This is a genomic window from Vibrio pacinii DSM 19139 (assembly GCF_000711795.1).
In the GTDB taxonomy this organism is placed as follows: domain Bacteria; phylum Pseudomonadota; class Gammaproteobacteria; order Enterobacterales; family Vibrionaceae; genus Vibrio; species Vibrio pacinii.
The window spans coordinates 403,699-509,756 of record NZ_JONH01000001.1; the positions used below are offsets into that span (position 1 = coordinate 403,699).

A 106,058-nucleotide genomic window follows, 5' to 3' on the forward strand; every position below is an offset into this window, starting at 1 on the left:
CCAGGAATCACGCCACCTAAGAACATACGACCTACGGATACATCCGTCGCCGCCGCATACACCACCATAACGATAGAAGGTGGAATCAAGATTCCTAGCGTCCCGGCATTACAAATAACTCCAGCCGCAAAATCTTTTGAATAGCCGTTTTTAATCATACCGGCGATAACAATACTACCGATAGCCACTACCGTTGCAGGAGATGACCCCGACAGCGCGGCAAACATCATACAGGCAACCACAGAGGCCATCGCGAGGCCGCCGCGGAACCAACCAACCATCGCGATGGCAAAGCGAATAATACGTTTCGCCACCCCACCAGTTGACATAAAACTTGAAGCGAGAATAAAAAATGGAATCGCGAGTAAAGTGTAGTGTCCGGCAAATGCATTGAATAAGGTTTGTGCCACTGACGCCAGTGACGCGTCAGAATGGATCATTAAGAACAAGACACTTGATAGACCCAATGACACCGCAATTGGTACACCGATCAGCATAAAGCCAATCACCATGATAAATAAGAATAAAATATCCATGGCTTAGCTCTCCTTGCTGTTATTGTTGTGTTTAGGTTCCATCGCCTCGCCCGCGTCTTTGAGTTCTTCTTTCCATGCTTCGAGTTCTTCTTCCGCTTCATGGCCAGCAATAAGACGATCAAGCTCGCCAGTCATGATCTGCCAAGTGGCTTGTGCAAAACGTAATGTCAGCAACGCCATACCGATCGGCAGCGCCATATAAGGAATAAAACGTGGCAGTTTTTCGTAACGCTCGCCTTCATTAAGCCAATCCGCCATAAATTGCAGTATCTCTGGCATCGGAATATCGTCGGTTTCATACCACGCACGCTCGGTCGCAAAGGGATACCAATAGTTCCATGAGCCAATCAGCAGTAGAATAGAAAAGGTCAAACAACCAGCGGCAGCGGCGAGAGCGTAGATTTTGCGCAGTTTCTCTGGCGCGAGGTTGATAATGACATCAACGCCGATGTGGAAATGCTTTTTCACTCCGTATGATGCGCCAACCAGCACCATCCAAGCGAACATAAAGACCGTTAGTTCCAACGCCCATAAAATGTTGTCATTAAAGACATAGCGAAACACAACGTTAGCAAAAGTGAGCAAGGTCATCGCTCCTAAGAAAAACGCGATCAGAGTTTCCTCGATTGCGTCCGTCACCTTCCCGATTCTGGCAAAAATAGACTGTTCCATAAGTTTCTTCACTTTATCGCAGTTCAAATAAAGGCCCTCCTCCCGAACAAGAGGGCCAATAGTTAGAGATCGTTATAATTATTGTTGGTAATTACTGGTTCGACGCCAATGCGGCTTCGATTAAGTCTGAACCAATGTCTTTCTCAAACTTCTTCCACACGGGTTGAAGTGCTGTCACCCATTCTTGACGCTGTTCAGCAGTCAAAGAACGAACTACACCGCCGGCTTCAATAATATTGTTCTTGTTGGCAAGATTAACCTTCGAAGACTCTGCGTTACGTGCTTCGGTAACTTCTTGAATGATGTTACCAAGTTGACGACGCTGATCTTCAGGTAGCCCTTTCCAAAAATCTTTAGACGTCACCACAAGGTAATCCAAGATGCCGTGGTTTGTTTCGGTAATGCCGTCCTGAACTTCGAAGAATTTTTTACCGTAGATGTTTGACCATGTGTTTTCTTGGCCATCGATAACTTTGGTTTGTAGACCACCGTAAACTTCTTTGAATGACATTTTCTGTGGGTTAGCACCAAGCTGTTCAAACTGAGCAACCAATACATCTGACGCCTGTACACGGAACTTGAGGCCTTTCGCATCTTCAGGAGAGATAAGTGGCTGGTTAGCCGACATCTGCTTCATGCCATTATGCCAAAACGCCAAGCCTTGAAGGCCACGGCGACGCATTGCATTCTTGAGCTTTTCACCTGCTTGTGAATTTTGGAAACGGTCAACCGCTTCAACATCTTCAAACAAGAAAGGCAGATCGAAGATACGGTATTTTTTAGTGAACTTTTCAAACTTTGACAAAGAAGGGGCAGCAAGTTGCACATCACCATTAAGCAGCGCTTCAAGTACTTTATCATCATCATAAAGCGTTGAGTTTGGGAAAACCTGCATACACATTTTTCCGTTCATCTCTTCGTTGACACGCTTTTCAAGTAATGAAGCCGCGATTCCTTTCGGGTGTTTATCTGTATTCGTTACATGGCTGAACTTGATGACCGTTTCACCCGGGTCACAGTTCGCCGCAGCATTAAAACTGGTCACAGCAAGAATTGAAGCAGATAGTAGGGTCAATGGCTTAAGCATTATTATTCTCCTTGTTAAATGAACAACCCCATCACTGGGTGTTGATATTTATATAAGGGCAATAACCAAGCCAAGTTAGAAAAAAGACAATTAATACCTACAAATCAATAATTTATGAAAAACTCGCATTTTTGCGCTCTGTTTGAGATCACATCTTGCAACACAAATGGGTGGAAACCTACCCATCAAAAAAACCAAGACGGGTCAATTCACACATATTTAACAACTCCATAAAACAGATAAAACAAATGGCAGTCCGAAGACTGCCATTTTGGTAAATTGAGATAAGGTGAACATAAGGAGACGGGAATAGACACCTCAACTCACAAGAACGTGATACTTATTTCACGCGTTAATTTAAGAATAGTCGACTTTAGTTATTTTACTAACAATTTAATCAATAATATTACCGTTAGTGAAACTCGATTCGCTGCTCGGTACTCGCATCAAAAAACACCGCTTTAGAGAGGTCAAAATGCAGTGGCGCAACTTGACCAGCCCTGACATCCAGTTCCGGAGAGAGTCGACATGCCACTTCTTGCTGATTCACTTTGATCATCGCAATGGTATCTGGTCCAGTCGGTTCAAGAACCTCTAACGTTAGATCTAACTGTGTGGTTGCACTAGAGTCTGGATTTTCACTGTCAGTGATATGCTCGGGGCGCAAACCAATCACAATCTCTTTACCATCTTGATCGCGCATTGATGAAGGCAAATTGATGTGATGCTCCTGATCATTACCGCCTTTAACTTTGATCACCGGATTATCTTGTTCATCCAGATCAACCATGGTTTTGATAAAGTTCATCGATGGTGAGCCCATAAAGCCAGCAACAAACATATTATTGGGTTTATTGTAAATCTCTTGTGGCGTACCAAGCTGCTGCAGTTCGCCATCTTTCATCACCGCAATTCGGTCTGCTAAGGTCATTGCCTCAATCTGATCATGGGTCACATAAACGATGGTGGTATTGAGCTGTTGATGCAAACGCTTAATTTGATGACGCATCTCGACACGTAATTTTGCGTCGAGGTTAGACAAGGGTTCATCAAATAGGTAGAGCTTAGGTCGACGAGCGAGTGCACGCCCCATCGCGACACGCTGGCGCTGACCGCCAGACAGTTGCGAGGGTTTACGATCTAGCAAGTGTTCAATTTGCAACATGGTTGCCACGCGCTCGACTTCGGCGTCAATATCCGCTTGCGGCATCTTGCGGATTTTAAGACCAAACTCAATGTTACCGCGTACCGTCATATTGGGGTACAACGCGTAAGACTGAAACACCATCGCAATGTCTCGGTCTTTAGGTTCGATATCCGACACATCATTGCCATCAATAACAATTTCTCCGGAGCTGATACTTTCCAGCCCTGCAATGGTGTTCATCAATGTCGATTTACCACACCCTGATGGGCCAACAAGAATCAGAAATTCACCAGAATCAATATTAATATCGATACCTTTTAAGGTTTCTTGCTCCGCTTTGGGATAGGTTTTACGGATCTGTTTAAGTTCGAGTGTTGCCATGATAATTATCCTTTTACCGATCCAGCCGTTAGGCCGCGAACAAAATATTTTCCTGCTAAGGCATAAACTAATAGTGTTGGGAGTGCCGCGATGATGGCCGCGGCCATATCGACGTTATACTCTTTCACCCCGGTGCTGGTATTGACTAAGTTATTCAACGCGACCGTAATCGGTTGAGTTTCTGAACCTGAATAAACCACCCCAAACAGGAAGTCATTCCAAATTGCCGTGAACTGCCAAATCACCGTGACCATAATAATTGGCGTTGAAATAGGCAGTAATATCTTGAAGAAGATAGTAAAGAAACCTGCACCATCGAGCTTCGCCGCTTTAACCAGTTCATCAGGAATACTGATGTAGAAATTACGAAAGAACAGCGTGGTGAACGCCATACCATAGATAACATGGACAATAACCAACCCAGCGGTGGTATTTGCCAAGCCCAATTTGCCCAGTACTGTAGCCATTGGCAGCAAAATGACCTGAAACGGTATAAAGCAACCGAACAGCAGTAAACTAAAAAACAGGTTCGAACCACGGAACTGCCATTTGGTCACAACGTAACCATTGAAAGCACCGAGCAAGGTCGAAATAGCTACCGCTGGAATCACCATTTGAAATGAGTTCCAGAAATACCCTTTGATCCCTTCACATTTCACCCCTGTACAGGCCGTATCCCAAGCTTTAAACCATGCATCGAATACCCACTCTGTCGGCAAACTCATCAAGTTGCCCGCTTTAATATCGGGTAAAGTTTTGAATGAGGTGATCACCATAACAAACAACGGCATCAAGTAGACGACACAGAAAAAGGCCAGTGTTGAGTAAATAAACAGTCGAGAGAAATTGATACTGCGCATCATGATTTTTTCTCCCTCAATTCAGAATAGAGATATGGTACTAAAATCGCTAAAATCCCCGCCAACATCATCATCGCACTGGCAGCACCAAGCCCTATTTGACCTCGAGTAAAAGAGTGCGCATACATAAACAGGGCAGGCAAATCAGAAGAGTAACCCGGCCCACCAGCTGTCATCGCGGTGACTAAATCAAAGCTCTTAATCGCAATGTGTGAAGTAATAATGACGGCACTAAACACGACCGGTCTTAAACACGGCATGATGATGCGCCAGTAAATCGTTGGTAAGCTCGCGCCATCAATTTGCGCCGCCTTGATGATTGAAGAATCGATACCACGCAGTCCTGCTAAGAACATTGCCATCACAAAGCCTGATGATTGCCATACCGCCGCAATCACTAAGGTGTATACCGACATGTCTGAATTGACCAACCAATCAAACTTAAAGTCGCTAAACCCCCAATCTTGCACCAATTTCTCGATCCCTAAACCTGGGTTCAAAATCCATTTCCATGCGGTACCAGTGACAATAAAAGAGAGCGCCATTGGGTAAAGATAAATAGTTCGAATCGCCCCTTCTTGACGAATGTTTTGATCGAGTAATATGGCTAAGCCAATACCAAGCCCTATCGCGACAATCATAAACAACAGACCGAAAATGGCTAAGTTTGAAATTGAGGTGATCCAACGGTCGTTCTCCATCAGCTTTTCGTACTGGGCAATGCCGACGAAATTGAAGCTAGGAAGAAAACGAGAGTTGGTCATTGATAGTGCCGCCGTCCAGAAAATATAACCGTAGATACAAACTACGGTGACTAATACGGTCGGGGCCAGAACGATTTTCGGTAACCACAGCTGCAGTCGATCGGCGAGATTTGGCCTCGCCTTCGACTTATTCTGATGCCGATTTACAACATGCTCCATAACGAGTCCTTACGTCTAACAACCTCAGTCACATCCTGACTAGGTTTTAAAGGAAAGGGCGTACAGGCTCCCCACAAGCCTGCACGCCCTTTGGGGTGTCACTTTCGCGCCAATTAAATCGCCGCTTTGACCGCTTTGGCTAGCTTTTGTGCGGCTTGCTGTGGATCGGCATCGGCATCGTTAAAGAAGTTGGTTACGACATCGTAGATTGCACCTTGCGCATAACTGGTTGTTGCCAAACCATGAGCCATACTCGGCACGAGATCGCCTGAATTAGCGCTCGCTTTAAAGGTTTCCATTGAATCTAATGCACACTGGTCAAACTTAGCCATATCCATATCAAGACGAACTGGAATTGAGCCCTTATTGAGGTTAAATACCTCTTGGAACTCCTTAGTTAAGATGGTGCTGGCTAAATCTTGCTGCGCTTTTTGGTTGTCTTTATTGCTTAATTCAAAGAACGCAAAGCTATCGATGTTGAAAGTAAATTGACCCGCGGTACCTGGCGCTGGCGCACAAATGTAATCTTTACCCGGTACTTTGCCTGCGGCAGTAAATTCGCCTTTCGCCCAGTCACCCATGATTTGCATTGCAGCTTCACCATTGATGACCATTGATGTCGCAACGTTCCAGTCACGACCCGGTGAGTTGGCATCAACGTAGTCTCTAACTTTCTTAAACTTAGTGAATACTTCGACCATTTTGTCGCCAGACAACACGTCCATATCTAAATCAACGAACGCTTTGTTATAGTCTTCACTACCTAAGACATCGAGCGCGACCGCTTCGAACACTGTCGCGTCTTGCCATGGTTGACCACCATGAGCTAATGGAATAAAGCCTGCTGCTTTAATTTTTTCGGCAGCAGCGAAGAATTCATCTAAAGTCGTTGGCAACGTAACCCCAGCCTTGTTGAGTACCTCTGGGTTAGCCCACAGCCAGTTCACACGGTGTACGTTAACTGGTACTGCAACGTACTCTCCATCGAACTTCATCACCTTAGTGACCACTGACGGTAAGAACTCATCCCATTTCTGCTGTTTGGCGGTAGTGTCTAATGACGTTAGGAAGCCCAATCCGCCCCACTCTTGAATATCATGGCCTTTAATTTGCGCCGCTGAAGGTGGATTTCCCGATACTGCGCGCGTTTTTAGAACTGTCATTGCTGACTCACCACCGCCACCAGCAACGGCGAAGTCTTTCCATGTATGATTTTGCTCTTCGAGCATCTGTTTCAGCACGGCCGCAGATTTAGCTTCGCCGCCGGCTGTCCACCAGTGGAGCACTTCGACTTCACCTGCGTGAGCAACATTGGCTGCCGATAAGAGAGAGAGAGTAAGTAGGGTTTTATTTAGTTTCATTATTATCTTCCATGTATTGGATTAGACAGTTAGGCCAACGGCTAAATGGCCTTAAGCGTTCTTGCTTAAACTGTTTTGCTTAAACTCATTTGAGTCTACCCAATTGGAATTTTTTGATTGAAACAAACGGTAAATACAATGTAACACAAATGTTACATTACACCTCAAGCGTAGGAGGAACAAAGACTTGGGCGCGAAGACCACCAGTGCGTAAGTTATCAATAATGAGATCTCCACCATGTCCATGAAGAATATTACGACAGATCCCAAGACCTAAGCCGTGGCCATTATCATCATTTGCGAGTCGATAATAAGGTTCAAACACCGCTTCGAGTTGATCCTCGGCAATGCCGGGGCCACTGTCACAAATCGTAATCGTTACCCACTCTTCACTGACAACAATGCTGACTTCAGCTTGTTGGCCATACTTGACGGCGTTATCCACCAAATTACTGATCACCCGTTTAATCGCAAGTGGTTTAGCCACAATCGGTTCCAACGGTTGCGGCTTGAAACTCACTCGTGTTTGCTGCTGATTGTAAGGTTCAATGACACTAAAAATCATCTCGTTAAGATCAACGTAAGCATTATTTTCATGTAAGTCAGTATCACGAACGCACTGCAGTGCCCCTTTGACCATCATCTCAAGTTCATCCAGATCACGATTAAATTTATCACGTTTTACTTCACTGTCTAAAAGCTCGGCTCGCAATCTTAAACGAGTGATCGGGGTCTTTAAATCATGAGAAATCGCCGAAAAAAGGTGTTCTCTATCAGCGACATAACGGCGAATCCGCTGCTGCATACGGTTAAATGCTCGGGTCGCCATCACCAGTTCACTCGCGCCCTCCTCCTTTAATGGCGCTTGATCAATATCCATACTCATTTCATTCGCCGCTTTGGCCAAACGCTTAAGCGGCTTCACTTGGCGGCGAACTAACAAATAGGTTAAAAACAGTAAAATAGTGGTCGAGAAGATCAGAAACAGGACCTGCTCACGACCAATCAAGGTGTCATCTAGGGTCACATAAGGTGCTGGCAACAACGCGGCGATATACAGCCACTCATGACTCGCCAATTCTATCTGTACCACCAGAATGGGCGGATCAATCGGATTCAAGGTTAACGTATGATGCGCCCAAGACCTTGGTAAGTCGCTTAGGTAAATATCATTTTTTAATAAACGTAAATTTTCTGGCAAAGAAAAATCCACCGAAATGGTTTTGGCCTTAGGGATTTTTCTGACTAAGACCTGCTCTATCGCCTCAATAGAAGCCAGTTTTAACGGGGTATCTTTGATTGGGTCGACCACCAATTGCTCTTTATTGAATGAAACAAAAAAGCGCGTGCCGCCCATATTGCGGATTTGGTCGAGGACGATATGACGATATTTCACCGGTAACGATTGAAAAAAGTTCACCGTTGACGAGAACATGTTGGCCATGCTCTGCGAAGCATCGTGAATTCCGGCTAGCTCTCGGTGTCTCGATTCAGAGTACCAGATCGTGGTTGCGACACCTTGCGCGAGTATCACGGCCAATAAGGTTAAGCCTAAGGTGCGACTCACTAAAGAGTTGAGCTTAAATGTGCGAATCGTACGCCACCAACGATTACTCATGGTTAACTGGAACACAGAGCAAGTAGCCATTGCCACGCATGGTCTTAATATAATGAGGGTACTTAGCACTATCGCCTAACCTTTGGCGTAAGCGGCTTAGCTGTACATCGATACCACGTTCAAACGGCAGGGCTTCTCTTCCACGGGTGGCAAACGAGATAGTGTCACGATCCAACACTTGATTGGGTCGTTTAAGAAACAGCATCAATAGTGCAAAGTCACTGCCAGATAAGTCATGGGATTGCTGAGTGTCGAGGTGAGTGATGCGATGGGCTAAGGTATCAAGTCGCCAATCACCAAACATAATCGCTTTTGCACTGGCAATATTTGCTGCCTCATCTGCCCCGCTGTTGACTCGCCTCAGCACCGCTTTAATTCGTGCGGTTAGATGACGCGGATTAAACGGCTTGGCAATATAGTCATCCGCACCAATTTCTAAACCGATGATCTGGTCGGTATCATCCGATACTGCCGTCAGCATAATGATCGGTACAGAAGAGCGGCGGCGTATCTGCTGGCAAAGCGCAAAGCCGTCGTCACCGGGTAACATGACATCCAATAAAATCAGATCAGGAAAGCCATGCTGTTCCAAGTAGGCATTCATCTGAATGCCATCATTGACCGCCGAGACGACGTAGCCTTGTTTCGCTAAATATTCTTCCAACAATTCACAAATTTCTTGATCATCATCGACGACGAGAATTTTTGCCGACATATCTCCATCCATTGCGATACGTTATTAATAACTGCTGCGAGTGTAATCGGTTCCAAATGTGATTCTTATGCAAGAATGGTAATAATTTGAACCCCTTGCGGACACTCGTCACATCTTGTTAACAGCTGTTATGAGGAGCAGCTTATCTCCATCTTTTTGCCCCATTGCGGCGGTAAATTCGCGTACGCTGTCATCTCGGGTTGTTCATCATAAGGTTGGGCCAATAATCGAGCTAAGCGCTCCACCTCACTAAAGTCCCCTTGTTCAGCTTTATCAATCGCAATTTGTGCTAGGTAATTGCGTAAAATGTATTTCGGATTAACCGTTCGCATCTTATGGCAACGCTGCTCGGCCGTTAATGGATTGCCTTGCTCATCTCGTTCTAATTCACAGCGTAATAAGTATGAATTTAACCACGGCTGGGCCGCTTGGCGGTCAACAAACAGATCAAGTAACGCCGCAGTGCCGTGACGATCGACACAGGAGAGCTCGCGGAAGAAACGCGTATAATCAATTGAGTGTGTTTCGAGGAGTTCAAACATTTCCGCAAACAACTGGCTGTCTTGCGCTTGTTTACTCAATAAGCCCAATTTTGCCCGCATGCGCTGGCTAAAACAGTCACTCAAATGCAGTTCAAATTGCGCCAGTTGTTGCTCTAGGTCGGCGCGCTCAATCAGAGGGGATAAACTGTGTGCCAATGCAGATAAGTTCCACAATGCAATACGCGGTTGCTGATCAAACGCATAACGCCCTTGATAATCGGAATGATTACAGATGTAGCCAGGTTCGTAGTCATCCAAAAAGCCAAACGGCCCATAATCAAAGGTTTCACCAAGAATCGACATATTGTCAGTATTCATCACCCCATGCGCAAAGCCGTACGCTTGCCACCAGGCGATCATTTCAGCCGTTCGCGTCACAATATGATGAAACATCGCCGCATAAGGGTTTTGCTTATCTTTACAATCAGGCAGATACCATTCGATGACTTTATCGGCGAGCAGCTTCAGTTCGTCAATTTGGTTGGTGTAGAAGAAATGCTCAAAGTGGCCGAAACGAATATGCGTGCGTGCAGTACGCAGTAATAAGGCTCCCTGCTCACATTTTTCACGGTATACCGGCGTATCGCTGACCAACATACCCAATGCTCTAGTGGTTGGAACACCCAAAGCGGCCATCGCTTCGCTGCACAGATACTCTCGAATCGTCGATCGCAGCACAGCACGGCCATCGCCCATTCTCGAATAAGGCGTTAGACCTGCACCTTTTAAGTGTAAGTCAAACCATTCACCTTCGCGGTTACTCAACTCACCAAGTAATACGCCTCGCCCATCACCCAAATCCGGATTGTAAGCGCCAAACTGGTGACCTGCGTATTTCATCGCTAAAGGTAAAGTGCCGTCAGGTAATGCTTCTCCGCTGAGAAGATTTTTTAACTCACCTTGTGGCGCGGATTGAGGCAGAGCAAAGGAATCAGCAAGCTGAGCGTTCCAAATAACCCAACGTGTCAATTCTAATGGCTGCGGAGTGACATAAGAGTAAAACTGACTCGGTAGTAGAGAGAATCGATGTGTAAGTGATGACAACATTAAGACATACAAACTATTAACCAAATAATAGTTTGACGCTAGCACACTCGTCTAACGATATCTAGCAACGCTGTTGCTTAAAACGCAACACAAGGTAAGTATTTACTCTCGCTAAAAGACACAATAGGACTAAGGTTACAAACCGAAAAACAAGATCATAAAAAGACAAATATGGTCAATATAGCGAGCAAAGAAAATAGGCAGGTACGGCTAATTACGCCAAAATTTGAGTGTTGAATCATTTCATCATGCTGCATAAGCTTAATCCACTTTGTTACATAGTCATTACAATATGATTAAATTTAGCCCAAACCTCAACCCTTTGATAAATTAATTTTTTATGACAGAACACACGTAACCAAACATACTTTTGATAATAAATTGTTGTTCATAAAAACAATATCACATCAAAGTGTACGGCATTCTTCTATTATTAGTGGAATTAAAAATCATAATTCAATGTCAGGAGACTAACTATGCAGTCAGTCATGAAAAGATTTTCACTGCATCATATCGTTATGCTGCTAGCAGGTATCCCATTTCTGCTTGCGCTCATAATGGCCGTGGAACTATCCCTCCATAAAAAAAATACGCTGATGCAAGCGAACAACGATAAAGAAGCGATTCAGCTGACTTTACTGTACGACAATCTGGCTCATAATTTAGCGGTTGAGCGCGGGCTTACGGCTGGCGTGCTCGGCAGTAAAGGAGCACCAGAGCAGGTGGCTAAACTCAAAGAGCAACGTGCTAAAGCTGATACCCACATCGCCGCCTTTAGACAGTTTACTCCCTTGTACTTAGATCCAAATTTTACCGACCAAATCAAACAAGCCATCATCAATGAACTCGACCAACTCGCGCAAATACGTAACCAAGTCGATCAACTTGCGCCGCAGCGATCTCCATTCGCTTACTACTCAAACCTCAATCAACTTGCTATCGATAATGCCTCGCTACTTGTTTCAGGCGTAACTAACGCTGAAATCACTCAACTTGGTAACTCGCTGATTGCGATCATGGTGATAAAAGAGCGCGCAGGACAGGTTCGCGGAGCCTTAAATGGTGCCTTTGCTCGTCAACACTCTTCAATCGGTCAATATACCGCGATCGAAAATTACCTAAGATCGGGTCAATACAGTGAGCGAATGGCCACAATGACAATGTCGAGTGACTATCTCGATAACTTACAGCAAGCTAAACGCAGCGCGACTTGGCAGCAAGTCGAGCAGATCCAACAGCAATATCTGGCACAAAAAGCCAATCTAGATAACTTGCAAGGGCCTTCGGCATTGTCTTGGTTCGCCGCCGCGACAGACAGAATCAAGCTCGTGAATGGGATTCGCAACAATTTGGTCAAACAGATGACGGAAGTGGTCAGCAACCAAGCACAACAAGCTGCCTGGCAAATGAGCTTAGTCGTTGCTAGTGGCCTGTGTATCGGTGTGGTGCTATTCACCGGACTGTATGCCGCTTTAACCAGTCTAAAACGCCGCGTCGGAGAACTGACCTCTCAACTTGCTGATATGTCGAAAACCAATAATTTAAGTTTGGTGTTGCAGTCCGAGGGGAACAATGAGCTGTCGCATATATCAAGCAGTGTCAACGGCTTGGTCTTTAGTATCAAAAACCTGCTGATGAAAGTCACCGAAACCAACGATCACAGTAATCAGCGGCTTGACCAGATGGTAAAAGGCGCGGATGACCTTGGCGATAGCAGTCGTGCGACGGCCGATAAATGTGCGGCTATCGCCACGGCAATGACCGAACTCTCACAATCAAGCTTAGAAATAGCCTCTTCCTCTGAGCGGGCTTTGGATGAAACAGAGCAGATGACCCAAAAAGTCCTCACCTGTCAAAAACAAAGCCAAGAATCTTATGACATTGTAAAAGCGCTAGTTCATCAGATTGAGCAGACCCAAGCGTGTATGCTTCAGCTAGAGCAAGATGCGCAGAGTGTCAGTAAAATCGTCGACACCATTAATGGCATTTCAGAACAAACCAACCTATTGGCTCTCAACGCCGCAATCGAAGCAGCGCGTGCTGGTGAGCATGGGCGTGGCTTTGCTGTGGTCTCTTCAGAGGTTCGCGATCTTGCCCAGCGCAGTAAAGAGGCAACAGAGCACATTTCACAGCTGCTGGCGAATATCAGTAACAACACTCAAACGGCGGTCAGCAATATGCATAAAAGCCGAGATGCAACCGATACGACATTCAACTCGGTATCAGAGGTTAACGATAGCGTATCGCAGTTGGAGGTACTTATCGAAACGGTTAATGAACACATCAATAGCATTGCCAATTCGACGGTAGAACAGTCTAAAGCGAGTGAGGCGGTCGATAGGGATATCGACGTACTGAGCGAGATTGCGCAGCACACTGGTGAACTGTCTGAGAATATGAATAAAATCGTCAGTAGCTACCGCGGCGAAGTTACCGAGGTTAATCAACAACTACAAGAGTTTAGGTTAGCCTAAAAGATAAAGACTAAAGATAAAAAAGTGGCCAAGGTCACTTTTTTATTGCCCGTTATTTTCTCAGGCTTAAGGATATCCGCACAAAGTCGCCATCTTCGAACTCAAGTTTGTGATCAAACAATGATGAAGAATAGATGATACGTAAGAACGCATGTTTCTCGCCGTGCGTACCACGAAATAGCATCGAAATATCATTAACCAGTCGATTTCGGTGGTTAAAATGCGCATTTAAATCTTGCGAGAGCACACACAACAAACACCCTTTGCTGTTATGTTTGAGATCAACCGATTCTGGGCTCGATACCAAGACGGTGGTATTGAGTTCTTTCTCTAAGGTATTCACTAACAGCAGAAAACTGTCGAGGTGAGGAAGTTCGTCCCCTTCCGTCGGCGTGAGTAAGTTACCCAGCATACCTTCCATATCCAAACGTTGAGCACGGGCGTGGCTCACAAGTGAACGCACTTTCTTTTTCAAGGGTTTGTATTTCTTGCTGTTGGCGGCCTTATTTAGCCACGCTGAAAGGATATCGTTGATGTCTGAACGTGACTTACGCACCAAAACCTTACCTGAATGATTCGTTCGCAGATGAAGTAAAGCATGCAAGGCTAACTCGGCCAGCAAAGGTTCAAACTCTGGTTTAATGTTGGTATGGATACTGCGCATGTTCTCTGAACGTAAGGAGCCAAACTTAGGTTTGGTCTATTTGTTTTAGAAGGAGCGATATGCTACCGAAAAGCTTTGCGTAAGTACAGTAGCCAGTTTTAAATGATCAGAAAAGCACCGCCATGGCACCTCAGAAACGACAAAGCCCTGACAACTCAATGAGTTATCAGGGCTTTTTAGAATAAATGGCACGCCCTGTAGGATTCGAACCTACGACCACATCCTTAGAAGGGACGTGCTCTATCCAGCTGAGCTAAGGGCGCGCTACAGGGACAGAATTATACGAGTTCAAACTGTTAACACAAGAGCTTTTGTTAACAATCTATCCTGAATGAACAAAAAAAAGTCACCGCAGCATTAATTGCTTAAATTTACCACGAAGCAAACGTTTGCTTATGGATGTTCATTAAATAATTTGCGACAATGCGCGGCAAATAAGTCGCCATTCATTTCTTAAGGAAAGTCATGACAGCTCAAAATATCGATGGAACTCTTATTTCTCAAACAGTGCGCTCTGAAGTTGCGGCACGAGTAAAGGCTCGTAAAGAAGCGGGGTTACGTGCCCCAGGACTTGCAGTAGTGCTAGTTGGCGAAGACGCCGCATCACAAGTGTATGTAGGCAGCAAGCGCCGCGCGTGTGAAGAAGTAGGATTTGTATCCAAGTCATTTGATTTACCCGCCAGCACAAGTGAACAAGACCTTCTCGCATTAATTGATGAGCTAAACAACGACGCTGAGATCGACGGTATCTTAGTTCAACTTCCGCTACCAGCGGGCATCGATACCACTCACGTTCTCGAACGCATCCACCCTGAAAAAGATGTCGACGGCTTTCACCCATACAATGTCGGGCGCCTAGCACAACGCATTCCTAAGCTTCGATCATGTACGCCAAAAGGCATTATTACCCTACTTGACCGTTATAACATCGATCTACGTGGTAAACATGCGGTTGTTGTTGGTGCTTCCAACATCGTCGGCCGCCCGATGACCTTAGAGCTATTGCTTGCGGGTTGTACGACAACCACATGTCACCGTTTTACCAAAGATTTAGAAGGCCATGTTCGTCAAGCAGATGTCGTGGTAGTTGCGGTAGGTAAGCCGAACTTCATCCCAGGTAACTGGATTAAAGATGGCGCAGTCGTGGTGGATGTTGGTATTAACCGTTTAGAGTCTGGCAAGCTTGTCGGGGATATTGACTACGCAAATGCAAAAGAGCACGCAAGTTTCATCACGCCAGTCCCTGGTGGTGTTGGCCCAATGACGGTCGCTAGCTTGATTGAAAACACCATGCTCGCATGTGAGCAGTTCCACACCAAAAAATAATCTCAAACAAGATCGAGATAAAACAACGGGCAGCCCATTGGGCTGCCCGTTTTATTTAGATTCAACTCAAAGAACACAAGCCTAACCGCATATGCCCTATGCGCCTTGTTACAAACTGAGAATAACACCCGCAATAGAGGCACTCATTAAATTGGCCATCACGCCCGCTGCAATGGCGCGGAACCCATATTTAGAAATAAACGGGCGTTTCTCAGGCACTAGGCTACCTAGCCCACCAATCAACATCGCCATGGTTGAAATATTAGCAAAACCACATAATGCAAAGGTAACAATCGCTTGCGAGTGTTCACTCAATTGACTCTGCACTTCCATCAATTGAATAAAGGCGACAAACTCATTAACCACAATTTTATTGCCAATCAAAGATCCTGCGGTGACCGCTTCATGCCAAGGAATACCCACTAACCACGCCACTGGCGCAAACAGGTAGCCAAGGATAAGTTCAAAGCTCAGCGAAACCCCAATGAAATCCCCAACCCAGCCAAGCATACCGTTAAGCATGGCAATCACACTGATGAATGCCAGCAACGTTGCACCAACTGCAACCGCAATTCGTAAACCCGACATCGCGCCATCTGCCATGGCTTCAACGACATTGGTCGCTTTGGGCATTTCTGCGTTATCAAGCTCAGTGGCACTATCGATCGTTTCGGTCTCTGGCACTAAGATTTTGGCCATTAGCAAACCTGCTGGCGCTGACATAAACGCTGCAGCAATCAGGTAGTTGAGATCCACTCCCAACGACGCGTAACCGACCAAAGTGCCACCAGCTACAGACGCCAGTCCACCAGTCATCACAGCGAAAAATTGTGAATTTGTCATTTGTTTAAGGTAGGGCTTTACCACTAACGGTGCTTCTATCATGCCAACAAAAATGTTCGCCGTTGCCGAAAGCGACTCGGCGCGGCCAATACCAAGTAGTTTTTGCAAACCACCGCCAATGAAGTTAATCACTTTTGGCATCAACCCAATATGATAAAGGCCTGAAATCAGAGCAGAGAAGAAAATGATGATACCAAGCACATTGATCGCAAAAGTAAAACCACCCGTAGCTAAACCACCAAATAAGAAAGTAATACCTTCTTGTCCATAATTAATCAGGTTGGACACAGCCCCCGTAACGCTACTTAACGCCTCTTTGCCCGCCGGAACATAAAGTACCAACAAGGCAAAGGTAATTTGCAGCACAAAAGCCAGTGACACTGTTTTAAAGTTGATTTGCTTTCTATTTGTAGAGAGTAGCCAAGCGGTGAATAGTATGGCGACGATACCAAGTATTGAGTTCATAAAATGAATCCGACAAAAAGGGGAACAAGAGTGGCGTCGGAGTCTATTGATTTAAAAATGAGATGCAAATCACAGTTGTTAAATGGATGTATTTTATGCCGAGCAAAAAAACACCACCTTCTTAAGTCATTGATTAAAAAACATATAAACGTTTGCTTAATTCGATTTTTTCTATTTGGAAATTATGTTTATGGACTCGGAAAAACTTGTTCGTGAGCACTTGTCTAATCAAGGTCGTTGTACATATGGCGCGAGCCTCTTATCCCAGTGACACGGATTACCGATTTTTTGTTTAATAAACTCAATGACAGCGACCGTCTTCTTAGGCAAATAACGACGACTTGGGTAAACCGCATAAAACGGCATACTCTGGCATGCACACCAATCGGGAAACAACTGAATCAGTTGCCCACGTTTAAACTCGTCACCAATCAGATAAGTTGCGAGATATGCAATCCCCCACCCTGCCACCGCTGCATCGCGAACTGCTTCTGCTAAGTCTACCGAGTAGTTACCCGACACTTTGATATTCAGCTGCTCTTGATGGTTGCTGAACGCCCATCGAGTGTAATCTCTCTCCCAACTACGATAGATCAAGCAGTTGTGATCAATTAGCTCACTGGGGTGAATGGGGGTTTGATGCTTGACTAAGTAATCAGGAGACGCGGCCACCACAAACTGAGAGTCAGCCAAACGCTGAGCCACGTATCCTTCGGGTAAATGTTCATTGTTGGTGATCCAAAGATCTAGCCCTTCTTCTAGCATGTCCACCTTGTAATCAAAGAGGTGAACTTCAACTTGCAGATTTGGATACTGTCGACGCAGCTCATCAATAGCAGGAATGATATGCAAAGTCCCAAACGACTGAGATAAGCCGATCTTAACCAAACCTGCGACTTCGTCTCGCTGGCTCTCCACTTCAAGATCTGCCTCACCCACAATCGACACTAACTGAACACAATGCTGGTAAAACTTCTGCCCCACTTCTGTTGGCGTAAAACTACGGGTAGTACGTTGTACAAGCTTTACACCTAGTGAGGACTCCAACTGTGCCAATTGTTTGCTGACATGAGAAACCGACACCTCAAGACTCTTGGCTGCTAAAGTAAAGTTCTTGTGTTTTAGCAAAGCGGCAAAGACCACCATTTGCGCAGCACGTTCTGAAAGCACATTCTCTCCAAAATGAAAAAGGAGCTCAATTGAGCTCCTTTGCAATACATTGTTTATTTACAAAGTAATTCTATCCGCCAAATGACTGACGGCAAGAGCGAAGTAGTAAGAGCGATTCCACTTCATTAATACATTGTAGTTATTGTACACCAGATAAACACGGCCATTAGCGTCATCAGGAGCGATCAACCAAGCCTTAATATCCTTATCAAGTATGGGTAGCGGACGACCATCGTAGCGAGTGACGCCGAGCTTACTCCACTGTTGTAAGTACTTACCTTTCTCGTCACTACGACCTTGAATACTGGTATCAAACCCTTGCGGCAGTTTAACCTGACGCCCCCAAGTGTATGTGTCACTCCAGCCTGATTGACTGAGATAATTAGCCGCAGAAGCAAAAACATCGGCTTCAGTGTTCCAAATATCTTTCTTGCCATCATCATTGCCGTCAGCGGCAAAGGAAAGAAACGAACTCGGCATAAATTGACATTGCCCCATCGCGCCAGCCCATGAGCCTTTGAAGTCGTTGAAATCGATATGCCCTTCATCAAGAATTTGCAGCGCAGCCATGGTCTCTTTGCGGAAAAAGGCCTCACGTCTGCCATCGTAAGCAAGGGTCGACAGAGCATCGATCACTGGGTAGTGACCAGTAAAAGTACCAAAGTTACTCTCGACGCCCCAAAGGGCAACAATAAACCGTGGCTGAACACCATATTGCTCGCCAATCCTACTTAGGTCAGCGTAATGCTTCTGGTAGAGATCTTTGGCTTGTTTGACTTTCCAGTCTGGCACAGCGCGTGGAATGTACTCATCAAGAGTGAGCCTTTTCTCAGGCTGGTTTTTATCCGCTTTGACCGCACGCGGTTTATGCGTGACATCCGCAAATGCTTGGTTGAGCACTTGTTCTGAAATGCCTTTTTGACGGGCTTCTTGTTTTAAACCTTCGACATATTGTTCGAAACTCACTGGGTTGGCATTCGCCGAACTGGCGAGAGCGAGACCTAATGCGACTGACAGTAGTTTTTTCACATTGCCCTCCTTGAGCAATAGAATCGGCAATCTTAGTTAGCGTTATTTTTATTTAGATTGCTGGCGAGTTTGTTTGTGCTCTTTGTATTCGTCTAATAAATTTTTTGGCGGTGGTGGAAGCTGTAAAAAGTAACCATCATCTAGCAGCGATTGCTTCACTTTTTCAATATCAACTTGTGCTAAGGTTCGTCCGTCTAATTTGACCACCATAACCATAGTAGGTTTGCCAAACATCTGCATCAATGTGTCAGGAACTTGTGAAAAATCATCCTTTTTAGGAATGTATAGATAAGCGCCTTCTTTTTTAGCACTTTTGTATATTGCACAAAGCATTGTGAGCCTTTAGTCCGATTATTGGGTGGAACGTTAATGTTTCGCTATTTTTGAGAGCAAAACGGTCAATTGAGCGCAAGATAACTTGCTGTGCTTATAATGGGAATATAACATGACACCCCTAGTCTCAAGCAACGCCCTTAAGAGGTTGTAAGTAAAAGATGTCACATACCCCAGACCTAAAAGGCAGTAGCTTTACTTTGTCAGTTTTACACCTTTCTGACAATGATATTGACAGAACAATCGATTTTCTACAGCAAAAGGTAGAGCAGGCACCAGCATTTTTCTCGCATGCACCAGTGGTGATCAATATTGCCCAAGTCGAGGGTGAATTAGATTTTCAGAGACTAAAACAGGGCATTTCCCAAGCGGGCATGATTCCCGTAGGGGTGACTGGCTGTAAAGATAAGCGGACGCAAAACCTAGCCTCTGAAGCCAAGTTTGCCGTGATGTCAGCCAGTAAGTCGCCGTCCCAAGCCCCGGCGAAAATGGCACCGACTAAAGTTATTCGCACTCCGGTCCGTTCTGGCCAGCAAATTTATGCCAAGGACGCTGACTTAGTTGTGCTCAATCATGTTAGCGAAGGCGCTGAGGTGATCGCAGATGGCTCTATCCATATCCATGGCACATTGCGTGGCCGCGCAATCGCAGGAGCAAGCGGTAATACCTCTGCGATGATAATCTGCAACAAACTTAATGCAGAACTGATGTCAATTGCCGGACACTACTGGCTTACCGAGCAATTCCCAGAACAGTTCTGGCAACAAAAGATAATGTTCAGTTTGGACAATGACTCGCTCAAGTTCGAGTTGTTAACAATTTAAAAATAAAAGGAACGGATAATGGCACGCGTTATTGTTGTCACTTCAGGTAAAGGCGGAGTGGGTAAAACCACATCTAGTGCCGCGATCGCTTCTGGTCTGGCGGTAAAAGGTAAAAAAACCGCCGTTATCGACTTTGATATCGGCTTACGTAATCTCGACTTAATCATGGGCTGTGAGCGCCGCGTCGTTTATGACTTTGTTAACGTCATCAACGGTGAAGCGACTCTCAATCAAGCGATGATCAAAGACAAACGCACAAAAAACCTGTTTATTTTGCCTGCCTCGCAAACACGCGATAAAGACGCATTGACTCGAGAAGGCGTGCGCCGTGTTCTCGACGAACTCGATGAGATGGGCTTTGACTTTATTATTTGTGACTCCCCTGCTGGTATCGAGCAAGGTGCATTAATGGCACTATACTTTGCAGATGAAGCGATTGTCACCACTAACCCAGAAGTCTCGTCTGTCCGTGACTCGGACCGTATCCTAGGTATCCTTGACTCGAAGTCTCTCCGTGCCGAGGAAGGGTTAGAACCAGTAAAACAGCACCTACTGTTGACTCGCTACAACCCATTGCGCGTAACGCAAGGTGAAATGCTCAGTGTTGAAGACGTTGAAGAAATTTTGCACATCGGCCTGCTTGGTGTTATTCCAGAAAGCCAAGCAGTATTGAACGCCTCAAACAAAGGTGTCCCGGTAATCTTTGATGAACAGTCTGATGCTGGTATGGCCTACGCCGACACCGTCGAGCGTCTGCTTGGCCAGCAAGTGGATTTCCGCTTCCTGACTGAACAGAAAAAAGGCATTTTCAAACGACTATTTGGAGGCTAACACGGCATGTCATTACTAGAGTTTTTCCGCCCGCAGAAAAAAACGTCGGCCAACTTAGCCAAAGAGCGACTGCAAATTATTGTCGCCGAGCGTCGCAGTCAGGGCGATCCAGCGCCTTCCTACCTGCCTCAGCTGAAAGAAGATATTCTTAAAGTGATCGCTAAGTACGTCGCGGTAGATCCATCAATGGTCGATCTAACCTTCGAACACAAAGACGACGATATCTCGGTGCTTGAGCTAAACGTCAAGTTACCTGACGAAGAAAAGTAGCGAGAAGCGAGAAAACCCCGAAAGGTTGACGTTAAGGCGTCAACCTTTTTTTTCGGCACTCTAGATGTAAGACCCTAACAAAAACTCAACTCGGTAGCTGAGGCGTGCTCCTCTCGCAGGGCGGAGCCCGCTCTCGAAGCGAAGCGCTCTAACATCTCGAAGAACGAAGTCCACTTTCGCATCTACAAAAAAAAGCCCCAGTCTCTCGACTGGGGCTTGTTCTTTTCCCGATTTTTAGTAGGTTTCGTGCTAGCGAAAACCTATCTCATCACTAACATTTTACTTATGCGTTAGCTTTTGCTTTCTTCGCTTTTGGTGCGTCTTGAGCAACTTGATCTGCTTTCTTTTTGATTACAGTCGTACCTTCAAACGTTTCACCTTCAACGAAAGCTTTACCGTAGTAAGAAGCCATTAGCACTTCTTTTAGCTCAGTGATTAGAGGGTAACGTGGGTTAGCACCTGTACACTGGTCATCAAACGCTTCTACTGATAGCTCGTCTAATTTCGCAATGAAGTCAGATTCAGCAACACCAGCTGCTTGGATAGACAATGGAATGTCTAGGTCACCTTTCAGCTCTTCCAACCAAGTCAGTAGACGTTCAATCTTCTGAGCTGTGCGGTCACCTGCTTGGCTTAGGCCAAGGTGGTCAGCAACTTCTGCATAACGACGACGTGCTTGTGGACGGTCGTATTGAGAGAATGCTGTTTGCTTAGTTGGGTTGTCGTTCGCGTTGTAACGAACCACGTTAGAGATTAGTAGAGCGTTCGCCAAGCCGTGCGGCAGGTGGAACTCAGCACCAATCTTGTGCGCCATAGAGTGACAAACACCTAGGAATGCGTTCGCAAAAGCAATACCAGCGATTGTTGCTGCGTTATGTACTTTCTCACGAGCGATTGGGTCGCTTGCACCGTTTGCATAGCTTGATGGTAGGTACTCTTTAAGCATCTTAAGCGCTTGTAGAGCCTGACCGTCTGAGTATTCGTTAGCAAGAACAGATACATAAGCTTCAAGAGCGTGAGTTACTGCATCGTAACCACCAAACGCTGTTAGAGACTTAGGCATGTTCATTACTAGGTTCGCATCAACGATAGCCATGTTTGGCGTGATTTCGTAATCAGCTAGTGGGTACTTAGCACCAGTCTTGTCGTCTGTAACAACAGCAAATGGCGTAACCTCTGAACCCGTACCTGAAGTTGTAGTGATACATACAAGCTCAGCTTTTTGACCCATTTTAGGGAACTTGTAAATACGTTTACGGATATCCATAAAGCGCATTGCTAGTTCTTCGAAGTGAGTGTCTGGGTGCTCGTACATAACCCACATGATCTTAGCTGCATCCATTGGAGAGCCGCCACCTAGAGCAAGGATTACGTCAGGCTGGAAGCTCTTCATTGCTTCAGCGCCTTTCTCAACAACAGATAGCGTTGGATCCGCTTCTACGTCGAAGAAAGTTTGAACTTCGATGCCTTGTGCTTTAAGCAGGCGAACTACGTCATCTGCGTAACCGTTGTTGAATAGGAAACGGTCAGTGACTAGGAATGCGCGTTTCTTACCTTCTAGGTCGCTCATTGCGATTGGAAGGCTACCACGACGGAAGTAGATAGACTTAGGTAGTTTGTGCCACAACATGTTTTCAGCTCGCTTCGCTACAGTTTTCTTGTTGATTAGGTGCTTAGGACCTACGTTCTCAGAGATAGAGTTACCACCCCATGAACCACAACCTAGAGTTAGAGAAGGTGCAACGTTGAAGTTGTACAGGTCACCGATACCACCGTGAGTCGTCGGGATATTGATTAGAATACGAGCGGTCTTCATCTTGTCACCAAAGTAACGGATGCGGTCTGCGTTAGTATCTTGGTTAGTGTAAAGACCAGATGTGTGACCGATACCACCGATTTCAACCATAGTTACCGCTTGAGCAACAGCGTCTTCGAAGTCGTCTGCGCGGAATAGACCTAGCGTTGGAGATAGTTTCTCGTGAGCGAATTCGTCATCGTAAGACACCTTACCAAGACCTTCACCTACAAGTACTTTTGTATCAGCAGGAACTTTAACACCCGCCATTTCAGCGATTGCTGGAGCAGGTTGACCTACGATTTTAGCGTTTAGGTTGCCGTCGATAAGCAGAACTTTACGTACTTTATCAGCGTCAGCTTTAGATAGAACGTGAGCTTTGTGAGAAGCGAAACGCTCTTTAACTTCGTCATAGACTTCGCTGACAACGATTGCAGCTTGCTCAGAAGCACAGACAACGCCGTTATCGAATGTTTTAGACATAAGGATAGATGCTACAGCACGTTTGATGTCAGCTGTTTCATCGATAACAACAGGAACGTTACCAGCACCAACACCGATAGCAGGCTTACCAGAAGAGTATGCTGCTTTAACCATGCCTGGACCACCAGTAGCAAGGATAAGTGCGATACCGTCGTGCTTCATAAGCGCGTTAGAAAGCTCTACAGATGGTTGGTCAATCCAACCGATGATGTCTTTTGGTGCGCCCGCGGCCACCGCTGCGTCTAGAACCAGTTTCGCTGCGTCGTTAGTTGAGTTCTTTGCACGTGGGTGTGGCGAGAAGATGATGCCGTTACGTGTCTTAAGAGAAATTAGAGATTTGAAGATTGCTGTAGAAGTTGGGTTCGTTGTTGGAACGATACCACAGATGATACCTACAGGCTCAGCGATAGTCATTGTGCCTAGGTTGTCATCTTCTTCTAGGATGCCACACGTTTTTTCGTCTTTGTATTTGTTGTAGATGAACTCTGAAGCAAAGTGGTTTTTGATAACTTTGTCTTCAACAATACCCATGCCAGACTCAGCAACCGCTTGTTGTGCTAGCGGGATACGAGCGTGGTTAGCTGCTAGAGATGCTGCGCGGAAGATTGCGTCCACTTTCTCTTGTGAGAAAGTCGCGAACTCTTCTTGAGCCGCTTTTACGCGAGCGACGAGAGCGTCTAGTTCAGCCAAATTAGTTACAGGCATAGTGAATCTCCTAAATTAATAAATATTAAAAACTTTTTATTAAGGTCACTGTCATCTTCAAAACAGACGTCTTAGTAAATTGCTTTCAGGGCTGAGTATATTATTTCAGGTTATGAAAAAAATTGACCCAGATCAGTTCTGAAAAACTATTTACTCATTTCGTGGTAGACCCCGTAATTTTTAAGACCTAACACATTGAATATTAAAGACTATTAACAATCGTGGCATTTGAATAAATTATCACCACTTAGAACAATTTTCTTGAAATACGACAACATTTTGTAAAAAGTTTTCATTTTTTGACTACAAACTTACATGTAGTCCGCAAACCTTGTGCCACTGAGAGTATATCTGACGACTAAATTCCTCCAGAGTAATACTCAATTTTTATTGAAAATGTGCGAATGTTAACGTTTGTGTAAACAAGCAGGCCTTGCTGCGGTATTTTACGCAACAAAGTGTGTCATTAATATTTACATTCCTTTCAGGCATAAGATTTTCTCAGTAATGAAATCCCTTTGACGTTAGTTTTTTTCATTCGTTCATGAGCATAATTTAGACTATATTCCGCAAATCACCTGTTCTTTATCTCACCTTAGTGGAGGTATCGTTTATGCAAACTTTCGAAGCTGCTATTTTCTTGCAGTTTTTCCTTGGCTTAGTCGCTGCGGTAAACCCTGTGGGTATCATGCCTGTTTTTGTTTCTCTTACTGGCCATATGACCATGGAAGAAAAACACAAAACAGCCACAACCGCTAACCTAGCCGTTGCGATTATTTTGATTATGTCATTACTCGCAGGGCAAATGCTGCTCGACATGTTCAGCATCTCACTAGACTCTTTCCGCGTCGCTGGCGGATTGCTATTGCTGAGTATTGCGTTTTCAATGATGAGCGGTAAGTTGGGCGAGGATAAACAGAACAAACAGGAAAAAAGTGAATACGTTAGCCGCGAACAAATTGGTGTGGTTCCATTAGCAATGCCTCTAATGGCAGGACCAGGCGCAATCAGTTCAACGATCGTCTACGGCGCACGTTACCCAAGCATGCTCGATACTGTTGGCATTGCCTTGACGATTGGCCTTTTCTGCTTGTGCTCTTGGTTGCTGTTTCGCTCAGCACCATTGATTGTTCGATTCTTAGGCCAAACTGGCATTAACGTCATTACTCGTATCATGGGCCTGATTTTGGGCGCTTTAGGTATTGAATTTATCGCCAATGGTCTACGTAACCTCTTTCCTGGGTTAGCCTGATCATTAATAAGTCGCTATGATAGAAAGATGCATTCACTGGTCTTTCTATCATGTCGCAAGATACACTTAAAAATCAGCTTTACATTATTATCTTTGGTACTCATACCCGAGCAGGAAAGGTATTTGATATCGCCCTTATCATTGCCATCCTCTCATCACTGATTGTTTTGGTATTAGAGTCAGTCCCCTCGATCCGCGCTCAGTGGGCACAACAATTGCGCTATCTTGAATACACGTTTACCGGCCTATTCACGATTGAATATTTGTTACGTCTTTACTGCTCACCCAAGCCTGCAGCCTATGCGAAAAGCTTTTATGGTGTGATTGATTTTCTCGCCATTTTGCCCACGTATTTAACCTTGTTCTTTCCGGCGGCTTCATTTATGGGCGTAATTCGCGCCATTCGTGTATTGCGTATATTTCGCGTGTTGAAGCTGGTGCGTTACTTACAAGAATCCAATATTCTATTGCGTTCATTGCTTATGGCACGCAGAAAAATTTTGGTCTTCTTCAGTTCTCTCGCAATTCTTGTGACCATCTTCGGCGCTCTGATTTATATCATTGAAGGGCCTCAAAACGGCTTTACCAGTATTCCCAAAAGCATCTATTGGGCCATTGTGACCATTACTACCGTCGGTTACGGCGACTTAGTGCCTCAAACGCCTTTAGGTAAGGCTATCGCATCGTTAACCATGTTGATGGGCTATTCGATTATAGCGGTGCCGACAGGTATCATCACCGCAGAACTGCATCAAGAAATGAATGCTCACAAATCTTTGGTTCGGTGTCCTAATTGTTCACGCTCTGGGCATGAATCTGACGCCATGTATTGTAAACACTGCGGCGGCGAACTGGCAGATCCTGATAATCGAGTGGTCAAAACGAAAGAGTAATCCCTGCATTTCATCAATGGGGATAACGTATCTTTGTTTTGATTATGGATGGTTTTGATTATGGATGGTTTTGATTATCGCGAGTTTTGATATTGGAGACAAAAAAGGCTGACGTAAGAGCGTCAGCCTTGATTTTTTACTAGCAATGCAGCTTATTACCAGAGGGCAACATGACTGAACAGGTCACACTCTCAACTCTAAGCAAGAGTCTGGTACTATTCGCCTTTCTCGGCAAGAATAATACGCAAGGTACGACGTAGTGGCTCAGCCGCGCCCCACAGCAATTGGTCACCAACGGTAAAGGCATTTAAGAAATCATCACCCATGGCCATTTTGCGCAAGCGGCCAACAGGGACTGAGAGCGTGCCAGTGACTTTGGCTGGAGTCAGTTCGGCGGCCGTGATGTCACGATCGTTTGGAATGACCTTAACCCAATCATTGTGCGTAGCGATCATCTCTTCAATCTCATCCATCGGCACATTTTGCTTGAGCTTAATGGTAAGAGCTTGAGAGTGACAGCGCATTGCACCGATACGGACGCACGTGCCATCGATTGGTACGGGTGCATCTTGGAAACCAAGGATCTTGTTCGCTTCCGCGCCAGCCTTCCACTCTTCTTTGCTCTGACCGTTATCGCGCTTCACATCGATCCATGGAATCAATGAGCCCGCCAAAGGTACACCAAACTTGTCCGTCGGGAACTGAGCAGAACGCATGGTATCTGCGACTTTCTTATCGATATCCAAGATAGAGCTTGAAGGATTTGCCAATTCAGAGCTGACCGAGTCGTTAATCACACCCATTTGAGAAATCAACTCGCGCATGTTTTGCGCACCCGCACCAGAGGCGGCTTGGTACGTCATCGCGCTAGTCCACTCAACCAAGCCCTTTTCAAATAGACCACCAAGGCCCATTAGCATCAAGCTAACGGTACAGTTACCGCCAACAAACGTGTTGGTGCCAGCGTGAATACCTTGTTGGATTTGACTTAGGTTAACAGGATCTAACGTAATGATTGAATCTTGCGCCATACGCAGTGTTGATGCCGCGTCAATCCAGTAGCCTTTCCAACCTGCTTGACGGAGTGCTGGGTATACTTTCTCTGTGTAACTTCCGCCTTGACAAGTGATCACTGCATCAAGCTGTTTGAGGCTCTCAATATCAAAAGCGTCTTGTAGTAGCCCAGTATCTTTGCCCAAATTTGGAGCTGGGATACCGACTTGAGATGTGCTGTAAAATACCGGTTCGATAAGATCGAAATCTTTTTCTTCTACCATGCGTTGCATCAGGACCGAACCTACCATGCCACGCCAACCGACTAAACCTACTCTCATTCTCAACTCTCCATGTAATCTAATTCAAAGGGGAATACACCAATATTCATTGTTCGAAGCAAAATCTCAAGGGAAATTGCGTTAAACGGTTAAATTTTAGCCATATCTGGTCATTTACTTGATCAAAGATAAATTTGGCTGATTTTATTGCCATTGTTATCTGGTTCGTCCTAAAAACATCAAGATTAAACAACACCGAAAAAAGCGTGCCACAAATCGTTTACATTACAAAACATTTCATTTGGTTAAATTTAACTTTTTACGACATTTTAATCTGCACATTAAACATTAAAAAGACTCAAATCACAGCAATTGGACATTTTCTCGAAATAATATTCTAGCTACTGTAAAGTACATCCTATCTAAAAAATGGGCTCACACCCTATCTAAGTAAACTCATTTATTTGTATGCACTCATAACACTAATTAAGAGGCTCCTCATGACACAACACTCCCCCCGCCTGCCTAGCTTGTTGCAGGTTGTTGTCTCACTTGGGTTATTTCTTCTGCTTGCGTTCTCGTTCACCGCTAAGCTTGATCTCCCAATTCAACTGGCTTTGTATATTGGCTGGTTTATCATTATCGTTCTTGGCATTCGTTTAGGTCATCAATACAAAGATCTCGAAGTAGCGGCACTTAACGGTATTTCAAATGGTTTAGGTGCGGTATTGATCCTCTTAGCGGTTGGCGCTTTGGTCGGCACTTGGATTTCGGGCGGTATTGTTCCGACCATCATTTACTACGGTCTGAAAGCGATTCATCCCTCTATTTTCCTTCTCGCGACGATGATCATCTGTTCGTTAACCGCGCTGGCAACTGGTACCTCTTGGGGGGCTGCCGGTACGGCTGGTATTGCCATGATGGGGATTGGTCAAGGCCTTGGCGTCCCAGCACCAATTACCGCTGGTGCCGTACTGTCAGGATGTTATTTCGGCGACAAGATGTCCCCACTGTCTGACTCAGTAATTTTGGCTTCTTCTATGTCAAATGTTGAGGTCATGGAGCACATTAAAGGCATGCTGCCAGTGGCGCTAATTAGCTACATCATCACTGGTATTATGTTTACCGCATTTGGTTTCCACTACGCAGGTAACGTGGATATGTCCCAAGTGCAATCGGTTATTCAAGCCATGGAACAACAGTTCTACATCACCCCTTATTCGTTCGTTCCAGTCATTATCGTATTGGGTCTTTTGGCCATGCGTATGCCTTCATTCCCAGTGATTAGCTTTGGTTCTTTGTTAGGTATTATCTGGGCGGTGATGATCCAAGACGTCAATTTCCTTCAAGCATTCAACACCGCATGGGCACCGTTTGAAATAGAATCTGGCATTGGCTTTATTGACTCTATTCTAAACCGTGGCGGCATGTCCTCAATGCTTGGCTCTGTCGCAGTGATCGTATTTGGTCTTGGTTTTGGTGGCCTGCTGGATAAAGTCGGTGTGCTTGAAACTATTGCTAAACTGTTTGAACGAAGAGTTCAAAGCGCTGGTTCACTGGCCACCAGTACGATTGGTACTGCGTTTATGGGTAACGTTTTTGGCTCTGCAATGTATGTATCTTTGATTTTAACGCCAAAAATTTGCGCTAAAAACTACGACCGCTTGGGCTACAAACGTAAAAACCTATCGCGTAATGCTGAATTTGGCGGCACGTTGACGTCAGGCATGGTGCCTTGGAGTGATAATGGTATATACATGGCGAGTATTTTAGGTGTTGCGACGCTGTCTTATGCTCCCTTTATGTGGTTGAGCTTCGTTTGTATCATCGTCACTATCGTCACTTCATACATGGGCTGGTTCGTTGATAAATGTGAACCAACTGCTGAGGCGAGTGAAGAAGAGCAAACGCAATTAGCCAATCAAACCGTTTAATGTCTGAAGCGCCTCCAATGAGGCGCTTTGTTTTTTAGGATTGATGACTTTGTAAAAATTGCTCACTTTCATAAATCGCTCGATCAAGTCGCAGCTTAAGCTCTTTCATCACCGAATCACTCGGCTGTTGACCCGATTTTATCGCAAGTTCTACTTCACCTGCTACTTCACGTAACTTCATCGCCGCCAAATTGCCTCCCACGCCTTTTAGACTATGTGCCTTGCGCTGTGCATCTTGGGGGGCATCACTAAGTAATTGCTGTATTCTTTCCGCGTCGCCAGTATGATCTTCAATGAAGACTTCCAATAACATGCAAACAGACTCGATATCATTGCTGAGAGAATCAAGCATTTTATCAAAATCGATCTCCGTTTCGTCTTTTAACACCGTCATCGCCATCTTCTCCACATTTTCAGACACAGGTTCAACCTCCTCAAACAGCGGTGGTGCAGCCACAAGTGGCTTACTGGTTTTTTTTACAGGCTGGGAGTAACGTAAGCTATAAGCAATCAAGCCAACAAGCAGACAAAGGGTCAGCATGCTTACCCCACCAGCCAGCAGAATATAATCGGTGAGCAAACCATTGAACGCAATACGTTGTGTGTTGACCTGAGCGTAAACATCATGATTAATGAGTTTTTTTAATATGTACTGACCTTGGGCATAACCACTCAGTACTTGCGAAACCTGCGCCAATACCGATTGCAGATCTTTAGCTTGCTGAGCGGGCAGTGCTTCACTAAAAGTATAAATGTCATCGAGCTCACGATAAATTGCGGGGTTAGAGTCATTTTCACTGAAAATGGCATCCAGTACGTTGGTGGCCAATTTAAAATACAGTTGTGAAATCTCAGGCTCAAATTGGTACTTGTCGCGCATGGCGCGCATCGCTTCGACCAAGGTCAACAGATTTATATTGTTATCCAGATAGATTTGAGTCTGCTCAATATAGCGATCAGTGGTGTAAAACAGCTGTTGTGTATCAGGCACAAACCAGTAGTCTTGGCCATGGGTCTCTATTTGCAGTCGGAGCGCATAGACTAATTGCAGATCGAGGGACTCAACATCGGCACGTTCAATTCGTGACGGTGCATCTAGTGACAATGACTCGCGAAGGCCTTGCAGAGCACTACCGAGTTCATAAATTTGTTCTTTGGTTGTGAACGTAGAACGGTAATTACTGGCAATCAGTAACATGCTGATAAGCCAAAGGATCAATAGCCCCATTCCAAGTTTGAGTGTCTTGCCACCCATGCTCATCCTTAAAAAATATAAATTCCCTTTAATACAAGCATATACATTGTGGCGCAGAAGTGGAGGACTAACTACAAAAATGTTGCAGTTAGTCCTTCGATGATGAGGTTATTTATTGCGTGTCAATTGATCGCGCAAGTTAGGTGGCGTGCCTTTAATGGTTAAGGTATCGGTTTCTGGATCGTAGAATACACGTTCACCCATCAGCAAACTGTCAAAGCTGATGTTTAAGCCACCGCCCGCTCCGACATATTTTGTTAGTTTACGTACCGTCGCTCGATCAGCAGGAAAGCTCTCTTCCAGCTCATAGCCTTGAGCTTGGGTATAGTCGAGAAAGCTTGTGCCATCTTGTGATGAAGGTAATTCACCGGACAGTTCACGAACCTGTACTTCATCGCCCACTTTGATCTGTTCATTGCAGTAATCCGCAACTTGCTTCTTGTAACTGATCACTTCGTCTTTTTCGAGCTTTGAATCGGCACAGAAATCATCAACTGCTTGCATCAATACTTGGTTTTGTTGTTTGGTATCTAAACCAACTTCGGCTTGGAGAAAATCGAGGAAGAAGTCCGCCACCTTACGGCCAACGCGACCTTTGATGTAAGCTAAGTAACGATTGGATTGTTTGTCTGTTGCATAACTGGTTAAATCGATGCGTGCGGCAATGTCCATCTTGCTCAAATCAAGGTAATCGGTCGCACTAATATCTAGGCCTTCGGTCACTTTCAAGCTCTGGTTCGATGGGATAATCGCCACGAATAAATAGTCCGTTGCTAAAGATTGGTATTCCGCAATCACTAGAATACCTTCATCAGCAAATGGGTATTTGGCTAGCTCGTTTTTGAGACGATTGGCGCTTGATTGTGAGAAATCATAAAAACTTTGCTTTTCTTGACGTAAATCTTGCAACCACAACTGAAATTCGCTGTCAGACTTAAAGCTGCCAAAACCTTTGCCGGCTTTTGAATGAAATACTCGATGAAGCTCAGCAACCAGATTTTCAGTTGCAGCATCATTGGCAAGAGATTCAGCACGAAAGTTGACAACTAGTTCATCTGAATCGTTTTTTTGTAATTGGTGAAGGATAACGTTAGAGAGATGAAGGCTCATGATGAAATTTATCGCTGCGTAGGTTTCAGTTGCGTGGCATTGTAGGTTATCATAAGCCGCTTTACTATCATCATTAGAGTCTTTATGCCGATTACATCTAAATACAGTGACGCAAAAGTTGAACGCATCCTAGCGGAAGTTGCTGCTGTACTTGAAAAACATTCAGTTGGTCCAGATCTTGCCTTAATGATTGCAGGCAATATCGCTACCAATGTCTTAAATCAAGATGTTGGGGCTTCACAACGCAAAGCAATTGCTGAAAAATTCGCACAAGCACTTGTTTCTTCAGTTGAAGAATAAAACACCACAATAATAACGGATAATAGAACACTGACATGGTCGATAACGGAAACACATACGGCGAACGCGTGTCGCGTTTAGTGGGTTGGGGGCATTGGTTTGCCTTTTTCAACATCATTGCGGCAATGCTTATTGGAACCCGTTATATCACTCAGTCACCTTGGCCAGAAACCTTGCTCGGTCAGCTTTACCTTGCGGTATCTTGGGTTGGTCATTTTGGCTTTCTGGTTTTCGCTCTTTACTTGCTCGTTCTATTCCCGCTTACATTCGTCATACCGTCACGCAAGCTGTTCCGTTTGCTGGCGGTCTGTTTTGCTACCGTTGGCTTAACGATCCTATTGGTCGACACTCAGACCTATCAAACCATTAACTTGCACCTAACGCCTGTGGTGTGGGAAGTTTTGTTTAGCGATGAAAGCTCAAGAATAAGCGCCGACCTTCAGCACTTGTTTGTTGTACTACCTCTGATCTTTTTACTGCAATTGGCCTTGTCAGAGTGGGTATGGCGTAAGCAACGCAAACTGTCTCACAAACATGTCGGACGCCCTATCGCGGCGCTGTTTTTTGTCAGCTTTATCGCCAGCCACCTGATTTACGTTTGGGCTGACGCCTATTTTTACAATCCGATTACCGCCCAACGCGCCAACTTCCCGCTCTCTTACCCGATGACAGCAAAGTCGTTCATGGAGCGCCACGGACTGCTTGATCGCGAAGAGTATCTGCAGCGCCTTGAACAGAATCAAGACAGTGTCGAGTTGGTTCGTTACCCGCTAGAAAAAATTGAATTTAACCGCCGCGCTAACCCACTCAATATCATGATTGTCAGTGTCAATAACCTGCGTAGCGATGTGTTAACCGAAGCATCGATGCCCGCCATGCATCAGTTCGCTAATAATCACCAGAATTTCACTAATCATTACAGTTCGAGCAATGACTCATTTGGCATATTTGGTCTATTTTATGGCCTGCCAAGCAGCTACGCGAGCAGCATTAGGACTCAAGGTTCGAAACCCATTCTTATCGACACACTGATCGATAAGAACTACCAATTTGGCTTATTTAGCGGCGATAACTTTGACGAGCCTCTCTATGGTGAAACCGTATTTCGTGGCATGAGCTTCAATGGTATCGCTTTTAACGACACCGAATCAGCAGACTCGCAAGCCATCGATGCTTGGGCCAAATGGGCACAGCAACAAGGTAAAAAGCCTTGGTTTAGTTACCTAGAGCTCACCACCGTCGACAGTTTTACGGCTTACAGTGACACCAATAAAAAGCAATCTGCTGAAGAGAAACTCAAAGCAGGCTACCTTAAGTCCGTGGCAACAGCCGACCTTGAAATCAAGAGCGTTCTTGAGCAGATCAAAGCGTTAGAGCTTGAAGACAATACCGTGGTGGTGATCACATCTAACCATGCGACGGAGTTTAACGAAACAGGGTCGAATAGCTGGGGGTCAAACTCCAATTTCAGCCAATATCAGCTAAAAGTCCCGATGGTTATTCAATGGCCAGGGAAAATCGCCGCCGAATATCAGCACAGAACCAGCCATCTCGATTTATCGGTAACGATTCTGCAAGACTTATTAGGCGTCTCATCGAACCCGAACGATTTTAGTAGTGGACGTAACTTGTTTGATGAGCGTAATCGTCGTTGGATTTTAGCTGGTGATTCACGTGAGCTGGCATTGATTACGACCAAGAACACCACGGTGATTGATAAATTTGGTAACTACAAATTATACGATGCCAACTATCAGCGCTTAAAAGATGACAATCCAACCTTGCCAGTCTTGATGCAAGGTTTGACTGAACTGCAACGTTTTTACGCTAAAAGCAACTAAATCATAATGTTATGGGATTGACCCAAGACCACTTTATGTTTAGATTACAGGTATCGGATATTAGCGCAGCTTGGTAGCGCACCACTCTGGGGGAGTGGGGGTCACTGGTTCGAATCCAGTATATCCGACCAATACACCTGAAAAAGAGAGCCTCGGCTCTCTTTTTTGCTTTTCGAGACTCTGCTTGGGTACACAAGCATAATTGCGACATCAGCGCGATATTTTTGTTTGTAGCATTGTTCATCGTAGTGAGCCTCAACGCCGCCTCTTTGCTAAATCCACTAGGTAAAGTGTAAAAATCAGTCATTCGAACTCATTTTTAAAGTCAAACGCTCAATAATGAATCAAACGCTATAAATAGGGGTTTACAAGTTTTCTCAACCCCTATATTATCCGCCCCATACGGAGAGATGGCTGAGTGGTTGAAAGCACCGGTCTTGAAAACCGGCGTACGTTAATAGCGTACCTAGGGTTCAAATCCCTATCTCTCCGCCACATTAAAATGAAAAAAGCCACTGAATTCCAGTGGCTTTTTTCATTTCTAAATCTAACCAAGCCCCACGAGCATTACTTTTGAAGATGATCACTTGCCCCATGAGGTCAGTGTTTTTCGGACAGCCAATAACCATTGCTGTCACAGTTGATTAATGTCTTCTCTTATTCCTTGCACATAGCTGCCAAGATGATTAGAAAACCGTCCTGCTTCAATTAGATCCAACACCTTGCCTTTGAGCTCTTTGGGGTAAATTCGCATATCTTCAAGTAACGGAATCGGCACCCAATCGAGCGCTTGAATATAGTTCTCATCATTGAGCCCAACTAAATTGCTCAGTTGAGGGACACCTTGGTAATCATCAATCAGATAAAAGAATTCTGCGTTGTAGCGATCTAGGTGCGTTTCATAGAATTCGCGCGCACAAATGAGCTCACCAACGTCGATCTTAAGCCCGGCTTCTTCGTTGAACTCACGGATCAAACATTGCTTAGTACTTTTATCGTCTTCTTCTAAACCGCCTCCGGGCGGAATCCAATACTCACCGCTAAAGTCTTTTACACGCAGTAACAACATGGCGCCATCACGAATCAATACCCCGGCAGCACGAATACGATGTTGCATAGCTTCCCCCTCTATTGTTATCCATTAAAGCACGTGTTATCCATAAACACGGAACGCAGCCTCTAATAACTGCATATGTATCGGCACTAGTTGGTGATGATCGGTTCGATACCCTCCCCCCACGACACAGGCTATCGGTATCTGCATCTCCTTGGCGAGCGCAAGCATAAAGTGATCGCGTTGATAAATGGCAGCGGTAGAGACATCAAGGTAACCAAGCTCATCGTCTTGGTGAATATCAACCCCCGCATCGTAAATCACTACATCGGGTTGATGAAGATTCATGGCCATTGTGACAACACTAGTAAACGCACTTAAAAACTCGTCATCTTGAGTTTCTCGACTCAGCGCAACGTCTAAATCAGAGTCAGGCTTTCTGGCAGGAAAGTTCTTATCACAATGAAAAGATAAGGTTACGATGTCTGCCGCCTCACTACACAGTGTAGCTGTCCCATCACCATGATGCACATCACTGTCGATGATCAATACCTTATCCACTCCCGGTTGATGCAGTGCACGCTTAGCCGCCAAGACCAAGTCGTTAAACAAGCAAAATCCACTACCAAAGTCGTAGTGGGCATGGTGATAACCGCCGCTTAAGTGAATAGCCGATCCGTGCTCTAGTGCTTGCAGTACGGTTTCACAAGTTCCTCCTGCTGAGGTGAGCGTGCGCTCAATCAGTGCTTCACTCCAAGGAAACCCTATCCGACGCATTTTGGCTGCTGGCAGTTCTCCACTGATTAGCGCTTGCACATAACAAGGACTGTGGGTTTGTTCTACTTCTGTTGCCGTTAGCGGGTAAGGTTGAACCATACGAAATGCCATTTGCCACGGCGGTTGGCTCTCTCGGCGCCGCTCTACTGCTTGGTATAACAGGCGATATTTGTTAATCGGATAACGATGGCCGTCGGGCAACGGGAGCTGTGAGTAGATAGGGTGATAAATAAGAGCAATCATGGCGTTAGTGGAAAATGGGCAATAAGTGAAAGAATATCATAACCCTTTTAGCAATAAGCAGCTCACTCGTTTATAACAAATCGTTATCATCAGTTCATACACCATCGTCCTAACCAAAGCAATCCAATCGCAGCTTAAAAAACTAATCATAGTGATTAAACTCCGTCAATCAATGTTCAAGTTAAACTCCAACCTATCAATAGCTACATCGTGGTCCAAATGAAATTTTTCAATTGAACGAATAGGATAAGGAAAGGAAACATGTACAATCTAGCAAAACCACTGTCGGCAATAGCGTTATTGGCGGCGCTATTTTCAAATGCTTCGACCGCATTGGAATTGACAAGCACTGATATTACCGAAGGTCATCCCATGAAAAAAACCTTTGAGTATGCTGGTTGGGGGTGTAGTGGTAAAAATCAATCGCCTCAATTACAGTGGCACGATATTCCAGAAGGAACCAAAAGCTTTGCTATTACCGCCTATGACCCAGATGCCCCGACTGGCAGTGGGTTTTGGCATTGGATCGCACTTGATCTGCCTGCAAAAACTGATCACCTTGTGCGAGGGGCAAAGATAAGTGAACTTGGTGGCCAAGAAGTACGTATTGACTATGGGTCAGTGGGTTTCGGTGGTGCTTGTCCCCCTGTTGGTGACGGAATGCACCGCTACCAATTTACGGTCTGGGCTCTGCCTAAAGCCTCGCTCGGGCTGGATGAAAATACCCCACCGGCAGTGGTTGGCTTTACCCTCAACAGTCTCGCTTTAGACAAAGCAACACTGACCGCGACCTAAACTCGATAAGAGGCCAAGGAAGAAAGGGGGGGATACATCATTTTGATCACGTTACATGCTTAAACAGTCTCAATAATGGCGTAATGTGTCCGCTCCCCCCTCCTACCCTCAAGTTCAACATATCAAAAATCGATGACGGGTAGACGGGTGGTCGCAGACGCTTATTTGTAGATAATAGCTTGAGGTTGTCATACTCCGATTCATCATTGCATCTTGACCAAAAGGATGGCGTTCATGAGCAAATCAACAAGACTTAATGCTTTATTGATGCCGCTATTGATCCTAACACTCAATGGCTGCTGGTCTGACAATCCACGCGACTGGTACCAAGATTACTTAAGTCGAGTTGCCCGCGTTCAGGATGTTGAAACAGTCAGCATAACGCCGACCCCCTTAGCTCAATTGCCACGTAAGCGAGAGCTCTTCATCGATATAGAGCCGCTATCGATTGGCCTGTTAGACAGCTACCAACTACGCCAGTGTGGGCTATTTAACCTTATAGCCGAACGCAATTCAGTACTGGGTAAAGTTGCCGATGAGTTTCACCGTTATGACTACCAACGGCAGCTGCTGATGGGTCTTGCCCAGTGCCAGGCGAACGACATCATCGATGCGCAGCTAAAACAAAAACTGGCGGAAATTGAAAACCAGAAACAAGCTCAACTTAATGCTCATCAATGGAACCTACTTTATACCAGTGAGGCCATGCAGCATCAGCTTTCAGGTAATCATTGGCTAGAGAAAGCGTTGACGCCGCAAGTGCAGCAAGTCGGCCAAGCACTTGAACATATTCAACGCGCTTTCACTGGCGAGCCACACCAAATCCAACAAGTGCAGGAAACGTTAGAAAAGAGTGCTGTTATAGGCAATCTGAACTTTTCATTAGTTAATGCGACCCACCAACTTGATACCGTCACCCGTCAACTCAATACCTTTGATGAAACAATTATCTGTGACGCGCAACGTGATACCACTAAATTCAAATATCTAAACAATGTCTTCGCACAACAATACGTTGGCGTTATTCAACCGTATATGGCGCAGCTCGATAGTTACTATCAGATCCTTAATCCAGCATTAACGCTGTTTGAACCTCAACCCGAACTTCACCCGTACGTTTATCCACTGGTAAACAATCACAACCAATTTCGCCGCGCGATCCGTGATCATGTTCATTACTGGCAACAACTATTTAAACGCTGCGGACGCCAAGTAGGTTAGCGCGTGTTAGTCCCTTTTTTTGCTGTTGGTTTTTTACGATAACCGCCTTTACTTCGCTTCTTGTAGGCAGGGCGTTCAACCTTAGGTAAATGACGCAATGACTCTGGCACTTCACCACGACGAACCTGTTGCATCAATCCATCAATTCTTTGTTGCAAAGCCTGCATAAAGGGCTGATACGCTTGATTGCGCTCCGCCATTCCTTGCAGCTGATGCTCCCAGTTGGCCGTCATATCTGGATAGGTCGATTCTGCAGGTAACGCATGAATCAAGCCTCGTCCTGCCGCGCTGCTAAGTATTGCTTTACCTTGTCGTTGAAGAAGTTGGCGTTTAAACAAGGTATCGAGAATGCCCGCTCGAGTGGCTTCGGTACCAAGTCCATCGGTCTCTTTGAGGATCTTTTTTAGCTCTTTATCTTCAACAAAACGACCGATACCTGTCATCGCCTGAAGCAAAGTGGCTTCGGTAAAGTGTTTTGGAGGCTCGGTTTTACAATCTTTGATCTCACCCTCACGGCAAGTGAGCACACATCCTTCAGCCAAGGCTGGTACGCTATCGACATTGGCGTCCTCATCATCAATTTTACCCAGCAACGCTTTCCAACCAGCAGAAACCAATTGTCGACCTTTGGCAACAAAACTCCCACCCGCAATGTCAAACACTAACTTGGCTTCTGCATACACTGCCGCAGGGTAGAATTGCATCAAATATTGTCGCGCAATTTGTTGATAAACTTTCATTTCACTGGCAGAAAGCGCATTAAGTGACGCTTTCTTGGGGGTTGGAATAATGGCATGGTGCGCGTCAACCTTTTTATCATTCCACGCTTTCGACTTAAGTGATAGGTTCGCCCCCTGCACCGCTTGCTCAAGCTCTTTGGCATTATTACCGATCGCATCACAAACACTGCTTGCCTGAGATAAATGCTCCAGCGGCAGATAGCGACAATCAGAACGTGGGTAGGTGATCAGTTTATGCTTTTCATACAACGACTGACAGGTATCTAACACTTGCTGAGCACTCATTGCAAAGCGCTTAGCGCAATCTATCTGCAGTGTTGATAACGAATAGGGCAGTGGCGCGGCTTGCTTGGTTTGTTTTTGCTCTGACTCCGCCACGGTAGCTGGTTGATTGACAATGCGATTGGCAACATTCTCGACTAACTTACGATTAAGGACTCGTCCCTCTTCATCTTGCCAAGGCTTGCAGGCTTCGCTCGGCTTCCAGCGGGCGCGGATATCAAATTGACGCGCATCGTCTTGATAAGGGATCAACGCATGCAAGGTAAAATAGTCACGTGGGGAGAAATTCTCTATCTCTTCGTCTCGACGCACAACTAAACCGAGTACAGGCGTTTGTACACGCCCGACCGACAATACACCTTGGTAGCCCGCCTTTTGGCCAAGCAGTGTATAAGCTCGCGACATATTCATCCCATACAACCAGTCAGCTCGCGAACGTGCCAAAGCAGAAACAGACAAAGGGATAAAGTCACGATTGCTGCGCATTTGATTCAGCGCACGTTTCACGGCTGGTAAGTTTAAGTCACTAATAAGTAAACGTTGCGCAGTTTGTTTTTTACTTTTAGTCACTTTGCAATAATCGAGGACTTCATCAACCAGCAATTGCCCCTCGCGGTCTGGATCGCCAGCATGAATGATCTGGCTCGACTCCTTAAGCAATTTACGCACGACAGAGAGTTGCTTGCTGGCCGACTTTCTCGGTCTTAATTGCCATACCTCAGGGACAATCGGTAAATCGGCGAGATTCCACTTTTTATAACGATCGTCATAAGCATCTGGCTCGACTTGTTCAAGCAAATGACCAATACACCAAGTAACCACATCACCGTTACCGCAACGGATAAAACCTTGGTCATTTTTTTTTGGTCCAGGGAGAGCCGCAGCAATCGCGCGGCCAAGGCTGGGTTTTTCGGCAATAAAAAGACGAGACATACAGTACAAATAGCCAGATACAATAAGGGCCACATTATCGAATGTGGCCCTTATAAATCAAGAAAAACTGTAAATTTAACCAGTATTATTGGTCTTCTGACGGGTTACGCTCAGCGGCTTCTTTGATCAAAGACTGCAGTTCGCCTTTTTGGAACATCTCAATGATGATGTCACAACCACCAACTAATTCACCTTCAATCCATAATTGAGGGAATGTCGGCCACTGCGCGTAAGCAGGTAGCTCTGCGCGAATATCAGGGTTTTGCAAGATGTCAACGTAAGCAAATTTTTCACCACATGCCATCAGCGCCTGAGCTGCTTGAGAAGAGAAACCACAGCTTGGAAGTTTTGGCGAACCTTTCATGTAAAGAAGGATCGTGTTCTCTGCGATTTGCTGTTTAATTTTATCGATAGTTTCCATTGCTTCCTCTTAAATGGAGTTTTTGCAAATTTGTCGAACATTCTAAACCATTAGCACAGAATAAAAAGCCTATTATGTGTATGGTCTTACAAGCTTAAGCAATTTTGAGATCCATCAACACTGACTAATAAAGAAATTTCATATAGAAATTTGCCAGCGATGCTTTTAATAAAGTAAAAACTTGCTAAACTATATCGCAAGTCAGCAAATCGTTCGTGGCAACTTAGATTGACCATGAATAATAAATAACACTGGAAGCAATCGAAAGAGGTCACTCTTTCACATAAATGGAGAATCGAGTAATGGCATTTGAACTACCAGCTCTTCCTTACGCAAAAGATGCACTAGAACCACATATTTCAGCGGAAACTCTAGATTTCCACCATGGTAAGCACCACAACACTTACGTTGTTAAGCTAAACGGTCTTATCCCTGGTACTGAGTTCGAAGGTAAATCTCTAGAAGAGATCATCAAGACTTCTACCGGTGGCGTATTCAATAACGCAGCTCAAATTTGGAACCATACTTTCTACTGGCACTGTCTAGCGCCAAACGCAGGTGGTGAACCAACAGGCGCCGTTGCAGAAGCAATCAACGCGGCATTCGGTTCTTTCGAAGAGTTCAAAGCAAAGTTCACTGATTCAGCAATCAATAACTTTGGTTCTTCTTGGACTTGGCTTGTGAAAAAAGCAGACGGATCTCTAGAGATCGTTAACACGTCTAACGCTGCAACGCCTCTAACAGAAGAAGGGACAACACCACTTCTTACTGTTGACCTATGGGAACACGCTTACTACATCGATTACCGTAACGTTCGTCCAGATTACATGAACGGTTTCTGGGCATTGGTTAACTGGGACTTCGTTGCAGAAAACCTAGCAAAATAACCCTCTCCCCTAGGATTTAAAATTTAGTCGCTTAAAAAGCCAGCAGTCGCTGGCTTTTTTATTGGTTCAAATTCTGATTTTTCTAAAGTTTCTCTCAAGTTAGTCGTTATAAGGGCATCAAAAGAGAGGCACTATGCACATTCATACATTAGACAAAGCCGCCATTATTAATGAGCTTCAATTCGGTACGGGGATAAACCATGCCGTGCATGAAGGTCGTCGTGCTGACTTTGCTTTAATTTTGTCGATGTTCTCTGATGATGTGCGCGATAACACGCCAATAGAAAAACTCGATCAGGCCGACTCAAGCGAACAAGCGTTGCGTAAACGCTTTGAGTTGCAAATGCCTCAATCACTGCGTTCTGATCAAAGCTCATATCAGCAGTCTGCACAGCAAGCCGAGTTGTTCCACAGTGCTGGCCTTCCTAGCGCCAAACTATGCCACTACCTCAAGCCCGATGCGTTAGCGTACCTTCCAGAAGAAACGCATGATCTTCCTGAAGAGGTTTATCACAACCTATCCGGTCACCAACGCAGAATGCTAGCGGAACATGAACCGAAAAAGTTAATACCGGTTGATCTTTATCATCAACTGATTAAAGCACAGCGTACCTTCCAGCTTCAGGCTCAAGCTTAGTCTCTGCCCCTATCGATAGTCTATCGATCACTAATAGTGGTATTAAATCCGCAAAGGATCGATAGGATCACAGTTTGTTCGTCTCATTTGTTGAACTGATAAAACCGTTTACTCGTAGAGTGTGAATGATGCCAAATAATCGTAAATTACCTGACTCACTGACAAGGTTATTTGACCTTATTCACAACTAAACAACAGTTAATCAACCATGCTATACAGGCGCAATTATGCGCTGTCATTGCTTGTAAGGGATTAAGCCCATGGATATAAAAACTGCTGTAATATTAGTAACTTCAGCTGGCTCTCAAATCGGTAGCACATTAGCGCAACATTTTGTTTCACTCGGCGCAACGGTCATCCTGTGTGATAAAAAAACACCGCAACTATCGCAGGCTTATCAACAATGTAGCGCCATCTCAGATCAAGTGTTTCAGTTCACTCTTAACGACCATTCGCTTGCCTCCGTTCAGGCTCTCTTCTCGTTCATAGATAAAAATGTCAAACGTTCCCCCGACGTCTTGATCAATGCACTGACCGCAGAAGCGATGCCCAACATTTTTGATCAGCGCGCCAGTGATCTTTTCACCCAGCGGCTCTCTTTAATGGCTGCCACCCTATTTACTTTTGGTCAAGCCACCGCAGAAAGAATGCGCCAAGAGAAAAAAAATGGCGTCATCGTCAATGTCATTGCTTATGCCGACTATCAAGATCTGTCTGGTTTTGACAACGCAACGTCTATGGTAGCGGGCTTTACCCAAAGCTGGGCAAAGGAGCTTACTCCGTTTAACATTCGTGTTGGTGGCGTCGTGCCTGCCGCTCAACATAACGATTCGCATTGGGCAGAAATTCAAGATGAACTGATTCGTAACACCGAATATATCGTTTCAAACGACTACTTTAGTGGCAGAGTAATGGCAGCTTAAGGTTCATTGAATCAATGAACCTGAGTTGATAACGAGGGGAGAATTTATAAAGAGCGTAAAATCTTTTCTGACGCTTCTTCGATCAAATCTATTACTAACTCAAATCCCCTGTCGCCGCCGTAGTAGGGGTCAGGAATTTCCTCATAGTCTGAGTCAGCATAGCTAAGAAATAGCCTGAGTTTGTGTTGTAAATGGCTAGGACACTGCATCTTAAGATCGGCAAGATTGTCTTCATCCGCAGCTAAAATCAGATCAAATCGCTCAAAATCACTGTCGATAACTTTACGAGCACGAATCCCTTTGAACGAATAACCACGCTTTTCTCCTGCCGCTTTCGCGCGTGGATCCGGTGGATTTCCTTGGTGATAGCCAATTGTGCCTGCCGAATCAATGTCGACATCAACACCCATTTGTTGCGATTTCGCACGTAAAATAGCTTCTCCGGTCGGTGAGCGACAAATATTGCCCATACACACCACTAAAATTTTGTTACTCATCGTGCTCCTAATCGCCATTGACGTCACTTTCCCATAAAAATCATAGGTATTTGCATCTCGCTGATTGGGCTATCATAGCCACAGTTTGATTAAATAAAAAAGGATTTCCCATGACGTCTGAAACCAATAAAGAAGTTCGTCACAAAGCTCGTCAGCAAAAAGTGAAAGAGCAAGTCGATGCTAAAGTGGCGGCGGCGCAAGAAGAGAAAGGCCTACTGCTGATCATTACCGGTAATGGCAAAGGTAAATCGACATCTGGTTTTGGCACTGTGGCAAGAGCGGTTGGTCATGGCTTAAACGCCGCGGTTGCTCAGTTTATCAAAGGTACGTGGGACAATGGTGAGCGCAACCTACTCGAAAAACTCGGCGTTGAGTTTCAAGTAATGGCGACAGGTTTCACTTGGGAGACGCAAAACAAAGCCGCCGATACCGACGCTGCACAACGAGTGTGGCAAGAGTGTAAGCGTATGCTCCAAGACGACGCTATCGACGTGGTGCTATTCGATGAGCTGACCTACATGGTGAGCTACGGTTACATTGACTTAGATGAAGTGGTTGAAGCGCTTACCAATCGACCTAAAATGCAGTCAGTGGTGATTACTGGCCGCGGCGCACATCGCACTTTAATCGAAATGGCCGATACTGTTTCAGAAGTGAAAAACGTTAAGCACGCATTTGAATCTGGTGTCAAAGCACTGAAAGGCGTTGACTGGTAACTGACCATCAACTGGTCACTGGCAATAAAAAGCAGTGCATTCGTTATGAATGACACTGCTTTTGACCAATACAGACTAACAGCAAGAGAATTAGTTAAACAAACCTTTGATTAAACTGTTCACGGCTTCCTTAGTCTTTTCATCTTTGATTTTATCGCCAAGCTTCTCATCAAGTTTTTTCAGTCCACGGTCGAGCTCTTTTTCCGCTTTCTGTTTCAAGACATCATCAAAAACCAATTTAAATTTAGGCTCTGCCCATGCTCCTGAGATGTTGATGGGAATCGTCACATCTTTCAGTTCATCAATATCTTTACCACCTTGACCTTCGAGTGAGCCAACAATCGAAGTACTGACGGTAAAGTCGACGGTCTCATTAAGGTAGTTAGCACTGCCGTCACCACGAATACGCAATAGCGGTGACTGCATGGTAAGGTTATTGGTCGAAACATTACCTTTATTGAGCGTCAAGGTCGCCTTCATCGCACTGAAATCAGTTTTTTGTGCGTTGTCACTGACAGGTACTTGCTCACCTTTAATTTTCGCGTAATTTTCACGAATTAACTGCGCAAGGTTGATGCCATTAACCGCACCATCGGCAAAATTAACCACTATAGTCCCCAACAAATTCTGTTTGATCCCTGTCGGGGTTAGGCTCGTTCCTCGCACATCGATATCAATGTTGCCCGTACCTTCTAGCTTGTCGTTTCCACTAACATCCATCAGCAACGGTTGAACTTTAACGCCTTTAATACGCTTTATCGCCGTGTAAGACGCTGGTGATTGGCGCGCATTAAGGCGAGCAGTGGCGTTAATCGAACCTTGATACAGATTAGACGTAAATGAAGTTAATTCCGCAACACCACGATTGACCACAAAGCTTGCTTTGACGTTTTGCATACGCGCGTTGCTTGCTTTGAATTTATCAATTGCAATATCACCTTTGACATCTAGTGTTTTCAGTGCTGATAGATCGGGTTCAACCTCTTTCGTCGGTTGCTTCGCGGGTTCAGCAGAAGAGGCAGATGTCTGCGAATTCTGTGGCGCTGGAGTGGCAGATTTCTCTTCGCCCGCTGGTGCAGAAACCAAGAACGCATCTAAATCGATATCTGGGCTATGCAGCGCAAAACGGATTTTGGGAATGTCAGCCAACGTCACATCGGCTTTACCATCAAATGCGAGCGCATTAGCGGTCAGCTTTTCAAGCACAAAGCTTAAGTGACTCTTGGTGAGATCAAACGTCAGATCCGAGGCCATATCCACGTTCATCGGTGACTGAGGTAAACTATCGCCTTGTAAGGTAGCATCAAGGGTAAGCTTATTCATCACCACCTTGCTAATCGCTTGGTCAACCGTCAATGACGCAGAGCCTTGCATATCAATATCTAACCCGGCAGCGTTACCTTTAACTGCATAAGTCAGCGCATTGGCTTTATCAAACTCAAACGTCTCTAAACCGATTTTTGCGCTGTCAATTTGCGTTGCAGGATCACTGAACGTGGTATCGAGATTGATGTTGCGTAACGCGTACTGTTTGAAACCTGGAGCGAGTTTAAATTCGCCATCACCTTGAGCGGTGAACTGCTGCTGATTGGCTTCACCTTTGGCGGCAAAGTCAATTTTTGTCCAAGTATCAACGGCAAATTCAGATAAGTTTAACGACACATCGTAAAGCTTAGTTAGGCTCCCAGCTTGCTTATCGACGATTTCAACCGAAGCATTGGATACCGTTACACCAGCCAGGTTGATTGTCCATGCTGATGGTCCACCAGACTCTGCTGCTATCGGATCTGAAGTTTCAGGTGAAGATGTCGCCGCGCCAGCAACAGGCTCAGCTTGCGCACTCTGCGCCTTGGTGAGTGCATCGATGTTCTTGCGACCATCTTTGAGCGTCTCAAGTGAAAATGCCGCACCATCAAGTGTGATGTTACCAATTTCAAGCTGCTGACTAAACAGCGGCATAACCGACACATCAATACCAACGCTATCGACCTTAAACATGTTCAGTTTGTCGAAGCCTTGCGGGTTACGCAGCGCCGTTTGGCCTAATTCAAAACCAATCGACGGAAAAAACTGCCAGCTAATATTGCCTTCAATCACAAGGTCAAGACCTGTGTGGGTTTTTGCTTGTTCGACAATTAACGGTCTAAATTGATTGGGGTTGACCAACGTAACCAGTGCGACTAACGCACCAAGGAGAGCAATTACCGGAATTGCTAGTATTAGGAAAAATTTCTTCATCAGCGTTATCCTTGCTTGGTGAGAGACTCAAGGGTTAAGTCCGCTCCAAGTATCAATGATCATCGCGATTATCTGACGACCATAAAAAGAAAGTGGCACTAAAAGTGCCACTTATCTCATAAAAAATAAAGTCTAAAACAAGCAAACATCGCTAAGCTTTCAGAAGTTTTGCAATGTGTGCTTTTAGTACATCAATGGCGATACGGTTTTTACCGCCACGTGGAACGATGATATCGGCGTACTGTTTAGAAGGTTCAATGAACTGCAAGAACATCGGGCGAACCGTCTCTTGATACTGCTTGAGTACCGACTCCATGGTACGGTCACGCTCTTCCACATCACGCTTTACGCGACGCAGTAAACAGATATCCAGTGGTGTATCCATAAATATGGTTGCATGCATAATATTACGCAAGCGAGGTTCAGTTAGAAGAAGGATACCTTCCAGAATAATCACCTTTTTAGGTGTCATTGTGGTGGTAAGTTCAGTGCGGGTATGTTCTGTATAGCTATATTCTGGTACTTCGACCGACTCACCTTGAACTAGCTGCTCAAGATGTTGACACAAAAGGTCATGGTCTAGTGCACTCGGGTGGTCATAGTTGGTTTTAACACGCTCTTCCATGCTCAAATGGCTTTGGTCGTTGTAATAGCAATCTTCCGTAATCACACCAATTTGATGATCGCCCACTTTGGCACGAAGCTCATTGTAAATAGTGCTCGCGATTAAGCTTTTTCCAGAAGCAGACGCGCCAGCAATACCGACGATGACGCATTGATTATTATCAGACATTATTCTTGCACCCGATGATTTAGATTGGTGTCATATGCTAATGCTAGCATCACTCAACGATTCGAGCTCTGTGCATTAGGACAAATTTAGATAAACCGCCTGATTATAGGGAGTTCAAGTCAGTGTTGCCAGTTGTGATTAGCACGATTTAACGAAATAGAATAAAAGATTTCAGCGCAATCGATTACACCGGATAAGAATAAAAAAGAGCGCCGATTCAACGCTCTTTTTTTAATGAAACTTGATGCTATTCCACCATGGTGAACAAAATAGAATCAGGTTTTGCTTTGCCATGCCAATAGAGTCGAGAACTGATCGATTGAGCTAACATCATATAAAACTGAGTATGTTCTGAATCTGGTCGTGCTACCACCGTTGGTAGACCATTATCGATATCTTGGCGCATTTGAATATGTAAAGGGATTTGCGCGAGAAGATCGAGACCAAGATCCGCAGCCATTTGTTGCGCGCCACCTTGACCAAAAATATGTTCTTTCTCACCACAATGACTGCAAATGTGATAGCTCATGTTTTCAACCAGCCCCACCACAGGCACATCGACTTTGCTGAACATCGCGGCGCCTTTACGTGCATCAGCCAAGGCTAAGTCTTGTGGCGTAGTGACGATCACCGCACCTGTCACAGGAACTTGCTGAGCTAAGCTGAGTTGAATATCCCCGGTGCCCGGCGGCATATCGATCACTAGGTAATCGAGTTCAGGCCAGTCGGTTTCATTAAGCAGTTGCGCTAGGGCTTTTGCCGCCATAGGTCCACGCCAGATTGCCGCTTCATCTTTTGCCACTAAATAGCCGATCGAATGGGTATAAATCCCGTGAGCTTTGATCGGTTGCATCCACTTATTGTCTCGCACTTCAGGATGCGCATCACTCTGCCCGAGCATCAGCGGTACTGAAGGCCCATAGATATCCGCATCCAACAGACCCACTTTGGCGCCTGATTTAGATAACGCTAACGCGAGATTGACCGAGGTTGTTGATTTACCTACCCCACCTTTCGCGGAAGTCACAGCGATAATATTTTTAACCCCTTTCACCGTCGCTCCAACATGTGTTTCGAGTGCTTTAGGCTCGACCGACAGTGAATAGGAGAAACGAGCCACTTGCCCGGCTTGCTGGGCGTGGTCAATCCACTGCGTTAACTCATCAACAAGCGTATTGGCGGCAAAGGGAATTTCAATGTTAAAGCGGTCCGACTCAACCGAGACAACATTGGCGACACCGGCCCACTCGGGAGCCAAGCTTGGGTGCTCAAATTGGTTTAACCAATCACAAAAGTCTTGCTTTGAACTGAATTGACGCATAGGTCCTCCTTATGCATCTCATCCTATCACTGTGCCACCCGATACTGAACCCTGAAAAAACTAAGGTAATCCAGTCGTTCCGACCTTGGAGTCACTGGTGGGATAAGGTAGTATTACTCTCTATTTTTTATACCTATCTAGAAGCGAATATTAAGTATGGCAAACGATCCACGACCTCTTTCTTCAAGAAAAATGCTGGTAACTTGTGCCCTTCCGTACGCTAACGGTTCGATTCACCTAGGCCATATGCTTGAGCACATTCAAGCGGATATCTGGGTGCGCTACCAACGCCTACGTGGCAACACTGTAAACTTCATCTGTGCTGACGATGCCCACGGCACGCCAATCATGCTTAAAGCACAACAGATGGGAATTACACCAGAAGAGATGATCGCTGCTGTAAGTGAAGAGCACCAAAAAGACTTTGCGGGCTTTGATATTAGCTTCGACAATTACCACAGCACCCACTCAGAAGAGAACCGTGAGCTAGCGTCTTATATCTACCTAGAACTGAAGAAAAACGGTTTTATCTCTAGCCGTACAATTTCTCAGCTGTTTGACCCTGAAAAAGAGATGTTCCTACCGGATCGTTTCGTCAAAGGTACTTGTCCTAAGTGTAAGTCTGAGGACCAATACGGCGACAACTGTGATAACTGTGGCGAGACTTACAGCCCAACCGAACTGATTGACCCTAAATCAGCCGTCTCGGGCGCAACGCCTATCATGAAAGATTCTGAGCACTTCTTCTTCGACTTACCGCAGTTCGAAAGTATGCTCAAAGAGTGGACGCGTTCGGGCTCACTACAAACAGAAACCGCTAACAAGATGCAAGAGTGGTTCGAGTCTGGCCTACAACAATGGGACATTTCGCGTGATGCACCGTATTTCGGCTTCGAAATCCCAGGTGAAAAAGACAAGTTTTTCTACGTTTGGCTAGATGCCCCGATCGGCTACATGGGCTCATTCAAAAACCTGTGTGAAAAACGTGACGATCTCGACTTTGCAGAATACTGGAACAAAGACAGCCAGACTGAGCTTTACCACTTCATCGGTAAAGACATCGTTTACTTCCACTCGTTGTTCTGGCCTGCGATGCTTGAAGGCAGTGGTTTCCGTAAACCAAATAACGTCTTTGTTCACGGCTACGTTACCGTCAACGGCGCGAAAATGTCTAAGTCAAAAGGCACTTTCATTAAAGCCAGTACGTACCTTAACCACCTCGACCCTGAGTGCCTGCGTTACTACTACGCGGCCAAACTAAACAGTCGTATCGATGATCTCGACCTGAATCTGGAAGACTTTACTCAACGAGTCAACGCTGATGTCGTTAACAAGATTGTTAACCTTGCATCTCGTAACGCAGGGTTCATTGCTAAGCGCTTTGATGGCAAGTTGTCAGAGAGTTTCGCCGAACCTGAGCTATACAACGAATTCGTTGCCGCCGCAGATCGCATTGCTGAACTATTCGAAGCGCGCGAATTTGGTCGTGCTATTCGCGAAGTTACCGCACTTGCTGATAAAGCCAACCAATACGTTGACGAGAAAGCGCCGTGGGTTGTAGCCAAAGAAGAAGGCAAAGATCAACAACTGCAAGATATCTGTTCTGTCGGTATCAACTTATTCCGCGTGCTGATGACTTATCTGAAGCCGGTCATGCCTGAACTTGCAGCGCGTACGGAAGCATTCCTAAACCAAGAACTTACTTGGGAAGGTATCGCCGCTCCACTAACGGGTCACGAGATCACTAAATTCAAAGCACTATTCAACCGTATCGACCCTAAAAACATCGAAGCGATGATCGAAGCGTCAAAAGAAGATGCGGCAGTGGAAATGGCAGCAAAAGAGAAAGCAGAAGCGGAAAAGAACCAAGCAAGCCAAACCGAACTCGACAAAGATCCAATCGCAGACGAGATTGAGTTTGATGCGTTTGCCGCGGTAGATATGCGTATTGCTCGTATCATCTCTTGTGAAGAAGTGCCAAAAGCCAACAAACTGCTTAAGTTCCAATTGGATATCGGTGGTGAAATTCGTCAGGTATTCTCTGGCATTAAGTCAGCGTACAAACCGGAAGAGTTAGAAGGCAAGCTGACGGTGATGGTGGCTAACCTTAAACCGCGTAAGATGAAATTTGGTATGTCTGAAGGCATGATCCTAGCCGCAGGTCCTGGCGGTAGCGATCTATGGATTCTTGAGCCTCATGAAGGTGCTCAGCCAGGTATGCGCGTAATGTAATCTGCGCTAACTTTAACCTTAAGCCTCGCTCACTGTAGCGGGGCTTTTTTTGTGTCCAAACTCACACTTTCGGTGCCTAGTTGCACCATTATTGGGCATCAGATAGAACTAGTTTATTGTAAGCAATTGTTTTATATATACTTAATTCTTGGCATCAAAAGTGCCTTACCCCTTTGGTAGTACATATTGACAAGGAGTAGGTTATGTTTGTGCTGGTTTCTCTGATTATTTCTATGCTTATTTTGCTGACGATCTTTTATTTTTCAAGACAACGTTATACAGGATTAGAACGTAAGTTCGATATTCTCGTTTCTCTACGACAGATTTTACTGTTAAGTCGCCAACATCGGGCCATGACCCATCAAGCGCTGACCAGCCATCATTTTGACCTTCATCAAGCTAAGCTCGAAGACAATTACGATGCCATGATGGCATGCTCAAACGAGCTCATTGCCAACGCTCAATTTGAAAACAAACCTATGTACCGGATCCTACAACTCAAGCTAAAGGCACTGCATAAAGAGTGGGATCAGCGCTCCGTTGCTCGCAATCAGGTGTTACACGGTAAGACTATTCGGCACTGCATGTTTTTGATGGATGAAATCGCGATTGCTTGGTTAATTGAATCTGGTCGTGAAGACATTAGTGATGAGTATCATATGAACTGGCAGCAGGTCCTCGATAGCATGGAAGTACTGACACAATTGCGGATTTCCATTCAGGACTCAAATGATGCTGAAGGCATGCTGCGCGTCAAATACTACTGCGATAAGATGCGTCGAAAGTTGAATCAGTTGTCGATCATAAGCCCCCTGTCAGTTGCGTCGCCACTAAGCTCTAAGGCAATGCACACGTTAACTGAGATCAATGCCTGTGACGATCTCACGATCAGCAATGAAGACTTGTATCAACTCGCGACGGATATCTCGTTGGTTATCTCACAAGTCTATGACCAAATGTTGTCAGACATGACTGAAAATCTCTATCAGCCATTACCTAAAATCGCATTTAGTTAACTCAACGGCACGATAGCGGTAAGTTGTCAGTGAATACGGCTCTCGGTGCGAGCCGTTCTCTCTTAGCCATAACATTCCGTCTTAATAAAGCTAAATATGGTGTCATAAACTAGAATTAGTACTAAGTTTTCTAGGTTGGAACCGTCATGACACAACTACTGATCGTAATTAGCACGTTGATCTTTAGCACTGCCATTATAGCGCAAGATAAGGTGGTTAGATTTGCGATTGGCGAGTGGCCGCCATATACCAGTTCATCGAATGATCCTGAACAACAAGTTGCGCAGCGGGTTGTTGTCAAAGCCTTTGAGAGCCAAGGCTATCAGGTGCAATTAGATTACTTTCCATGGTCTCGCTCTTTCAAACTAGCCAGTGAGGGGAAATATGATGGGACATTTCCATGGATACGCAATTCAGAACGTAGCAAACTGTTTCTTTACTCGGAAGCCATTTTTACTCAGACCGTAGTGTTCTTTTATCACCTTGAGGTTAACTTTTCTTGGCAACAATTAACCGATTTAAATAATTATACCATCGGGGCAACCCAAGACTACCAAGCGCTTTTTTACTTAAACCAAGCGGGTATAACGCAAATGGTGTCCATTGATGAAGAAACCAATTTTTCCAAACTGGTCAAACGACGGATAGACGCCTACCCCACTGGCGCTATTCGCGGTAAATATCTGATAAAAAATACCCTCTCACAAGACGAAGCCGCTCTGATAAAAGTCGACGATAAGCCGATATTTGAAGATGAAATGACGATTCTATTTTCCAAACAAAATTCTGCCCGCAGTGAAATGCTAATTGACGTATTTTCCCAAGGAATGAAAACGCTCTATGCCAGTGGCGAGTACCAAAAAATCATGCTCGATAATAGCCGAGTAGAGCCAGTCAGTAGCAACGAATAACTGGCTCTTAGTCTTGATTAAAAACAAAAAACCTCGCCAAAGCGAGGTTTTTATATGTGCTAAACGTTGCTTATAACATTTTACGAGCCGCTTCAACCACCACTTTGATTGAGCGTGCTTCTGTTTCTTTCAACGTGGCATGATCTGGAATCTCTTTCTGGGTACGGTTGATGATAACCCCTGCAACACAACCCGCTTTAAGGCCAGAGCTTGCACACATGGTAAGTAAGGTTGCTGATTCCATTTCGAAGTTCAGCACACCCATGTCTTGCCACTCTTGCATCGACCCTTGGAAACGCTTCACAACGCGGCCAGAGAAAGTATCGTAACGCTCTTGACCAGGGTAGAACGTATCACTAGATGCCGTCACACCCATGTGTACTGTTGCCCCTGATTCTTCTACTGCGGCTTTCATTGCGGTTGCAATTTCAAAATCTGCCACAGCAGGGAATTCCATCGGCGCAAAGTGAAGACTCGCACCGTCAAGGCGAACTGATCCCGTCGTCACAATCATATCACCGACATTCACGTGTGACTGAATCGCACCAGTGGTACCAACACGTAAGAAAGTACGCACACCAAGCTGAGCAAGCTCTTCAACAGCAATTGATGTTGACGGGCCACCGATACCAGTAGAACAAACCACAACAGGCTTACCGTCTAGCTCTGCACGGTAGAGCGTGTACTCACGGTGACTAGCAAGAAATACTGGATTTTCCATCTCTTCAGCAATCTTTTGTACACGCGCTGGATCACCAGGAATAATCGCTAATGTAGCACCAGCAAGATCAGATTCAGTAACACCAAGGTGGAATACAGCTTGAGACATAGGGGAACTCCTTATTATGGCGTAGCACCGTCGTTTGTTCGACTTTTACGCTCTTAAATTCATCGGGTACGGATATACTTTAACTAACAAACCAAACTCTTATAGTGACGCCAATCACAACAATGAGCGCAACAAATGTCACCATTGCACGTAAAATCGGTTTGCATCACACTTTTAAGCAAGCCGAGTAAGGTAGTTGCATAAAAAACAGCCCTCACGTCATAGAGGCAAGGGCCATTGTCAGTGTAGATGGATTAAACCTGTTTCGAGTTAAATTTCAACAAGCGTAATGCATTGAGCGTGACAATAGCGGTCGCCCCGCTGTCAGCTAATACCGCAACCCACAACCCGGTAATACCCAGCAAACTTGTCACCAAGAAGACGCCTTTAAGGCCGAGCGCTAGCGCTATGTTCTGTCGAATAATCGCCACAGTAGCGCGTGATAGTTCAATCATACCCGCCAGCTCAGTTAATCGATTATGCGTCAGGGCGGCATCGGCCGTTTCTAAAGCGACATCGGTTCCTCCACCCATTGCGATACCTATATGAGCGGCTTTCATCGCTGGTGCATCATTAATCCCATCGCCCACCATCGCAACATTGACGTCTTTGCTCAGTTGCTCAACGTAAGTCACTTTATCTTGAGGCAGTAGCTCCGCCTTATAATCAATGCCAATCATGGCGCTGACCGCATCAGCGCTACGCGTGTTATCACCCGTGAGCATAATCGAATTAATACCCAGGGCCTTTAACGCACTCACCGCTTGGTACGAGTCTTCTCGCAACGTGTCTTGCCACGCAACCAAACCAATAATGTCAGTTGCTTGCAAAGCGACCACCACCGTTTTCCCTTGGGCTTCAAGTTGTTCTATTTGCGCTGTTATCGTGTTGCTCACCTTGACCTGAATCCGACTAGGTGCGAGAACTTGATAGTCAACCCCATCGATAACACCGCGAACGCCACTGCCAACCAACGCTTGTTTGTGCTCTGCTTCAACGATCTTAAGTCCACATTGTTTCGCCTTTTCAACCACAGAAATCGCCAATGGATGACTAGAGCCAACTTCAATCGCTGCGACTTTTTCAAGCACAGACTCTGACGACCAACCACTAAGACCGATCACATCAGTCACTTGAGGTTTGCCTTGCGTTAAGGTGCCCGTTTTATCAAAGGCCACGGTTTCAATTTGGCCTAATTGTTCTAATGCCGCCCCCCCTTTAATCAAAGCACCACGACGCGCGGCCGCCGCTAAGCCAGAGGTAATCGCCGCAGGTGTGGAGATCACCAGTGCGCATGGACAGGCAATTAACAGCAGTGCCAAACCACGGTAGATCCAAGTTTCCCAAGGCTGAGCAAACACAAGGGGCGGCATAATAATCACAATAAGCGCCACCAGCATCATTAACGGTGTATACCAGCGACTGAACTTATCAAGGAAACGTTCAAGTGGTGCTTTACGTGATTCAGCCTCTTCAATCAAATGAAGAATCCGGTCTATCGCGTTCTCACCTTGTTTTGATGTCACAGCCAATCGCACCACTTTATCAACCACAACGGCGCCAGCAATGACCGCATCACCTTGCCCCCGCTCGACAGGTATCGACTCCCCTGTCAACGCACTTTCATCAAAACTGGCCGTTCCTTCAATCAAGCGTCCGTCGGCTGGCAGTCTTCCACCCGGTGATACTTCGATAATATCGCTAGGTTGTAATTCACTGACGCCAACCAAGGCTCGCTGACCATTAACTATTTTCGTGGCATTTTCTGGCACTAACGCCATCAGTGCCTTAACTCCACTGCGGGCCCGCGAAGCAGCAAAAGCTTCAAGGCGTTCACCAATCAAAAACAGCAGCAACACCATTGCCGCCTCGACCGTTTCTCCCAGATATAACGCGCCGAGTGCCGCAACACTCATCAAGGTTTCAATAGAGAATGGTGTACCTGACTTAGCTAAAGTAATAGCTTTGCGTCCGATGGGATAAAGCCCAGCCAAACAAGTGAACACGAATAAACCGTGGCTTAATTGAGGGGAAATAGGTTGCATGATTGCAGCAATTATCATCGCCAAAGCAATCGCCAAAATCTGGGTGTTGTGTTTTATCACCGATGGCCAACGTGACGCTGACGGGGTGCTTTGAGGCTGTTGGTTAGTGGCAAAAGAAAAACCGCTATCAATAATGGCGCTCTCTACTTGCGTAACCACATCGGCATGTTCGGTTTCAATGATCAGTTTTTCGGTCGCAAATAAGACCTTGGCACTGATTACGCTCTCAACGCGTGTAACTGCGGTTTCGACTTTTCGTGCGCAAGATGGACAGTCCATCCCTTCAATCTTCCAGCGATAGGTTAATAGGCCGGCGCGACTGGACTCACTTTCCTCATCGGAAGGGTCGCCGCCACTGCCACAATCAGTTGAGCTGCAGCAATCAGACTCTGGCGTGATCACGTCAGAGATGGTAATAGACGCCTTGTTGAGACCAGAACAACCACCCGTTTGTGAAGGTTTGACCGCGATTTTTTGTGAGCGGCATGCATGATGTTTTGTGCACATAGATTTGTCTCCATTCATTGTACACCTTAAGTCTAAACCTTAGAGTCTACTCCAAGGTCAAACTTTTTCTGTCACTTTCACAACGGATGCGTTTGCCAATCAATATCGCTAACAAAAAAAGAGGTGTAGGACACACCTCTTGTCACTGTTAATTGGATTTGTCACACAGGATGTTTAAAGCAATCGTTGATGTTTTTACCAATTGCGCGCAAAACATCCCGACGAGTAATAATTCCCACTAGTCTGCCACTATCAATAACCGGATAGACTTTAGGTTTCCCCACTCGCATCATATCCGCCAACTCGATAATTGACGTTTCAGATGTCACAGACAACACCTCAGGGTGCATACAATCGGCGACAGTGTGGCTGTCTTGACAGTAGTAACTGACGTTAATGAGTTTTTCGAGCAGATCCTGTCCTGATAAAAAGCCGACAACCTCACGGCGTTCGTTCAACACAGGTCCACCGAGATAGCGAGAGTTCATGACTTTGTCGAGTGCCGCACTGAGCGACATCTCTGGGGTAAAAGTTACCGCTTGCAGGGTCATATAGTCTTTTACTTTGAGTGATTCCATTTGAGTCTCCTTACTTGCAAGCCTACGCTGCTTATACTGTAAGTGTTGTCTAATTTCTTGATTTTACTAAATGGAAATCAACAATTTTTGCAATCGGTGCTGTCTATCAAAGTCAAATTGTTGCTCGTCACTAAACCAGCACATCGCGCAGCGAGAGCCAGGCACTAAAGAGTGAGACGCAAAAAGGAATACAATAAGTGAGGATTATCTTAAAAAAATTGACGCTTCCTGTGAGAAGAAGCGCATCATACTGATTGATGATATTTAATAAAGTGCCCACGACCAAGGCAATCACAAACGATCTTTTTACCGCGAGCTTATTCATAATATCAACCTTTGTACCATACCGATTTGCCATCAACTGCCTAAACTATAGTTAGTTTTATCAATATTGTATTGGGACGCGCTGTGAATTCGACTTTTTCTACACAACTAGCTAATAACCCTGACATGATGCATAGCGTATTCGAGGCGCTCCCTGAACCGACTTTCTTGATCGATAAATCTGGTACTTACGTTGAGGCGTGGGGTGGTCGTGATAAAAGCCGGCACCACGATCCGGCCACTCTCGTTGGTCTCACCCAACATCAGGTGTTACCTGCCGACAAAGCCACTTGGTTTAGTCAGGTTATTGTTGAGGTAATCGAGAACAATCAAGCTTCTGAGCTTGAGTATAGTCTCGACCCAAAAGCCCTCCATTGCTTTGAAGGCATTGAAGGGCCAACTGAGGTGCAACACTTTAGCGCACTAGTTATTCCGCTTCCCGATACCGCTTTTGTGCTGTGGACAGTGCGCAATATTACCCAGTACAAGAAAGCGCTTGAGACGCTTGTCAAGCAACAATTGGCGTTAGAAAGACTCACTTATATTGATCATCTAACACAGGTTTATAACCGCTATGCCTTGGATGCGCTGTTACCTGATGCGATTGAACTGGCCAAAGTAAAGCAGGTTGGTTCTGCGATAATGATGATAGATGTCGACTGCTTCAAGCAATATAACGACTGCTATGGCCATCTTAAAGGTGACAAGGTACTCAAAGCAGTTGGGGACACCATCAATGATTGGTCGAATGAGCGAGATCTCTGTTTTCGCTACGGCGGAGATGAATTTTTGATTTTTATGCCAAAGATCTCAAAAACAGAATGTACAACACGAGCCAAGCAGCTGCAGAAAATCATTACGGATCTGGCAATACCGCATCAATCCTCCAGTGTGAGTGAGCATCTGACTATCACCATTGGCATTCAACATTGCCACTTAATTCCCCCTCAAATGGATGCTGAAAAATTTATTGCTATCGCCGATAAAGCACTGTTTTACGCCAAAAGTTGTCAACGTGGCTCTATTCATCAATTGAGTGAACAACAAAAAAGCGCCCTTTAAAAAAGAGCGCTGTCGGAACCAAGTGCAATATTTTTATTACTGCCAGCGTTTGGCCGCTTTGGCATCTGAGTCACGTGACTCGACCCATCGAGTCATGTCGGTGGTGCGTTCTTTTTTCCAAAATGGCGCTTTGGTTTTTAGGTAATCCATAATGAATTCACACGCCTCAAAGGCAGCGCCACGGTGGGCGCTTGATACACCAACGAACACAATTTGATCGCCGATATCCAAGTCACCGACTCGGTGAATCACTCGGGTTTTGAGTAGTGGCCAGCGCTGTTCTGCCTCGTCACAAATCTCGCTGAGTGCTTTTTCCGTCATACCCGGATAATGTTCAAGCGATAAGCCAGTCACATTGTCACCAAGATTCATATCTCTCACCTTGCCAACAAAGGTCACTACAGCGCCTGAAGCGGTTCCATCAGCCAACGTTTGGTATTCATCACCAACACAAAAGTCTTGTTTAAAAACCGATACTCGACTGTCCATGTTTAGCCTCCGGTGACTGGCGGAAAGAACGCAACTTCATCACCAGATTCAACCGGATGGTCTAACGGCACGATCGACTGGTTGACTGCCGCGAGCAACTTACCCGGCTCTAGAGCAAGATCCCATTTACCTTGCTGCTTAGCTAAATGCGCACGCACTTGTTCAACACTGCTAAACTCGCCGTCAAGTTGCAGCTCATCAATACCAACTAGCTCGCGCGTTTGAGCAAAAAAGAGCACTTTAATCATGCATCCACCTTAAAGTGACCAGACTTACCACCTGTTTTTTCAAGCAAGCGTACCTGCTCTATCACCATATCTTTTTGTACCGCTTTACACATATCGTAAATGGTTAACGCCGCCACAGAAGCAGCAGTCAGCGCTTCCATTTCTACGCCGGTTTTTCCTGCGAGTTTGCAAACAGACTCGATACGAACCTTATTTTCAGCTGGCATCGCTTGCAACTGTACTTCAACCTTTGACAGTAATAACGGGTGACAAAGTGGAATTAAATCCCACGTTTTCTTTGCCGCTTGAATACCGGCGATACGCGCTGTAGCAAAAACGTCACCTTTATGATGCTGACCAGAAACAATCAGCTCAAGCGTTTCTGGCGCCATATGAACAAAGGCTTCGGCACGTGCTTCACGCACCGTTTCTGCCTTGGCTGACACATCAACCATATTGGCTTCACCAGAGGCATTAATGTGAGTAAATTCGCTCATTGCTCGCCCTCCGATTAAACCGCTAAATGCGGCATAAAGTTACAAGGACGATGACTCGCATCCATTTGTTGCTTGATGATTTTGCTCCAGCCAGTGCGACAAGCACCGGTAGAGCCCGGCATGGCGAAAATAACCGTATGATTGGCAAAACCCGCAATGGCGCGCGATTGAATCGTTGACGTGCCAATTTCCTCATAAGAGACCATACGGAAAAGTTCACCAAACCCTTCGACTTCTTTATCAAACAAAGGCTTCAGTGCTTCCGGAGTGCTGTCACGCGAAGTAAAGCCCGTACCGCCAGTGATCATGACGGCCTGCACGTTATCATCGGCAATCCACTGTGAGACGATCGCACGAATCTTATACATGTCATCAATCACAATTTGCTTATCAACCACATTGTGTCCAGACTCTTTTGCTTGCTCAACCAAGTAACCGCCAGAGGTATCATTTTCTTCTGTGCGCGTATCAGAAACCGTTAGTACTGCGATATTTGCTGGTTGGAATTTGCTATCTGCGTGACCCATTTGTTCACCTATTTTAATCAGTAATACTCGCACTAAGCGCCAAGCTTAATGCCATTATCTATGGTTTGAGTTTATTTAACCGCCGATTGACGCTAAATGTGGCGTCATACCTGAGTTGCCATCATGTAAGAAGTGGCTGACCGATTTGGTCTGCAATTGTGCTTGGATACGATCTATCAGTGAATGCCGCTGTGAATCATCCTCAAGCAAGTCTCGCAATTCTACGCCGTGATCGCCAAACAAACACAAATGCAACTTGCCTGTTGCCGAGACCCGCAGTCGATTACAACTTGCGCAAAAATCCTTCTCATATGGCATGATCAGACCTATTTCCCCCTGATAGTCAGGATGAATAAACACTTGCGCCGGGCCATCGTTGTTTGCTCGCGCTTTAAGTAGCCAACCATTGGCAATCAATTGATTCCGAATCGCCACACCGGACACATGGTGGCGCTGGAAAAGCGTATCCATTTCACCAGTTTGCATGAGCTCAATAAAACGTAATTGAATCGGTCGATCTTTGATCCAAGCCAGAAAAGCGGGTAATTCATGGGCATTGAGATCTTTCATCAACACGACATTAACTTTGACCTGCTGATACCCGACGTCAAAGGCACGCTCAATGCCATCCATCACTTGGGTGAACTTATTTTCACCGGTAATTTGATGGAACATTCGCGGGTCGAGGCTATCAACACTGACATTAATGTGCGTTAGCCCTGCCTGCTTCCAATCTGCTACTTGCTTGGCCATACGATAACCGTTGGTGGTCGTCGCGACCTTATCAATACCAGGTGTTGAAGCCACTGCATGGATAATATCGTTGAAGTCTTTGCGCAGACTTGGCTCGCCACCCGTAATACGGACTTTAGACGTACCGCAATCGGCAAACGCCGAAACCACACGTTTAATCTCGGGCAGGGATAAAAAAGACGAGTTTTTCTGCCCCGAAGGCTGGTAGCCATCAGGCAGACAATATGTGCATTTAAAGTTACAGACATCTGTAACGGAGAGTCGTAAGTAATAAAACTTACGATTGAATCTATCTTCAAATTGTTGCGCCACGGAACACCTTTCCAAACACGGGAGGCATAATCATTTCCAATTATGCCCTTGTGACAAAATGTCACTGGCTTAACAAGCGTATTCAGTATGAACTTAGCCTGTGAAGCTCGGAGCTATGGCAACTACCTATATTGGGTAGTAGCTTGACTATTAAAATACTTAATAATTATGTGTGATTCCACCCTGCACACCAAAAAATCGTGCTTAGGGCGCAAATTACTCCCTATTGAGTATTTAATATGAATACAATATTCTAAATTGTAGTTGGTTATGACAAAAATAGAAGCTCAGCATGACACTTTACGCTAGCAAGAAAGTGGTCGCAGTCGGTGGAGGCCATGGTCTCGGCAGGATGCTTGCGGCATTAAAAGATTTCGGCTCAAACGCCACTGGCATCGTCGCGACGACGGATAATGGCGGTTCAACAGGTCGTATTCGTAACTGTCAAGGTGGTATCGCCTGGGGAGATACTCGTAACTGCATTAATCAGCTCATTACTGAACCTTCGATTAGCTCTATGATGTTCGAATACCGCTTCAAAGGCACCGGAGAACTTGACGGTCACAACCTAGGCAACTTGATGTTGACTGCGCTCGATAACCTCTCAGTGCGGCCACTTGATGCAACCAATTTGATCCGCAACATGCTTAAAGTCGATGTCAATATTATCCCGATGTCTGAGCACCCTTCCGACTTAAGGGCATTAGCCCCCAATGGTCACTGGGTTACTGGCGAAACCAGTGTTGATGAGATGCCAGATAAATTGATTCGGCTTGATTTAGAGCCAGAAGTGCCGGCCACTAAAGAGGGGGTATTAGCGCTAGAGCAAGCCGATGCCATCATCCTCGGTCCGGGCAGCTTCCTGACCAGTATCATGCCGCCATTACTGTTACCAGAGATTGGCCGCGCGATTGCCAATAACCTCAAGGCTAAGGTTATTTTTGTCGAAAATTTGTCGCCAGAATTTGGCCCCGCAGGAGAAATGACATTAGAGGAAAAGCTCGACTGGTGCGAGCGTTCCTGCCAAGGTCGACAGATTGATGTGGTGCTTGGTGATAAAGCCCACCCTGAATTGCAGCGTTGGAATTGCGTCACGACACCCTTAGCTTCACCAAATAGAGATTGGCGTCATGACCGAATTAAGTTGCAACAAGCAATAGAGATGCTCTTAGTCGAGTAACTGTTTGTATCTCTGTTCAGTTTGTTTGAGCAGAGATAACATTTGCTGTTTATCGTCTTCAGAGCTCAATGCATCCCCCGCTTTCGCTCTTGCATCGAGTTCAACCGAAAAGGTACGCAGTGCCTCAGCACCAAAGCTGGCAGCGCTGCTTTTCAGAGCATGGCTGATCTCTTGAAGATAGCTGTCTTGCTGCTCAGAAACGAGTTGTGACAAAGTGGCGATGTAGTTACTCAGTTCACCTAGGAAAATTTCCAATAACACTGGCACGTTTTCTTCACCGATCTCATTGGCTAATCGGTCTATTTTGGCCTGATCTAATAAATCCACGCTTATGCTTCCTTCACATTCCATGATTGCAGTTTACGGTACAGTGTCGAAGGACTAACATCAAGGTATCCAGCAGCCTTGGGAATATTGCCATCACACGCTTTTATCGCTTGCTCAATCGCGTTTTTCTCGGTTAACCATAACGGGAAAATATCTTGAACCGAGACAACATCATTATTGACGCTAAGCGGTACTCTAATCTCTCTTTTTGCGGGTTGATTGAGTGGTGGCGGCAACATGTCTAAGGTAATTTCTCGACCATTATTGAGCACCACGACGTTACGCAGCACGTTTTGCAATTGGCGCACATTGCCCGGCCATTCGTAGCGAGCAAATCTCTCTACAACCTCAGGAGCGAGGCGCACAAAGTCTTTACCTTCTTCTTTGGACATATAACCAAGCAGAGAATAAGCAATCTCAATGATGTCTTCTCCTCTTTCTCTCAAAGGAGGTAAATGCAAAGGAATCACGTAGAGGCGATAGTATAAATCTTCACGAAAACGCCCCTCTTCAACTTCTTTCCAAGGATCACGATTTGTAGCACAAACGAAACGAACATCGACACTCTTCATCTTAGATGAGCCGACTTTTTGGAAGGTCCCCGTCTGAATAAAACGCAGTAGTTTGGTTTGCAGTTCAAGGTCCATTTCACACAATTCATCGAGGAACAGCGTTCCGCCATCCGCAAGTTCAGCAGCCCCTTGTCGATCGGTTGCTGCGCCAGTGAATGCGCCTTTGACATGACCAAACAGCTCACTCTCAATCAAATCTTTCGGGATCGCCGCACAGTTAATGGCAATAAATGGCTTGTCTCTGCGCTTGCTCGTGGCATGAATGGCTTCTGCACACACCTCTTTACCCGTACCACTCTCACCAGTAATGAAGATACTTGCTTTACTACTCGCGGCAGAGTCAATCGTGCGGTAAACCGCTTGCATCGTTTGACTGCTACCGATAAAACCTTGATAACCTTGACTGCCGGAACTGTTCGCATCATTCTTGAGTTTGTTGGCTTTGCGCAGGGCGTTGTTAACGGTAACGCGAAGACGGTCCGCTTCACATGGTTTGATAAGAAAGTCTTGTGCGCCATGACGCATCGCTTCAACCGCCGTGTCAATCGAACCGTGCGCCGTCATAAAGATCACTGGCACATCAGGATTCTTCTCTTTCACCGCGTGAAGAACATCCATACCAGTCATATCAGGTAGACGTAAATCGAGTAAGATGAGATCAGGGGTTCGAAAATTGAGACTTTCAATCGCATCACGACCCGTACCGACAATATTGATATCAATTTGTAGTGGAGTGAGATAAGAGCGATACAGTGCCGCGACCGACGCTGTATCTTCTACCATCAGCAAATATCTTGCTTTCTGATCAGATACTACTTGTTGCATAACCTAGCCATATTTTAATTTGCATTATGTACAAATCATTGCATTAGGCTTTGCAATTTGCAAATATTTCGCTCAAAAAGTCGCTTTTAGCTTGAGAAAACCGCCTTTTTTATCGCTTAGCGACTGGCACAGTCTATGCAGACTCTAACAATGACCCTTCTGGGTCACCTAGCCAACTGACGTTGTTAGTGAACATAGTATTCACAAATAACAGCCAATAGGATCCTTGCTATTGGCTATTTTTTTGTCTGGCTGACACTTAACTGTTGGCGATAAACTGTTGGCGTAGCTTGTCAATTTGATCGCGTTTTCCTGCCGCCAATTCAAACTCCAGATCTTGAGCATGCTGATACATTTGTGCTTCAAGTCTACGGATTTCTTTATCTAACTCTTGTGGCGTCATTACATCATAGCTTTGTGAAGGTTCAGCCACTTTAGACAGAGGAACCGCTTTGCTCGTGCGCTGTTTTTTACCCTTAGTGATGTCGCCAAGCTCCATAATATCTTTTATGTTTCGTTTCAGCGCCTGAGGTTCAATGCCCATTTTGGCATTATGATCTTGCTGCTTTTGACGACGTCGATTGGTTTCATCGATGGCTTTCCCCATCGACTTAGTGATCCGGTCACCATACAAAATCGCCTTACCTGCCACATTTCGCGCCGCGCGACCAATGGTCTGAATTAATGAGCGCTCTGAACGCAAGAAACCTTCTTTATCCGCATCAAGAATCGCAACCAACGACACTTCAGGCATATCGAGTCCTTCGCGCAATAAGTTGATCCCAACCAAAACATCAAATTCACCTAAACGTAAGTCACGAATAATCTCAACACGCTCGACGGTATCAATGTCTGAGTGCAGATAACGCACTTTTACATCATGTTCGGTGAGATATTCCGTTAAATCCTCAGCCATACGCTTGGTTAATGTCGTCACCAGCACTCGCTCATCTTTTACCGCTCTAATGCGAATTTCAGATAACAAGTCATCAACCTGAGTCGCGACCGGACGAACTTCTATTTCAGGGTCAAGTAGCCCTGTGGGTCTCACTACTTGGTCAGCGATATCATTCGCTGATTTTTCTAACTCATAGTTACCCGGTGTAGCCGAGACAAAAATCGTCTGCGGAGCAAGTGACTCAAATTCTTCAAATTTCAGTGGTCGGTTATCAAGTGCTGAAGGTAAACGGAAACCAAATTCAACTAGGGTCTCTTTGCGAGAGCGGTCACCTTTATACATAGCGCCAATTTGCGGCACTGTCACATGAGACTCATCGATAATCAACAAGCCATCATGTGGCAGATAATCAAACAGCGTCGGGGGCGGCTCGCCCTCATTACGACCACTTAAATAACGCGAGTAGTTTTCGATACCAGAACAGAAACCGAGCTCATTCATCATTTCAATATCAAACTGGGTTCGCTGGGAAATACGTTGTTCTTCTAATAGTTTGTTATTATCCAACAGGTGCTTTTTACGCGCTTCAAGTTCAATCTTAATATGCTCAATTGCTTCAAGCATTCTGTCACGGGGTGTCACATAGTGCGTCTTAGGATAAATAGTGTAGCGAGCTAAATCGCGCTGGTTAACCACGCCCGTCAATGGATCAAACACACTGATACAATCGATTTCATCATCAAACATTTCAATACGAACCGCATCTTGATCCGACTCGGCAGGAAATATATCGATTACTTCGCCGCGCACGCGAAATTGACCACGCTCAAACGCCACATCATTACGGCTATATTGCAGATCAGCCAAACGCCTTAGAATATCGCGTTGGTTCATAATGTCGCCACGACGAATATGCAACATCATTTTGAGGTACGATTCAGGATCACCCAAACCATAAATCGCTGAAACTGAGGCAACAATAATGGCATCTTTACGTTCTAATAAAGCTTTAGTGGCAGATAAGCGCATCTGTTCAATGTGGGCGTTAACTGACGAATCTTTTTCAATAAAAGTATCCGTAGTCGGTACGTACGCTTCTGGCTGATAGTAATCGTAGTAAGAGACAAAATACTCAACCGCATTATTCGGAAAGAAAGACCTCATCTCTCCATAAAGCTGCGCTGCAAGCGTTTTATTCGGTGCCAACAAGATTGCAGGACGCTGAGCATTCGCGATGACATTCGCGAGTGTGAAGGTTTTTCCTGACCCAGTCACACCAAGTAATGTTTGATGTGCTAAACCAGCATCAAGCCCTTCGGACAATTGATTAATCGCCGTCGGCTGATCGCCAGAAGGCTGATAGTCTGAGACCAAATCGAAAACTTTACCCATCTCTTTTCTCTTGTTGATGTTGCACTTCATTGTCCATTGTGACTGTATAAATATACAGACTCAAGCATTCACTAAAAAATTAATCTCTTTTTTACATCAACGCACGTAGAACAACTAGATCAATCCCTTTAATCCTGATATCATGCTCGACCTCGCAAGAGCCTACCAGTAAAAAATTCAAAAATACCACCCACAAGATATTCACATTTATCTTTATTTTTAGCTAATATCGACAATTTCTATCCAAGACTCCTCTTGAAAGAAAAACATTAAATAAAAACGAAAAAGCTTTATAGAACAAAGGTTAAGTTAGATATTATTTACTTGTGTATAATCTTTTTAGTAATGAAAGATCGACATACTCAAGTTTAATACACACACTTATCCACAAATTTGGTGGATAAGTAAATATAGCCCTTTAGCGATAAGGGCTACAGAAAAGTAAAGCAAATTTTTAAGCTTTTTTTTATTAAATCGCTGGGTAAAATATTGACACTATTCGACTCGATAGCTAATATTCGCTCGCTAAAACAATTCCCCCTTAGTTCAGTCGGTAGAACGGCGGACTGTTAATCCGTATGTCGCAAGTTCAAGTCTTGCAGGGGGAGCCAAATTCAACAAAAAGCCGTGTCGAATGACGCGGCTTTTTCGTATCTGTCGCCACCGGTAACTACACAGTTTCGATCTTTGAGTAATCCGATAACACGTCAAAATATTCTGCTTTAGGATGGATTTGTTAAGAGCTTCAAAGACTAAGCCACTATCAGCGCTTACTGGCCAAACGGCTAGAAGCCCCTTATTTAAGTAACATCAGTGATTCGCCGAAATAATCATGGTAACTCAACTTTTTCAGCCCAGTTTCGTATAATTTTTACTCGATAACATAAAACCTTATCTTTCCTTGGTTGTTATTAGGCAGTCAAAGCAGGATAATATGAGGATCGGAATTTCTACTATATAAAATTATGACCGAATATTTTTTGTTGTTAGTCGGCACCGTGCTGGTCAACAACTTTGTACTGGTGAAGTTTCTTGGCTTGTGTCCATTTATGGGTGTTTCAAAAAAACTTGAGACGGCCATTGGAATGGGGTTGGCGACAACGTTCGTCTTAACCCTCGCCTCAGTGTGCGCGTATCTGGTTGAAAGTTACATTTTGGGCCCACTCAACCTCGAGTATTTACGCACGATGAGCTTCATCTTAGTGATTGCTGTCGTGGTTCAATTTACCGAAATGGTAGTGCACAAAACCAGCCCGACGCTCTATCGTCTATTGGGTATTTTCTTACCACTGATCACAACCAACTGCGCGGTACTTGGTGTCGCTTTACTTAACATCAATGAAAATCACAATTTTATCGAGTCAATCATTTATGGCTTTGGCGCGGCGGTTGGCTTTTCGTTGGTTTTGATCCTATTCGCTTCGATGCGAGAAAGAATTGCCGCCGCCGATGTTCCTATGCCGTTTAAAGGCGCGTCTATCGCGATGATCACTGCTGGACTGATGTCGTTGGCCTTTATGGGCTTTACTGGTTTGGTGAAGTTGTAATGAGCTCAATTCTAATCGCAATTATTGCAATTGCTGCTTTAGCGGCTATTTTCGGTGCCGCTCTGGGTTTTGCCTCGATTCGATTTAAGGTCGAAGCCGATCCTATTGTTGACCAAATCGATACTATCTTGCCTCAAACCCAATGTGGCCAATGTGGCTATCCTGGCTGCCGCCCTTATGCGGAAGCCATCGCCAACGGTGACGAAATAAACAAATGTCCACCGGGCGGGCAAGCAACGATTGAAAAACTAGCCGACTTAATGGGCGTCGATGTCCCAGACTCAGCACACGACCTGGAAAACGCAGTGAAAACGGTCGCCTTCATACACGAAGATATGTGTATTGGCTGCACCAAATGTATTCAAGCCTGTCCGGTCGACGCTATCGTTGGTGGAACAAAAGCCCTGCACACGGTCATTAAGGATGAATGTACTGGCTGTGATTTATGTGTTGCTCCCTGCCCAACAGACTGTATTGAAATGATCCCTGTAGAAACCACTACAGCGAATTGGAAGTGGCAAATGGACGCCATTCCTGTTGTTGATATTACCAATTCTGCGCCAAAGCAGAATGACGTGAATTAAGGGCTGGTATGTCGTCATTAATCGAACAAATTAAATCGGGATCGCTGTGGAACTTCCCCGGCGGTGTTCACCCTAGTGAAAATAAAACACAGTCACTAAAGACCAGTATTGCGCGCGCAGAGATTGCTAATGAGCTTGTGCTACCTATAAAGCAGCACATTGGTAAACCCGGCATGATCATCGTTAACGTCGGTGATCATGTACTCAAAGGCCAAGCTCTGACTAAATATGACACCAGCTTTATGCTACCTGTCCATGCCCCCACATCGGGAACGGTTAGCGCCATTGAATTAAGAACCACTGCGCATCCTTCAGGTTTGAGTGAGTTGTGTATTGTTATTACACCTGACTTTGAAGAACGCTGGATTGAACGCCAACCTTGGGCCAATTTTAGCGACCATACCGGTGAAGAACTCATCGAGAAAATCCGCCAAGCGGGTGTTTCTGGTATGGGTGGCGCAGGTTTTCCTACCGCAAAAAAAATTCAGGCTGGTCATGCTCGTACCGAGGTATTTATTGTCAATGCAGCAGAGTGTGAGCCTTACATCACTGCAGACGACAGCTTAATGCGCGAGCACGCCGAAGAGATCGTTAAGGGCATTGAGATTGTCGAACACATTCTCAAACCCAAATTAACCGTGATTGGTATTGAGGACAACAAACCACAAGCCGTCAAAGCTCTTCAACAAGCGGCTCAGCACAAAGACATTATCATCCGTGTCATTCCAACCAAGTACCCATCCGGTGGCGAAAAGCAACTGATCAAAATCCTCACCAACAAAGAGGTCCCCAATGGTGGTATTCCTGCCGATATTGGTTTGTTGGTACACAACGTTGGCTCTTTGTACGCGATAAAACGCGCAGTATGCGACGGCGAACCCTTGATTGAACGCGTCGTAACCCTGACTGGTAACACTTTCAAGCAACCACGTAATGTCTGGACGCTGCTCGGAACGCCCGTTGAAGCACTACTTAACGAGTTTGGTTATCAAGCAGATAAGAGGTTGCCGCGTTTGATTATGGGCGGACCAATGATGGGCTTTACACTTCCCCATGCGCAGGTACCGATCACCAAAACATCTAACTGTATCTTGGCACCTACTCGCAACGAGATCTCACCGGATCACCACGAGATGGCCTGCATCCGGTGTGGAGAATGTGCAGATGTGTGTCCCGCTTCACTTTTGCCGCAACAATTGCAATGGCATGCCAAGGCCGAAGAGTATGAAAAATGCGAAGAGCTCAATCTTAAAGATTGTATCGAGTGTGGTGCTTGCGCTTTTGTCTGCCCAAGCGAAATTCCCTTGGTCCAGTACTATCGCCAAGCCAAAGCGGAAATAAACACCCGCAAAGAAGAAGCCGAAGCGGCAGAACGAGCGAAGATTCGTTTTGAAGAAAAGAAAGCACGTATGGAGCGCGATAAAGCGCAACGAGAAAATCGCTTTAAGAAAGCGGCCCAAGATCGCCGCAAAGAGATGAAAAAATCGGGCGGTGATGATGCCGTTGCCGCCGCTATCGCTCGCGTTAAAGCGCAAAAATCACAGCAAAGTGACGCTGAGCCTAAAGTCAAACCGGCCGTAGCGGCTGCCATTGCTAAAGCAAAAGCCAAACAAGCAGCGGCTTTAGAACAAGGCAATTCAGAGCCTGATAACACAGAAATGGCGAAGTTGCGTGAAGAGCGCAAACGTCAGGCTCGTGAGCGCAAAGCGCAGAAAGAACAACAAGCCGAAGAACCATCGGCTGAAACCAGCGAATCAACCGCTGGCGATGCGAAGAAAGCCGCTGTTGCGGCCGCGATTGCCAGAGCCAAGGCGCGCAAAGCCGAGCAAACGCAACAAGCCGAAGAGCCATCGACTGAAACTAGCGAATCAACCGACGGCGATGCCAAGAAAGCCGCCGTTGCGGCCGCGATTGCCAGAGCCAAGGCGCGCAAAGCCGAGCAAACGCAACAAGCCGAAGAGCCATCGACTGAAACTAGCGAATCAACCGACGGCGATGCCAAGAAAGCCGCCGTTGCGGCCGCGATTGCCAGAGCCAAGGCGCGCAAAGCCGAGCAAACGCAACAAGCCAAAGAGCCATCGACTGAAACTAGCGAATCAAACGACGGCGATGCCAAGAAAGCCGCTGTTGCTGCCGCGATTGCCAGAGCCAAGGCGCGCAAAGCCGAGCAAACGCAACAAGCCAAAGAGCCATTGGCTGAAACCAGCGAATCAACCGACGGCGATGCCAAGAAAGCCGCTGTTGCGGCCGCGATTGCCAGAGCCAAAGCGCGCAAAGCCGAGCAAACGCAACAAGCCGAAGAGCCATCGGCTGAAACTAGCGAATCAACCGACGACCCAAAGAAAGCCGCCGTTGCGGCTGCTATTGCCCGCGCCAAAGCGCGTAAAGCAAACAAAGAACAACAAAACCACACTGAGGAGAAAGAGTAGTGGCCTTTTTTATTGCCAGCTCACCCCATGCGCATAACCGCAGAAGCACTCCTGATCTCATGAAGTGGGTGGCTTTGTGCGCCCTACCAGGACTTATTGCGCAATGCTACTTCTTTGGCTGGGGGACAATTATTCAACTCGCTCTGGCGATTGCGATCGCACTGAGCCTTGAGGCCTTAGTGATGGTGGCGAGAAAACGTCCACCAACATCAGCATTAAGGGACAACAGTGCGTTAGTCACCGCCTGGCTACTTGCCATTGCTATTCCACCACTTTCCCCTTGGTGGATCATCGCAATTGGTTTGGTTTTCGCCATCGTGATCGCTAAACATCTCTACGGAGGAATCGGCCAGAACCTGTTTAACCCGGCGATGGTGGCCTATGTTGTGCTATTGATCTCGTTTCCTGTCCAAATGACCAGTTGGATTTCTCCAACCGAATTGCAAGCGACAACTATCTCAAGTGGTGATGCGTTTTCACTGATTTTTACAGGTTTTAATTTAGAAGGCTTATCACTGCAACAACTGCGAACGGCTATTGATGGCGTGACAATGGCGACTCCGCTTGATTCACTCAAAACATCGTTGCGCGCAGGCAATACGCTCAGTGAAGCCATGTCTGCACCTCAATTTTCTGGTCTTGCGGGTATCGGCTGGGAGTGGGTTAACCTCGCTTATCTGGCCGGCGGCTTAATGCTGATTAAACTGCGCGTTATCAACTGGCACATTCCGCTAGGCTTCTTAGTTAGCTTAAGCATTATGAGTGGTCTATTTGCTCTATTGGCACCGGGGACAACCGCCTCACCATTGATCCATTTGTTATCAGGCGCAACCATGCTGGGGGCATTTTTTATCGCAACCGACCCTGTGTCAGCGTCAACCACCGTCAAAGGCCGTTTGATCTTTGGTGCCTTTATTGGTGCTATAGTCTTCATTATTCGTAGTTGGGGAGGTTTCCCCGACGGCGTGGCATTTGCAGTACTGCTTGGCAATATGTGTGTCCCTTTGATTGATTACTACACCAAACCAAGAACCTACGGACACTAAGGATTCATCATGCTAAATGCGATTCGAAAAAATGGTGTCATTCTTGCCGTTTTTGCCTGTGCATCAACCGGTGTTGTCGCACTGACTCATTACCTGACTGAAGATAAGATCCAACGCCAAGAGCAGCAGCAGTTATTGTCGGTTCTCAATCAAGTCATTCCACATCAACTGCACGACAATGATCTTTATCAGGCCTGTACCTTGGTCAGCGATCCTGCATTGGGTACGCAAACAGCGATGCCCGTTTATATGGCAAGCTTGAACGGTCAACCCTCTGCCCTCGCGATCGAAGCCATCGCTCCCGATGGCTACAACGGTGCTATCAAGATTATTGTCGGCATTAAGCAAGACGGAACCATTAGTGGAACACGTATCCTAAGCCACCAAGAAACGCCGGGACTTGGTGATAAAATCGACCTACGTATTACGGATTGGATTCTTGGTTTCTCAGGAAAATCAGTCTCACAAGACAATCTGGCTGATTGGAACGTACGTAAAGATGGCGGCCAGTTTGATCAATTTACAGGCGCAACCATCACACCTCGAGCGGTGGTCAAAGCGGTCAAAAACACCGCGCTGTTTGTGAACGCCAACCGCGAGCAAATTCTCGCTCAACCACTAAACTGTGGAGGCAATGATGAGTGAACATAAAACCCTAATTAAAAATGGCTTGTGGGATAACAACCCAGCCTTAGTGCAACTACTCGGACTCTGCCCGTTGTTGGCCGTTTCTTCAACGGTCACCAACGCTTTGGGGTTGGGTATCGCCACGTTATTGGTTTTAGTCGGATCGAATGTCACTGTCTCATTAGTCCGTGACTATGTGCCCAAAGAGGTTCGGATTCCAATCTTTGTGATGATCATTGCTGCACTGGTCACCTGCGTTCAGTTGTTAATGAGTGCCTACGCTTACGGTCTTTATCTATCACTCGGCATCTTCATTCCGTTGATTGTGACTAACTGTATTATTATCGGCCGCGCCGAAGCCTTTGCCTCAAAAAATGATGTGCTTCCTGCCGCCCAAGATGGATTCTGGATGGGACTGGGTATGACCAGTGTACTGGTCCTCCTTGGTGCTATGCGTGAGTTGATCGGCAATGGAACATTATTTGACGGCGCTGATTTACTGCTCGGTCAGTGGGCAACATCACTGCGTATTGAAGTGTTTCAATTCGACAACAGTTTCTTACTCGCACTTTTACCACCGGGTGCATTCATTGGTGTTGGTTTGCTCATCGCACTGAAAAACATCATCGATAAACAAATTGAAGCGCGTCAACCAAAGCAGAAAAAGCAGACCATAGAACGCGCCCGAGTTACCAACGCATAACAGACCAATCCTTAAATTGGCATTCGCACTGGAAAGCAGCTTTAAATGAATAAAGACAAACGAAGATTAATACTAGAACGTTTAAGGGAGAATAACCCTAACCCTCAAACTGAGCTCAACTGGAGTACACCATTCGAGCTGTTAATTGCAGTGCTGTTATCCGCACAAGCAACGGATGTCAGCGTTAACAAAGCGACAGATAAGCTCTATCCGGTTGCGAATACGCCACAGGCTATATTTGATCTCGGCGTTGAAGGCGTAAAAAAGTACATCAAAACAATTGGCCTGTTTAACTCTAAAGCAGAGAACGTCATTAAGACCTGTAAAATCCTGATTGACCAACATGGCGGTGAAGTTCCACAAGATCGTGATGCCTTAGAGGCGCTCCCCGGAGTCGGTCGAAAAACCGCTAACGTCGTGCTCAACACCGCCTTTGGTTGGCCAACCATCGCGGTCGATACGCACATTTATCGCGTCTCCAATCGGACAAAGTTTGCCATGGGCAAAAACGTCGATCAGGTAGAAGAGAAGCTGCTTAAAGTGGTGCCCAAAGAGTTTAAACTCGATGTCCACCACTGGCTTATTTTACATGGCCGCTATACTTGTGTAGCACGAAAGCCCCGTTGCGGCAGCTGTATTATTGAAGATCTTTGCGAATTCAAAGACAAAGTATACCCAGAAAATTAGGAGAGCAAGACAATGTCAAATGGCAGAATTCTACACACTATGCTTCGCGTTGGTGACTTGGATAAGTCAATCAAGTTTTACACCGAGGTCATGGGAATGCAGCTACTGCGTACCAATGAAAACAAAGAGTACGAATACACCTTAGCGTTTGTCGGTTACGGAGATGAAGCGCAAGGTGCAGTGATTGAGCTGACCTACAACTGGGGAACGACTGAGTATGATCTAGGCAGTGCATTCGGTCACATCGCTATTGGCGTTGATGATATTTACTCAACGTGTGATGCGATCAAAGCCGTTGGCGGCAACGTAACGCGCGAGCCGGGCCCAGTGAAAGGGGGAACCACCCATATCGCTTTTGTCAAAGACCCAGATGGCTATATGATTGAGCTAATCCAAAACAAACAAGCGAGCGCAGGTTTAGCGGGTTAATCACAGCTTTAACCGCTTCAAAAAACAAAAAGCCAGCATTGCTGGCTTTTTCTGTGTACGAGTCTTAAACCTGTGTTCGACCTAGCGAGATCACCACGCGGCGGTTTTTATCTCTGCCAAGTGGAGAGGCATTGTCATCAACAGGGCGACGTTTGCCATACCCCTGAACCTGAATCCGGTCTTCAGGCAATCCTAACGATTTAAAATAGTTTTGCAGGACTTCAGCTCGTTTCTCTGACAAGCTTTGACTGACACTTTTGCTATCAACCGCATCCGTGTACGTTGACACTAACACCAGATCGATATCTTGATTGTGTTTAATATACTCTGCAATCTGCGCTAATCGTTTTTGTGACTGTTTATTGAGTTCGACACTGGTTCTGTCGTAATGCAAGATGGTAAACGCGATATCCTCGAAACTGTATGGCAGTAAATTAGCAATACAGTCGCTAAATACGTTGTATGACGGCTGAAACAACACCGAAGAAAGTCCCACTTCTATCCGCTCATCGCGGCTGCGCCACTCTTGATAACTGAAAGTGGGATAGCGCCCTTTTTCAAGTTCGCCTAAAATATTCCATGCCGTTTGCCCACCGACATAACCATCAAATTGTTGAAAAAATCGGATCGTATTTAGACGCGTAGCCCCCTCGCCTGGTCGCCATGCAGGCGGCATAGAAACCAAACTCACATCACGCGTTTTTCCCATTGGACGCTTCATTTTCAACTCGAAATCAAGGCTGATTTTTTTACTCGCATACGAGGAAAATACCGCATCACCATAATTAGGGATCGGGTGGACTAAGCGACACTCCAAAGGGGTATTGGCAACCATTTGCCACGTTGATTGCTGTGGTTTAGCGACATAGTGTTTATCCAGCGCAACGGCACTGGTACTGATTGACACTAATACGGTCGCGACTGTGGTAGCAAACAACTTATTCATACTGCAATTAATCTCTTTATTTGCTTGAGCAGCTCAACGTTGCCGCTCGATTCTCTACCAAAATTAGAAAGCAAAAAGCACGCCAACACATTTGTATAGGACAAATAGCCAACGTTTCTTTTTCAAACAGGATTAACGGTTTTTCTCACGCCAAGAATCTGTAATAATGCCAGCCCTGTCACATTAAAATAAGCACACATGACTATAGAAAACGAAGCATTGACGCTAAAAAAACGATTTCGTGGCTACTTTCCGGTTGTTATTGATGTTGAAACCGCAGGATTTAACGCTAAAACGGATGCCCTACTCGAAATCTGTGCCGTCACCTTAAAAATGGATGAGAACGGCACACTTTGTCCTGCATCAACTATTCATTTTCATGTTTCTCCTTTTGAAGGTGCCAACTTAGAAAAAGAGGCGCTTGAATTTAATGGCATTCGCGACCCATTTAGCCCACTTCGTGGAGCGGTGACAGAAGAGGAAGCGCTAAAAGAAATTTATAAACTTGTACGTAAAGAACAAAAAGCAGCGGATTGTAGCCGTGCAATTATTGTTGCTCACAACGCCAACTTTGATCACAGCTTCGTGATGGAAGCAAGCGAACGCTGCAAGTTAAAACGTGTCCCATTTCATCCCTTCGCGACCTTCGATACCGCAACACTCAGTGGTCTCGCTTATGGCCAAACCGTATTAGCCAAAGCATGTAAAGTCGCCGGGATGGACTTTGACAATAGAGAAGCCCACTCAGCCCTTTATGATACTCAAAAAACGGCCGAGCTCTTTTGCGGCATCGTTAATAAGTGGAAAGCCCTTGGCGGGTGGCCATTGATTGAGTCAGATGCCGAATAAACACAATAAAAAGTAAACACAACTCACGAGTATATTATGAACCCTGTTGTCATTTCTGTCTGCATTATGCTGGCTTTAGCCCTGATGCGAGTCAATGTCGTCGTCGCACTGACCTTCAGTGCCATCGTCGGCGGTTTAGTCGCTGGTATGGATCTCAACCAGTCAATCGCTGCATTTGAAAGTGGGCTTGGTGGTGGTGCAACCATCGCTTTAAGCTACGCTATGCTTGGTACTTTCGCGGTTGCGATCTCTCGCTCAGGTATTACCGACCTGTTGGCCAATAGCGTGATTAAACGCATCCATGGTCAAGAGAATGCCTCTGCCTCAACTGGTCTTAAGTACGCCGTGCTGATCGCACTGGTCTTAGTCACTATGTCTTCACAAAATGTCATTCCAGTTCACATCGCCTTTATCCCGATTTTGATTCCACCTCTTTTAGGCGTCTTTGCCAAGCTTAACCTTGACCGCCGCATGATTGCTTGTGTGCTGACTTTTGGTCTCGTTACCCCTTACATGGTGTTACCGATCGGTTTTGGCGGTATTTTCCTCAACAATATTTTGCTTAAAAACCTTCATGACAACGGCCTTGAGAATGTCGTGGCAAGCCAAGTGCCTGTCGCAATGCTGCTACCAGCAGCGGGAATGATCTTTGGTTTGTTAACAGCGATTTTCTTTACTTACCGTAAACCTCGCCAATACCCGGAAACTGAGTTAACTCATGTTAATCAAGACACCAAAGCTATCAACAAGAAAAACATTGTTGTGGCTGCTGTGGGCATTATCGTAGCCCTTGGCGCGCAGCTCTCAACTGGCTCAATGATTGTCGGTGGTTTAGCTGGTTTTATGGTGTTCACTTTTGGTGGCGTAATCGCTTGGAAAGAGACCCATGATGTGTTCACAAAAGGGGTTCACATGATGGCAATGATTGGCTTTATCATGATTGCAGCAGCGGGTTTTGCGGCAGTGATGAAGCAAACCGGAGGGGTTGAGTCTTTGGTTGAAGCCTTATCAACCAGCATTGGCGACAATAAACCTCTCGCGGCATTATTGATGTTGGTTGTTGGTCTATTGGTGACAATGGGGATTGGTTCATCGTTCTCAACCATTCCGATTCTCGCGACTATCTACGTGCCACTGGCGGCGGCATTCGGTTTTTCACCGATGGCAACCATTGCATTAGTCGGCACAGCAGCAGCGCTTGGCGATGCGGGCTCACCAGCTTCAGACTCAACCTTAGGCCCAACCTCTGGCCTGAACGCTGATGGACAGCACGAGCACATTTGGGAGACCGTTGTACCAACCTTTATCCATTACAACATTCCGTTAATTGTCTTTGGTTGGCTAGCAGCAATGACGCTGTAAACGGTACCTGCAACGATCGATAAGCCACAAAAAAAGCTGACTTGATGTCAGCTTTTTTATTATGTGGTGCAAGATAAATGATCGATGGCTTATTGCACTTGCTTCTCGGCAATCACGGCGAATACTGGCACCATATCTTCAAGCAACTGCTCCTCAACCGGTTTACCCGTCGAATCTGTCACGTTAATCGATGTACGGTTACCAAGATCACCAAACAGGAAGGTGTAGGTTCCTGGAGCAAGGTTAATCGGTTTCACACCAATTTCATCCCAAAACTCATCATCAGGCGCCGCGTACTTAGCTTTAACCGTGCCCTGAGATTGATTACGCTCTTCAAGCGTAAAGCCCATCGCAGGCAGGATGTTCGGCAGGCGATTCCACAACACGTTGTAAGGTGAACGCGCAATGATCACGGGGAAACCGCTGCGGTCAGAGCCCATGGTCACTTGTATGTTCTTAACTAATTGCTCGGCTTTACGTGCCGCTTCCTCTCGGATGTCTAAATCGTAGCGTGCTGTCACTAAGTTGGTCATCAGAGCATTATAGCGCTCCTTATTGGTTGCCGTGACTGGTCTTACTTCGCCCCCTTCACGCCAATCAACCAGTGATATTCTAAATCCATGGCGACCACCCGCAGAAACACGGTCAATTTGGTAACGCGCACCAAGTTCAACATCTTCATCTTCAGCAACCCAACTAACCCAGTCGGTCTCGATAAGCGTCAATGTCTGCTGGCGAATGGTAATATTTTGCTCTTCGATCATCTCAAGCGCGGTTTGCCACACTTTATCGACTTCATCTTCGCGTAATAACCATAAGGTGGTTTCTCCCTGCTTATGCTCGGCTCTAGCACCTGGAATAAGTTCTAGGATTTGTTGCGGCGGACGAATATCCACTTCACGGCCAATACCACCAGCGAACTCACCTTGAGGGATTCGATAGTTAGGGTAAAACTGTGGTTCGGCATCTTGTGGTAAGTTCCACTCTTTCGACGCTGGCGTATCGAGATATTCAAAATCATCTTTCGCCTGACGACGCTGATTTGCACCACCTGAACATGCGCTCAAAACAAAAACAGCTAGTGAACTGAGAACTAGCTGGTGAGAAAATTTCATTGAAACTCCTGATCGTATTTTGCCGGAATCACTTCCGGCAAGGTCTCTTCATATTTAGACAATGCGCGCATCCGTCATTGCTTGCGTCACAATTGGTCGAGCCTGCACGGAGAGCTCGGTCAAAGGTAAGCGTAAACCGCCGTGCTCAATCAGACCCATTTGGTGTGCTGCCCACTTAACTGGAATCGGGCTCGACTCAACAAACAGATTTTTGTGCAGAGGCATCAGGCGTTGGTTAATGATTTCCGCTTCATCGAACTTACCTTCACTGGCTAGACGGAACATCGTCGCCATGTCTTGTGCAGCAATATTATTCGTGACTGAAATCACACCGTTACCACCTTGCTTGACAAAATCAAGGCCTGTCGAATCGTCACCACTTAGTAAGATAAAATCTTCGCCACAAAGTTCACGGTGAATTGAAATTCGGCTTAAATCGCCAGTGGCATCTTTTAGCGCAACGATGCTGTCAATCTGTGACAATCTCGCGACGGTTTCAGGAAGCAAGTCCACTGCAGTGCGACCCGGGACGTTATATAGAATCTGGGGAACATCACTCTCTTCAGCAATGGCCTTGTAATGCTGATACAAACCTTCTTGTGTTGGTTTGTTGTAGTATGGGGTAACACTTAAACAACCCGCGATACCTGAGTTGTTAAGCAAACGACTGAATGTCACCGATTCATGAGTAGCGTTTGCCCCCGTACCAGCAATCACAGGAATTCGGCCATCGGCAAATTCGACGGTCTTCATTACCACCTTGACATGCTCTTCAATCGTCAGCGTAGAAGATTCACCGGTCGTTCCGACAGCGACAATGCCATTACTGCCCGCGGCGACATGGTAGTCTACCAGCTTCTTCAGGCTCACGTAGTCGACTTCGCCATCGAGATTAAATGGTGTAATTAACGCTACAATACTTCCTGAAAACATGTCCTTCTCCCTAAAATAGTTACTAATCGCATGGTACTGTAAGGCGATTGAAAAAGACAAGCGCTTAACGCCGCTTAAATCACCTAAATGAATGAATATTTATCAGATGTTAGATATTTGGCAAATTACGCCTCTTATTTCACGCTGTGTCAGTCGCAAGTGATAATTTCTTGCCTATATTGGCATGACTCAAAATCCCGCCAACTCAACCGAGAAAACGTTCGAAGGTCATTTTTATCACGCGCTTCTGTGCTAAGCTAAACGACTAATAAACATAACTTTGATAAGAGTGAAACTATGACTCAACATCTCGTGATTACAGCGGTAGGAACCGACCGCCCAGGCGTATGCAACCAAGTTGTGCACCTGGTCACTCAGTCTGGATGCAACATTGTTGACAGTCGTATCGCTTTATTTGGCAACGAATTTACCCTGATTATGCTACTTTCTGGTTCTAACTCGGCGACCACTCGAGTCGAAACGACGCTTCCATTACTTGGACAACAGCATGATCTGATCACAATTATGAAACGTACCTCTCCACACGCTCATCTCGACCATACGTACACACTCGAAGTGTTCGTTGAGTCTGAAGACAAGCCTGGGCTAACAGAAAAGTTCACCAACTTTTTTGCTGCGAAAGAAATAGGTCTTTCATCACTTAGTGCTCAAACCATTGATAAAAATAAAATCGGCTCCGAAAATAATCAGTTTCACATCGCCATCACCGCGACGGTCGAATCAGAATGTAATCTGATGCAACTTCAAGAAGAGTTCGACACACTGTGTCACTCGCTCGAAGTTCAGGGGTCACTCAATTTCATAAAAAACAGTCAATAAAAAGGAATCTTCATGAACACGCTGACAGCAGGCACTCCCGCTCCTGAGTTCTCTCTTCTTGACCAAAATGGCGAAACCGTCACATTAAGCGACTTTAAGGGCAAAAAAGTCCTGTTCTATTTTTACCCTAAAGCCATGACGCCAGGCTGTACTGTTCAAGCGCAAGGATTACGTGACGTTAAGGCTCAATTAGAACAACACAATGTAGTGGTTCTTGGTGTGAGCATTGATCCGGTAAAACGCTTGGGTAAATTTATTGAACGCGATCAACTCAACTTCACCCTACTCTCAGATGAAGATCATGCCGTTGCCGAGCAGTTTGGTGTGTGGGGCGAGAAGAAGTTTATGGGAAAAATTTACGATGGTTTACATCGCATTAGCTTCCTTATCGACGAGCAAGGCATGATTGAACACGTATTCAATAAATTTAAAACCAAAGACCACCATCAAGTGGTACTTGATTACCTCAACAGCAAGTAAAAGTACTTTTTGAACAACCAACCTCACTTCACAATATAGTTCAGAGCCAGCGTAATTTATCGCTGGCTCACTCTTCCCTTAAACAATGATTAATATCAACTTATGTAAGCCTATCTAGCTAGAAAAGAGCGATGAAGATCAGGACATAACCTCAATGCTAAATAGAAATCTTCGTCCGTTGTTCTAATTTGGTACTATCATCTCATTGGTGAGACTCACTTTCTTCAAAAATAACCACTTAATCAATAAACGAATGATTGTACTATTTTGAAAAACAACGTTTCACCTAAAATGTTGGAAAAATATGGGTATATAAGTCAATAATATAACCATATTTGATTATCTGATCATAAATCGTTGGTTGTAAGAATACTAAAACTTAATGGTGTTTTATTTTCTTTTTTATCCAAATTAAAATAGCTCTTGATTTATTATCACAGTCTAAAATACGCGGAATTGATTCTGTATCTAGAATGGAGATTTATTTTATGAAAAAAACGACCCCCATATTAGTCACTGTGTTCTTTTTATGCACAATAAATAATGTATACGCTTATCCTGGAAAAAGCCTGTTAGGGTTATGTAATGCTAGTTTTTTTCATGAATCAAAGCGTATAAAAGCCATTAATACTTCCACAGAAAATAATGCATATGCTATGAACCTCCTAATTGACAACAACTGGTACAATTTAGATCTAAGGGAAGGATATAATAAAGTTATTCCTCGTTCTGAAATATTCAAACTAGCACAATACGCATTTGATAATAAATTATTTGTTAATATTTGCACTACTGACTCTTACTACATTACAGGAATAGAAATCGTAGCACCATAAAATTAACCACTGACATCATAATAAAAATCAGAATTACATAAATTTAAATCGCAATGGAAAATTAAGGTATGATATTTGTCATTATTTTATTATTCATTTTTATTTCCTTTTTTTCATATGCTAATTGGTATGTGGAAGGAAATAATGTATCCATAATGTCCAATAAGTATGGGACTTTAATTTATACTTACTATAAAGAAGCCGGATCTACTCTTGATGCCGATGAACCTTATTATCTCAGCTCGCCAACATATATATCTACCAGTCATTGGGAGGTGTGGTATACGAAAGGGGCTCATGTGCAACTAAAGAGTAGAGATACCGAGATGTGTATAGAACGAGCACAAGGGCCAAGTGAACCTATAATACAGAACCCCTGTAAATCTGACTACGAAAAACAATATCTTGAGCGAATAGCTACAAATAATGGAGCATTTTTATTAAATTTCAAAGATACACATTACTGCATAACTACACTTTGGGGAGGGGCACATTACTATCCATATATGGAGACCTGTCCACCTCTTAATAGTGAGGTCGATTCGAAATTTTTATGGTCCTTTATTCCTATATTTGGAGATGCTTATGTTCCTAGCAAGTAAAAATATAACGGCTATAATTATTCTATTTTTCCTTTATTTTGGAAGTGTTCAAGCCTCTAAGGATATTAGAGACTTTAGAACTGGAAATTGGAATATGCAAGGCGCAGCTGGAGATATAGGGAGTAGATGGACGAATGAAGTAAGACGTATGGTGACAGATGGTCAAATTGATGTGTTGAGCTTACAAGAATCTGGCCATATACCCAGCATCCGTGAGATGGCACGTTTACCCACTCCTGGAAGTCATACTGGGCTCCCCCTTGTTGGTGGAAGATTTATACATGGAATTCTTACAGAGCACGCTTGGAATATAAGAACTCGTGCAAGTGACGATCCAATTCGAAGGTACGTTTACCATATCGATCATGATACTGGTGCTGGCCGTGTCAATGTGGCAATCGTTTCTGCAAGTAGAGCAAGTCAAGTTATCATTCTTCCTCCATCTGCCTCATATCCGGCAGTAAGACCTATATTAGGAATTCAGGTAGATGGTGTTTATTTTTTTTCGATTCATGCCTCTGCTAGAGGAGGCTCTGATGCAGTAGGAATTATACGAAGAATAAGGCAATATTTTATTGATAACAATCTGCAATCATCGCAATTCCTCATTTTAGGTGATTATAACGTAGAACCAGACACTCTACGCCAACGATTAGAGGAGCGATACCCTAACCTTTTATCAGAATTGACTATTTTCGCTCCCAATGAAACCACTCATTTATCACAAACACCAAGGACGCTAAACTACACTGTAGCAGGTAGAATATCAGGGAACAGTATATTGTTGAATGCACTGCAGTCAAACATAATACCAGAATTTAGATCAGACCACATAGCTGTGATGTACAATAAGAGGCAGTGATTAAAAGTCATCAACTATTTATTTAGGTGATTTATGAAATTTATTTTTACACTACTTTATTTTATTTATAACAATGCTTATGCAGTTGATAATTTTAGATTGGAAAGTGACATAGGTATAATGTCTCATAAATATGGGACATTAATCGTTGCTTACAACAACAATTATAGAATTCAGCTTCAGGAACCATATTATTTAGATCCATATTATTTAGAACATTCAACTTGGAATCCAAAATTAACTCATGAAGGTATTATTCTGTATAATAAAGCAAAAAAATCATGTATTAAATATGAAGGAGCCAGAGTTCCCTATGCATCCACTTGTGATATTAATAATTTGGGTAATGTGGATAACTTGGATAGCTATACGTTTAGGAGAATACCATCAACACAGGGATCTTTTTTATTACAATTCAAAAATACCGAATTATGTTTATTTGCTAGGTGGGTTGGCTCTCTCTACTATCCATTCGTTGTAACATGTCCTAAATTAAATGACGATGTCGATATGGGTTTTTTGTGGTCATTTGTTCCCAAAGTAGGGCATAGTTTTGCAGCACAGCCGTTGTCAATCAACTAATCGCTGTTTCTTTCATTTGTCCAACCAATAAAACGCCAGCAATACGTGCTGGCGTTCTTTTTCTCTTCAGTGCTTAGACGATAAATTTATTCAAAATCGCATCTTGCTCGCGTACATTTTCCGTCTGTACTTGCATGGCGATATTTGAGTTTTCAGCCGACTCTGCTACTTGTGTCGACAGGTCTTTTATTTTAACGGTGTTACTGTTGATCTCTTCTGCGACCAAACTTTGTTCTTCAGCCGCCGAAGCAATCTGCATATTCATATCACTAATGCGCTGAATAGCTTCTCGAATACGCTGCAATGCACCATCAGCGGCTTGCGCTTTATCCACGGCATCAATCGCGGTGTTTTTACTCTCTGTCATCGCTGCCGAAACGGAGCTTGCACCAGCTTGCAACTGCTCGATCATGTTACGAATTTCTGTTGTTGACTCTTGTGTTCGTTGGGCAAGAGTACGCACTTCATCCGCCACTACCGCAAAACCGCGACCAGACTCACCGGCACGCGCCGCTTCAATTGCCGCATTCAGTGCCAATAAGTTGGTTTGATCGGCAATGTCGTTGATGACTTTCAAAATGGTTTCGATGTTGGCCGTTGCCGACTCTAAACCGTGAACTTCTTCAACCGCTTGATCAATACGAGCAGACAAGTTGTCTATCGAGACAGTGGTTTGACTTACTACAGATGAGCCATCAATGGTGGCATCATCGGCTTCTTTTGCAGCGGCAGCGGCGCCCTGAGCATTATTGGCAACCTCTGTCGCCGTGACCGCCATTTCGTTCATAGCAGTTGCGAGCTGTTCTAGCTCTTCAAGCTGACTACGCATTGCCGTTGCCGACTCTTGCACACCACTGACCGTCATTTCCGTGCCACGCAGGATTTCAGCGCCAATCGCTTTTGATTGTTGTAACTGTTTCTGCAAAGTTTCGGTAAAGGTATTGAACCCCTCAGCTAACTCGGCAAACTCTTTGTCTGTGTTGGTATCTAAACGTTTAGTTAGATCCCCTTGTCCAGACGCAACATCCTTAATTGCATCGTTAAGCACAGCAAGCGGACGCATCAGAGCTTTGATTAAGAAGCTCAGTACGACGACGCTGAGGATAACCCCAATCACGACATACAAAATGGAACTGTTGCGCATATCCGTGACGGCGGCAAAAGCAATATCTTCATCAACGACCGCGCCGATATACCAGTTTTCAGACGGGACTTCTGTAAAGTGTACCAGCAGTTTTTTACCCTCTTGTTCAAAACGCTGATTACCCGCCTGAACTCTCGCTTGCGGGAGATACTTGGTGAGGTTTTCACCATTATTCGCCGAGTCTGGGTGAGCAATTGTTGTACCGTCAGCCGTGACAATAAAGAGGTAACCTGCATCTAACAAGTTGACGCTGTTAACTAAATCGGCCAAACCACCGAGTTCTAAATCATAGAACATACCAGCTATAAATTTGCCATTTTCTTTAACCGGTGTGCCGACAGAAATAATGACTTTCTTCGATGACACATCAATATAAGGGGCCGTGACAACCAAGGTGCCTTGCGCCTTAGCGTCTTTGTACCATGGGCGGATACGTGGGTCGTAATCTGGCCCGGCTTCCCAGCCATCATCATTCTCAACCACAAAGCCATCGGCTTCATAGCCAAAACCAACCGCCAGGAAGCTACCTTTAAGCTCTGGCTTTTCTAGAATATCTTTAACTCGTTGGCGATTTTGTGGATCAAGTTCAATCACTTCCGTCGTTGACTGAGCTAAAGACTTTTTACTGTCCATTTCTGATGTTACGGTATTTTTAACCCCTTTCACCATTTCGGTGAGGCTAGTATCGACAAGTGCCTCTACTTCTTTTTTCACAGTACTTAGTTGCTGAATCGACAACAGAGTTACTGTGACTAAGAGTAGTGCAGATGAAGCCGCAACGATTTTTTGGCTAAATTTCATATCTTCCCTCAATTAGTCAGCAAGCTTATTGTTATAATAGTTAATATAGTTATCGCCCAGCCTAACCTTTCCTTAAGAAGTTTTTTACATTTCCTTACTTAAGTAAATTCCATATTAGTCAAAAATGCCAACTCTGGCACAAAAAAAAGCCTCAAAAGCAGTGCTTTAAGGCTTCATATGCAGCTAATTGGCTAATTAGAAAGTAATTATCCAGCGGCTTCTTCTTCGTGACTTGGCAGTGCATTCCATACAGCTTTAACTAAAGTGGCCAGTGGAATCGCAAAAAAGACGCCCCAAAAGCCCCAAAGTCCACCGAAAACCAGCACCGCAACAATGATCGCCACCGGGTGTAAGTTAACCGCTTCGGAAAACAGCACAGGGACTAAGACATTACCGTCAAGCGCCTGAATGATGCCGTACGCAATCAGCAGCCAGTAGAATTGTGGTGTTAATCCCCATTGGAATAAGCCCACAATCGCAACAGGTACCGTCACCGCAGCAGCACCGATATAAGGAATCAACACAGATAAACCGACCGCCACAGCTAATAATACCGAGTAACGTAAGTCAAGAATGGCAAACGTGATGTAGCTAACGCCACCAACGATTAAAATCTCCATCACCTTGCCGCGAATGTAATTTGAGATTTGATCATTCATCTCATACCACACTTTGTATGCCAAGCGACGATTACGCGGTAGCATGCCACTCGCCATCTCAATCATTTCGCGCTTATCTTTAAGTAAGAAAAACACTAGCAGCGGCACTAAAATTAAGTAGACGGCCAAAGTCGCAATACTGACTAAAGAGGCTAGCGAACCTTTAACTACCGTTTCACCCATATTAATTACTTGGTTTTTCGCATTGGTCACCAAGGACTCGACAATCTTGAGGTTTTCCAGTTCTGGGTAACGATGTGGTACCTGCGCGATAAACTCTTGCAGGCCGCCATACATACTCGGAATATCGTTAATCAAATTGCCAACCTGATGCCAAATCGTTGGCACTAAACCAAAGATGGCGACCAACATTAAACTAATGAAACCAAGGATCACCACCAGCACTGACAGCGTGCGTGGTATTCCTATCCGGCAGAGCTGAACAACGGGCCACTCTAACAAGTACGCCAAGACAATGGCCACTAGCAATGGCGCAATCAAGTTGCCAAAGAAGTAGATGGTAATAAAGCCAAACAGAAGAATCGCAACAAGACTTACTGCGTGTGGATCAGAAAAACGTCGCTTATACCAACGACTCACCATTTCAAACATTCAACAAGATTCCTTAGTGACTTGCATACGATAGTAACCTTCTGTTTCTTCACAACTAAGCGTGAATGCGTGCTGTTGAAGATAACGCGTAATATCACGCATCGAGCTCGGATCAGAGATAAGAATGTCGATATTGGTCCCCTGCTGCAGGCCATTTGTGTGACGTTTAGCAAGTAACAGTGCCAATGGGCAACGTTGATGGCGTAAATCCAAAATATTCGGTTCCATTCTGTGGCTCGATGCTTATTATTACCGTTGGATATTGTATAGTGTTTTTTTCTAAGCGTCAGTGCAAATAGTCATCGTAGTACACTGTTCTGACCAATTTTGACAACCAAGTCAAATTCACTGTTGTGGCGCGAGGAAACCTTTGCTGTGGTATGGTGTCCAAGCCTATAATCATCGCTGTATAAACCAGTGTGTGATGGAAAAGAACTCAAGGGAGCATCATCGTTCATCTATGTTTAAACGTACGCGTTCATTGGTCTGCTTATCTATAGCAGCCGCGTTAAGCACTCCGATACCAGTACAAGCTAACAGCTTAGATCTTCCAGATATTGGTACCACGGCCAGCAGCACATTAACCATTGCCCAAGAAATTCAGTACGGCGATGCCTACATGCGAATGCTGCGCAGCAGCCAACCGATCGTTAGCGATCCGGTCCTTAATGAATATATAGAGAGCCTAGGCCATCGACTGGTTGCCAACGCGTCAGATGTCAAAACCCCGTTTACTTTTTTTATGATCCGCGATCGCAATATTAATGCGTTTGCCTTTTTTGGTGGCTATGTGGCCCTCCACTCAGGGCTGTTTCTTCATGCACAAAGCGAAAGTGAGTTAGCTTCTGTTGTGGCACATGAAATTGCCCACGTCACTCAGCGCCACTTAGCCAGAAGCATGGAAGATCAAGCTCGTCGCTCACCCGCGAACATGGCAGCTCTTGTGGGCGCGCTATTGCTTGCGATTGCCGCACCGGAAGCGGGAATGGCGGCCATGACGGCTGCAACTGCAGGCAATATTCAAGGCCAAATCAACTACACACGCAGCAACGAAAAAGAAGCAGATCGCTTTGGTATTAGTACCTTGGCCAGTGCAGGGTTTGATGTCAATGCCATGCCACGCTTCTTTGGTCGCCTTGCTGATGAATACCGCTATGCAAGCAAACCACCACCCATGCTGCTCACTCACCCATTACCAGAAGACCGCGTTACCGATAGTCGCGCTCGAGCACAAAACTATCCAGCGCGTCGGGTCGATCCGTCATTAAACTATCATTTAGCGCGAGCGCGTATTGTGGCTCGTTATGCTGGCATTGATGGCAAAGCGGCCAACGATTGGTTCGTCCGTACCGAAAAGAGCGCCCAACCGACTGTTAAAGTGGCGTTTCAGTATGGCAAAGCCCTGGTCCTGCTCGACAATAAAGAGTATGAGAAGGCGAGTGTTATTTTACAGCGCTTGTTAAAACAAGACCCAGACAATCGTTTCTATCTTGATGCTATGTCCGATGTGTATATCGGACTAAATCAAGCAGAACAAGCCCAATCCTTGTTGGCTAGCGCACTCAAGTCGGCGCCCAATAACCCAGTACTAAGCATTAATTATGCAAATGCTCTGATTCAGCAAGATAAAAACGAGCAGGCGATTAAAGTACTGCAACGCTACACCCATGATTATCCTAATGACATTAATGGTTGGAGCTTACTCTCGGATGCTAATATCAACTTAGGGATCAGTGATGAAGACTTAGCTGCTCGAGCAGAGATTCTTGCCCTTAAGGCCAACTGGAACAAAGCTATCCAATATTACACTCAAGCTAGTCAACTCGCTGAACTTGGAAGCTTAAAACAAGCCAGATATGATGCGCGGATTGACCAACTCATGGTGCAACGTGACCGATTCTTGGCACTACAATAAATAATACTCGGAGATTCACTATGTCAGTCGTGATATACCACAACCCTCGCTGCTCAAAAAGTCGTCAGACATTGACACTACTTGAAGTCAATAATGTACATCCACAGGTGATCACATACTTGGAGACGCCACCTAGTGTCGATGAACTTAAAACCTTAATGACGCAGCTCGAAATCACTGATGTTCGTGACATGATGCGTACCAAAGAAGAGATTTATAAACAGCTCGAACTCAAATCGGCCGACGATGAGACACTGTTTAAAGCCATGGCAGAACACCCTAAATTGATTGAGCGCCCGATTGTGGTCGCTAATGGCAAAGCCAGACATGGCCGTCCACCAGAGCAAGTATTAGAGATCTTATGATCGGCCAAGTTGTCATTCTTTACTATAGCCGTCATGGCGCAACGCAATCACTCGCAAGGCAGATCGCACGCGGAGTTGAGTCGATTCCAAACTGCGAGGCTCTGCTGCGCACCGTTGCTGAAATTGATAACGAAACCCCGGCGGCTGATCCTGTTCTATCGCTAGCAGAATTGAAACAGTGTGACGCTCTCGCCATGGGCAGCCCTGTGTGGTTCGGCAATATGGCGGCACCGCTTAAACACTTCTGGGACAAAACAACCCCGCTGTGGATTGCAGGCGATCTGATCGATAAGCCAGCTTGTGTGTTCAGTTCATCGTCAAGCTTACATGGCGGACAAGAAACTACGTTGCAAAGTATGATGCTGCCGCTACTTCACCATGGCATGATGATCTTAGGAATCCCTTATTCTGAGCCAAAATTACATTCGACTCAATCGGGTGGCACACCGTATGGCGCGACCTCGGTTGCACAACATGGCTCAAGCTTAACCGCAGATGAAATAGAATTAGCCCAGCAACTCGGAAAAAGACTGGCTCGAACCGCATTAAAAACGAAGGAAGATTAAATGCAAGCGATGCAACCCACCACCAAGCTTTACCGCTTGTTGGCACTGTTTGGCAATTTAGCGCTCTTGGCGTGGATAGTGCTGTGGCAAATGTCTCTTTCACCGCATCCGCATATCAGCAGTACCACATTGGCGATAGCCTGGGCCATCCCACTGTTGCTGCCGCTGCCTGGCATTTTAGTCGGAAAGCCCTATACCCACGCTTGGGCCAATTTTGTCTTGATGCTCTATTTTTTGCACGCTTTTACCCTTCTTTACGTCGATAATGGCGAGCGTTGGTTAGCCGTTGTCGAGCTGCTACTCACTACAGCAGCATTTGCTGGCAATATTCTTTATGCCCGAGCTCGAGGAAAAGAGTTGGGCCTAAAGCTCAAACGCCTATCGAAAGTCGAAAAAGAAGAGCAAGCGCGCTTTGAGTCCAAGGAGCATTAATATTTGTTTCGAGAGTCAAACACGCAAAATTCAAAAAAGGTCTGGCAGTGCCAGACCTTTTTATTGATGTTTGTGTTGCTGAACTAGCGGGTTAAAACGCTGGATTCCGACTCGGGCTCTGTAGACTCAGTCTCTATTGCTGGGGTAGGCATGACATAAGGCTGCCCCTGCCACTCGAATTGCATGATCATTTCTGCAGGTATCACTTCAAGCACGGGCGTTGTTGGCAAAGCCTGGGGCGTGAGCGCCTCATTGTCAGTCGTTGCTTGTGGCTCGGTAAGATTGTCGCTTGGCACTTCAATGCTTGGCTCCGGCGCAACCACTGGTGGTGTTTCGGTGATACTTTCTAGCGGCATCACATCACTAAGACGACTCACTTCCTGCTTAAATTCTTGTTCTGAAGATAACAGATGGACATTAAACGTCACCTGGTTGCCTTGAATCTTAAGAATATCCAAAGACGCCACTGAACTGAGCGATTTAAGCTGATTTTCCAAGGTAAAAAAGCTTACTGCATCATTAAGCTCGGTAAAACGAACCTTAATGGCTTGTGATGATTCACTGGCCACAATAACGGCGCTCTTGCTAGCAAAGTAATCACTAAGCTGATCAATCATTTTACTCGCCGCGTCGCTGCCGTTATTTGTGCCCGACAAAGGTGCTTGACGAGTAATACCAATCGTCGCCGGCTTTTGGTCGTAAAGTGTCCAACGCAGGTTATTGCCTTGCGCTTTGACCACTAACACAGCATCAACTGGATAACGCTTGCTCGCCTCACCAACAGGTTGGATAAACCCACCCCAAAGATCGGAAACCGCCACACCAGTGATATCATCGAAATCACCAACCGGCACCGTCAAAGGTAAACCGCGCTGCTGAGCTCGGGATTTTATCTGATCGAATATCGCCGACGGTGAATGCTCCCAAATGATGTTACGCTCTGTTTGTTCTTCAACAAGCCAAACCAACACATTGGCCCGCGCAGCAGACCACATTGGCAACTGTGCTTGACTAAGCAAAGAGCGAATATGTGGTGCGCTAAACACCATTTTTAATGTTTGCTGATCAGCAGACTGCCCGTAACTCAATTGCGCTAAGTACTGAGCACTTTGGCCAAGTGCTTTCTTGACCACTTCATTTTCTGGCGCATTGACGTCACCAGAGGCTCTGATCAGTACCTCTTTCATACCTTCCACGCGCGCTTGGACATCCGCGTTGTGAGCCGACGGGTCAATCACAACTTCACTGCGATACAAGTCGACATTGGTTAAGGCCATGGCAGGTAGAGCAATCAGCCCTAAAACAAACAGTGCTATATGACGCATAGAATTCCTAAAATCCGCTTTTTCAACGTTAAGGTACGATGATAAGCAACTATCGCTACCGGAGCAACAAAACCCCTCACTTATCCATCGAAACTCTGCGTAATCCAATACCATCTTTTATCATTGTCATCATCTATTCCTAGAACATTTGATCTAGTTCAGATTGCAATCGATTGCCAAGGTGATAGAATCGCGCGAATTTTATTTTCGTTGAGCAGATAGTTGCTCTGAGACTCGCCATCTAAAGGATAAAGGAATAACAACATGAGAAATGCCATTCAAGGTGCACAAATGCTCTTCGTTGCGTTTGGTGCATTGGTGTTGGTGCCGCTATTAACCGGGCTTGATCCTAGTGTGGCACTTTTTGGTGCTGGTGTCGGTACCCTTATTTTCCAAATCATCACTCGTCGCAGTGTGCCTATTTTCCTCGCTTCTTCTTTTGCTTTCATTGCTCCTATTTTATACGGCGTGCAAACTTGGGGTGTCCCGGCGACCATGGGTGGCCTTATGACCGCGGGTTTTGTTTATGTGGCGATGGGTGCATTGATTAAAGTGCGTGGAGTTGAAATCATTCATAAATTACTGCCACCCGTTGTTGTTGGCCCAGTGATTATGGTAATTGGTCTTGGTTTGGCCCCTGTCGCAGTCAACATGGCACTAGGTAAAGGTGGTGATGGTACACAATTGATCGATGCTGACGCCTCACTCATTATTGCTGGCGCGTCTCTTCTAACCACTATAGGGCTAAGTGTTTTTGCCAAAGGCTTCCTTAAGCTGACCCCTATCTTGGGTGGTATCGTGGTCGGTTACGCCCTGAGCTTGGCTTACGGTATTGTAGACTTTACGCCGGTTCATCAAGCCGCTTGGTTGGCGATGCCTAACTTTACTCTGCCTGAATTCAACATCAACGCCGTTCTGTTTATGATCCCTGTTGCGATTGCACCAGCGGTCGAACACGTTGGTGATATGTTGGCGATTTCAAATGTTACTGGCAAGAACTACCTCAAGAAGCCGGGATTGCATCGCACTATCACCGGTGACGGGGTAGCAACGATTGCGGCGTCTATGGTTGGCGCTCCGCCAAACACCACCTATTCAGAAGTTACTGGGGCGGTGATGCTAACCAAGGCGTTCAACCCTGTCATCATGACATGGGCAGCCGTGACGGCGATTGTTCTTGCACTAGTCGGTAAGCTGGGCGCAGCACTGCAAACCATTCCAATGCCAGTCATGGGCGGAATTATGATTTTGCTGTTTGGTTCTATCGCCACCGTTGGCCTGAATACACTGATCAAGAACAACGTGGATCTGCACAAATCTCGCAACTTAGTTATTGTTGCCATTACACTTGTATTTGGTATCGGTGGCATGGCCTTTGGCATTGGCGAGTTTAGCCTACAAGGTGTCAGCCTATGTGGTATCGTTGCGATTGTGCTTAACCTTGTACTACCGCAAGAGCTTGGTGAAAATCACGTTGTCGACAATGCGCAAATGGAAGAAGAAGTGAGATAATCGAGTTTCGAGTTTCGAGTTTCGAGTTTCGAGTTTCGAGTTTCGAGTTAAATTTTTCGGGTTGACGTCTATGCGTCAACCCTTCTTTTTGGTCTCTTTAAACACTTAGCTGCGATTCACGCCCTTAAACTCACATACACAACTCAACAAACTGTGCTCTGGTTAATGCTGCAAGGTCTTGCGGTGCTAATTCAATCTCTAGCCCTCGCTTACCCGCACTGACACAAATAGTACCTTGTGTTAATGCACTTTGATGGATGAAGGTTGGCAGAGCTTTCTTCTGTCCAAGCGGACTAATACCGCCAACAACGTATCCCGTTATTTTTTGTGCGATATCCGCATCCGCCATCTCAGCCTTTTTAGCCTGCGCCGCTTTGGCTGCCAGTTTGAGGTTTAACTTTTGATCGACAGGGATGATCGCGACAGCCAAATTCTTAGCTTCCCCATTGAGACTAAAAAGCAACGTCTTAAACACCTTCGCTGGATCTTGGCCCAGCACTTCTGCCGCTTCTAATCCATAGCTTTCGGCACGCGAATCATGCTGGTACTGATGAATCTCATGAGGGACTTTTTTCTTTTTGGCGAGATTAATTGCTGGAGTCATACTCCCTCCTTCAAACAAGGCATACAAAAAACGCCACTCGAATGAGTGGCGCTTTAGATTAAAGACTTTTACAAGTTAGAGTCAACTTACTTGTACATCATCTCGCCAGAAGGAGCATACTTGTTTACGTCAACTGGGCTGTTTGCTTCTAGATACTCTTTCAGTACTTCGGCATCAACAAAGCCAGTATTCACGTAGCCTGGATGATCGCTTAGTTTAGGGTAACCATCGCCACCTGCAGCGTTATAGCTTGGCACCGTGAAGCGGTAAGTCTCATCAAGACGCAACTGCTTGCCACCAATAAATACGTTCGACACTTTGCCGTCAGCAACCGTCATCGAGATGCCAGCAAACTGAGCGTAAGCACCTGAATCAACCGGTTTAGTCGCGACTACGTTTAGGTAGTCCAACACTTCTTTACCTGTCATATCAGTGTAAGTCAGAATATTAGCGAAAGGTTGAACGGTCAGCACGTCTTTGTAAGTAACATCACCCGCTTCAATTGAATCACGTACACCACCCGAGTTCATGACGGCAAAGTCTGCTTTTGCACGTTCCATATGAGAAGTTGCGATGAGACGGCCTAGGTTAGTTTGCTCGAAACGAACCACGTTACGGTCACCCTCAAGCTTGCCATTGGTCTCAGCAATCTTAACGTTCAACTGCGCTTGACCTTGCTCTTGGTATGGACGCAAGAACTCTAGCAACTCTTGATCTTGTGCAATTTCATCTTCAATCAGAACACGTTGGCTCTTACCGTCGACTTTAATTTTCTTCTTCAAGTTAACCGGAATAAGGTCGTAGCTGACCATTTCTAGTTCACCGTTACGGAATTCATAATCGGCACGACCTACGTACTTGCCCCATTCATGCGCCTGAACGATGTAAGTGCCGTTTTGCATATCTGGCTTACACTCATCAGAAGGCTTGAAGTTCTGTTTAACAACATTTGGCGCTTCCATACACACTGGCTCTTGAGAGTGACCACCGACGATCATATCGAGAGAACCTTCGTTTAGGTAGCGAGCAAGAGCGACATCGCCTGGTGCGTTAATGCCACGTTTGCCATCTTCGTAGTGCCCCATGTGCGTCACCGCGAAGATCAGATCTGGTTTTTCGGTCTCTTCCAGTTCAGCGATCAGTTTTTTCGCTTCTTGTTTCGGATCACGAAAATCGATGCCACCAATGAATTCAGGGTTACCAATTTTCGCCGTGTCTTCTGTCGTTAGACCAATAACCGCGATCTTGATGCCTTGTTTATCGAAGATTTGGTAGGCCTGGAACATACGTTCGCCAGTTGCCTTGTCGTAAATATTGGCAGACAACATTGGGAAATCAGCCCACTCTTTCTGCTTAAACAATACGTCGAGAGGATTATCGAACTCATGGTTGCCCAACGCCATCGCGTCGTAACCAATTTTGGTCATACCTTTAAAGTCAGGTTCTGCATCTTGCAGATCAGACTCAGGTACACCTGTGTTGATATCACCGCCTGATAGTAGTAGCGAAACGCCACCTTCAGCTTCGATGTCAGCACGCAACTCATCAATAAGAGTCTTACGTGCCGCCATTCCGTACTCGCCGTATTTGTTCTGCCAAAAACGACCGTGATGGTCATTAGTGTGTAGAACGGTCAACTTATAAGTTTTGTCTGCTTCCCACTCATGCTGAGGTGCTGTCGCACAACCAGCGAGAGTTGCCAAAATTGCTGCGCTAATTGCGCTTTTTACGATCAGGCCTTGCTTCATTGTCATACCTTTTGAGCTTATAGGATTGCCACTGCTTTTTTATACTGCTCTCAATTGAATAGACGTACTTGCGAAAAAAAGTGCGATGCGAGCAGTAAAACTTGAGCTAGTTTAAATTAACATTAGTGACATGACAGACTGATTTCATATTTATGTCGGATTGATCACCATAAAATTACCCCAAATGTGTAACAAAGCGTCAAAGTTGCAATTGAGTCAATAAACGATCACAGGCAATCGTTTCACTGTGAGCTGAGCGGATATAGGGCGGGAGTGTGAGGGTTAGCGTTTACTCAACAAGGTTCGATAACATGGTCAATTAACTGACACTAACAGGCATAAAAAAGGACTGGTCATGACCAGCCCTAATCAAAGCGTGTTGATTACTTGATATCGATATGGTCAAAACCCTTAATCAGGTCATCAAGTGCTTTCATTTGCGCTAAGAACGGCTCAAGCTTGTCCAAAGGTAATGCCGATGGTCCATCACAGCGTGCCTGATCTGGATTTGGGTGCGCCTCAATAAATAGACCAGCAATCCCAGTTGCTAAACCCGATTTAGCCAGCTCTACAGTTTGCTCACGACGGCCACCTGAAGCGGCGCCTGAAGGATCGCGCATTTGCAGAGAGTGCGTCACATCAAAAATAACCGGGCTACCATTCGTTGCTTTCTTCATCACACCAAAACCTAGCATGTCGACCACTAGATTGTCGTAACCATGGCAAGAGCCACGCTCACATAAAATGATGTTTTCGTTGCCACATTCGGCAAACTTCTCAACGATGTTACCCACTTGGCCAGGGCTCATGAACTGAGGCTTCTTAACATTGATCACAGCGCCCGTTTTCGCCATCGCTTCAACTAAATCGGTTTGACGTGCAAGAAAAGCCGGCAATTGAATCACATCAACCACTTCAGCAACAGGTTGTGCCTGAGCTTCATTATGTACATCGGTAATAATTTTAACGCCGAAGGTATCTTTAAGCTCTTGAAAGATCTTCATACCTTCTTCCAAGCCTGGGCCACGATAAGAGTGCACAGAGCTGCGGTTCGCTTTATCAAACGACGCTTTGAATACGTATGGGATACCCAGTTTTTCCGTCACTTTGACGTAGTACTCACAAATTTGCATCGCAAGATCGCGTGACTCAAGCACATTCATACCCGCAAATAACGTGAATGGCTTGTCGTTCGCTACCGGAATGTCACCAACGTGAACAATTTTCTGTTCCATTTTATTCTCTCTATTTCGATGTGATGCCAACCGTTGAGTGTTGGACTTAATGTAACGTCACCTGAGTACTACTCATGGCAGTGACTTGATTCTTTAATAGTTCGGCTGCTGGGTCATCTGGGCACTGATCAATAAAATACTGGAAATCAGACAGTGCCACTTGGTGACAATCTAGTTGTTGATAGATAAACCCGCGGTCACGAATCTCATACGGATCATCGGGAACGAACGTTAGAGCAAGATCGGTACACTTTAGTGCCAAAGTATAGCGCTCTTCACGCAGTAGGGCACTTTTGAGTAGCGCTAACCAGCGACCAATGACGGTTGGGTTGTCAGTTTGCACCAAGTGTTGAGACTTGAGTTTTGCTAGCGGCCCTTTATGGCCAATCAGCCAAGCGGTTAAAGTATGCTGTGAAACATACTCACCATTAAACGGGTTGATATAGAGCGGCTTTTGGTTGTGCCATTCTAATTTGAGCAAAAACTGAGTGGGAAAAGTCACCCCAACCAGTGGGAAACCAAGTTTTCGCGCCACAAACAACAAAATAGCCCCTAGGCTCACAGGAATACCTTTGCGACTTTCGAGCACTTTATCAATGAAACCATTATCTGAGTGAAAGTAGCTTTCGCGATCGCCACAAAAGCCCCACTCGTGGTAGAACACTCTTAGCAGCGCAGCAAATCGTTGCTGCTCATTAGTTTCGTTAACCAACAGCAACTCTGCTTCTTGCAGTAAACGGTTTAGCTCCGATTGAGCCCAAGCATCTTGGGTATGAGGATTGATCGCTTTATTTAAAACGAGCGCACCTTCAGCCAGTTCCATTGCATCAAAGTCTTCATCAAATAACTCAAACATACGGCTTGTTATACCCTCTTAAACCATCACTACTAGCCAAAGAACATTGGTGTTTTAGTCACCGCGACTTTCCCTGCCATCGCTAACCACCCCAAGGCACCGAAGAAGGAAAAGGTTTTGAGCAGTTTGTTCTTACCGAGTTTCAGGGCAAAGAAGCCAAGGGCAATATAAGCCAATACACAAGTGATTTTTTCCGTCAACCAAGGTGCTGAAGCCGTGAAAGGTATGAAACCTGTGACCACAATCAACATGATGCCTGACAGCAAAAGGAAGGTGTCATTGATATGAGGGAATACCTTAAAAAACTTCTTTTCCAGTATTGGCGAGTTAGCCATCATGAGTGCAAAACGAACCGATAATAACGTTGCACTAATAGCAATCGTCAGGAGGTGGAAGTGCTTTAAACCTTCGTACATTATTTTTCTCTCTTACGTTTGTGGCGAGTATTGACCAATCGTTACTCGGTCATTGTCACCATAATCCTTGTAGGTAGCCACGTTACCGTAGCCCAGTGAAACCAGTAATTCCCTGACGCTCGCCCCCTGCTCAAAGCCATGCTCAAACAACAGCCAACCTTGTAACATAAGGAACTGACGAGCTTGCGTCGCAATGTGTCTAATATCGGCAAGACCATTGTCATCCGCGACAAGCGCACTCAATGGTTCGAAGCGCACATCACCTTGAGTCAGATGAGGATCTTCTTTTTCGATATAAGGAGGATTTGAAACAATCAAAGCAAACTTTGTACCATCAGGAATGGGCTCGAACCAACTGCCCGACAGAAAGCGGGTGTTGGGTATTGCGAGTCTTGCCGCATTTGATTGGGCTAATTGCTGAGCGTCTGGTTTAAGATCAATCCCCCAAACTTGTCGCTCTGGTAATTCAGAGGCCAACGCTAAAGCGATTGCCCCCGTCCCCGTCCCTAAATCAAGAATATCTCCTTGATTATCTGATGCTTTTTCTAATGCAATCTCGACTAAGCGTTCTGTATCAGGGCGTGGAATTAAGGTACTCGGTGACACTTTAAGTGGCAATGACCAAAACTCACGTTCACCAATAATATAGGCGACAGGCTCTCCCTGACATCGACGAATTAGCAGCGCATTGAAATCAGCCAATTGCTCAGCCGACAAAATTTTCTCTGGCCAAGTGAGCAAAAACGAACGCGGCTTATCTAGCGCGTGGCAAAGTAGCACCGCGGCATCAAGAGAGGGCGAATCACTGCCGCTCTCGATCAGTTGCTGAGCGGCGTACTTAAGTGTTTGTTCAACACTGCGTTGAGACGACATCGATTTAATTATTGTCGGCTAGGGCAGCAAGCTGATCCGCTTGATACTCCTGAATCACAGGGTCAATCAGGCTCACTAAATCCCCTTCCATCACTTCATTAAGACGGTAGATAGTCAAGTTGATGCGATGGTCAGAAACACGCCCTTGCGGGTAGTTATAAGTGCGAATACGGTCACTACGGTCACCAGAGCCTAGCAAGTTACGACGTGTATCTGAAACTTCAGCCGCACGTTTTGCTTCTTCAGCTTGGATAATACGAGCCGCAAGAACCGCCATCGCTTTGGCTTTGTTTTTATGCTGAGAACGTTCATCCTGACACTCAACTACCGTACCCGTCGGTAAGTGAGTAATACGAATGGCAGAGTCAGTGGTGTTAACGTGCTGACCACCTGCGCCTGAAGCACGGAAGGTATCAATTTTAAGGTCAGCCGCTTTAATTTCTGGGATTTCTGCTTCTGGAACTTCTGCCATAACAGCGACAGTACACGCCGAAGTATGCACTCGACCTTGAGATTCAGTCGCTGGAACACGTTGGACACGATGACCACCGGACTCAAACTTAAGTACGCCATACGCACCATCACCAGAGACTTTAGCAATCATCTCTTTGTAGCCACCGTGCTCTGACTCGTTTGAAGACATGACCTCAATGCGCCATCCTTTTTTCTCGGCAAATCGGCTGTACATACGGAACAGATCACCGGCAAAAATCCCCGCTTCATCGCCACCCGCACCTGCGCGAATTTCTAGGAAACAGTTGCGGTCATCGTTAGGGTCTTTTGGCAATAATAGAATTTGTAGATCAGCGCTGAGTTGCTCGATTGTCGCTTTCGCTTCTTTGATCTCTTCTTGAGCCATCTCACGCATTTCAGCGTCATCTTCGTTGGCCATTTCTTCCGCCGCGGCTAAGTCTTCTTGTGCTTGCTGGTATGCTTGGAAACACTTGGTAACTTCCTCGAGCTGAGAGTACTCTTTTGACAACGCACGGAATTTATTTTGGTCACCGATAACATCAGGGTCGCCAAGGAGGTGTTGAACTTCTTCATAACGCTCAACCAATGTTTCTAGCTTAGTTAAAATAGAGGCTTTCATAGTTTTCTTTAACTCAAGGGGTTATTAAAGTCGGTCGCTCTTAATGCTAAGAGTTTTCCAGACCTAGACTTTGTCGAATAATGGCAAGCTTTGCTGGTTCGCCCTTCTCGGCCGCACTTTGCAGTGCTCGAGTCGGAGCGTGAATAAGCTTGTTGGTGAGCTTGTTGCTCAACTCTAGCAGGACTTTCTCGGCATCAGCGCCCGCAGCTAGAGATTGTAAACTTTTCGTTAGCAGTTCTTCGCGTATTTCGTTGGCCGATTGGCGGTATTCACGAATGCTGTCGACCGCTTGTAAGGAGCGAGCCCAAGACATAAACGCGGCGCTCTCTTCACTGACGATCGCCTCTGCCTGAATCGCTTCTATCTTACGCTGTTCAATATTGCTGTCGACGATCGATTGAAGATCATCAACCGTGTAAAGGTAAACATCATTTAGCTCACCCACTTGCGATTCAATGTCGCGCGGTACGGCAATATCTACTAACAACATAGGTTGATGACGTCGTGCTTTAAGTGCACTTTCCACCATGCCTTTACCGATAATAGGCAGTGGACTTGCGGTTGAACTGATCACAATGTCTGCTTTTGGCAGGTGCTCGGGGATCTCGGGCAAACCAATCACTTCTGCGCCAAACTGCTCTGCCAACGGTAAAGCACGTTCTTTGGTTCGGTTCGCGACGATCATCTTTTTACAGCCATTACCAGCAAGGTGCTTTGCGACCAACTCTATCGTCTCGCCAGCACCAACCAGCAGTACTGTCGATTTCTCTATCGATTCAAATATGTGTTTCGCTAAGGTGCAAGCTGCGTAGGCAACGGAAACGGCATTACCACCGATATCGGTTTCGGTCCGCACGCGTTTGGCGACCGAAAACGCTTTTTGAAACAACTTATCCATCGCCGAATCGACGGCCTGATGTTGACGGGAATCGGCATAGGCCTGCTTGACCTGTCCTAGAATCTGCGGCTCACCCAATACCAAAGAGTCAAGACCACACGAGACGCGCATCAAATGACGAATCGCTGCCTGTTCTTCATAAACGTATAAACTGGGTTTAAGCTCTTCGGCGCTCGCTTGATGGAATTGAGACAACCAATCAATGATTTTACTTTTGCCGCCACTTTTTACATCACAGTAAATTTCAGTACGGTTACAAGTCGAAATGATAACACTACCGTTTACCATCAAGTTTTGACTGAGCTGCTCTAGTGCTTGAGGTAGCTTATCCGGACCAAACGCGACCTTTTCACGCAGTTCGACAGTGGCCGTATTATGGTTGATACCTATAGCAAGCAAAGACATGAATTTTAGTTTCTCTGAATCACGCGACGGATAAATGAGGTCGGAATTTTACTTGATGGCCCCGTTTATTGAAAGGGGAAAGCGGATATGTTTTCTAGAGTTCGTGATTTCGGTGATATAGTAAGGACCAACCTTGGGCAAAACTGGATAAATAATCAGCAATGACTCAATTTTTTCGCTCGCTGCTCATGCTCACTGCAGGGCTACTGTATCTCACCGGTTGTACAACGCTCGATAGTACCACCAATGTTGAGTGGCAAACCCATCAACAAAGATTAGCCAGTATTCAACAATACCAAGCCGTAGGTAAGTTGGGCTACCTCTCACCACAACAGAGACAGTCGCTTAATTTTCAATGGTCTTATTCAGCGCAACTAACGCAACTGCGCATGACGACTTTTCTTGGCCAGACGGCGTTGGCGCTTAAAGTGACGCCCGATGGAGCATTGGTAGAAACCTATGATGACCAACAATTTAGCGCACAATCCGCGCAGGCGCTTATTCACCAATTAACGGGGCTCACTCTGCCTGTCGAGTTATTGAATGAATGGTTACTGGGTCGCCCGACCGCCGCGGATGCTTATCAACTTAATCAAACGGATACACTCGCGTCCCTGACTAAACGCGTCGCGGGCCAAACGTGGCAATTGGACTACCTCGCCTATCAAGACGTTCAACACCAAGCGACACTATTGCCGTTGCCGAGAAAACTTAAGCTTACTCAAGGCGATATTTCGATCAATATTGTGATAACTAAGTGGACGGTTAACCAATGATCACTGAAACCACTCACTGGCCTTCGCCAGCAAAACTTAATCTTTTCCTTTACATCACTGGACGTAGAGATAACGGCTATCATGAATTACAAACCCTGTTTCAGTTTCTTGATCACGGTGATGAGCTCACGATTACCGCCAATCAATCCGGTCAGATAACGCTCTCGCCCGACATTCCTGGCGTGACACTGCACGACAATCTCATTTGGCAAGCAGCAACCGCTTTGCAAAACGCCGCCGATTGTTGCCTTGGGGCGCATATCGAACTGAATAAAGTGCTGCCTATGGGCGGTGGTATTGGAGGAGGCTCATCAAATGCGGCCACCACCTTGGTTGCCCTCAACCATCTATGGCAAACCAAGTTGTCTGATGATGAACTGGCCAAAATTGGCTTAAAGCTCGGCGCCGATGTGCCGGTATTTACACGCGGGTTTGCCGCATTTGCAGAGGGTGTCGGTGAGGAATTAACCAAAGCAGAGCCTGCTGAGAACTGGTATCTAGTCGTTCGTCCTAACGTGTCAATTGCAACTGCAGATATCTTTAACCACCCAAAGCTGACTAGGAACACACCAAAACGTGCGCTGGCAACACTTCTTGACAATAATTACGAAAACGATTGCGAAAAAATTGTCCGAATGCTGTACCCAGAGGTTGATAAGCAACTTTCATGGCTGCTACAATACGCGCCGTCGCGGTTGACCGGGACAGGATCATGCGTTTTTGCTGAATTTTCGAGCAAGAACGAAGCTGTATCTGCTCTTGGGAAACTGCCAGACACTGTCTCTGCCTTCGTGGCAAAAGGCAAGAATGTCTCACCTTTACATGAGACATTGGCTAAGTATGCTTAGCCCACACACAATCAATTTAAAAACTGGACGCAACCCTGAGGTTTCCACCGTGCCTGATATGAAGCTATTTGCTGGTAACGCTACACCTGAACTAGCCCAACGTATTGCTGATCGTCTCTACATCTCTCTTGGTGATGCAAGTGTTTCACGTTTTTCTGATGGCGAAGTCGCTGTTCAAATCAACGAGAACGTTCGTGGTAGTGATGTTTTCATTATCCAATCAACTTGTGCACCAACTAACGACAACCTAATGGAACTTGTAGTGATGATTGACGCAATGCGCCGCGCTTCAGCGGGCCGTATTACTGCAGTTATCCCTTACTTCGGTTATGCACGCCAAGACCGTCGTGTACGTTCTGCTCGTGTGCCTATCACTGCAAAAGTTGTTGCGGATTTCCTTTCTAACGTTGGTGTTGACCGCGTTCTGACTATCGATCTTCACGCAGAGCAAATCCAAGGCTTCTTCGATGTACCAGTAGACAACATCTTCGGTACGCCTGTACTGCTTGAAGATATGCACGCTCGTGGCCTAGAAAACCCAGTGGTGGTTTCTCCTGACCTTGGTGGTGTGGTACGTGCTCGTGCAACGGCAAAAGCGTTAGGTGATATCGATATTGCTATCGTTGATAAACGTCGCCCACGTGCTAACGTTTCTGAAGTGATGAACCTCATCGGTGATGTTGAAGGTCGCGACTGTGTCATCGTTGACGATATGATCGATACAGGTGGCACACTATGTAAAGCTGCGGAAGCGCTGAAAGAACGCGGTGCGAAGCGAGTATTTGCTTACGCAACTCACGCTGTTTTCTCAGGTAATGCAGCGCAGAACATTGGCAACTCAGTTCTTGATCAAGTCATCGTTACTGACTCAATCACACTGCCTAAAGAGATGGAAGCAACAGGTAAAGTTACCTGCCTAAGCCTCTCTCGCATGTTAGCTGAAGCTATTCGTCGTATTAGCAACGAAGAGTCAATCTCAGCCATGTTTAACTAATCGATAGCTCGATTAAGCATTGACAACAACACCCCATTCTCGGGGTGTTGTTTTATTTTCACTCGCCTTAAGTTTTCTCACCTCGCCCGAGATGAGAATTGTGTGCTATCATACCGCGCTTTTTGAGATTCCAAGAGAGATCCGAACCTTGAGTCAGCCAATTAAACTTCTTGTCGGCCTAGCCAACCCAGGACCTGAACATGCCAAAACTCGCCATAATGCGGGCGCTTGGGTGGTCGAAGAGCTTGCACGTATTCATAACGTCACGCTTAAAGACGAAGCTAAATTTTTCGGTTTAACCGGACGTATCATGGTTAATGGTCAGGATCTTCGCTTACTCATCCCGACGACCTTTATGAACCTCTCAGGTAAATCCATTGCTGCGATGGCAAAGTTTTACCAGATCACACCAGAAGAGATCATGATCGCACACGATGAGTTGGACTTACCTCCGGGTGTCGCTAAGTTTAAAAAAGGTGGGGGTCATGGGGGGCACAATGGCCTACGTGATACCATCAGCAAGCTTGGCAATTGCAAAGATTTCTATCGCTTACGGATTGGCATTGGCCATCCTGGGCACAAAGATAAAGTCGCCGGCTTTGTATTAGGCAAAGCACCGGCAAAAGAACAAGAGCTTATTGAAGCAGCCGCAGACGAATCTGTGCGCTGTTTAGACATCCTGCTAAAGGATGGCCTTTCAAAAGCACAAAACCGTTTACACACGTTCAAAGCTGAATAAGGTTACTATCATGGGTTTTAAATGTGGCATCGTTGGACTACCAAACGTTGGTAAATCAACTCTGTTTAACGCACTCACCAAAGCTGGCATCGAAGCGGCTAACTTTCCGTTCTGTACTATCGAGCCAAACACAGGCGTTGTTCCTGTACCGGATCTACGTTTAGATGCACTAGCAAAAATCGTAAACCCACAAAAGATTCTGCCGACAACGATGGAATTCGTTGATATCGCAGGTTTGGTCGCGGGCGCTTCTCGTGGTGAAGGCTTGGGCAACAAGTTCCTAGCCAACATCCGTGAAACTGACGCAATTGGTCACGTAGTACGTTGCTTTGAGAACGAAAACATCGTTCACGTGGCAGGTAAAGTTTCACCGATTGAAGACATCGAGGTTATCAACCTTGAGCTTGCAATGGCGGATCTCGACGCATGTGAACGCGCAATTCAACGTAATGCGAAAAAAGCCAAAGGCGGCGATAAAGACGCGAAGTTTGAACTGACTGTTCTTGAGAAACTGCTACCTATCCTAACTGAAGGTGGAATGGCACGTACAGTTGAGCTATCTAAAGAAGAGTTGGCAGTAATCGGCTACCTAAACTTCCTGACTCTGAAGCCAACAATGTACATTGCCAACGTCAATGAAGATGGTTTCGAAAATAACCCTTACCTAGACGCGGTTCGCGAGTTCGCAGACAAAGAAAACAACGTGGTTGTGCCTGTCTGTGCAGCTATCGAGTCTGAGCTTTCTGAACTAGACGATGAAGATCGCGAAGAGTTTCTTGCTGACATGGGCATCGAAGAGCCGGGCCTAAACCGTGTGATCCGTTCAGGCTATGAACTGCTAACGCTACACACCTACTTTACTGCAGGTGTTAAAGAAGTTCGCGCTTGGACTATTCCTGTGGGGGCAACCGCACCTCAAGCAGCAGGTAAAATCCACACAGACTTCGAAAAAGGTTTTATCCGCGCAGAAGTCGTAGGCTATGATGATTTCATTACCTACAACGGCGAAAATGGCGCGAAAGATGCCGGTAAATGGCGTTTGGAAGGCAAAGAATACATCGTTAAAGATGGCGATGTTATCCACTTCCGCTTCAACGTGTAATATTACTCCAAGTCTTTGACTTTAAAAGCCAGCCATTTCGCTGGCTTTTTTGTTTTATCCCAACAAAGTTGCAAATTAAACCACGCTTCGAGCGTTGGTTTGTTATCACTTTTCGATCATTAACACGCCTCTTTGTTTAAAAAGAAACCGAACAGTTGATTTCTGAGGATTTATTCAAAAAAACTATTGACGCCTTTGTCTCAACTTCGCATAATGCGCGCCGTTCCCGACGATAAGGCAACGAATCGGAAAGAACAAAATAAGGTATGGCTACGTAGCTCAGCTGGTTAGAGCACATCACTCATAATGATGGGGTCACAGGTTCGAATCCCGTCGTAGCCACCATTCCTAACTGCTTTTACGAAAGTGTTTAGGAATAGATGCGGACGTGGCGGAATTGGTAGACGCACCAGATTTAGGTTCTGGCGCCGCAAGGTGTGAGAGTTCAAGTCTCTCCGTCCGCACCATTATTTATAGCGTTAAGCTATAGCTGTAGGGCTATCGCCAAGCGGTAAGGCAGCGGCTTTTGATGCCGCCATTCCCTGGTTCGAATCCAGGTAGCCCTGCCATATTTAATGTGTTAAGCCTTTCACAAAAAGGGCTTGTCACTAAGAGCGCGAAGGTTTATATTGTCTCGCTCACGAGTGGCTACGTAGCTCAGCTGGTTAGAGCACATCACTCATAATGATGGGGTCACAGGTTCGAATCCCGTCGTAGCCACCATTAATACAACGTCGCTA

Annotated in this window: 101 protein-coding genes, 8 tRNA genes and 1 riboswitch (1 of these 110 running past the window's edge); of the genes, 54 read left to right on the top strand and 55 right to left on the bottom strand. The window is 45.6% G+C overall.

Annotated features, from left to right (window positions below; genetic code table 11):
* The 10 genes from BS19_RS01680 to BS19_RS01725 all read right to left on the bottom strand — a co-directional run.
* A protein-coding gene (locus tag BS19_RS01680) for a TRAP transporter large permease (protein ID WP_038172942.1) crosses the window boundary here: on the bottom strand, positions 1-536 show its beginning. 826 nt of this gene lie to the left of the window's left edge; 536 of the gene's 1,362 nt are visible here — the first part of the coding sequence; the start codon lies at positions 534-536; its stop codon lies off the left edge, out of view.
* A 3-nt stretch (positions 537-539) separates the two neighbouring features.
* A complete protein-coding gene (locus BS19_RS01685) occupies positions 540-1,208 on the bottom strand; it encodes a TRAP transporter small permease (protein WP_038172943.1) in 669 nt (222 codons plus the stop codon).
* 91 nt (positions 1,209-1,299) lie between these two features.
* Complete coding sequence (locus BS19_RS01690; RefSeq protein WP_038172944.1) at positions 1,300-2,295, bottom strand: TRAP transporter substrate-binding protein; 996 nt, start codon at positions 2,293-2,295, stop codon at positions 1,300-1,302.
* Positions 2,296-2,707: 412 nt separating this feature from the next.
* Complete coding sequence (locus BS19_RS01695) at positions 2,708-3,823, bottom strand: ABC transporter ATP-binding protein (RefSeq protein ID WP_038172945.1); 1,116 nt, start codon at positions 3,821-3,823, stop codon at positions 2,708-2,710.
* 5 nt (positions 3,824-3,828) lie between these two features.
* Positions 3,829-4,686 carry a carbohydrate ABC transporter permease gene (locus tag BS19_RS01700; RefSeq protein ID WP_038172946.1) on the bottom strand — a complete coding sequence of 286 codons (858 nt, stop codon included), beginning with the start codon at positions 4,684-4,686 and terminating at the stop codon, positions 3,829-3,831.
* A complete protein-coding gene (locus BS19_RS01705) occupies positions 4,683-5,606 on the bottom strand; it encodes a carbohydrate ABC transporter permease (protein ID WP_038172947.1) in 924 nt (307 codons plus the stop codon). The genes BS19_RS01700 and BS19_RS01705 overlap by 4 nt, the downstream gene beginning before the upstream one ends.
* A 113-nt stretch (positions 5,607-5,719) precedes the next feature.
* A complete protein-coding gene (locus BS19_RS01710) occupies positions 5,720-6,967 on the bottom strand; it encodes an ABC transporter substrate-binding protein (RefSeq protein WP_038172948.1) in 1,248 nt (415 codons plus the stop codon).
* Between the two features lie 157 nt (positions 6,968-7,124).
* Entirely contained in the window at positions 7,125-8,585 is a 1,461-nt protein-coding gene (locus BS19_RS01715) for an ATP-binding protein (RefSeq protein ID WP_038172949.1), read from the bottom strand.
* Positions 8,578-9,300 (bottom strand): response regulator, encoded by a 723-nt coding sequence (locus BS19_RS01720; RefSeq protein ID WP_038172950.1) that lies wholly within the window; start codon positions 9,298-9,300, stop codon positions 8,578-8,580. The genes BS19_RS01715 and BS19_RS01720 overlap by 8 nt, the downstream gene beginning before the upstream one ends.
* A 128-nt stretch (positions 9,301-9,428) precedes the next feature.
* On the bottom strand, positions 9,429-10,889 hold the full coding sequence (locus BS19_RS01725) for a protein adenylyltransferase SelO (protein WP_038172951.1): 1,461 nt from the start codon (positions 10,887-10,889) through the stop codon (positions 9,429-9,431).
* 476 nt (positions 10,890-11,365) lie between these two features.
* Between BS19_RS01725 and BS19_RS01730 the strand changes: the two genes are divergently transcribed.
* Positions 11,366-13,363, top strand: coding sequence for a methyl-accepting chemotaxis protein (locus BS19_RS01730; protein ID WP_038172952.1), 1,998 nt, complete (start codon positions 11,366-11,368; stop codon positions 13,361-13,363).
* Positions 13,364-13,415: 52 nt separating this feature from the next.
* Here BS19_RS01730 and BS19_RS01735 read toward each other — a convergent pair whose 3' ends face one another.
* Entirely contained in the window at positions 13,416-14,027 is a 612-nt protein-coding gene (locus tag BS19_RS01735) for a DUF2913 family protein (RefSeq protein WP_038172953.1), read from the bottom strand.
* Between the two features lie 186 nt (positions 14,028-14,213).
* Positions 14,214-14,290, bottom strand: a tRNA-Arg gene (locus tag BS19_RS01740).
* Between the two features lie 202 nt (positions 14,291-14,492).
* On the opposite strand from BS19_RS01740, the gene folD reads away from it, so the two are divergent.
* Positions 14,493-15,353 (top strand): bifunctional methylenetetrahydrofolate dehydrogenase/methenyltetrahydrofolate cyclohydrolase FolD, encoded by an 861-nt coding sequence (gene folD / locus BS19_RS01745; RefSeq protein ID WP_038172954.1) that lies wholly within the window; start codon positions 14,493-14,495, stop codon positions 15,351-15,353.
* Positions 15,354-15,461: 108 nt separating this feature from the next.
* On the opposite strand, the gene BS19_RS01750 is transcribed toward folD, so the two are convergent.
* The 4 genes from BS19_RS01750 to BS19_RS01765 all read right to left on the bottom strand — a co-directional run bounded on the left by BS19_RS01750 (position 15,462) and on the right by BS19_RS01765 (position 19,193).
* Entirely contained in the window at positions 15,462-16,661 is a 1,200-nt protein-coding gene (locus BS19_RS01750) for a NupC/NupG family nucleoside CNT transporter (protein ID WP_038172955.1), read from the bottom strand.
* A gap of 228 nt (positions 16,662-16,889) precedes the next feature.
* Positions 16,890-17,831: a LysR family transcriptional regulator gene (locus tag BS19_RS01755; RefSeq protein ID WP_038172956.1), complete on the bottom strand. Its 942-nt coding sequence runs from the start codon at positions 17,829-17,831 to the stop codon at positions 16,890-16,892.
* Positions 17,832-17,888: 57 nt separating this feature from the next.
* Positions 17,889-18,860 (bottom strand): lytic murein transglycosylase, encoded by a 972-nt coding sequence (locus BS19_RS01760; RefSeq protein ID WP_038172957.1) that lies wholly within the window; start codon positions 18,858-18,860, stop codon positions 17,889-17,891.
* Positions 18,861-18,908: 48 nt separating this feature from the next.
* Positions 18,909-19,193: a YcgL domain-containing protein gene (locus tag BS19_RS01765; protein WP_038172958.1), complete on the bottom strand. Its 285-nt coding sequence runs from the start codon at positions 19,191-19,193 to the stop codon at positions 18,909-18,911.
* 161 nt (positions 19,194-19,354) lie between these two features.
* Here BS19_RS01765 and minC point away from each other — a divergent pair, with 161 nt between their 5' ends.
* The 3 genes from minC to minE are packed head-to-tail and all read left to right on the top strand — an operon-like array spanning position 19,355 to position 21,118.
* Positions 19,355-20,017 (top strand): septum site-determining protein MinC, encoded by a 663-nt coding sequence (gene minC / locus BS19_RS01770; protein ID WP_038172959.1) that lies wholly within the window; start codon positions 19,355-19,357, stop codon positions 20,015-20,017.
* An 18-nt stretch (positions 20,018-20,035) separates the two neighbouring features.
* A complete protein-coding gene (gene minD / locus BS19_RS01775) occupies positions 20,036-20,848 on the top strand; it encodes a septum site-determining protein MinD (RefSeq protein WP_038172960.1) in 813 nt (270 codons plus the stop codon).
* A gap of 6 nt (positions 20,849-20,854) precedes the next feature.
* Positions 20,855-21,118, top strand: a complete 264-nt coding sequence (gene minE, locus BS19_RS01780; RefSeq protein ID WP_038172961.1) for a cell division topological specificity factor MinE — start codon at positions 20,855-20,857, stop codon at positions 21,116-21,118.
* 283 nt (positions 21,119-21,401) lie between these two features.
* Here minE and adhE read toward each other — a convergent pair whose 3' ends face one another.
* Positions 21,402-24,101 carry a bifunctional acetaldehyde-CoA/alcohol dehydrogenase gene (gene adhE, locus BS19_RS01785; RefSeq protein WP_038172962.1) on the bottom strand — a complete coding sequence of 900 codons (2,700 nt, stop codon included), beginning with the start codon at positions 24,099-24,101 and terminating at the stop codon, positions 21,402-21,404.
* Positions 24,102-24,714: 613 nt separating this feature from the next.
* Here adhE and BS19_RS01790 point away from each other — a divergent pair.
* Positions 24,715-25,353, top strand: a complete 639-nt coding sequence (locus tag BS19_RS01790; protein ID WP_038172963.1) for a YchE family NAAT transporter — start codon at positions 24,715-24,717, stop codon at positions 25,351-25,353.
* 50 nt (positions 25,354-25,403) lie between these two features.
* Complete coding sequence (locus BS19_RS01795) at positions 25,404-26,246, top strand: ion transporter (RefSeq protein ID WP_038172964.1); 843 nt, start codon at positions 25,404-25,406, stop codon at positions 26,244-26,246.
* Between the two features lie 215 nt (positions 26,247-26,461).
* Here the strand turns inward: BS19_RS01795 and asd are convergent, their stop codons facing one another.
* Positions 26,462-27,580: an aspartate-semialdehyde dehydrogenase gene (gene asd / locus BS19_RS01800; RefSeq protein WP_038172965.1), complete on the bottom strand. Its 1,119-nt coding sequence runs from the start codon at positions 27,578-27,580 to the stop codon at positions 26,462-26,464.
* A gap of 440 nt (positions 27,581-28,020) precedes the next feature.
* Between asd and nhaC the strand changes: the two genes are divergently transcribed.
* Positions 28,021-29,454 (top strand): Na+/H+ antiporter NhaC, encoded by a 1,434-nt coding sequence (gene nhaC, locus BS19_RS01805; protein ID WP_038172967.1) that lies wholly within the window; start codon positions 28,021-28,023, stop codon positions 29,452-29,454.
* Between the two features lie 34 nt (positions 29,455-29,488).
* On the opposite strand, the gene BS19_RS01810 is transcribed toward nhaC, so the two are convergent.
* Together BS19_RS01810 and yejK are read right to left on the bottom strand one after the other, a co-directional pair.
* Positions 29,489-30,709, bottom strand: a complete 1,221-nt coding sequence (locus BS19_RS01810; protein WP_038172969.1) for an Hpt domain-containing protein — start codon at positions 30,707-30,709, stop codon at positions 29,489-29,491.
* Positions 30,710-30,817: 108 nt separating this feature from the next.
* A complete protein-coding gene (gene yejK, locus BS19_RS01815; RefSeq protein WP_038172970.1) occupies positions 30,818-31,819 on the bottom strand; it encodes a nucleoid-associated protein YejK in 1,002 nt (333 codons plus the stop codon).
* Between the two features lie 84 nt (positions 31,820-31,903).
* On the opposite strand from yejK, the gene BS19_RS01820 reads away from it, so the two are divergent.
* The 4 genes from BS19_RS01820 to BS19_RS01835 all read left to right on the top strand — a co-directional run bounded on the left by BS19_RS01820 (position 31,904) and on the right by BS19_RS01835 (position 34,455).
* Positions 31,904-32,119 carry a YejL family protein gene (locus BS19_RS01820; RefSeq protein WP_038172971.1) on the top strand — a complete coding sequence of 72 codons (216 nt, stop codon included), beginning with the start codon at positions 31,904-31,906 and terminating at the stop codon, positions 32,117-32,119.
* A 35-nt stretch (positions 32,120-32,154) separates the two neighbouring features.
* Positions 32,155-33,960 carry a DUF3413 domain-containing protein gene (locus tag BS19_RS01825; protein WP_038172973.1) on the top strand — a complete coding sequence of 602 codons (1,806 nt, stop codon included), beginning with the start codon at positions 32,155-32,157 and terminating at the stop codon, positions 33,958-33,960.
* A 54-nt stretch (positions 33,961-34,014) separates the two neighbouring features.
* A tRNA-Pro gene (locus tag BS19_RS01830) sits at positions 34,015-34,091 on the top strand.
* Positions 34,092-34,364: 273 nt separating this feature from the next.
* Positions 34,365-34,455: transfer RNA gene (locus tag BS19_RS01835), tRNA-Ser, on the top strand.
* A gap of 139 nt (positions 34,456-34,594) precedes the next feature.
* Here BS19_RS01835 and BS19_RS01840 read toward each other — a convergent pair.
* Both BS19_RS01840 and BS19_RS01845 read right to left on the bottom strand, forming a co-directional pair.
* Positions 34,595-35,077: an NUDIX domain-containing protein gene (locus tag BS19_RS01840; protein ID WP_038172974.1), complete on the bottom strand. Its 483-nt coding sequence runs from the start codon at positions 35,075-35,077 to the stop codon at positions 34,595-34,597.
* Between the two features lie 36 nt (positions 35,078-35,113).
* Complete coding sequence (locus BS19_RS01845) at positions 35,114-36,034, bottom strand: histone deacetylase family protein (protein ID WP_038172975.1); 921 nt, start codon at positions 36,032-36,034, stop codon at positions 35,114-35,116.
* Positions 36,035-36,295: 261 nt separating this feature from the next.
* Between BS19_RS01845 and BS19_RS01850 the strand changes: the two genes are divergently transcribed.
* Both BS19_RS01850 and BS19_RS01855 read left to right on the top strand, forming a co-directional pair.
* Positions 36,296-36,829 (top strand): YbhB/YbcL family Raf kinase inhibitor-like protein, encoded by a 534-nt coding sequence (locus tag BS19_RS01850; RefSeq protein WP_038172976.1) that lies wholly within the window; start codon positions 36,296-36,298, stop codon positions 36,827-36,829.
* A 234-nt stretch (positions 36,830-37,063) separates the two neighbouring features.
* A complete protein-coding gene (locus tag BS19_RS01855; protein ID WP_084185922.1) occupies positions 37,064-38,050 on the top strand; it encodes a DUF3080 domain-containing protein in 987 nt (328 codons plus the stop codon).
* Here the strand turns inward: BS19_RS01855 and BS19_RS01860 are convergent.
* Both BS19_RS01860 and BS19_RS01865 read right to left on the bottom strand, forming a co-directional pair.
* Positions 38,047-40,005: a DNA topoisomerase III gene (locus tag BS19_RS01860; protein ID WP_038172978.1), complete on the bottom strand. Its 1,959-nt coding sequence runs from the start codon at positions 40,003-40,005 to the stop codon at positions 38,047-38,049. The two genes, BS19_RS01855 and BS19_RS01860, sit on opposite strands and share 4 nt — an antisense overlap.
* 85 nt (positions 40,006-40,090) lie before the next feature.
* Positions 40,091-40,426, bottom strand: a complete 336-nt coding sequence (locus BS19_RS01865; RefSeq protein WP_038172979.1) for a Grx4 family monothiol glutaredoxin — start codon at positions 40,424-40,426, stop codon at positions 40,091-40,093.
* Between the two features lie 302 nt (positions 40,427-40,728).
* Here BS19_RS01865 and sodB point away from each other — a divergent pair, with 302 nt between their 5' ends.
* The 3 genes from sodB (at position 40,729) to BS19_RS01880 (ending at position 42,873) form a co-directional block, all read left to right on the top strand.
* Positions 40,729-41,313, top strand: coding sequence for a superoxide dismutase [Fe] (gene sodB / locus BS19_RS01870; protein ID WP_038172980.1), 585 nt, complete (start codon positions 40,729-40,731; stop codon positions 41,311-41,313).
* 133 nt (positions 41,314-41,446) lie between these two features.
* Complete coding sequence (locus tag BS19_RS01875; RefSeq protein ID WP_038172981.1) at positions 41,447-41,950, top strand: VC2046/SO_2500 family protein; 504 nt, start codon at positions 41,447-41,449, stop codon at positions 41,948-41,950.
* A gap of 260 nt (positions 41,951-42,210) precedes the next feature.
* The gene (locus tag BS19_RS01880) at positions 42,211-42,873 is read left to right on the top strand and encodes an SDR family oxidoreductase (protein WP_038172982.1); all 663 of its coding nucleotides are present in this window, start codon (positions 42,211-42,213) and stop codon (positions 42,871-42,873) included.
* 44 nt (positions 42,874-42,917) lie between these two features.
* On the opposite strand, the gene BS19_RS01885 is transcribed toward BS19_RS01880, so the two are convergent.
* Positions 42,918-43,370 carry a low molecular weight protein-tyrosine-phosphatase gene (locus BS19_RS01885; RefSeq protein WP_245609243.1) on the bottom strand — a complete coding sequence of 151 codons (453 nt, stop codon included), beginning with the start codon at positions 43,368-43,370 and terminating at the stop codon, positions 42,918-42,920.
* Between the two features lie 110 nt (positions 43,371-43,480).
* Between BS19_RS01885 and cobO the strand changes: the two genes are divergently transcribed.
* Entirely contained in the window at positions 43,481-44,086 is a 606-nt protein-coding gene (gene cobO, locus BS19_RS01890) for a cob(I)yrinic acid a,c-diamide adenosyltransferase (protein ID WP_038172983.1), read from the top strand.
* Positions 44,087-44,176: 90 nt separating this feature from the next.
* Here the strand turns inward: cobO and BS19_RS01895 are convergent, their stop codons facing one another.
* The 3 genes from BS19_RS01895 to apbC form a co-directional block, all read right to left on the bottom strand.
* Complete coding sequence (locus BS19_RS01895) at positions 44,177-46,324, bottom strand: AsmA family protein (RefSeq protein ID WP_038172984.1); 2,148 nt, start codon at positions 46,322-46,324, stop codon at positions 44,177-44,179.
* A gap of 151 nt (positions 46,325-46,475) precedes the next feature.
* Positions 46,476-47,117, bottom strand: coding sequence for a uridine kinase (gene udk, locus BS19_RS01900; RefSeq protein WP_038172985.1), 642 nt, complete (start codon positions 47,115-47,117; stop codon positions 46,476-46,478).
* Positions 47,118-47,364: 247 nt separating this feature from the next.
* Positions 47,365-48,438, bottom strand: a complete 1,074-nt coding sequence (gene apbC / locus BS19_RS01905; protein WP_038172987.1) for an iron-sulfur cluster carrier protein ApbC — start codon at positions 48,436-48,438, stop codon at positions 47,365-47,367.
* A 156-nt stretch (positions 48,439-48,594) separates the two neighbouring features.
* Between apbC and metG the strand changes: the two genes are divergently transcribed.
* The 3 genes from metG to BS19_RS01920 all read left to right on the top strand — a co-directional run bounded on the left by metG (position 48,595) and on the right by BS19_RS01920 (position 52,597).
* Positions 48,595-50,670: a methionine--tRNA ligase gene (metG, locus tag BS19_RS01910; protein ID WP_038172988.1), complete on the top strand. Its 2,076-nt coding sequence runs from the start codon at positions 48,595-48,597 to the stop codon at positions 50,668-50,670.
* Between the two features lie 203 nt (positions 50,671-50,873).
* On the top strand, positions 50,874-51,686 hold the full coding sequence (locus BS19_RS01915; RefSeq protein WP_038172989.1) for a hypothetical protein: 813 nt from the start codon (positions 50,874-50,876) through the stop codon (positions 51,684-51,686).
* Between the two features lie 146 nt (positions 51,687-51,832).
* A complete protein-coding gene (locus BS19_RS01920) occupies positions 51,833-52,597 on the top strand; it encodes a substrate-binding periplasmic protein (protein WP_038172990.1) in 765 nt (254 codons plus the stop codon).
* Between the two features lie 70 nt (positions 52,598-52,667).
* Here BS19_RS01920 and udp read toward each other — a convergent pair whose 3' ends face one another.
* The 4 genes from udp to nrtS all read right to left on the bottom strand — a co-directional run bounded on the left by udp (position 52,668) and on the right by nrtS (position 56,881).
* Positions 52,668-53,426: a uridine phosphorylase gene (udp, locus tag BS19_RS01925; RefSeq protein WP_038172991.1), complete on the bottom strand. Its 759-nt coding sequence runs from the start codon at positions 53,424-53,426 to the stop codon at positions 52,668-52,670.
* 254 nt (positions 53,427-53,680) lie between these two features.
* Positions 53,681-55,978 carry a zinc/cadmium/mercury/lead-transporting ATPase gene (locus tag BS19_RS01930; protein ID WP_038172992.1) on the bottom strand — a complete coding sequence of 766 codons (2,298 nt, stop codon included), beginning with the start codon at positions 55,976-55,978 and terminating at the stop codon, positions 53,681-53,683.
* A 161-nt stretch (positions 55,979-56,139) separates the two neighbouring features.
* Positions 56,140-56,556 carry a CBS domain-containing protein gene (locus tag BS19_RS01935; protein WP_038172993.1) on the bottom strand — a complete coding sequence of 139 codons (417 nt, stop codon included), beginning with the start codon at positions 56,554-56,556 and terminating at the stop codon, positions 56,140-56,142.
* A gap of 130 nt (positions 56,557-56,686) precedes the next feature.
* Positions 56,687-56,881: a nitrate/nitrite transporter NrtS gene (gene nrtS / locus BS19_RS01940; RefSeq protein WP_038173073.1), complete on the bottom strand. Its 195-nt coding sequence runs from the start codon at positions 56,879-56,881 to the stop codon at positions 56,687-56,689.
* An 83-nt stretch (positions 56,882-56,964) separates the two neighbouring features.
* On the opposite strand from nrtS, the gene BS19_RS01945 reads away from it, so the two are divergent.
* Positions 56,965-57,942: a sensor domain-containing diguanylate cyclase gene (locus tag BS19_RS01945; RefSeq protein WP_038172994.1), complete on the top strand. Its 978-nt coding sequence runs from the start codon at positions 56,965-56,967 to the stop codon at positions 57,940-57,942.
* 36 nt (positions 57,943-57,978) lie between these two features.
* Here the strand turns inward: BS19_RS01945 and moaE are convergent, their stop codons facing one another.
* The 5 genes from moaE to moaA form a co-directional block, all read right to left on the bottom strand.
* The gene (moaE, locus tag BS19_RS01950; protein WP_038172995.1) at positions 57,979-58,431 is read right to left on the bottom strand and encodes a molybdopterin synthase catalytic subunit MoaE; all 453 of its coding nucleotides are present in this window, start codon (positions 58,429-58,431) and stop codon (positions 57,979-57,981) included.
* Positions 58,432-58,433: 2 nt separating this feature from the next.
* Positions 58,434-58,679: a molybdopterin synthase sulfur carrier subunit gene (gene moaD, locus BS19_RS01955; RefSeq protein WP_038172996.1), complete on the bottom strand. Its 246-nt coding sequence runs from the start codon at positions 58,677-58,679 to the stop codon at positions 58,434-58,436.
* The gene (gene moaC / locus BS19_RS01960; RefSeq protein WP_038172997.1) at positions 58,676-59,155 is read right to left on the bottom strand and encodes a cyclic pyranopterin monophosphate synthase MoaC; all 480 of its coding nucleotides are present in this window, start codon (positions 59,153-59,155) and stop codon (positions 58,676-58,678) included. The genes moaD and moaC overlap by 4 nt, the downstream gene beginning before the upstream one ends.
* A gap of 14 nt (positions 59,156-59,169) precedes the next feature.
* Entirely contained in the window at positions 59,170-59,682 is a 513-nt protein-coding gene (gene moaB / locus BS19_RS01965) for a molybdenum cofactor biosynthesis protein B (protein ID WP_038172998.1), read from the bottom strand.
* 75 nt (positions 59,683-59,757) lie between these two features.
* The gene (moaA, locus tag BS19_RS01970; RefSeq protein ID WP_038173003.1) at positions 59,758-60,747 is read right to left on the bottom strand and encodes a GTP 3',8-cyclase MoaA; all 990 of its coding nucleotides are present in this window, start codon (positions 60,745-60,747) and stop codon (positions 59,758-59,760) included.
* Positions 60,736-60,872, bottom strand: a riboswitch (molybdenum cofactor riboswitch). (Overlaps the previous gene by 12 nt.)
* A gap of 167 nt (positions 60,873-61,039) precedes the next feature.
* Between moaA and BS19_RS01975 the strand changes: the two genes are divergently transcribed.
* Positions 61,040-61,927, top strand: a complete 888-nt coding sequence (locus BS19_RS01975) for a YvcK family protein (protein WP_038173004.1) — start codon at positions 61,040-61,042, stop codon at positions 61,925-61,927.
* Here the strand turns inward: BS19_RS01975 and luxU are convergent.
* The 3 genes from luxU to uvrB form a co-directional block, all read right to left on the bottom strand.
* A complete protein-coding gene (luxU, locus tag BS19_RS01980) occupies positions 61,916-62,254 on the bottom strand; it encodes a quorum-sensing phosphorelay protein LuxU (protein ID WP_038173005.1) in 339 nt (112 codons plus the stop codon). The two genes, BS19_RS01975 and luxU, sit on opposite strands and share 12 nt — an antisense overlap.
* Positions 62,255-62,256: 2 nt before the next feature.
* The gene (gene luxO, locus BS19_RS01985; RefSeq protein WP_038173006.1) at positions 62,257-63,651 is read right to left on the bottom strand and encodes a quorum-sensing sigma-54 dependent transcriptional regulator LuxO; all 1,395 of its coding nucleotides are present in this window, start codon (positions 63,649-63,651) and stop codon (positions 62,257-62,259) included.
* 259 nt (positions 63,652-63,910) lie between these two features.
* Positions 63,911-65,941 carry an excinuclease ABC subunit UvrB gene (gene uvrB / locus BS19_RS01990; RefSeq protein ID WP_038173007.1) on the bottom strand — a complete coding sequence of 677 codons (2,031 nt, stop codon included), beginning with the start codon at positions 65,939-65,941 and terminating at the stop codon, positions 63,911-63,913.
* Positions 65,942-66,476: 535 nt separating this feature from the next.
* Here uvrB and BS19_RS01995 point away from each other — a divergent pair.
* From BS19_RS01995 to gloA, 9 genes are all read left to right on the top strand, one after another.
* Positions 66,477-66,552 (top strand) — tRNA-Asn (locus BS19_RS01995).
* Between the two features lie 354 nt (positions 66,553-66,906).
* Positions 66,907-67,488 carry an electron transport complex subunit RsxA gene (rsxA, locus tag BS19_RS02000; RefSeq protein WP_038173008.1) on the top strand — a complete coding sequence of 194 codons (582 nt, stop codon included), beginning with the start codon at positions 66,907-66,909 and terminating at the stop codon, positions 67,486-67,488.
* The gene (gene rsxB / locus BS19_RS02005) at positions 67,488-68,072 is read left to right on the top strand and encodes an electron transport complex subunit RsxB (RefSeq protein ID WP_038173009.1); all 585 of its coding nucleotides are present in this window, start codon (positions 67,488-67,490) and stop codon (positions 68,070-68,072) included. The genes rsxA and rsxB overlap by 1 nt, the downstream gene beginning before the upstream one ends.
* An 8-nt stretch (positions 68,073-68,080) precedes the next feature.
* Entirely contained in the window at positions 68,081-70,501 is a 2,421-nt protein-coding gene (gene rsxC / locus BS19_RS02010; RefSeq protein WP_038173011.1) for an electron transport complex subunit RsxC, read from the top strand.
* Positions 70,501-71,547, top strand: a complete 1,047-nt coding sequence (gene rsxD / locus BS19_RS02015) for an electron transport complex subunit RsxD (protein ID WP_038173012.1) — start codon at positions 70,501-70,503, stop codon at positions 71,545-71,547. The genes rsxC and rsxD overlap by 1 nt, the downstream gene beginning before the upstream one ends.
* 9 nt (positions 71,548-71,556) lie before the next feature.
* Entirely contained in the window at positions 71,557-72,192 is a 636-nt protein-coding gene (gene rsxG / locus BS19_RS02020; RefSeq protein WP_038173013.1) for an electron transport complex subunit RsxG, read from the top strand.
* Positions 72,185-72,877, top strand: coding sequence for an electron transport complex subunit E (locus tag BS19_RS02025; protein WP_038173014.1), 693 nt, complete (start codon positions 72,185-72,187; stop codon positions 72,875-72,877). The genes rsxG and BS19_RS02025 overlap by 8 nt, the downstream gene beginning before the upstream one ends.
* Positions 72,878-72,922: 45 nt before the next feature.
* Complete coding sequence (gene nth / locus BS19_RS02030; protein WP_038173015.1) at positions 72,923-73,564, top strand: endonuclease III; 642 nt, start codon at positions 72,923-72,925, stop codon at positions 73,562-73,564.
* A 12-nt stretch (positions 73,565-73,576) separates the two neighbouring features.
* Positions 73,577-73,993 (top strand): lactoylglutathione lyase, encoded by a 417-nt coding sequence (gene gloA / locus BS19_RS02035; protein WP_038173016.1) that lies wholly within the window; start codon positions 73,577-73,579, stop codon positions 73,991-73,993.
* A gap of 64 nt (positions 73,994-74,057) precedes the next feature.
* Here the strand turns inward: gloA and motY are convergent, their stop codons facing one another.
* Positions 74,058-74,939 carry a flagellar protein MotY gene (gene motY, locus BS19_RS02040; protein WP_038173017.1) on the bottom strand — a complete coding sequence of 294 codons (882 nt, stop codon included), beginning with the start codon at positions 74,937-74,939 and terminating at the stop codon, positions 74,058-74,060.
* 198 nt (positions 74,940-75,137) lie between these two features.
* Here motY and rnt point away from each other — a divergent pair, with 198 nt between their 5' ends.
* The gene (gene rnt, locus BS19_RS02045) at positions 75,138-75,788 is read left to right on the top strand and encodes a ribonuclease T (protein WP_038173018.1); all 651 of its coding nucleotides are present in this window, start codon (positions 75,138-75,140) and stop codon (positions 75,786-75,788) included.
* A 36-nt stretch (positions 75,789-75,824) separates the two neighbouring features.
* The gene (locus tag BS19_RS02050; protein ID WP_038173019.1) at positions 75,825-77,150 is read left to right on the top strand and encodes a Na+/H+ antiporter family protein; all 1,326 of its coding nucleotides are present in this window, start codon (positions 75,825-75,827) and stop codon (positions 77,148-77,150) included.
* 89 nt (positions 77,151-77,239) lie between these two features.
* On the opposite strand, the gene bamC is transcribed toward BS19_RS02050, so the two are convergent.
* Positions 77,240-78,265 carry an outer membrane protein assembly factor BamC gene (gene bamC, locus BS19_RS02055; RefSeq protein WP_038173021.1) on the bottom strand — a complete coding sequence of 342 codons (1,026 nt, stop codon included), beginning with the start codon at positions 78,263-78,265 and terminating at the stop codon, positions 77,240-77,242.
* Between the two features lie 54 nt (positions 78,266-78,319).
* The gene (gene dapA / locus BS19_RS02060; RefSeq protein WP_038173022.1) at positions 78,320-79,198 is read right to left on the bottom strand and encodes a 4-hydroxy-tetrahydrodipicolinate synthase; all 879 of its coding nucleotides are present in this window, start codon (positions 79,196-79,198) and stop codon (positions 78,320-78,322) included.
* A 297-nt stretch (positions 79,199-79,495) separates the two neighbouring features.
* On the opposite strand from dapA, the gene BS19_RS02065 reads away from it, so the two are divergent.
* The 6 genes from BS19_RS02065 to BS19_RS02090 all read left to right on the top strand — a co-directional run bounded on the left by BS19_RS02065 (position 79,496) and on the right by BS19_RS02090 (position 83,400).
* Positions 79,496-80,038 (top strand): glycine cleavage system transcriptional repressor, encoded by a 543-nt coding sequence (locus BS19_RS02065; RefSeq protein WP_038173023.1) that lies wholly within the window; start codon positions 79,496-79,498, stop codon positions 80,036-80,038.
* A gap of 12 nt (positions 80,039-80,050) precedes the next feature.
* Positions 80,051-80,518, top strand: a complete 468-nt coding sequence (bcp, locus tag BS19_RS02070) for a thioredoxin-dependent thiol peroxidase (protein WP_038173024.1) — start codon at positions 80,051-80,053, stop codon at positions 80,516-80,518.
* Positions 80,519-81,006: 488 nt separating this feature from the next.
* The gene (locus BS19_RS02075) at positions 81,007-81,354 is read left to right on the top strand and encodes a hypothetical protein (RefSeq protein WP_038173025.1); all 348 of its coding nucleotides are present in this window, start codon (positions 81,007-81,009) and stop codon (positions 81,352-81,354) included.
* A 68-nt stretch (positions 81,355-81,422) separates the two neighbouring features.
* Positions 81,423-81,956, top strand: coding sequence for an RICIN domain-containing protein (locus BS19_RS02080; RefSeq protein ID WP_038173026.1), 534 nt, complete (start codon positions 81,423-81,425; stop codon positions 81,954-81,956).
* A complete protein-coding gene (locus BS19_RS02085) occupies positions 81,940-82,818 on the top strand; it encodes a cytolethal distending toxin subunit B family protein (protein WP_038173027.1) in 879 nt (292 codons plus the stop codon). The genes BS19_RS02080 and BS19_RS02085 overlap by 17 nt, the downstream gene beginning before the upstream one ends.
* 33 nt (positions 82,819-82,851) lie before the next feature.
* Positions 82,852-83,400, top strand: a complete 549-nt coding sequence (locus BS19_RS02090) for a hypothetical protein (RefSeq protein WP_038173028.1) — start codon at positions 82,852-82,854, stop codon at positions 83,398-83,400.
* 73 nt (positions 83,401-83,473) lie between these two features.
* On the opposite strand, the gene BS19_RS02095 is transcribed toward BS19_RS02090, so the two are convergent.
* The 3 genes from BS19_RS02095 to BS19_RS02105 form a co-directional block, all read right to left on the bottom strand.
* Positions 83,474-85,345 (bottom strand): methyl-accepting chemotaxis protein, encoded by a 1,872-nt coding sequence (locus BS19_RS02095; protein WP_038173029.1) that lies wholly within the window; start codon positions 85,343-85,345, stop codon positions 83,474-83,476.
* A gap of 206 nt (positions 85,346-85,551) precedes the next feature.
* Positions 85,552-86,616, bottom strand: a complete 1,065-nt coding sequence (locus BS19_RS02100) for an AI-2E family transporter (RefSeq protein ID WP_038173030.1) — start codon at positions 86,614-86,616, stop codon at positions 85,552-85,554.
* On the bottom strand, positions 86,617-86,844 hold the full coding sequence (locus tag BS19_RS02105) for a sulfurtransferase TusA family protein (RefSeq protein WP_038173032.1): 228 nt from the start codon (positions 86,842-86,844) through the stop codon (positions 86,617-86,619).
* Between the two features lie 232 nt (positions 86,845-87,076).
* Here BS19_RS02105 and bepA point away from each other — a divergent pair, with 232 nt between their 5' ends.
* The 4 genes from bepA to BS19_RS02125 are packed head-to-tail and all read left to right on the top strand — an operon-like array spanning position 87,077 to position 89,894.
* On the top strand, positions 87,077-88,531 hold the full coding sequence (gene bepA / locus BS19_RS02110) for a beta-barrel assembly-enhancing protease (RefSeq protein ID WP_038173033.1): 1,455 nt from the start codon (positions 87,077-87,079) through the stop codon (positions 88,529-88,531).
* Between the two features lie 20 nt (positions 88,532-88,551).
* Positions 88,552-88,896 (top strand): arsenate reductase (glutaredoxin), encoded by a 345-nt coding sequence (arsC, locus tag BS19_RS02115; protein ID WP_038173034.1) that lies wholly within the window; start codon positions 88,552-88,554, stop codon positions 88,894-88,896.
* Entirely contained in the window at positions 88,893-89,462 is a 570-nt protein-coding gene (gene wrbA, locus BS19_RS02120; RefSeq protein WP_038173035.1) for an NAD(P)H:quinone oxidoreductase, read from the top strand. Before arsC ends, wrbA begins: the two co-directional genes overlap by 4 nt.
* Positions 89,463-89,894, top strand: coding sequence for a DUF2069 domain-containing protein (locus BS19_RS02125; protein ID WP_038173036.1), 432 nt, complete (start codon positions 89,463-89,465; stop codon positions 89,892-89,894). It abuts the gene before it with no gap.
* Between the two features lie 83 nt (positions 89,895-89,977).
* Here the strand turns inward: BS19_RS02125 and BS19_RS02130 are convergent, their stop codons facing one another.
* The gene (locus BS19_RS02130; protein ID WP_038173037.1) at positions 89,978-91,219 is read right to left on the bottom strand and encodes a DUF2066 domain-containing protein; all 1,242 of its coding nucleotides are present in this window, start codon (positions 91,217-91,219) and stop codon (positions 89,978-89,980) included.
* 264 nt (positions 91,220-91,483) lie between these two features.
* Between BS19_RS02130 and BS19_RS02135 the strand changes: the two genes are divergently transcribed.
* Positions 91,484-92,731: a uracil-xanthine permease family protein gene (locus tag BS19_RS02135; protein WP_038173038.1), complete on the top strand. Its 1,248-nt coding sequence runs from the start codon at positions 91,484-91,486 to the stop codon at positions 92,729-92,731.
* Positions 92,732-92,861: 130 nt separating this feature from the next.
* Here BS19_RS02135 and ybaK read toward each other — a convergent pair whose 3' ends face one another.
* The 8 genes from ybaK to hemA all read right to left on the bottom strand — a co-directional run bounded on the left by ybaK (position 92,862) and on the right by hemA (position 100,859).
* On the bottom strand, positions 92,862-93,335 hold the full coding sequence (gene ybaK / locus BS19_RS02140) for a Cys-tRNA(Pro) deacylase (protein WP_038173039.1): 474 nt from the start codon (positions 93,333-93,335) through the stop codon (positions 92,862-92,864).
* A gap of 86 nt (positions 93,336-93,421) precedes the next feature.
* Positions 93,422-95,083 carry a bifunctional UDP-sugar hydrolase/5'-nucleotidase UshA gene (gene ushA, locus BS19_RS02145; RefSeq protein WP_038173040.1) on the bottom strand — a complete coding sequence of 554 codons (1,662 nt, stop codon included), beginning with the start codon at positions 95,081-95,083 and terminating at the stop codon, positions 93,422-93,424.
* Positions 95,084-95,466: 383 nt separating this feature from the next.
* Complete coding sequence (kdsA, locus tag BS19_RS02150; RefSeq protein WP_038173041.1) at positions 95,467-96,318, bottom strand: 3-deoxy-8-phosphooctulonate synthase; 852 nt, start codon at positions 96,316-96,318, stop codon at positions 95,467-95,469.
* A 46-nt stretch (positions 96,319-96,364) separates the two neighbouring features.
* Positions 96,365-97,174 carry a SirB1 family protein gene (locus BS19_RS02155; protein WP_038173042.1) on the bottom strand — a complete coding sequence of 270 codons (810 nt, stop codon included), beginning with the start codon at positions 97,172-97,174 and terminating at the stop codon, positions 96,365-96,367.
* A gap of 32 nt (positions 97,175-97,206) precedes the next feature.
* Positions 97,207-97,590 (bottom strand): SirB2 family protein, encoded by a 384-nt coding sequence (locus tag BS19_RS02160; protein WP_038173043.1) that lies wholly within the window; start codon positions 97,588-97,590, stop codon positions 97,207-97,209.
* A 12-nt stretch (positions 97,591-97,602) separates the two neighbouring features.
* A complete protein-coding gene (prmC, locus tag BS19_RS02165; protein WP_038173044.1) occupies positions 97,603-98,463 on the bottom strand; it encodes a peptide chain release factor N(5)-glutamine methyltransferase in 861 nt (286 codons plus the stop codon).
* 4 nt (positions 98,464-98,467) lie between these two features.
* Positions 98,468-99,556 carry a peptide chain release factor 1 gene (gene prfA / locus BS19_RS02170; protein ID WP_038173045.1) on the bottom strand — a complete coding sequence of 363 codons (1,089 nt, stop codon included), beginning with the start codon at positions 99,554-99,556 and terminating at the stop codon, positions 98,468-98,470.
* Positions 99,557-99,602: 46 nt separating this feature from the next.
* Positions 99,603-100,859, bottom strand: coding sequence for a glutamyl-tRNA reductase (gene hemA / locus BS19_RS02175; RefSeq protein ID WP_038173046.1), 1,257 nt, complete (start codon positions 100,857-100,859; stop codon positions 99,603-99,605).
* A gap of 161 nt (positions 100,860-101,020) precedes the next feature.
* Between hemA and lolB the strand changes: the two genes are divergently transcribed.
* The 9 genes from lolB (at position 101,021) to BS19_RS02220 (ending at position 106,041) form a co-directional block, all read left to right on the top strand.
* Positions 101,021-101,635, top strand: coding sequence for a lipoprotein insertase outer membrane protein LolB (gene lolB, locus BS19_RS02180; RefSeq protein ID WP_038173047.1), 615 nt, complete (start codon positions 101,021-101,023; stop codon positions 101,633-101,635).
* Complete coding sequence (gene ispE, locus BS19_RS02185) at positions 101,632-102,483, top strand: 4-(cytidine 5'-diphospho)-2-C-methyl-D-erythritol kinase (RefSeq protein ID WP_038173048.1); 852 nt, start codon at positions 101,632-101,634, stop codon at positions 102,481-102,483. Before lolB ends, ispE begins: the two co-directional genes overlap by 4 nt.
* Positions 102,484-102,532: 49 nt before the next feature.
* Positions 102,533-103,477: a ribose-phosphate pyrophosphokinase gene (locus tag BS19_RS02190; protein WP_038173074.1), complete on the top strand. Its 945-nt coding sequence runs from the start codon at positions 102,533-102,535 to the stop codon at positions 103,475-103,477.
* Between the two features lie 148 nt (positions 103,478-103,625).
* The gene (pth, locus tag BS19_RS02195) at positions 103,626-104,216 is read left to right on the top strand and encodes an aminoacyl-tRNA hydrolase (RefSeq protein WP_038173075.1); all 591 of its coding nucleotides are present in this window, start codon (positions 103,626-103,628) and stop codon (positions 104,214-104,216) included.
* A gap of 10 nt (positions 104,217-104,226) precedes the next feature.
* Complete coding sequence (ychF, locus tag BS19_RS02200; RefSeq protein ID WP_038173050.1) at positions 104,227-105,318, top strand: redox-regulated ATPase YchF; 1,092 nt, start codon at positions 104,227-104,229, stop codon at positions 105,316-105,318.
* A gap of 268 nt (positions 105,319-105,586) precedes the next feature.
* Positions 105,587-105,663 (top strand) — tRNA-Met (locus BS19_RS02205).
* A 37-nt stretch (positions 105,664-105,700) separates the two neighbouring features.
* Positions 105,701-105,785: transfer RNA gene (locus tag BS19_RS02210), tRNA-Leu, on the top strand.
* Positions 105,786-105,812: 27 nt separating this feature from the next.
* Positions 105,813-105,887, top strand: a tRNA-Gln gene (locus tag BS19_RS02215).
* A gap of 77 nt (positions 105,888-105,964) precedes the next feature.
* A tRNA-Met gene (locus BS19_RS02220) sits at positions 105,965-106,041 on the top strand.
* The last annotated feature ends 17 nt before the right edge of the window (positions 106,042-106,058 follow it).

Excerpts from the sequence above, each read along its gene's own strand:
- BS19_RS01685 (WP_038172943.1), bottom strand. The coding sequence starts at position 1,208 with ATGGAACAGTCTATTTTTGCCAGAATCGGGAAGGTGACGGACGCAATC.
- BS19_RS01690 (WP_038172944.1), bottom strand. The coding sequence starts at position 2,295 with ATGCTTAAGCCATTGACCCTACTATCTGCTTCAATTCTTGCTGTGACC.
- BS19_RS01695 (WP_038172945.1), bottom strand. The coding sequence starts at position 3,823 with ATGGCAACACTCGAACTTAAACAGATCCGTAAAACCTATCCCAAAGCG.
- BS19_RS01700 (WP_038172946.1), bottom strand. The coding sequence starts at position 4,686 with ATGATGCGCAGTATCAATTTCTCTCGACTGTTTATTTACTCAACACTG.
- BS19_RS01705 (WP_038172947.1), bottom strand. The coding sequence starts at position 5,606 with ATGGAGCATGTTGTAAATCGGCATCAGAATAAGTCGAAGGCGAGGCCA.
- BS19_RS01710 (WP_038172948.1), bottom strand. The coding sequence starts at position 6,967 with ATGAAACTAAATAAAACCCTACTTACTCTCTCTCTCTTATCGGCAGCC.
- BS19_RS01715 (WP_038172949.1), bottom strand. The coding sequence starts at position 8,585 with ATGAGTAATCGTTGGTGGCGTACGATTCGCACATTTAAGCTCAACTCT.
- BS19_RS01720 (WP_038172950.1), bottom strand. The coding sequence starts at position 9,300 with ATGTCGGCAAAAATTCTCGTCGTCGATGATGATCAAGAAATTTGTGAA.
- BS19_RS01725 (WP_038172951.1), bottom strand. The coding sequence starts at position 10,889 with ATGTTGTCATCACTTACACATCGATTCTCTCTACTACCGAGTCAGTTT.
- BS19_RS01730 (WP_038172952.1), top strand. The coding sequence starts at position 11,366 with ATGCAGTCAGTCATGAAAAGATTTTCACTGCATCATATCGTTATGCTG.
- BS19_RS01735 (WP_038172953.1), bottom strand. The coding sequence starts at position 14,027 with ATGCGCAGTATCCATACCAACATTAAACCAGAGTTTGAACCTTTGCTG.
- folD (WP_038172954.1), top strand. The coding sequence starts at position 14,493 with ATGACAGCTCAAAATATCGATGGAACTCTTATTTCTCAAACAGTGCGC.
- BS19_RS01750 (WP_038172955.1), bottom strand. The coding sequence starts at position 16,661 with ATGAACTCAATACTTGGTATCGTCGCCATACTATTCACCGCTTGGCTA.
- BS19_RS01765 (WP_038172958.1), bottom strand. The coding sequence starts at position 19,193 with ATGCTTTGTGCAATATACAAAAGTGCTAAAAAAGAAGGCGCTTATCTA.
- minC (WP_038172959.1), top strand. The coding sequence starts at position 19,355 with ATGTCACATACCCCAGACCTAAAAGGCAGTAGCTTTACTTTGTCAGTT.
- minD (WP_038172960.1), top strand. The coding sequence starts at position 20,036 with ATGGCACGCGTTATTGTTGTCACTTCAGGTAAAGGCGGAGTGGGTAAA.
- minE (WP_038172961.1), top strand. The coding sequence starts at position 20,855 with ATGTCATTACTAGAGTTTTTCCGCCCGCAGAAAAAAACGTCGGCCAAC.
- adhE (WP_038172962.1), bottom strand. The coding sequence starts at position 24,101 with ATGCCTGTAACTAATTTGGCTGAACTAGACGCTCTCGTCGCTCGCGTA.
- BS19_RS01790 (WP_038172963.1), top strand. The coding sequence starts at position 24,715 with ATGCAAACTTTCGAAGCTGCTATTTTCTTGCAGTTTTTCCTTGGCTTA.
- BS19_RS01795 (WP_038172964.1), top strand. The coding sequence starts at position 25,404 with ATGTCGCAAGATACACTTAAAAATCAGCTTTACATTATTATCTTTGGT.
- asd (WP_038172965.1), bottom strand. The coding sequence starts at position 27,580 with ATGAGAGTAGGTTTAGTCGGTTGGCGTGGCATGGTAGGTTCGGTCCTG.
- nhaC (WP_038172967.1), top strand. The coding sequence starts at position 28,021 with ATGACACAACACTCCCCCCGCCTGCCTAGCTTGTTGCAGGTTGTTGTC.
- BS19_RS01810 (WP_038172969.1), bottom strand. The coding sequence starts at position 30,709 with ATGGGTGGCAAGACACTCAAACTTGGAATGGGGCTATTGATCCTTTGG.
- yejK (WP_038172970.1), bottom strand. The coding sequence starts at position 31,819 with ATGAGCCTTCATCTCTCTAACGTTATCCTTCACCAATTACAAAAAAAC.
- BS19_RS01820 (WP_038172971.1), top strand. The coding sequence starts at position 31,904 with ATGCCGATTACATCTAAATACAGTGACGCAAAAGTTGAACGCATCCTA.
- BS19_RS01825 (WP_038172973.1), top strand. The coding sequence starts at position 32,155 with ATGGTCGATAACGGAAACACATACGGCGAACGCGTGTCGCGTTTAGTG.
- BS19_RS01840 (WP_038172974.1), bottom strand. The coding sequence starts at position 35,077 with ATGCAACATCGTATTCGTGCTGCCGGGGTATTGATTCGTGATGGCGCC.
- BS19_RS01845 (WP_038172975.1), bottom strand. The coding sequence starts at position 36,034 with ATGATTGCTCTTATTTATCACCCTATCTACTCACAGCTCCCGTTGCCC.
- BS19_RS01850 (WP_038172976.1), top strand. The coding sequence starts at position 36,296 with ATGTACAATCTAGCAAAACCACTGTCGGCAATAGCGTTATTGGCGGCG.
- BS19_RS01855 (WP_084185922.1), top strand. The coding sequence starts at position 37,064 with ATGAGCAAATCAACAAGACTTAATGCTTTATTGATGCCGCTATTGATC.
- BS19_RS01860 (WP_038172978.1), bottom strand. The coding sequence starts at position 40,005 with ATGTCTCGTCTTTTTATTGCCGAAAAACCCAGCCTTGGCCGCGCGATT.
- BS19_RS01865 (WP_038172979.1), bottom strand. The coding sequence starts at position 40,426 with ATGGAAACTATCGATAAAATTAAACAGCAAATCGCAGAGAACACGATC.
- sodB (WP_038172980.1), top strand. The coding sequence starts at position 40,729 with ATGGCATTTGAACTACCAGCTCTTCCTTACGCAAAAGATGCACTAGAA.
- BS19_RS01875 (WP_038172981.1), top strand. The coding sequence starts at position 41,447 with ATGCACATTCATACATTAGACAAAGCCGCCATTATTAATGAGCTTCAA.
- BS19_RS01880 (WP_038172982.1), top strand. The coding sequence starts at position 42,211 with ATGGATATAAAAACTGCTGTAATATTAGTAACTTCAGCTGGCTCTCAA.
- BS19_RS01885 (WP_245609243.1), bottom strand. The coding sequence starts at position 43,370 with ATGAGTAACAAAATTTTAGTGGTGTGTATGGGCAATATTTGTCGCTCA.
- cobO (WP_038172983.1), top strand. The coding sequence starts at position 43,481 with ATGACGTCTGAAACCAATAAAGAAGTTCGTCACAAAGCTCGTCAGCAA.
- BS19_RS01895 (WP_038172984.1), bottom strand. The coding sequence starts at position 46,324 with ATGAAGAAATTTTTCCTAATACTAGCAATTCCGGTAATTGCTCTCCTT.
- udk (WP_038172985.1), bottom strand. The coding sequence starts at position 47,117 with ATGTCTGATAATAATCAATGCGTCATCGTCGGTATTGCTGGCGCGTCT.
- apbC (WP_038172987.1), bottom strand. The coding sequence starts at position 48,438 with ATGCGTCAATTCAGTTCAAAGCAAGACTTTTGTGATTGGTTAAACCAA.
- metG (WP_038172988.1), top strand. The coding sequence starts at position 48,595 with ATGGCAAACGATCCACGACCTCTTTCTTCAAGAAAAATGCTGGTAACT.
- BS19_RS01915 (WP_038172989.1), top strand. The coding sequence starts at position 50,874 with ATGTTTGTGCTGGTTTCTCTGATTATTTCTATGCTTATTTTGCTGACG.
- BS19_RS01920 (WP_038172990.1), top strand. The coding sequence starts at position 51,833 with ATGACACAACTACTGATCGTAATTAGCACGTTGATCTTTAGCACTGCC.
- udp (WP_038172991.1), bottom strand. The coding sequence starts at position 53,426 with ATGTCTCAAGCTGTATTCCACCTTGGTGTTACTGAATCTGATCTTGCT.
- BS19_RS01930 (WP_038172992.1), bottom strand. The coding sequence starts at position 55,978 with ATGTGCACAAAACATCATGCATGCCGCTCACAAAAAATCGCGGTCAAA.
- BS19_RS01935 (WP_038172993.1), bottom strand. The coding sequence starts at position 56,556 with ATGGAATCACTCAAAGTAAAAGACTATATGACCCTGCAAGCGGTAACT.
- nrtS (WP_038173073.1), bottom strand. The coding sequence starts at position 56,881 with ATGAATAAGCTCGCGGTAAAAAGATCGTTTGTGATTGCCTTGGTCGTG.
- moaE (WP_038172995.1), bottom strand. The coding sequence starts at position 58,431 with ATGGACAGTCGAGTATCGGTTTTTAAACAAGACTTTTGTGTTGGTGAT.
- moaD (WP_038172996.1), bottom strand. The coding sequence starts at position 58,679 with ATGATTAAAGTGCTCTTTTTTGCTCAAACGCGCGAGCTAGTTGGTATT.
- moaC (WP_038172997.1), bottom strand. The coding sequence starts at position 59,155 with ATGAGCGAATTTACTCACATTAATGCCTCTGGTGAAGCCAATATGGTT.
- moaB (WP_038172998.1), bottom strand. The coding sequence starts at position 59,682 with ATGGGTCACGCAGATAGCAAATTCCAACCAGCAAATATCGCAGTACTA.
- BS19_RS01975 (WP_038173004.1), top strand. The coding sequence starts at position 61,040 with ATGACACTTTACGCTAGCAAGAAAGTGGTCGCAGTCGGTGGAGGCCAT.
- luxO (WP_038173006.1), bottom strand. The coding sequence starts at position 63,651 with ATGCAACAAGTAGTATCTGATCAGAAAGCAAGATATTTGCTGATGGTA.
- uvrB (WP_038173007.1), bottom strand. The coding sequence starts at position 65,941 with ATGGGTAAAGTTTTCGATTTGGTCTCAGACTATCAGCCTTCTGGCGAT.
- rsxA (WP_038173008.1), top strand. The coding sequence starts at position 66,907 with ATGACCGAATATTTTTTGTTGTTAGTCGGCACCGTGCTGGTCAACAAC.
- rsxB (WP_038173009.1), top strand. The coding sequence starts at position 67,488 with ATGAGCTCAATTCTAATCGCAATTATTGCAATTGCTGCTTTAGCGGCT.
- rsxC (WP_038173011.1), top strand. The coding sequence starts at position 68,081 with ATGTCGTCATTAATCGAACAAATTAAATCGGGATCGCTGTGGAACTTC.
- rsxG (WP_038173013.1), top strand. The coding sequence starts at position 71,557 with ATGCTAAATGCGATTCGAAAAAATGGTGTCATTCTTGCCGTTTTTGCC.
- BS19_RS02025 (WP_038173014.1), top strand. The coding sequence starts at position 72,185 with ATGAGTGAACATAAAACCCTAATTAAAAATGGCTTGTGGGATAACAAC.
- nth (WP_038173015.1), top strand. The coding sequence starts at position 72,923 with ATGAATAAAGACAAACGAAGATTAATACTAGAACGTTTAAGGGAGAAT.
- gloA (WP_038173016.1), top strand. The coding sequence starts at position 73,577 with ATGTCAAATGGCAGAATTCTACACACTATGCTTCGCGTTGGTGACTTG.
- motY (WP_038173017.1), bottom strand. The coding sequence starts at position 74,939 with ATGAATAAGTTGTTTGCTACCACAGTCGCGACCGTATTAGTGTCAATC.
- rnt (WP_038173018.1), top strand. The coding sequence starts at position 75,138 with ATGACTATAGAAAACGAAGCATTGACGCTAAAAAAACGATTTCGTGGC.
- BS19_RS02050 (WP_038173019.1), top strand. The coding sequence starts at position 75,825 with ATGAACCCTGTTGTCATTTCTGTCTGCATTATGCTGGCTTTAGCCCTG.
- bamC (WP_038173021.1), bottom strand. The coding sequence starts at position 78,265 with ATGAAATTTTCTCACCAGCTAGTTCTCAGTTCACTAGCTGTTTTTGTT.
- dapA (WP_038173022.1), bottom strand. The coding sequence starts at position 79,198 with ATGTTTTCAGGAAGTATTGTAGCGTTAATTACACCATTTAATCTCGAT.
- BS19_RS02065 (WP_038173023.1), top strand. The coding sequence starts at position 79,496 with ATGACTCAACATCTCGTGATTACAGCGGTAGGAACCGACCGCCCAGGC.
- bcp (WP_038173024.1), top strand. The coding sequence starts at position 80,051 with ATGAACACGCTGACAGCAGGCACTCCCGCTCCTGAGTTCTCTCTTCTT.
- BS19_RS02075 (WP_038173025.1), top strand. The coding sequence starts at position 81,007 with ATGAAAAAAACGACCCCCATATTAGTCACTGTGTTCTTTTTATGCACA.
- BS19_RS02080 (WP_038173026.1), top strand. The coding sequence starts at position 81,423 with ATGATATTTGTCATTATTTTATTATTCATTTTTATTTCCTTTTTTTCA.
- BS19_RS02085 (WP_038173027.1), top strand. The coding sequence starts at position 81,940 with ATGTTCCTAGCAAGTAAAAATATAACGGCTATAATTATTCTATTTTTC.
- BS19_RS02090 (WP_038173028.1), top strand. The coding sequence starts at position 82,852 with ATGAAATTTATTTTTACACTACTTTATTTTATTTATAACAATGCTTAT.
- BS19_RS02095 (WP_038173029.1), bottom strand. The coding sequence starts at position 85,345 with ATGAAATTTAGCCAAAAAATCGTTGCGGCTTCATCTGCACTACTCTTA.
- BS19_RS02100 (WP_038173030.1), bottom strand. The coding sequence starts at position 86,616 with ATGTTTGAAATGGTGAGTCGTTGGTATAAGCGACGTTTTTCTGATCCA.
- BS19_RS02105 (WP_038173032.1), bottom strand. The coding sequence starts at position 86,844 with ATGGAACCGAATATTTTGGATTTACGCCATCAACGTTGCCCATTGGCA.
- bepA (WP_038173033.1), top strand. The coding sequence starts at position 87,077 with ATGTTTAAACGTACGCGTTCATTGGTCTGCTTATCTATAGCAGCCGCG.
- arsC (WP_038173034.1), top strand. The coding sequence starts at position 88,552 with ATGTCAGTCGTGATATACCACAACCCTCGCTGCTCAAAAAGTCGTCAG.
- wrbA (WP_038173035.1), top strand. The coding sequence starts at position 88,893 with ATGATCGGCCAAGTTGTCATTCTTTACTATAGCCGTCATGGCGCAACG.
- BS19_RS02125 (WP_038173036.1), top strand. The coding sequence starts at position 89,463 with ATGCAAGCGATGCAACCCACCACCAAGCTTTACCGCTTGTTGGCACTG.
- BS19_RS02130 (WP_038173037.1), bottom strand. The coding sequence starts at position 91,219 with ATGCGTCATATAGCACTGTTTGTTTTAGGGCTGATTGCTCTACCTGCC.
- BS19_RS02135 (WP_038173038.1), top strand. The coding sequence starts at position 91,484 with ATGAGAAATGCCATTCAAGGTGCACAAATGCTCTTCGTTGCGTTTGGT.
- ybaK (WP_038173039.1), bottom strand. The coding sequence starts at position 93,335 with ATGACTCCAGCAATTAATCTCGCCAAAAAGAAAAAAGTCCCTCATGAG.
- ushA (WP_038173040.1), bottom strand. The coding sequence starts at position 95,083 with ATGAAGCAAGGCCTGATCGTAAAAAGCGCAATTAGCGCAGCAATTTTG.
- kdsA (WP_038173041.1), bottom strand. The coding sequence starts at position 96,318 with ATGGAACAGAAAATTGTTCACGTTGGTGACATTCCGGTAGCGAACGAC.
- BS19_RS02155 (WP_038173042.1), bottom strand. The coding sequence starts at position 97,174 with ATGTTTGAGTTATTTGATGAAGACTTTGATGCAATGGAACTGGCTGAA.
- BS19_RS02160 (WP_038173043.1), bottom strand. The coding sequence starts at position 97,590 with ATGTACGAAGGTTTAAAGCACTTCCACCTCCTGACGATTGCTATTAGT.
- prmC (WP_038173044.1), bottom strand. The coding sequence starts at position 98,463 with ATGTCGTCTCAACGCAGTGTTGAACAAACACTTAAGTACGCCGCTCAG.
- prfA (WP_038173045.1), bottom strand. The coding sequence starts at position 99,556 with ATGAAAGCCTCTATTTTAACTAAGCTAGAAACATTGGTTGAGCGTTAT.
- hemA (WP_038173046.1), bottom strand. The coding sequence starts at position 100,859 with ATGTCTTTGCTTGCTATAGGTATCAACCATAATACGGCCACTGTCGAA.
- lolB (WP_038173047.1), top strand. The coding sequence starts at position 101,021 with ATGACTCAATTTTTTCGCTCGCTGCTCATGCTCACTGCAGGGCTACTG.
- ispE (WP_038173048.1), top strand. The coding sequence starts at position 101,632 with ATGATCACTGAAACCACTCACTGGCCTTCGCCAGCAAAACTTAATCTT.
- ychF (WP_038173050.1), top strand. The coding sequence starts at position 104,227 with ATGGGTTTTAAATGTGGCATCGTTGGACTACCAAACGTTGGTAAATCA.